This is a genomic window from Rothia kristinae NBRC 15354, from assembly GCF_001570865.1.
In the GTDB taxonomy this organism is placed as follows: Bacteria; Actinomycetota; Actinomycetes; order Actinomycetales; family Micrococcaceae; genus Rothia; species Rothia kristinae.
Window position 1 is genome coordinate 1 of record NZ_BCSM01000012.1, and the last position, 91183, is coordinate 91183.

The window sequence follows — 91183 nt, forward strand, 5'->3', positions numbered from 1 at the left end:
GATCCACTGGTAGACGGGGCGGGCGGCGGCCCGGGCCGCGGAGGTCAAGCGCCGCCAGGGGCCGCGGGGGGTGGTGCGCGGGGTGCGCTCGGGGGCCGCGGTGCTCACGGGCGCGGCCCCTCTTCGTCCCGGTCCTGCTCGGTGGGGCCCAGGCGCCGGACGAGATCGGCGACCAGGTCGATGAACACCTCGCCGCGATCTGCGTAGGAGGCGAACTGGTCCATGGACGCGGCGGCCGGGGCCAGCAGCACGGTGTCCCCCTGCTCGGACAGCTCGTGGGCGATCCGCACCGCCTCGGCCAGCACGGCCCGTCCGTCCGTCGGCGCGGCGTCGATGCCCTCGGCGGCCCGGTGCACGGGGACCTGCGGGGCCTGCTCGGCCAGGGCCTGCTCGAGCCCTGCGGTGTCCGTGCCGATGAGCACCACGGCCTTGAGCCGGTGCGCGTGCGCGGCCACCAGGTCCCCGTAGTGCACGCCCTTGGACAGGCCGCCGGCGATCCAGATGACGGGGTCGAAGGAGGACAGCGAGGCGTCGGTCGCGTGGGGGTTGGTGGCCTTGGTGTCGTTGACCCACAGCACCCCGTGGGTCGTGGCCACCGGCTGGATGCGGTGGGCCCCGGGCTCGAAGGCGCGCAGGCCGTCGCGCACGGCCTCCGGGGAGACGCCGGCCGCGCGGGTCAGGGCCGCGGCGGCCAGGGCGTTCTCCACGGTGTGGCGGGTCGGCAGCGGCCCGGTGTCGCGCACGGCACCCAGCTCGAGGGCCTCGGTGCGACGCTGCTCGACGAAGGCCCGATCCACCAGCAGACCGTCCACCACGCCCAGCTGGGACAGGTACGGGGTGTCGGTGGTGAAGGAGACCGCCCGGCAGCCCTCCTGAACCTCGGCCTGCTCGACCATCCGCTCCGTGTCCGGCACGGCGGCGTTGTACACGCAGGCCACCCGCGTGTTCTCGTACACCCGGGCCTTGTCCGCGGCGTAGTTGGCGTAGGAGCCGTGCCAGTCCAGGTGGTCCTCGGCGATGTTCAGCACGACGGAGGCCAGCGGGGCCAGGGAGTGGGACCAGTGCAGCTGGTAGCTGGACAGCTCCACCGCCAGCACGTCGTAGTCCACCGGGTCCCGCAGGGCGTCCAGGATGGGGGTGCCGACGTTGCCCACCGCGATGGCCTTGAGTCCCGCGGCCTGCAGGATCGAGGCGGTCATCCCCACCGTCGTGGTCTTGCCGTTGGTTCCGGTGATGCACAGCCACTCGGCCGTCTTCCGGCCTGCCCGCTCGCGCAGGCGCCAGGCCAGCTCCACATCCCCCCAGATCTGGATGCCGCGGTCCACGGCCTCGGCCAGGATGCCCAGGGTGGGCCGCAGCCCCGGGGAGGTGACGACCAGCTCGGGAGCCTGCCCGTCCACCTCGGGCAGGGCGTCCATGGCCTGCTGCCCGAGGATCGTCTGCGCGGCGCCGACGATCCCGAGGGTCTGGGCCTTGTAGCGGTTCTCCTCGGTGTCCTTCCCGTCCACGACGACCACGCGCGCTCCGAGCTCGATCAGGGTGTCCGCCGCGGCGAAGCCGGAGGTGCCGATCCCGGCCACGACCACGCGCAGCCCGGCCCAGTCGGCGTCCCAGGAGGTCAGCCCGGCCAGGCGGGGGTCCTGAAGCACGGGGTTGGCGTTGGTGGCCTTCATCGGGTGATCACTCCTCCGTGGCTGAGCAGCCAGTCGCCGTAGAACACGCCCAGGGCCGCGGCCACGAACAGTCCGGCGATGATCCAGAAGCGGACCACGACCGTGACCTCCTTCCAGCCCTTGAGCTCGAAGTGGTGCTGCAGCGGGGCCATCTTGAAGATGCGCTTGCCTCCGGAGAGCTTGAAGTAGCCGACCTGGATGATCACGGAGGCGGAGATCATCACGAACAGCCCCGCCATGAGGACCAGGAGCAGCTCGGTGCGGCTGAGGATCGCGAAGCCGGCCAGGGCCCCGCCGAGGCCGAGGGAGCCGGTGTCGCCCATGAAGATCGACGCCGGGGAGGTGTTCCACCACAGGAAGCCGATCAGCGAGCCGATCAGGGCCGCGGCGAGCACCGCCAGCTGCCCGGGATCGCGCACCTCGTAGCAGACCGGATCCGAGGATCCCGGGGAGCACAGGTGGTTGTTCTGCCACATGGAGACCATGAGGTAGCCGGAGAACACGAGGATCGAGGCGCCGGTGGCCAGCCCGTCCAGCCCGTCGGTGAGGTTCACGGCGTTGGTGGTGGCGGTGGCGATGAGGTTCGCCCAGATCACGAAGAGGATCACCCCGACGGCGGTCACCCCGAAGGACAGGTCCAGGGCGTGGATGTCCCGGGTGAAGGAGATCCGGGTGGAGGCGGGGGTCCAGCCACGCTCATCCGGCAGCAGCAGCGCCAGCACCGCGAAGACCACGCCGACCCCGCCCTGCAGCACGATCTTGCCTTTGGGCGTCAGACCCAGGGACTGCTTCTTGGCGATCTTCTTGTAGTCGTCGATGAACCCGACCCCGGCCATGCCCACCATGAGCAGGATCAGCAGCAGCGCCGAGGCCGAGGGCACCGCGCTCTGCCCGCCGAGCAGTCCGCCGGTGATCAGCAGGGAGATCAGGAAGGCCAGCACGGCCGCGCCGATGATCACGACGCCGCCCATGGTCGGGGTGCCGCGCTTGGTCTGGTGGCTGGTCGGGCCGTCCTCGCGGATGAACTGGCCGTAGTGGCGCCGCACGAGCAGCTTGGTGAACAGCGGGGTTCCGGCGAGGGAGAGGACCAGACCGAAGGCCGCCGCCAGGAGGATGGAGATCATGCGGTGATCAGCGCCTTTCTTGCGGTTCAGCGGTCTCGGAGCTCTGCCGGGGCGCGTTCGACGCGCCGTCCGGGAGGCCTCGTGCCACTCTATCGCCCAGGAACCGCAGTCCCGCCCCGTTGGAGGACTTGACCAGCACGATGTCCCCGGGGGCCAGCTGCTCGCCGAGCAGCTGCTCGGCCTGCTCCACGGTCTCCACCCAGCAGGCCTCCTCGCCCCAGGAGCCCTCCAGCAGGGCGTCGCTGTAGATGGGTTTGGCCTCCGGGCCCACGGCCACGAGCTTGGCGATGTTCAGCCGGACGGCGTCGCGCCCGATCTTGCCGTGCTCGGCCGCCGAGGCAGCCCCCAGCTCCAGCATCGGACCCAGCACGGCCCAGGTCCGCCGCGGTGGCCGGGCGTCTCGGCCCATCTGGGCCAGGGTGCGCAGGGCCGCGGCCATCGACTCCGGGTTGGCGTTGTAGGCGTCGTTGATGACGGTCACCCCGTCGGGTCGATCGGTGCGCTCCATGCGGTAGCGGCTGCGCGGGCCCAGGGTGTTCAGCCCGCGCACCACGGCTTCGACGGGGGCGCCCACGGCCAGGGCGAGGCTGGCCGCGGCCAGCAGGTTGTAGACGTGGTGCTCGCCGATCAGCCGCGCGGTGATCGCGTGCTGGGAGCCGTCGGGCAGCACCAGGGTGAACACGGGCCGGCCCTGCGCGTCGGCGCGCAGGTCCCGGGCCTCGAGCATCCCGGCGCCCTCGGCAGGCCGGTCCTGGTGGCGTCCGGCCACCCCGAACCAGGTCACCGGGGCGCCGGCCACCTCGGCCATGCGGGCGACCCGGGGATCGTCCAGGTTCAGGGCGACCGCGCCGTCGGCGGCGACCCCGGAGGCCAGCTCCGCCTTGGTGCGGGCGATGTTCTCCACCGAGCCGAACTCCCCGAGGTGGGCGGTGCCGACCTTCAGCACGGCTCCGGCGTCGGGCAGGACCATGTCGCACAGGTAGCGGATGTTGCCCACGGCGTTGGCGCCCATCTCGATGACCAGGTACCGGGTGTCGTGCTCGGCGCGGAACACCGTCAGGGGCACCCCGACCTCCCCGTTGTAGGAGCCCTGGGGGGCCACGGTGGGCCCGAGGGTCGAGAGGATCCCGGCCAGCAGGTCCTTGGTGGTGGTCTTCCCGGCGGAGCCGGTGATGCCGATGACTCTCAGCGGACCGGTCGCGCGCAGGCGCACGACGATCGCGTGGGCCAGGGCCCCCATGGCCAGGACGACGTCGGGCACCAGGATCGCCGGGTGGGTCCGGCCCTCCTCGTCGCGGGTCTCCCGCTCGGCCAGGGCGAGCACGGCGCCCGCGGCGAGGGCCTGGGGGATGAAGCGGTGCCCGTCGGTGCTCTCCCCGGGCTTGGCGATGAACAGCGCACCGGGGCCGACCTCCCGGGAGTCGGTGGTCGCGGCGGTGCACGTGATCGACCCCAGGTCTGCGGCCTCCAGCCCCACGGGCTGCCCGCCCACGGCCTCGGCGATCTCGGCGGCGGTCAGGGCGATCATGCGCGTTCTCCTGCGGGGTCCTCGGGGGTATCGGTCGGTGCGGGGCGGTGTGCGGCCAGGGCGGCGCGCAGCTCCTCGCGGTCGTCCAGCTCCAGGTCCGCCCCGTCCACGTCCTGGCTGGTCTCGTGTCCGCGCCCTGCTACGAGGATCGCATCTCCAGGCCCAGCCAGCTCCACGGCGCGGCGGATCGCGTCCGCACGCGGGGCGATGTCCTCCACGGCCTCGGCGCGGGCCCCGTCGGCCGCGGCGGCCCGGGCGCCCTCGGCCACGGCACCGCGGATCGGCGCAGGCGGCTCGCGGTGGGGGTCATCGTCGGTGACGATCACGACGTCGGCGTGCTCCGCGGCGATGCGACCCATGATGGGGCGCTTGAGCTGGTCCCGCTCCCCGGTGGCGCCGAAGACCACGATGACCCGGCCGTCCGAACCGAGGCCCACGGCTTCCAGGGCCCGCTGCAGCGCGTCCGGGTTGTGGGCGAAATCCACGATCGCGAGGGGACGCTGCCCGATCACCTGCATGCGCCCGGGCACCAGCGGGGTCAGGGATTCCGGGTCGGCCAGCTGCTCGGCGACCCGCTGGGGCTCGGCCTGCCCGGTACGGACCATGACGGCGGCCAGCGCCGCGTTGGAGACGTTGAAGTCGGCGGGCAGCCCGGTGCCGGTCGGGATGCGGGTGCCGTCCCGGTGCTGCAGGACGAAGCCGTGGCCGATGCCCTCGGCGCGCACCTCCCGGACCGTCCAGTCCGCTTCGGCCTCCCCGTGGGCGCCGCGGCCGTAGCCGGTGGCGAGAGTGACCACCCGATCCGCGCCGAGCTCGCGGCGGGCGTGCTCGGCCATGCGCCGGCCCCACTCGTCATCCACGATGATCACGGCGCGCCGGGTGCGGGCCGGGGTGAACAGCTGCGCCTTGGCGTCGAAGTAGGCCTGCATGGACCCGTGCAGGTCCAGGTGGTCCTGGGTGAGGTTGGTGAACCCGGCGACGTCGTAGACGACCCCGTCCACCCGGCGGTAGTCCAGGGCGTGGGAGGAGACCTCCATCGCCGCGGCGGTGATCCCGCGCTCGCGCATCACGCTCAGCAGGGCGTGCACGTGCGTGGACTCCGGGGTCGTGAGAGTCGAGGGGATGACCTCCGCGCCGGCCCGGATCTCGATGGTCCCGATCAGCCCGGTGGTCTCCCCGAGCCGATCCAGCAGGCCGTCGATCATGTAGGTCGTGGTGGTCTTCCCGTTGGTCCCGGTCACGGCGTACAGGCGCTGGCGGCCCCGCTCGGGCTGGCTGCCGTAGATCCAGGCCGCCAGGGGCCCCACGGCCTCGCGCACGGAGGGAACGATCAGCAGGGGCAGTGGGCTGCCCTGCCGGTCCAGGATCTCGGCACCAGCGGCGTCGGTGAGCACCGCGGCCGCCCCGGCGCGTCGGGCGGCGCAGGAGAACTGGGCCCCGTGCGCGTTGGCCCCGGGCAGGGCTACATAGAGGTCCCCGGCCTGCACCTCGCGGGAGTCCATGCTGATGCCGGTCACCACCGCCTGCCCCTCGGCACCGGGACGGGTGCGAACCTCGACGCCGGCGGCTTCCAGGTGTGCTGCGATCTGCCCGAGCTCCCGGGCCGGGACGCGCCGCGGACGCAGGTCCTGCGCGCTGGCACCCTGGAGGTCGGGATGCCCCTGCTCCGGGTCCTTCGGTGTCATGGGGAAGCCACTTCCTGTCGTATCGGGGGCGTTGGTTCCGGGCCTCGGGTCGGCTCACCGGGTGGGCCGACCCGAACTCACATCCTAGTCCGAAGCTCGCAGCCGGACCGGGCCGGGGCGAGCTCAATCGTCGTTCTGGGGGTCCCCCGGGGCGAACTTGTCCAGCTTCTGCGGCGGAGTCGTGGAGTGCGGGACCCGGTAGTACTCCAGGACCTTCTGCATGATCTTCGAGAACGTCCCGGTGGTGCCGATCTCGGTGACGGCGCCCTCGGGCCGCTGCAGCAGCACGCCGACCACATACTGCGGATCCTCGATGGGGGCCATGCCCACGAAGGAGGTCGTGAACCCGTCGAAGCCCTTGCCGTCCTCGGCCGGGGCCTCCGCGGTGCCGGTCTTGCCGCCCACGCGCCAGCCCTCCACGGCGGCATCGGGGGCGTGTCCGCCGGTGATCACGGTCTCCATGATCTGGCGCAGCTTCTTCGCGGTGTCCGCGGAGACGATGCGCCGCCCCTCGGGGGTCGGACGAGGCTGGGCGACCCCCTCGGCGTCGGTCACGGAGTCGGCCAGGCGCGGGGTCAGCTGGATCCCGTCGTTGGCCAGCGCCTGGTAGGCGGTGACCGTCTGCAGCAGGGATTGGGAGACGCCCTGGCCGAACAGCACCGTGTACTGCTGCCGGACATCCCAATCATCCGCGGCGGCCAGCAGGCCCTGGGCTTCGTTCGGGAACTCGATGCCGGTGCGTCGGCCGATCCCGAACTTCGCCAGCCAGTCATGGCGCTGGTCCTTGGTCAGCTGCTTCCCCGCCAGAACGGTTCCGGTGTTCATGGAGTCGGCGATGATCCCGGCCAGGGTCCGCTTCTGGGCGGGGTGCTCGAAGGAGTCGGTGATCAGCTGACCGTCGATGCGCAGCTCGGCGGGAACGTCGAAGACGGTCTCCGGCTGGGACAGCCCCTCATCGATGACGGCCGAGGCGGTGAGCACCTTCTCCGTGGAGCCGGGTTCGGTGATGCTGGTGACGGCCCGGGGACTGAAGTCGTCGGTGTCGGCTTTGGAGTAGTCGTTGGGGTCGATCATGGAGGAGTCGGCCAGGGCCAGCACCGCGGCGTCCTTCACGCGCATGACCACGCAGGTCCCCCATTCGGCGCCGAGCTGCCGGGCCCGGGCGGTGACCTGTTGCTGCGCGAAGTACTGGATGTCGCGGTTCAGACACAGCTTCACGGTGCTGCCGTTCTTCGCCGGGGTGTCCAGCTCCTCGCCCACGGGGATGCGCACCCCGTCCGCGGAGATCTCGTAGACTCGCTCGCCGTCCTGCCCGGACAGCTGCTGGTCGAACTGCAGCTCCATCCCGCCCTGGGCGCCCTGGGCGTTGAGGTAGCCGATGACAGAGCCGCCGACCGACCCGTCCGGGTAGGTGCGCTTGGACACCGACTCCCCGGACAGGAAGGTCGCTCCCAGGTCCGTGATCGCGTTGTAGACGTCGGGGGTGACCTCGTCGGCGACCACGGCGTAGCGCTTGTCCCCGTCCAGGGCCTTCTTGACCTCCTCGTCCGGCTTCTTCAGCAGGTCGGCCAGCTCGTAGACCAGCTGCTGGGGGGTGACCTGCTCGGTGCTGCTGCCGTCCTTCTTGAGCCGCTTGAACGCGGCGACGGCGGTCTGGTCCACCACGATCCGGTAGCGCTGGATGGAGCGGGCCATCACGGTCCCGGTGGCGTCCAGGATCTCCCCGCGCAGGGCCGGGACCACAACCTGCCGACGCCGCTCGGCCAGCGCCTTGTCCGCCCGACCGGAGGGGTCGATGGCCTGGACGTAGAACAGCCGCGCGCCCAGCAGGCCGAGCATCCCCAGGAATCCGGAGATCCCCAGGAAGCTGCGGCGCAGGATCCCCTGGGCCGGCTGTCCCGAGGACTCCGGGGCCACCGGTTCCGCGGCCCTGCCGGCCTCCCGGTCGGCGCGGGGCCGCTGCGGGTGCTCCGGGTCGGCGCTGCCGTCCTGGGTGGGGTCCACGGGCGCTGCCTTTCCGCCGGAGCTGCTCCGGCCGTCGTCGGGGTGGGGAACTGCGGTGAGTACGGGACGGCTCAGCGGCCGCGGTCGTCCCCGGCCTGCCCGGACTGGGACGCCGCAGGGCTGGCCGAGGCCCGTTCCTGGGCCTTCTTCTGCTCATCGGCCTTCTTCTGGGCCGCCTCGTCCTTCTTCTGCTGCTCCGCGGCGCGCTGCTGGGCCTGCTGGGCGGCCTCGGTGTCGCTGCCCTTCGGCGGATCGATCAGGTTGGTCCGGCCCTGCTCGGCCGCCTCCTTGGGATCCTCCCCCACCGCCTCGGCGGCCTGCGGGGTGCCGTTGAGCTTGCCGGTGCGCAGATCCAGCTGCGCCTGCTGGGCCTGGGAGACCATCCCCAGCTGGGAGGCGCGCGCGGCCAGATTCTGGGGGGCCTGCTGGAACTCGATCTCCTGGCTCAGGGCCTGGTTCCGCTCCGTGAGGTCCTGCTCCTGCGCGCGCAGCTGGACGAGGTCGTACTGGTTCTGGGAGATGGTGATGTTCATCAGCAGGGCGAAGCCCAGGGTCAGCAGGACCCCGAGGAAGGTCGCGATGATCAGCGGGATCCTGCGGCGTCGGGCCCGTGCCGGCGCCGAGGCCAGCGGGCGACGGCGGGCGCGGGCGGAGCCGGTCGACCGATCGGCATCCTGAGCGGTCTCCAGGACACCCTCGGAGGTCTCGACCTCCTGCGCCCCGCCGCCGACCAGTCGCAGCCGCCGCTGGCGCACCGCCTGCAGATGCAGCGCCGGGGAGACGGAGTCATCGTGCGCGCTGTCGGGCTGCTGGGGTTCTGCGCTCATGGGGTGGTCCTCGGGTCGCGGATGCGTTCGGCGGCACGCAGACGAGCTGAGGCCGCGCGGGGGTTGGCGTCGATCTCCTCGGGGCTCGGGGGCTCGGCCCCCCGGGTGAGGATCCGGAGCTCGGGACGATGCTCCTCCAGCTCCACCGGGAACCCCTTGGGGGCCCGGGAGACGGCCAGGCTCGCCATCGCCTTCTTGACGATTCTGTCCTCCAGGGAGTGGTAGCTCAGCGCCGCGACACGGCCGCCCACCCGGATCGCCCGCAGAGCGGCGGGCACGGCGCGCTGCAGAACCTCAAGCTCAGCATTGACTTCAATGCGCAGGGCTTGGAAGGTCCGCTTGGCCGGATGCCCCCCGGAGCGCTGCGCCGCCGCGGGAACGGCCCGGGTGACCACCTCCACCAGCTCACCGGTCCTGGAAAACGGGGTCTCCTGACGAACCTCTACCAGAGCTTGAGCGATGCGTCCGGCGTAGCGTTCCTCACCCCAGTCCCGCAGGATCCGTCGAAGGTGAGATTCGTCATAGGTGTTCACGATGTGAGCCGCGGTGAGCTCGTCCTCCGCGTTCATGCGCATATCCAGCGGGGCGTCGTAGGAGTAGGCGAAGCCGCGCTCGCGCTCATCCAGCTGCAGGGAGGAGACCCCCAGGTCGAACAGCACGCCGTCCACCCGGTCGATGCCGCGCTCGGCGAGCACCTCGGGAATCTCGTCGTAGACCGCCCAGACCGGGCGGAACCGGTCGCCGAACGGGGCCAGCCGTTCACCGGCCAGTGCGTGGGCCTGCGGGTCGCGGTCGATCCCCAGGACGGTGAGCCGGGGGAAGCGGGTCAGCAGGGCCTCGGTGTGCCCGCCCATTCCGAGGGTCGCGTCCACGACCACGGGACTCGGCCCCTCGAGAGCCGGGGCCAGCAGATCCAGGCACCGGTCCAGCAGCACCGGGACGTGCCGTCGCCGCGCATCGGATCGCTCCGGGCACTCGCGCTCCTGCGTCATCGGGGTCCTCCTCCCTGCGTCTGCCCCACCGGATGGGAGCCGCCGCCTCTGCCCAGCCCCCGCCATCCGATCCTCCTCCCGCACGCCACCCCCGTGCGGGCCTGCCTCAGGGGAAGGTGAGTCAGGACCGACCACGAGGTCGATGCGTCGGGCGGAAGATCGCAGGGCGGGGATCACAGCAGGCCGGGCAGCACCTCGTCATCCGTCTCCGAGAACTCCGTCTCTTTCTGCGTCAGGTACGCGTTCCACGCCTCGGCATCCCAGATCTCCGCGCGGGTGCCCGCCCCGATCACGGCCAGCTCCCGCCCCAGCCCCGCATACTCGCGCAGCGGTGTCGGGATGGTCACCCGGCCCTGCCGGTCCGGCACCTCATCCGAGGCCCCCGAGAGGAACACGCGGATGTAGTCCCGGGCCTGGCGCGAGGACAGCGGCGCCTGGCGCAGCTGCTCGTGGACCCGCTCGAACTCGGCCTGGCTGAACACGTAGAGGCAGCGCTCCTGCCCCCGGGTGAGCACGAGCCCCTCGGCCAGCTCCTCCCGGTACTTGGCGGGCAGGATCAGCCGACCCTTCTCATCCAGCCGGGGAGAGTAGGTGCCCAGAAACACCGGCCCACCGCCTCCCGCGTCCGAGGTTGATCTGATCTGCCGCGATGCGCACCGGGATCCACTGGAACCCCGGGAGCACCCGACGCGCCCCACTTTACTCCACTTCCCTCCCCACAACCGCCCCGAAGGGCCATTCCCAGCCGATTCCCATGCGCGACGCGGAGGGAGCACGGTCTCGCCAGGCACGGAAAAAGGGGCCGGATCCCGCCGATCTGCGGGATCCGGCCCCTGTCGAGGGCTGATCATGGAGGAAAGTGGAGCGGCTCAGCGCTCCCGGTGGCGATCCTCCCACTGCTGCTCGAGGCGCTGCATGAAGGAGACGCCGCGCTCGCCGGCGCGGGGGCGGTTAGTGCGCCCGGAGGCCTCCGAGCGGCCGCCGCCCTCGCGACGGCGCAGCGTGGCCAGATAGACCCCGCCGGCCATGACCAGGAAGCCCAGGACCCCGACGAGGATCAGCTGCGTGGACACACCCAGCAGCACCAGGCCCAGGCCGAGCACGGCCACGACGATCCCCAGCACCAGATTGCGCCCGGACAGGCCAGCACCCGGGCGGGGGCGCGGGCGCTCTTCCTGCATCGTGTCCGCGAAGGTGGGGTCCTCGACGTTCAGCTGCTGTTCGAGCTGCTCCAGCAGCTGGCGTTCGCGCTCAGAAAGGGCCATGGTGCGTCCTTCTCCCGGAAAGATGGTGGATCCCCCGCCTCGCCTGGGCCGAGGGTCTCCGTCCAGCTCAGACTAGCCTTTTTCCCGCGGGTTTTCACCGGGTCCGCGCGGATCCGGACGGGCCCCGGCGCCCTCCTGCGCACCGGTGCCGGCCTCGGGGCGGTAGCGGCGGGCGAATCCGCCGCTGACCAGCCGGGCCGGGCGCAGACCGGCCGGACCGAAGCGATCGCGGATCCGATCCATGGCGCTCTCCGCCCCGCCCCATTCGGCCTCGGCGCGCAGCCGATCGCCGTCGGCCTCCTCCCACAGGCTCAGCTGGCGCCCGGCGGCGCCCTCCTCCAGCCGCTCGGCCCGCACCCCCACCAGTCGCACCCGGCCGGCCAGCGGGCCGAGGTCCTCGAACAGCCGCACCGCGGCGGCGTTGATCTCCCGTCCGGTCCCCGCGGCCCGCTCCAGGGTCCGGGTGCGGGTCAGCGTGCGGAAGTCCTGGTCCCGCAGCTTCAGGGAGACCGCCGCGGCCGTGCGACCGGAGGCGCGCAGCCGCCGTGCGACGTCGTGGCTCAGCTGCAGCAGCGCGGCCTTGATCTCGACGACGTCGTCCGTGTCAGCGGCGAAGGTGTGCTCGGCGCCCATGGACTTCTCGACCCGGTGGGACTGCACCGGCCGCTCGTCGATGCCGCGGGCCAGCTCCCACAGGTGCGCCCCCGAGGCGCGCCCGAGACGCCGCTGGAGGTATTCCAGAGACATTTGGCGCAGCTGGCCCACCGTGTGCAGGCCCGCCTCCTGCAGATGCGCCGCGGTCTTCTCCCCCACACCCCACAGTCGCCCCACCGGCAGCGGATCCAGGAACTGCCCGATCCGCGCCTCGGGCACCACCCACAGCCCATCCGGCTTGGACCCCGTGGAGGCCATCTTGGCGATGAACTTGTTGGAGGCGACCCCGATCGAGGCCACCAGCCCGGTGCGCTGGAGGATCCGGGTCCGGATGCCGCGGGCGATGCGCACGGGCGAGCCCAGGCGCCGTTGCGCCCCGGTGACGTCCAGGAAGGCCTCATCCACGCTGACCTGCTCCACCAGGTCGGTGACCTCGTGCAGCACGGCCATGATCTGCCGGGAGTAGGCGGAGTAGCTGGAGTGGGAGGGCTCGATGTACACGGCGCGCGGCGCCAGTCGTCGGGCGCGCGCCACCGGCATCGCCGAATGGACGCCGAGGGCACGGGCCTCGTAGGAGGCGGACAGCACCACGGAGCGGCTGCCGGAACCGGCCACGACCACCTGCCGCCCGACCAGTTCGGGCCGGGTCAGCAGCTCGACCCCGACGAAGAACGCGTCCATGTCCACGTGCAGGATCACCCGATGCGGGAAGTCGGTGGAGTCGACGGCGGGCACGGCGAAGACCTCCTCACGGACGGGATGCGGTGGGATGGAGCCCGACGGGGACGCCGGCGCCGACGGGATGCCGGGGAGCGCCGCCGACGCCGGGACCGCGGCGGAAGCAGGGCAGGCTGTACACTGGGCGGGGTGGCGGCCGCCGTCCCATCCGGGCTCCCGCGAAGCGCCGCCACGGCCATTGTCCGCCACCGCACCCGCCGCGGTCGAGCCGACCGCGGTCGCGTTCGCGCAGGGCGGGTCCACCCCACCACCCGAGGAGCCTTCCATGACCCATGACCGCGCCGCCGAGCCGGGGGCCGCCGGATCCCCCGACGCCGTGGAGGCCGCCTTCCTCGACGCCGTGCAGCATCGCCTCCTGGGGTTCCTCGCCGAGCAGGAGCGCGTGCTCGCGGCCGTCTCCCCCGAGACCGAGCCTCTGATCGCGGCGATCCGTGACCTGTCCGCGGGCGGCAAGCGGCTGCGGGCCCTGCTGCTGCTGTGGGGCTGGCGCGCCGCCGGCGGCGGCGCCCAGGACCCGCGGCCGGTGCAGGCGGGGGCGGCGATCGAGCTGTTCCAATCCGCGGCGCTGATCCACGACGACATCATCGATCATTCCGACACCCGCCGCGGACGCCCCTCCGTGCACCACCGCTTCGCCGCGACCCACCGCGAGCGCGGGTGGTCCCTGGAGGCCCGGGACTACGGGCTGATGGGCGGGATCCTCGCCGGTGACCTGTGCCTGTCCTTCTCCGAGGCCCTGTTCGCTCCGCTGTGCGCGGATGCCGATCCGGCGGCGGAGCCGGGCCGGGCCCGGAAGATCTTCGATCTGATGCGCACCGAGGTCATGGGCGGGCAGTACCTGGACGGGCTGAGCGAGCACCTCGGGCTGGAGGAGCCCGAGGCCGCGCTGGAGCGGGCTCTGCGGGTCATCCGCTACAAGGCGGCGAAGTACACCTGCGAGCATCCGCTGCTGATCGGGGCGAGCCTGGCCGGGGCCGATGAGGCCCTGCTGACGGGCTTATCCGAGGTCGGGCTGCCGCTGGGCGAGGCGTTCCAGCTGCGCGACGACGTGCTCGGAGTGTTCGGGGAGCCGGCCGTGACGGGCAAGCCCGCCGGGGACGATCTGCGCGAGGGGAAGCGGACCGTGCTGGTGGCCCTGGCCCACGAGCGGGCCGACGCCCAGCGGTCCCGGGAGCTGGAGGCCGGGCTGGGAGACCCGCGGCTCACCGAGGACGGGGTGCGCCGGCTGCGGGAGATCCTGCGCGACACCGGGGCGCTGGCCCGCACCGAGGAGCTGATCCGCGAGCGCGAGCAGCTGGCCCGGCGGGCGCTGGATCGGCTCGAGGTCGACTCCGAGGTGCGGGCCGGGCTGGAGCGGCTGAGCGAGCGGGCTCTGCACCGCAGCTCCTGACCCCTGGCCAGGGACCGGGACCGGGGCGGGCGGCTACCAGGCGAGGGCCTGGGCCCGGCGCCGGATCTCGGTCTTGCGCCCTTCGCGCAGGGCGTCGATCGGACGCCCGGGCAGGGAGTCGTCCTCGGTCCACAGCCAGCGGATGGCCTCGGCGTCGTCGAAGCCGGCGTCGCGCAGGACCGTGAGGGTGCCCTTGAGCGGCTCCAGGACGCGGTCCTCGCGCAGGAACAGGGCCGGGATCCGGCGCACACCCTCGGCATCGCGCACGGCGATCAGCGCGCCCTCGCCGATCAGGGCGTGCACCCGGGTGACCTTCAGGTCCAGGGTCTCGGCGACGTCGGGCAGACTCAGCCACTGCCCGACGAGGTCGAAGAGGTTCTCGGTGTTCTCGGTGGAAGTCACGATCTCCAGGGTAGTCCAGCCCGGGCGCGGGGCTCCCGGCCGCTGTCCGGGACCATCCCCTACACTCGGGGGCATGAGACCCACCGGACCCGGACCCCTGAGCGGACGCACCGTGGAGGGACGCTATCTGCTGGGGGATCTGATCGCCCGCGGAGGGATGGGCACGGTCTACCGCGGGCGGGACCTGCGCCTGGGCCGCCCGGTGGCGGTCAAGGTGCTCAAGGAGTCGGTGGCCGCGGACCCCCGGCGCACGGACCGCTTCGCCGCGGAGGCCCGGGCGGCGGCGGCCGTCGCGGACCCGCACGTGGTGGCCGTGTGGGATCAGGGGGTGGATGAGACGGGTCCGGAGCCGCTGGCCTTCCTGGTGATGGAGCTGGTGGACGGGGCCACGCTGCGGGATCTGATCAAGCGCCGCTCGCCCATGACCGTGCGGGAGATGCTGCGGGTCGCGGTGCCGATGACGGCCGGGGTGGCCGCCGCGCACCGGTGCGGGCTGGTGCACCGGGACATCAAGCCGGAGAACGTGCTGACCTCCCCCACCGGGTCGGTGAAGGTCGCCGACTTCGGGCTGACCCGCCCGGTGCAGGAGGATTCCGCGACGCTGACCCTGATCGGCTCCGCCAACTACATCGCCCCGGAGGTGGTGCGCCGGGAGAGCTCAGGACCGCCCGCGGATCTGTATTCGCTGGGGGTGATCCTCTACGAGATGCTCACCGGGGTCCCGCCCTTCCGCGGTCCCTCCCCCTACGCGGTGTCCATGGCCCACGTGGACGAGCCCTTCCCGGTGCTGCAGCGGCGCTTCCCCGGGGTGGATCCGGAGGTCGCCGACATCGTGGTCTGGTGCTGCGAGAAGGACCCGGAGCACCGACCGCAGCGGGCGGCGGATCTGCTCGGGGAGCTGGAGCACCTGCGCGAGAGCCTGACACCGGCCGCGCTGGATCTGGCGCCCCCGGGGCACCGGCCGGAGACCGAGGACCTGTTCTCGGTGTTGCGCACGGACAGCCACACCGATCCGACCGGTCTGCGCGCGGTCTCCGCCGAGCAGGACGACCCCGATGCCGCACCGCCTCCGCGCACCCAGCCGACCCGGCTGCTGCCCCCGGACACCGACCTCGACGAGCTCCCCCGCACCGATCGGTCCCCGACCGCCCTGACGCGGCACCTCCAGGCCGCGCCCGCGCAGGCGGCGGTCCCCGCGGAAGGCCCACCCGCCGCAGGACAGGACCGGGTCATCCGAGACGCGGAGGCGCCCCGGGACCCCCGGAGCCCGCGGGTCGTGCTCGGGCGCGGCGGTCCCTACCGCGGCTGGATCCTGCTGCTCATCTTCCTGCTGGTCGCCTGCGCGGTGGGCTACCTCGGCTGGCTGCTGGGCCTGCAGCTGATCGGCTCGGGATACGGCACAGGGGCCGCCGCCGCCCTCCTCGGGGGCCGGGCGGGGCCACCCGCCGGGTAGCCCGCCCGACCCATCCGCGGCCCGGCTCGCCCCAGCGGACTCACCCCAGCGGACTCACCTGCGGCCTGAGAGGGCCTCGGCCACCAGGAAGGCGATCTCCAGGGACTGCCGGTGGTTCAGGCGGGGATCGCAGAGGGTCTCGTAGTGCTCGGCGAAGGCGGTCTCATCCACCGGGTCCGAGCCGCCCAGGCACTCGGCGACGTCGTCGCCGGTCATCTCCACGTGGATCCCGCCGGGGAAGGTGCCCAGCTCGCGGTGCACCTCGAAGAACCCGCGGACCTCGTCCATGACGTCCTCGAAGCGGCGGGTCTTGAACCCGGAGGGCACGGAGATGGTGTTGCCGTGCATGGGGTCGGTGACCCACACGGGGCTCGCCCCGGCATCGCGCACCCCCTCCACCAGACGCGGGAGGTTCTCCCGGATCTTCCCGGCACCCATCCGGGTGATGAAGGTCAGGCGTCCCGGCTCCCGCTGCGGGTCCAGCACGTCGATCAGCCGCAGCACCTCCTCGACCGTGGTGGTGGGCCCGAGCTTGACGCCGATGGGGTTGCGCACCTGGGAGAGGAAGTCCACGTGGGCGTCCGTGAGCCCGCGGGTGCGCTCCCCGATCCACAGGAAGTGCGCGGAGGTGTCGTAGGGCCGGTGGGTCCGGGAGTCGATGCGGGTCAGGGCCCGCTCGTAGTCCAGCAGCAGGGCTTCGTGCCCAGCGTAGAACTCGGTGGAGCGCAGGGCCTCGAAGTCCGCCCCGCAGGCGGCCATGAACTTCATGGCCCGGTCGATCTCCGAGGCCATGGACTCGTAGCGGGCGTGGGCCGGGTTGGCCACGAACCCCTGGTTCCAGGCGTGCACCAGGCGCAGGTCCGCGAAGCCGCCGGTGGTGAAGGCGCGGATGAGATTCAGCGTCGAGGCGGAGGTGTGGTATCCGGCGAGCATGCGGTTCGGGTCGTGCGCGCGGGACTCCGGGGTGAAGTCGAAGCCGTTGACCATCTCCCCGCGGAAGCTGGGCAGGGTGGTCTCCCCGCGGGTCTCGGTGTCCGAGGAGCGCGGCTTGGAGAACTGCCCGGCCATCCGCCCCATCTTGACCACCGGCATCGAGGCCCCGTAGGTCAAGACCACCGCCATCTGCAGCAGGGTGCGCACCCGGGCGCTGATCCTATCCGCGGTGGCCGCGGCGAAGGTCTCCGCGCAGTCCCCGCCGGTCAGGAAGAACGCCCGTCCCGCGGCCACCTCGGCCAGGCGGGCGCGCATCTGGTCCACCTCCCCGGCGAACACCAGCGGGGGCACGGCCTCCAGGTCGGCGACGACGCGGTCGAAATCGGGGTGACCCCGCCAGTCCGGCTGCTGTCCGGCGGCCCGTGTCCGCCACTCGTCCAGACCTGGGTAGTCCTGGGCTGAGGGTGCGGGGGCGGCGGGGGTGCTCGACAGTTCGGTCCGGATCTCGTTCGACATGCGAACAGTCTACGAGACGGGTGGCCGCCGAGTCCTGCCGTGGCCGCCACGGCGCGGGGCGTACTCGTCGACGTAGTCCTGCCCCGACAGCTCGCGGATGGCCGCGATGATCTGCTGGGCCGCGCCCCGCGCGGCGTGCGCGCCGGCGTCGGGCCCGGTCCAGGCGGACAGGTCCAGCGGCGCCCCGATCACGGTGCGGGGACGCTGCTCGGGCGCAGGGCGCAGCAGGGGCCGCGGCAGCCGGGGCAGCCGGGCCCCGGGAGGCTGCAGCCGCTGCGTGCCGATCATCGCCACCGGCAGGACGGGCACCCCCGCCTCCAATGCGAGCCTGGCCACCCCGAGCTTGGGCCGGTGCAGCCGCCCGTCCGGGGATCGCGTGCCCTCCGGGTAGATGCCCAGCAGCTGCCCCTCGGCTAAGACCGCCCGGGCCGCCTCCAGGGCCCCGGCCGAGCGCTGGCCCCCGGAACGGTCCAGGGGGATCTGGTGGATGGCGCGGAAGAACGCGGCCATGGCCCTGCCGAGGGGCCCCGGGGCGGTGAAGTACTCGGCCTTCGCGAGGAAGCTGACCGGGCGGGGCACCGCGACGGGCAGCAGCACCGGGTCCAGGAAGGACAGGTGGTTGGAGGCCAGGATCGCGGGACCGGTGGAGGGCACGTGCTCCAGGCCGTGCACCTGGGGACGCAGCAGGAGGTTCACCAGCGGCCCGACGACGCCGCGTCGGAGGGCCATGTAGAGCGTCGGCACAGGGGTCCTTCGGTCCGGGAACGGGCGGTGGGGCCACTGTACCGCGCGGGGTTTCCCCGGGCCGGTGGGACCGTGGTTGAATCGTGGGTATGGGCTTGATCACGCACCTGCGCCACCGCAGCGCCGCCCCCGGACCCGGGGTCGGCGAGCTGCCGGAGGGCGTCGACGTGCGGGCGCAGTCCTGGGACGGGGGACCTGACGGCGTGCTGGTCCTGCACGGGTTCACCGGGTCGCCGCACAGCATGCGCCCCTGGGCCCGGGAGTGGGCCCGACGCGGCTACGCCGTCGAGCTGCCGCTGCTGCCCGGGCACGGCACCTCCGTGGCGGACATGGCCACCCGGAACTGGCGGGAGTGGGCCGCGGCGGTGGATGACGCCTACTGGCGCCTGGCCGCCCGCTGCGAGCGCGTGGGGGTCGTGGGGCTGTCCATGGGCGGGGCGCTGGCGCTGCATCTGGCGGCCCGCCGGCCGGTCGCCGCGCTGAGCCTGGTCAACCCCGGCCTGGTCTCCCCGCAGCCGCTGAGCGCCCTGGGCGGGCCGCTGTCCCGTGTGGTGCCGACGGTGCCCGGGGTGCGCGATGACATCCGCCGGGAGGGCGTGAGCGAAGGGGCCTATCCGCGGGTGCCCGTGGCCGCCGCGGGGCAGATGCACCGGCTGTTCGCCGCGGCCCGCCGGAGCCTGGGCGCGGTGCGCGCCCCGGTGCAGGTGCTGCGCTCGGAGGTGGACCACGTGGTCACCGAGGCCAGTCTCCGCGCGCTGCGCGCCGGGCTGCCCCAGGCCCCGGAGGTGGTGTCGCTGCCGCGCAGCTGGCACGTGGCCACCCTGGATCACGACGCGCCGCTGATCTTCGCCGCCTCCACACGGTTCTTCGCCGACCACCGGCTGCGCGCCACCCCAGACCACACCGCGCGGGAGTCCCGGCCGGGGCAGCCCGCCGACGTCCGCAGGGACGCCCGCTGACCCCTCCCCCGTTCGCGGAAGGAGCGGTCCACGACCGAAAGGATCTCATGGACGAGACCTCGACCGAGCTGACCATCGAGACGGACCCGCAGTCCAATCTCACGGACCTGCTGGAGGCCAAGCTGCCCCAACACGCCGAGCAGGTGCTCTTCCGCGTGCAGGATGAGCCCGGCAGCGGCACCTGGCGGGAGGTGAGCGCGCGCGAGTTCCGCGAGGAGGTGATCGCCCTGGCCCGGGGGCTGATCGCCGAGGGCATCGAACCCGGCGACCGCGTCGGACTGATGTCGCGCACCCGCTACGAATGGGCCGTCGCGGACTTCGCGATCTTCTACGCCGGGGCGGTGACGGTGCCGATCTTCGAGACCTCCTCCCCCTCCCAGATCGCCTGGAACATGAGCGACTCGGGTGCCAAGGCCATCATCGTGGAGACGAGCCAGCACCTGGCCGCCGTCAAGAGGGCCGCCCGCCACGAGGAGCTGGCCCTGCGCACCGTCTGGCAGATCGACGCCGACGACCAGCGCCCGGAGTCCCTGGCCAGCCTGCGGGCCGCCGGGGAAGGAGTTTCCGAGGAGCAGGTGCAGGCCGCCCGCGGTGCTGCGGGACTGGAGGACACCGCCACGATCATCTACACCTCCGGCACGACGGGGCGCCCGAAGGGCTGCGCGCTGACCCACGGGAACTTCGTGCGCCTGTCCGCGGCGGTGCGCCAGAATGTGCCCGAGGTCGCGAATGAGCGCAACACCACGCTGCTGTTCCTCCCGCTGGCCCACGTCTTCGCCCGCTTCATCCACGTGGTGGCCCTGGACGCCGGCATCACGATGGGCCACTCCCCCGATCTGAAGTACCTGACCCAGGACATCGCGAGCCTCTCCCCGGACTTCCTGCTGGTGGTCCCGCGGGTCTTCGAGAAGATCTACAACGGGGCGCGCTCCCGCGCCCACGATGCCTCCGCGGTCAAGGGGCGGATCTTCGACTGGGCCGAGCGGGTGGGGGTGGCCTGGTCCGAGACGGTCATGGACGGGCGGCGGCCCTCCCTGGCCCTGCGCGCCCAGTACGCGACAGCGGACCGACTGGTCTTCGCCCAGCTGCGCCGGGCCCTGGGTGGGAAGGTCAAATGGGCCGTCTCCGGCGGGGGGCCGCTGGCGGTGCGTCTGGCCCACTTCTTCCACGCCGCGCACCTGAAGATCCTGGAGGGCTACGGGCTGACCGAGACCACCGCCCCGGCCACGGTCGGCACCGTGCAGGACTTCCAGATCGGCACCGTCGGCCCGCCCCTGCCGGGGACCTCGGTGCGCATCGCCGCCGACGGCGAGGTGGAGCTGCGCGGCGTCGGGATCATGGCCCACTACTGGCGCAATGAGAAGGCCGACGCGGAGTCCTTCACCGAGGACGGCTGGTTCCGCACCGGGGATCTGGGGGAGCTGACCGAGCGCGGGATGCTGAAGATCACCGGGCGCAAGAAGGAAGTCATCGTCACCGCGGGCGGGAAGAACGTCATCCCCGCCACCTACGAGGATCTGATCCGGGCCTCCCCGCTGGTCTCCCAGTGCGTGGTCTTGGGCGATGGGAAGCCGTTCATCGCGGCCCTGATCACCCTGGACGAGGAGACCCTGCCGAAGGAGCTGGGCAGGCTGGGACTGGACCCGGATCTCACCGCCGAGCAGGCCGCCCAGACCGAGGAGGTCGGCGAGGCCGTGCAGCGGCTGGTGGACCGGGCCAACGAATCCGTCTCCCGGGCCGAATCCGTGCGGGCCTTCCGGATCATCCCGCGGGACTTCACCGAGGAGTCCGGACACCTGACCCCCTCGATGAAGATCCGCCGCCCCCAGGTGATGCGGGACTACCAGGACGTCATCGAGGAGATCTACAGTAGCCCCAAGCCCACCGGGAACGACGCCTGAGCCACCCGCCGCGGGACCGGATGCTCCCCGGTCCCGCGGCGCACGTCGGCCGCCGCGCGGTCGGCGGGGCCGCGGTCGGCCGGACCGACGTCGGTCCGGCCGCGGGGTGCGGGTCAGTCCGGCAGCCCCGGGGTGCCGGGCACGTCCAGGCCCAGCAGGGCGTTCTCCACGACCTCGCTGAGCGCCGGGTGGATCCAGTACTGCCCCCGGGCCATCGTGTGCGCGTCCAGCCCGAAGCTCATCGCCTGTACCAGCGGCTGGATGAGGATCGAGGCCTCCGTGCCGATCAGGTGGGCCCCGAGCAGCTGACCGGTGTCCTTCCGGGCGATGAGCTTGACCAGCCCGGCCGAATCCTCCATGGCCCAGCCGTAGGCGACGTCGCCGTAGTCCTGGACCTTCACGGTGATCGCGAAGCCCTCCCGCTCCGCGAGCCTGCGGGCCTGCTCCTCGGTCAGCCCCACGGCGGCGATCTGCGGGTCGGAGAACACCGCGTGGGGCACGTAGCGCTGGTCGGTGGCCCGCAGGTCCTGCGGGTGGGTGAGGTTGTGGGCCACGGTGCGGGCCTGGGCGTTGGCCAGGTGCTTCAGCTGCACCGGGGAGCAGATGTCCCCCAGCGCCCACACCCCGGTCACGGGCCGCCCGTCGGCCAGCACCCGCTGCTGGGCGTCCACGGCCACGACCCCGTCGCGCACGTCCAGCCCGGCCTCCGCCGCCCCGATCCGGTCCGCGTTGGACCGTCGCCCGGTCGCCACCAGGACGACGTCCGCGCACACCGCCTCCCGCGAGCCCTCGCCGTCGAGAAGGTGCACCTGCAGGCCACCCTCCGGGCCCTGCTCGATCCGCTCGATCTCGGTCCCGGTGCGCAGGTCCCAGCGCCGGGCGGCCTCGCGGCGGAAGCGCTCGGCGATCTGCGCGTCGTGCTCGCGCAGCAGCCGCTCGGAGCGGTTGACCTGGATCACCCGCGAGCCCAGCCCCGTGAAGACGGTCGCGAACTCCGCGGCGATGAACCCGCCGCCGACGATCACCACGGTCTCCGGCAGCTCCTCCAGGCGCATGATCGTGTCCGAGGTGTGCACCCCGGGCAGGTCGATGCCGGGGATCTGCGGGAGCACGGCCCGGGCGCCGGCGGCCAGGACCAGCTGCCGCCCGCGGATCCGGGTCCCGTCGTCCAGCACCAGGGTGTGCGGATCCTGCAGGCGGGCCTCCTGGGTGAACACCTCCACGAAGTCCTGGCCCTGCCGGTAGGACAGCCCACCCTCGGAGATCGGGTCGATCCGGCCGAAGATGCGGTCCCGCAGGCCCGGCCAGTCCGCCCCGGTGCGGCGCATGCGCACGCCGAGCCGCTCCAGGTCCAGCCCGTGCAGGGCAGTGGCCGCCGGGTAGGCGAACATCTTGGTGGGGATGCACCCGACGTTCAGGCAGGTGCCGCCGAAGATCCCGGAATCCACGATTGCGACCCGCCGGTCCCGCCAGGACTCGTCGATGATGGTGTTGCCGGATCCGGATCCCAGGATCACCAGATCGTACTCGCGGGTCTCGGACATGGTCCTCCTCGTGGTCGCGCCGGCCCCGCGCGGTCCGTCGGGGCCCTGGCCCGGGGCGCGCGGCCCCGTCCCTCGGCTCAACGTCCGGACCGTAGCCGCGCATTCCCGCCGGGAGGCGGGCGCGCAAGGATCAGGCGGGATCGATGACGATGACGAGGTCTCCCCCGTGCATCTGGGTGACCTCCCGGGCCAGGACCCGCTGCACGGTCCCGGCCACCGGCGCGGTGATGGAGGCCTCCATCTTCATGGCCTCGATCGTGGCGACCTGCTCGCCGGAGGCCACCTCCTGGCCCTCCTCCACGATCACGCTCACCGCCCCGGCGAAGGGGGCGGGCACGTGCCCGGGGCGGGAGGTGTCGGCCTTCTCCGCGGCCTGGAAGCTGGTCTCCACGGATTCGTCGCGCACGTCGATCGAGCGCTGCTGGCCGTTCAGCGTGCACATCACGGTCCGGTAGCCCTTCTCATCGGGCTCGGAGATCGCTTGCAGCGTGGCCAGCAGCCGCACCCCGCGGCCCAGGGAGATCACGTGCTCGCGGTGCTCGACCATGCCGTAGAGGAAGTCCCGGGTGTGCAGCACGGACAGGTCCCCGTACTCCTCCCTGGCCTTCGCGTACTCCGCGGCAGGGCCCGGGAACAGCAGCCGGTTCAAGGTGGCGCGGCGGGTCGGGGAGTCCCCGGTCAGACCCTCCCGGTCCTCCTCGGACAGTTGGGTGATCTTCGGCTTGGCGTGGCGCCCCTCCAGGGCCTTGGTGCGGAACGGCTCGGGCCAGCCGGCCGGCGGGGTGCCCAGCTCCCCGTTGAGGAAGCCGATCACGGAGTCGGGGATGTCGAACTTCTGCGGGTTCTGCTCGAACTCGGCCGGGTCCGCCTTCATGCCCACCAGCTGCAGGGCGAGGTCCCCCACGACCTTCGAGGAGGGGGTGACCTTCACGATGTGCCCCAGCATCCGGTCCGCGGCGGAGTACATGTCCTCGATCTCCTCGAAGTGCTCCGCCAGGCCCAGCGCGGTGGCCTGGGCGCGCAGGTTGGACAGCTGACCCCCCGGGATCTCGTGGCGGTAGACCCGCCCGGTCGGGGAGCTCAGTCCCATCTCGAAAGGCCGGTAGATCGCCCGCACGGCCTCCCAGTACGGCTCCAGGGAGCTGACCTGCTCCAGACCTAGCCCGGTGTCCCGCGGGGTGTCGGCCAGCGCGGCGACCAGCGAGGAGGCGGCCGGCTGGCTGGTGGTCCCGGCCAGGGAGGCGGCGGCGACGTCGACGGCGTCCACCCCGGCCTCGGCGGCGGCCAGCAGGGTGGCCAGCTGCCCGCCGGCGGTGTCGTGGGTGTGCAGGTGCACGGGCACATCGAAGCGCTCGCGCAGCGCCGCGACGAGGCGTCGGGCCGCCTCCGGGCGCAGCAGGCCGGCCATGTCCTTGATCGCCAGGATGTGCGCGCCGGCGTCGACGATCTGCTGGGCCAGATCCAGGTAGTACTCCAGGGTGTAGACCCGCTCCTGCGGGTCCAGCAGGTTGCCGGTGTAGCACATGGCCACCTCGGCCACCGCCGTGCCGGTCTCGCGCACCGCCCGGATCGCCGGGGCCATCTGGGAGACGTCGTTCAGGGCGTCGAAGATCCGGAAGATGTCCACCCCGGTCTCGGCGGCCTCCTTGACGAAGGCCTCCGTGACCTCCTCGGGGTACGGGGTGTAGCCCACCGTGTTGCGCCCGCGCAGCAGCATCTGGATCGGCAGGTTGGGCATGGCCGCCCGCAGGTGGGCCAGGCGCTCCCAGGGGTCCTCGGAGAGGAAGCGCAGGGCGACGTCGTAGGTGGCCCCGCCCCAGGCCTCCACCGAGAACAGCCCGGGCAGCACGTGGGCGTAGGCCGGGGCCGCGGCCAGCAGATCCCGGGTGCGGATCCGGGTGGCCAGCAGGGACTGGTGGGCGTCGCGGAACGTGGTGTCGGTGACCGCGAGAGCCTCGGACTCGCGCAGCGCCTTCGCGAAGCCCTCGGGGCCCTTCTCCAGCAGCACCTGGCGCCACCCGTCCGGGGGCGTGTGGTGCCCGCCGTCGAAGGGGTTGCGGTACGGCTCGGCGATCTTGTCCCCGGGGTAGCGGGGCAGCTTGTCCCGCGGGTCGATGCCCTCGATGCGGGGGCCGTGGGGGCGGTTGACCGTGACCTGGGCGAGGTAGCTCAGGGCCCGGGTGCCCCGGTCCGATGAGTGCTTCTTGGTCAGCAGCTCCGGGTGCTCGTCGATGAAGGGGGTGGAGACGTCCCCGGCCTGGAACACCGGATCCTCCAGCACCGCCTGGATGAAGGGGATGTTGGTGGCCACCCCGCGGATGCGGAACTCGGCCAGGGCCCGCTGGGCCCGCTGCACGGCGGTGCGGAAGTCCCGGCCGCGGCAGGTGACCTTGCACAGCATGGAGTCGAAGTGCGGGGAGATCTCCGCCCCGGCGTACACGGTGCCCCCGTCCAGGCGCACCCCGGCACCGCCGGCGGAGCGATAGGCGCTGATCTTCCCGACGTCGGGCCGGAAGCCGTTGGTGGGGTCCTCGGTGGTGATCCGGCACTGCAGGGCCGCACCCTTGACGCTCAGGGTCTTCTGGGAGATGCCCAGGTCCTCCAGGGTCTCCCCCGAGGCGATGCGCATCTGGGCCTGCACGAGGTCCACGTCCGTGACCTCCTCGGTCACGGTGTGCTCCACCTGGATGCGCGGGTTCATCTCGATGAACACGTGCTGCCCGGCCCGCTCCCCCGCGGTGTCCACGAGGAACTCCACGGTGCCGGCGTTGACGTAGCCCAGCTCCCGGGCGAACTTCACCGCATCCCGGTGCAGGGCCTGGCGGATCCGCTCGTCCAGGTGCGGGGCCGGGGCGATCTCCACGACCTTCTGGTGCCGACGCTGCAGGGAGCAGTCGCGTTCGAACAGGTGCACGATGTGCCCCTGCGCGTCGGCGAGGATCTGCACCTCGATGTGCCGGGGCCGCAGCACCGCCTGCTCCAGGAAGACCGTCGGGTCCCCGAAGGCGGTCTCCGCCTCGCGCATCGCCGCCGCCAGCGCATCCGGCAGCTCCTCGGCGGTGTTGACCCGGCGCATGCCGCGACCGCCGCCGCCGGCCACGGCCTTGACGAAGATCGGGAAGCCGATCCGCCCGGCCTCGGCCAGCAGCTGCTCCGGGTCCGCGGAGGGCTCGGTGGAATCCAGCACGGGGATCCCGGCGCGCCGGGCGGCCTTCAGCGCCGCGACCTTGTTCCCGGCCAGGTCCAGGACCTCCGGGGGCGGGCCGATGAAGGTGATCCCGGCCTCGGCCGCGGCCTGGGCGAGCTTGGGGTTCTCGGACAGGAACCCGTAGCCGGGGTAGATCGCGTCCGCACCGGACTCACGGGCCACCCGGATGATCTCGTCCACATCCAGGTAGGCCCGGACGGGGTGGCCCTCCTCCCCGATCGGGTAGGCCTCATCGGCCTGCTGGCGGTGGATCGAGTTGCGGTCCTCGTATGGGAAGACGCCGACGGTCTTGGCGCCGAGCTCGTAGGCGGCGCGATAGGCGCGGATCGCGATCTCGCCGCGGTTGGCGATCAGGATCTTGGAGAACATCGGGGATTCCACCGTTTCCGTCCCGCATCGCGCCGCTTCCGACCGGAAGCGGGACGCGCGGGAGCTTGGTTGGCCGGACAGGAGGTGTCCCGAACAATATATGTCAGATCACACCCCGGGGAGGAATCCGCCGCACCCTCGGGACACGGCATCGGGCGCCCGGGCCGCTATGATGGGGCCGATTCCGAAAAAACCCGGCCCATCCCGCGCGAGGTGTGTGTGTCCCAGATCGTCAGCGTCAGCTCCCTGAAGGGCGGGGTCGGCAAGACCTCCGTGGCCCTGGGCCTGGCCTCCGCGGCCCTGCACCGCGGGGTGGACACGCTCGTGGTGGATCTGGATCCGCACGGGGACGCCAGCACGGGGCTCGGACTGTCCGCGACCCACGCGCACGGGACCGACGTCGCGCAGGTCCTGGCAGCCCCGGGCCGACGCCGGGCCGTGGCCCGCGCCGCGACCCCGGCCGGGTGGCTGCGCCGCAGCGACGCCGCGTCCGGGACCCGGCTGGATGTGCTGGCCGGATCCGCCCGCTCGGCCGCCTACGAGCACCTGCGCCCGAACCGGCGGCAGCTGGGCCGCCTGCGCGAGGCCCTGGCCGGGGCCTCCGGCTACGAGCTGGTGCTCATCGACTGCCCGCCCGCGCTGAACACCCTGACGATGATCGCCTGGGCCGCCAGCGACAAGGTGCTCTCCGTGGCCGAGCCCTCCCTGTTCTCGGTGGCCGGCACCGAGCGCACCATGCGCGCGATCGCCCGCTTCGAGTCGGAGAGCTCCCTGAAGGTGCGCGCGGCCAGCGTCGTGGTCAACAAGGTGCAGGAGGACTGGCCCGAGCATCGCTACCGCATCGAGGAGATGGAGGGGATGTTCGGGCGCCTGCTGGTCTCCCCCGCGATCCCGCAGTCTCCGGTGTGGCAGCAGATCCAGGGCTCGGCGCACCCCGTGCACGCCTGGGGCGGGGCGGAGGCCAGGGCCCTGGCCGAGGCCTACGACGCGATCCTCGCCGGACTGCTGCGGGGCTGATCCCGCAGCCACCCCACCGACGGCGGCGGGCTGACAACCGGCCGGCCGAGAGCTCGGCGTCGCCGCGGACGAGTCCGGCTCAGCCCGCCAGGTTTCGCCGCGCGCGCCGGGCGGAGAGCTCGTCGGGCGCGGACGGGGCCGGCTGCTGCTGCGCGGAGTGCTCCGCTGCGCGCAGATCCTCCCCGGGCATGCTGGAGAGGTTGGTCTCCAGCTCCCGCCAGACCCGGCCCACGGCGATGCCGAACACGCCCTGCCCCGCCTGGACCAGATCGATCACCTCATCCGGGGAGGTGCACTCGTAGACGCTGGCCCCGTCGGACATCAGGGTGATCTGGGCGAGGTCCTCGACCCCGCGCGAGCGCAGGTGCTGCACGGAGGAGCGGATCTGCTGCAGCGAGACGCCGGTGTCCAGCAGGCGCTTGACGATCTTCAGCACCAGGACGTCCCGGAAGGCGTACAGCCGCTGGGTTCCGGAGCCCTTGGCCCCGCGCACGGTGGGCTCCACGAGGTGGGTGCGCGCCCAGTAGTCCAGCTGTCGGTAGGTGATGCCCGCGGCCTTGCACGCCACGGGGCCGCGGTAGCCGATGCTCTCGTCCAGGGCCACGAGGTCCTCGTCGAACAGCAGCCCCTGGCGGCCGGTGGGCGGGGCGACCGTCTCCATCCCGGGCAGCTGCTGCTCCTGGTAGGAGGGCGCGGGGGCCGCGTGCAGGGACGCCGGAGGGTTCCGGTGGGGGTCCTGCTGGGATCCGTCTCGACTCACCCTGGTCGTCTCCTCGGTCGGCGCTGGCGCGCGGTGGTGCAAGAGCACGTCCGGGGCGGGCGCTCCCGCCCCGGCCGGTGAGCCCGGCGCGCCGTCGGGGACGGGATCCGGATCCACTCCCTCGACGTTAGAGGCAACCCGGGGTCCGGTCAAAGACATCGGCCCACCGGGCCCCGCGTGTCCGCCGGGGCGGGCTCACCAGGTGCGCTGGACCCGGTCGGCCACCAGCTCGGCGTGCAGCTGCGTGCACAGCCCGGACAGCTCCCGGGCGGTGGCCGCGGCCCGCTCCCGGGACTGCTCGTCGCGGCGCCCGGCCAGCGGGGCCACGGCCTGCTCCACCAGCCCCACCTCCCGGTCGGCCGCCGCCCGGAAGAAGCGCAGATGTCGGGGCTGCAGACCGTGGGAGGTCAGGCGCACGCACAGGGTCGCCGTCTGGGCGGCGTGCTCGTCAAAGGTGCCCTCCGGCCCCTCGCTGATCAGCCCGTAGGAGATCAGCTCCCGCAGCAGCGGCAGCGGGGCCGAGGTGTGCTTGGACAGCTCGCGCATGGACCAGGTGCGCGCCCCGGCCGCCCGCGCCGTCGGCGTGGCCACCTCCGGGGCCGGGCCGGGGCCCTCGGCCTCGGGCAGGGCGAAGTCCCCGCCGTCGCGCTCCACCGCGTCCACCTGTTCCTTGATGACCTTGAGGGGAAGATAGCGGTCACGCTGGAGGGTGAGGATGTAGCGCAGACGCACGATGTCCTGCGCGGAGTATTTGCGGTAGCCGGTGGCGGTGCGCCGGGGGAAGATCAGGCCGCGGTCCTCCAGGAAGCGCACCTTGGAGGCGCTCAGTCCCGGGAACTCGGCGTCCAGGTGGCTGAGCACCTGGCCGATGGTCTTATCCTTCACCTGCTCCGGTGCGGTGGCGTCCTCGGCGGCGTCCATGGGTGGGCTCGCCCGCCTCAGCGGCTGCGCCCGGCGCAGAACACGAAGACGAACTTGCCGATGCGCACCTCGTCCCCGTCCTGCAGGCTCACGTGATCCACGCGGTCCCCGTTGACGTAGGTGCCGTTCAGGGAGCCGGCGTCGGTGATCTCGAAGGCCCCGGCGTTGAAGGAGAAGCTGGCGTGGCGCCGGGAGACCGTGACGTCGTCCAGGAAGATGTCCGCGTCCGGGTGGCGCCCGGCGACGATGCCGTGATCCGGCTTCGCGGCGTCCGCATCCAGCAGGAAGCGGGCGCTGCCGTGCGGGCCGGACTGGGCGATCAGCAGCGCCGAATCGGCGGGCAGGGCCGCGACGGCGGCGGCCTCCTCGTCGGCCAGGCGGCGGCGCACGGGGCGCTCCTGCGACGGGTTGACCCGGATGACGGTGGTCTCCGGTGATGCTTGCTCGTGCTCTGACATGTCTTCCCCTCGGGTCATGAGCGGCGGTCGGTTCCGGCCGGCACGGTCCCGGTCTCCCGGATCCGTGGTGCGGCCGCGGCGGGTCCCACCCCGGCGCCGACCGATCGGGGGCGCGGGGGAAGATCCCGGATCCCCAGTCTAGCGGGCCGATGCGGCGCGGGCGCGGGCTTCAGCCCTCGGCCCCGGTCTGTGCCGGCCCGGTCCGCGCCGCGTCGGTCAGGACAGCTGGTCGCGATAGGCCTGCGCATCCAGCAGACCGGCCAGGTCCGCGGGATCATCCGGGCGCAGCCGGATCAGCCAGCCCGCGTCGTAGGGGTCCTCGTTGACGGCCCCGGGGTTGTCCCCCAGCGCCTCGTTGACGGCCACGATCTCCCCGGCCACCGGCAGGTACAGGTCCGAGACGGACTTGGTGGACTCGACCTCGCCGAAGGAGTCCCCGGCGGCGAAGGAGTCCCCGACCTCCGGCAGGTCCACGTAGACGACGTCGCCCAGCGCGTCCTGGGCGTGGTCGGTGATCCCCACGGTGACGACGCCGTCGGCATCGGCCGCGGAGATCCATTCGTGCTCGGCGGTGTAGGAGAACTCGGTGGGGACGGCGCTCATCGTCGGTGGCCTCTTCTCATGCGTGGGTGTGGGGGATCGCTGCGCGCCCGCCCGCAGGATCCCGAGGGAACTCGCTGCGGGCGGACGCGCTCGGATTGCACAGGACACATTACCCTGCCGCGCCGGTCACAGCCCGGAGGGCGCGTACCCGACCGGGCCTAGATGACGCCCTCGGAGAACCGGTCCGGGTTGCCGAAGCGGTGGGCGGTGATGGACACGGCCTGCTCCCGCAGGAACGGCAGCATCTCGACCCGCCCGGCTTCGGTGACCGGGCCGTGGTAGATCCCCAGATCCGGGCGCCCCTCCAGGGCCTCGTACACGGAGGCGTGATCCGCGCCGATCAGCCGGATGCGCATGCCCTCGAAGCGGGTTCCGGCCAGCTCCCGGGGGCCTCGCCGGCGGATGCCGCGCAGGGCGTCGCGCCAGGCGTCGTCGGACTCCTCGACGATGCGCACCCCGGCCTGCTCCAGGGCCCCGGCCACCGAGACGGGGACGGGCCGGGCCGTGGAGAAGGTGATCGGCGCGCCCGCGGCCAGGCCCGCGGCCAGGACCCGCAGGGTGTGCGCGAGGTCCGCGTCCGCATCCGCGCGCACGTGCACCGGCTGGGGGACGTAGCGCAGGATGTTGCGCTCCACGCCCAGCTGGGACGGGTCGTGGCCCAGGCCGAACTCCGCCGCCCAGGCGGCCGCATCCGAGCTGGTCGCGCGGGTCAGGAACTCCCGCTGGACGGCACTCAGGGCGTGGGGTTCGCGCACGCGGCGCAGCAGCTCCTTGACCGGCTCCGCGCTGGGGGTGGCGATCGCGGTGGACGGACGCGAGGTCCACTCCCCCAGGGCCATCAGGTAGCTGGGCCCGCCGGCCTTGGTGCCGGTGCCCACGGAGGACTTCTTCCAGCCGCCGAAGGACTGGCGCCGCACGATCGCCCCGGTGATGCCGCGGTTGACGTAGACGTTGCCGGCCTGGACCCGGTCCAGCCACAGGGCCAGCTCCTCCGAGTTCAGTGAGTGCAGCCCCGCGGTCAGCCCGTATTCGGGGGCGTTCTGCAGCTCGATGGCCTCCTCCAGGGTCTCGGCCGTCATGACCCCGAGGATCGGCCCGAAGTACTCGGTGAGGTGGTACTCGCTGCCCGGGCGCACCCCGGCGCGCACCCCGGGGGACCACAGCTTCCCGGTCTCATCCAGCTGCCGCGGCTCGATGACCCAGTGCTCCCCCTCCCCCAGCTGCGTCAGTCCGCGCAGCAGCTTGCCTTCGGGGGCGGCGATGACGGGACCCATCTGCGCGGTGATGTCCTCGGGGTGGGCCACGTGCAGGGAGCGCACGGCGTCCACGAGCTGGTTGCGGAAGCGCCGGGAGGTCGCTGCCGTGCCGACGAGGATCACGGTGGAAGCCGCGGAGCACTTCTGCCCGGCGTGGCCGAAGGCCGACTGCACGACGTCCTTGACCGCCAGGTCCAGGTCCGCGTGCGGGGTGACGATGATGGAGTTCTTCCCGGAGGTCTCCCCGAACAGCTGCAGGTCCGGGCGGAAGGAGCGGAACAGCTCCGCGGTCTCGTAGGCGCCGGTGAGGATCACCCGGTCGATCTCCGGGGCGCTGACCAGCTGGCGCCCGTGGGCCTTCTCGTCCACCTGGACCAGCTGCAGCGCCTCCCGCGGGACCCCGGCCTCCCACAGGGCCTCGGCGATCACGGCGCCGCAGCGCTGGGCCTCGGCGGCCGGCTTGAAGATCACCGCGGAGCCGGCGGCCAGGGCGGCCAGCGCGGATCCGGTGGGGATCGCGACGGGGAAGTTCCACGGCGGGGTCACCAGCGTGACGTCCACGGGGTGGAACTGCGCGCCGTCGACCCGCTCCAGCTCCTCGGCCAGCTGGGCGTAGTAGTTGGCGAAGTCGATGGCCTCGGAGACCTCCGGGTCGCCCTGATCCAGCAGCTTCCCGGCCTCGCTGGCCATGACCTCCAGCAGCTCGGCCCGCTTCAGCCCCAGCACGACGCCGACCCGGCGCAGGATCGCGGCCCGCTCGGCCGCCGGGCGCTCGCCCCAGGCCCGACCCGCCCTCTGGGCGGTGGCCAGGGCCTCCCGGACCTGCTCCTCGTCCGTCAGGAAGGATTCCTCGATCAGCTCCTGCCCGAGGCTCGATCCCGGCACCCGCTCCAGGATCCGCCGGCCCCACTCCCGGTTGGCGGCCAGAGAGGTGTCGGTGTCCGGGCAGTTGGCGAAGCCGTCCTCGGGGCGGAACACGCTCTGCTCGGTCTCCGCGGCGCGATCCTGGGTGCGGTTGGGGGCGGGGACCTCGTCGGTGACCGCGGCCAGGGCCCGCTGGAAGCGGGCCTTCTCCCGGTCGAACAGGAACCGGCTGTCGGCCAGGTCGAAGACCGCGGACATGAAGTTCTCGCTCGAGGCGTTCTCCTCCAGCCGACGCACCAGATAGGAGATGGCGACGTCGAACTCCTCGGGCCGCACCACGGGGGTGTACAGCAGCAGCGCGCCGACGTCGCGGCGGACCACCTCGGCCTGCTGGGCGGCCATGCCGATGAGCATCTCGAACTCGACGTCCTCCTGCACCCCGCGCTGCTGACTGAGCAGGTGGGCGAAGGCGATGTCGAACAGGTTGTGCCCGGCGATGCCCAGGCGGATGCTGCGGGTGCGCTCGGGGCGCAGCGCCCAGTCCAGGGCCCGCTTGTAGTTGGCATCCGTGGCCTCCTTGGAGTCCCAGGTGGTCAGGGGCCACTGGTGCACGGCGGCCTCGACCAGCTCCATGGACAGGTTGGCGCCCTTGACCAGGCGCACCTTGATCCGGGAGCCGCCGGTCTCCACGCGCCGGGTGGCCCACTCCTGCAGCCGCTGCATCGCCGCCAGGGTGTCCGGCAGGTAGGCCTGCAGCACGATGCCGGCCTCCAGGCCCCGCAGCTGCGGCTGATCCAGGATGCGGGTGAACACCGCGATGGTCAGGTCCAGGTCCTTGTACTCCTCCATGTCCAGGTTGATGAACTTGGGGGTCGGGGCGGAGGCGGCGTACTCGTACAGCGGGGTCAGGCGGCGCACCGCGGTGTCCACGACCTCGTCGAAGGACCACGGGGCGTGCGGGCCGGAGACGGCGGAGACCTTGACGGAGACGTAGTCGACGTCGTCACGGCGCAGCAGCCGCTCGGTCTCGCGCAGGCGCCGCTCGGCCTCGGCATCGCCCAGCACGGCCTCTCCGAGCAGGTTGATATTGAGCTTGTTGCCTCCGGCGGTCAGGTGCTCGATGGCGGGGCCGAGCTTCTCGTCCCGGGCGTCCACGATCAGGTGCCCGACCATCTCGCGCAGGGCCCGCCGGGCCAGCGGGATGGTCGGCCAGGAGGCCTTGGGCGCCACCAGCCCGCCGGCGCGCACGGCGGCGCGCAGGTGCCAGGGCAGGAACTTCGGGACGATCGGGGCCAGGCGCCCGAGGTTGTGCCCGGCCGCGGCGTCGTCCTCCGGGCGGATCACGCCGTCGACGAAGCCGACGGTGAACTCCAGGCCGTGCGGGTCCTTCAGGACCCCGGCCAGCTGCTCGGCGGCCTTGTCCTCGGGGATCTCGGCGGAGGCCTCGACCCAGCGGGAGACCAGCTCACCGGCCTGCTCGGCCAGGCGCTGGAGCTCGGGGGCGTCGAAGGGGTGGGTGGTCATGGGGACTCCTCCTCGAGATCTCGCCGGGGCGATCCGGCGGGGCACGGTGCCCAGCGCGCGGTCCGCCGGGTGCTGGGATCCAGTATGGTCGAGAACACGATGAAGCAGAAATGACACTTTCTGACAGTTCATCTGAAGATCTTCTGAAAGGTTCCGATGCTGGACGTCAAGAGGCTGCGGGTGCTGCAGGAGCTGTCCCGACGCGAGACGGTGACCGAGACCGCCCGGGCCCTGGGCTACACCCCTTCGGCGGTCTCCCAGCAGCTGTCCGCCCTGGCCCGGGAGTGCGGGGTCCCCCTCGTGCAGCGGCAGGGCCGCGCCCTCGTGCTGACCCCGCAGGCCAGGACCCTGATCGAGCACACGGAGCGGATCCTGCACGAGATGGACCTGGCCGTCACCGCGCTGCAGAGCACCCAGGACGAGCCCGCCGGGCGGGTGCGCCTGGCCATCTTCCAGACCGCCGCCTCCGCCCTGCTGCCCCGCGCCCTGGACCTGCTGGCCCGGCGGCATCTGCTGGTGCGGGTCCAGGTGGTCCAGCGCGAGCCCGAGGCGGCCCTGGCCCAGACCCAGCTGCGAGAGGTGGACCTGGTGGTGGCCGAGCAGTACCCGCACCACGCGGTGGCCCAGTTCCCGGAGGTCGACTCCCGGCGGCTGCTGCGCGACCCCGTGCGTCTGGCGGTGCCGGGCGACGCCGACATCGCCTCCCCGGCCCAGGCGGCCCACCTGCCGTGGGCCATGGAGCCGGCGGGCAACGCCAGCCGCGACTGGGCCCTGCACGTGTGCCGCTCGGCGGGCTTCGAGCCGGAGGTGCGCTTCGAGTTCGACGACGTGCGGGCCCACGCGGATCTGGTGGCCGCCGGGCACGCGGTGTCCCTGCTGCCGTGGCTGGCCTGCGTGAACGCCCCGGCGGGCATCCGGTGGGTGCCGCTGCCCGGGGACCCCCACCGGGAGGTGTTCACCTCCGCGCGCCGGGACATGGCCCCGCGCCCGGCCATCGAGGCGGTGCGCTCCTGCCTGCACGACGCCGCGCAGGCCCTGCCCCTGCCCGGGTGAGGCCCTGCGGGGCCGACCATGCGCTCGCACGGTCATCTCCCGGAGGCCTCCGAGGCGCTGCTGACCTTCGTCATCACCATGCTGGGCACCCTGCTGGCGGTGTTCACGGCGGGCGTCATCTCGAGCACCGCCGTGACCGGGCGGCTGCCGGATGCTGCCGCGCTCAGGCGCCAGGCCGCGGTCTCCTTCGGGGCCGCCGATGCGGTCTCGCTGCCCGTCATCTTCCTGGGACTGGGCTGGCTGGGCGTGTGAGACGTCGCCGCGGCCCTGACCGGCAGCATGATCGCCCTCATCGCGGGCCTGGCCGTGGTCGCGCGCCTGGCGGTGCGCACCACGAGGCTGCCGCGCTGGCAGCGGCTGCTGCTGCTCGGGGCAGAGTCGGTGCTGGGCCTGGCCGTGATCGGCATGGAGATGCTCGCCCACGGCTGAGGCCGAGTGCGCCCGCGCCGCGCGGCGCCGGCCTCGGGCTCCGACCGTCGATGACCGGGCATCGGGGATAATCGCAGCCATGCTCGTGCACTTCCGCGTCACCGCCCCCGCCGACCTCGCCCGAGACATCCTCCGAAGGTGGCTGGAGGATCCCCGCCTGGTCGATGTCGTGCACCTGCCCGGGGTGGTGCGCCCCTCGGGAGATCTGCTGGAGGCCGACGTCGCGCGCGAGGCGGCCAGCGACATCCTGGAGCAGCTGGACCGGGCGGGCGTGCGCGAGCGCGGCGGCGTCGTGATCAGCCAGCCGCTGGGCACCCCATCCGCCGCCGCCGAGCAGGCCGAGCGGGCCGCCCGCGGGGATCCCGATGACGCCGTGATCTGGTCCCTGGTCGAAGCCGAGGCGCAGGCCGCGAGTCGGGCCACCCCCAGCTACCTGGTGTTCCTGCTCATCGCGGTCGCCCTGGCGGGGATCGCCGTGCTCACCGACTCCGCGGTGCTCGTGGTGGGGGCGATGGTCGTGGGCCCGGACTTCTCGGTCGTGGCCGCGACGTGCACCGGGGTGGCGCTGGGCCGGTGGCGGCTGGCCGGGCGGGCCTTGTGGCTGCTGATCTGGAGCTTCGCCCTGGTCACGGCGGTGGTGGCGGCGGCGGCCTTCGCCGCCCTGCACGCGGGGGCCTTCACCCCCGAGGAGGTCACGCGGGCCCGACCCCAGACGGGCTTCATCTGGCGCCCGGACATCTGGTCCTTCGTCGTGGCCCTGCTGGCCGGGGCCGCCGGGGTGTGGGCCCAGACCACGGACAAGACCAGCGCGATGGTGGGGGTCTTCATCTCGGTGACCACGGTGCCCGCCGCGGGCAACCTCGCCCTGGGGGTGGCCATCGGCTCGGCGGCGGAGATCGCCGGTACGGCCTCCCAGCTGGGGCTGAATGTGCTGGGCCTGCTGGTGGCCGGCGTCGCGACGCTGCTGCTGCAGCGGATCGCCTGGCGCCACCTGGACGCCGACCGGCGGGCGCGCCTGGGCCGGCTGCTGCGTCCGGCCCCCGCGCACGCGCACCCCTGGCAGCAGCGCTGAGCCCGGCCCCGGGGCATCGGCCGCTCAGCCGCGGGCCGGGACGGCCCGCTCCAGCAGGAGGCGGGCCGTGGCCTCGTCGATGACCAGGTCCGTGATGGCTCCGGCCCGCAGCGCCCCCAGCAGGGCGGGGACCCGGTGCGCCCCCGAGGCCACGCACAGCCGCCGCGGGATCCGGGCCAGCTGCTCCGGGGTCGGGCCGGTGGCCCGGCGGTTCAGCTCGACGTCGGCCCAGGTGCCGTTCTCGCGCAGCAGCACCGTGCAGACGTCGCCGACCACCCGGTCCCGGGCGATCGCGGCGTAATCGCGCTCCTCCAGGTACCCGGAGCTGTACACGTGCGAGGGCACCGCCCCGTGGAGCGCACCCACGCCGAAGACCGCCACCTGCGCGCTGCGCTGAACCTCCAGGACGCCGCGGATGCTGCGTTCTCGCCACATGGCCTGTTTGGTCTCGGGATAGTCGAAGAACGCCGGCACGGGGAAGTGGACCACCCGGGAGCCGTAGGCCTCCGCCACCGCGTCCAGGATGGCCCCGGTGTAGGGGATGCCAGTGCGACTGGCGTTGCCCGCTCCGTTGAGCTGGACCACGACGGAGTCGGGCACGTGCCGGCGGGACAGGTGCCGGACGAACTCCGTGATGGTCGAGCCCCAGGCCAGGCCCAGCACGGTGCCGGGCTCCAGCAGCCCGTCCAGGCGCTCGGCGGCGACCCGGCAGACCTGCTCCAGGCGCACCAGCTCGGAGACCCCCGCCGCGACCGGCACGACGTCGGCGGTGACCCCGAAGCCGCGCTGGATCTGATCGGCCAGGGCCGTGCGGCCCGTCGAGCGCGGGGCGATCTCGATGCGCACCAGGCCCGTGGCCCGGGCGTGCTTGAGCAGGCGGGAGACCGTGGCCCGGGAGATGCCCAGGTCGTGGGCGATGGAATCCATGGTGCGCTCCTGGCGGTAGTAGCTCGAGGCCACCTCCCACGCGAGATCATCACGTTCTTTCACCGAGCACCCCCCGCACCTGCACATTCTTCCACCGGTGCTGACCATCCTTTCATGACGGAGTAGAACTGGTGACCAGTGACACGAACCACGTCCACGACGAAGGAGCACCCGTGAAGACCCCCGCAACCCACCTGACCGCCGAGACCCGCGCCCAGGCGCTGGCGGCGATGTCCGACGAGGAGGGCGTGGACGTCCTCGTGATCGGCGGCGGCGTGACCGGCGCCGGCATCGCCCTGGACGCCGCGACCCGCGGCCTGCGCACCGCCGTCGTGGACGCCGGAGACTGGGCCTCCGGCACCTCCGCCTGGTCCTCCAAGCTCGTGCACGGCGGGCTGCGCTACCTGCTGAACCTGGACTTCAAGCTCGTCGCCGAGGCGCTGAAGGAGCGCGGACTGCTGCTGACGTCGCTGGCCCCGCACCTGGTCAAGGCCCAGCCCTTCCTGTGGCCCCTGAAGATGCCGGTCATCGAGCGCTCCTACTCGGCGATCGGCATCGGCATGTACGATGCGATGGCCATCGCCGGAGCCCGCGGGAAGAAGACCGTGCCCACCCAGAAGCACTACTCCAAGAAGGGCGCGCTGCGGCTGTTCCCGGACATCAAGTCCTCCGAGCTGACCGGGGCCATCCGCTTCTACGATGCCCGGGTGGACGACGCCCGCCTGGTCATCGACCTGATCCGCACCGCCGCCGGATACGGCGCCCTGGCCGCCTCCCGCGCACAGGTCACCCGCATCGCCAAGTCCCCCACCGGGCGGGTCGAAGGTGCCGTGGTCACGGACCTGGAGACCGGCCGGGAGCTGTCCGTGCGCGCCAAGCACGTCATCAGCGCCACCGGCGTGTGGACCGAGGAGACGGAGAAGCTGGCCGCGCCGGATTCCGGCCTGCAGGTGCTGGCCTCCAAGGGCGTGCACATCGTGGTGCCTCGCGAGCGCATCAACGCCGAGGTCGGGATCTTCCTGCGCACCGAGAAGTCCGTGCTGTTCATCATCCCCTGGCAGCGGTACTGGGTCATCGGCACCACCGACACCCCCTACGACCAGGACGTCGCCCACCCCGTGGCCACCTCCCAGGACATCGACTACATCCTGGAGCACGCCAACGCGATCCTGGACAAGCCGCTGACCCGCGAGGACATCGTCTCCACCTACGCCGGGCTGCGCCCGCTGCTGCAGCCGGGAACCAAGGGCGATGACACCCAATCCACCAAGGTCTCCCGGGAGCACACCGTCACCGAGGTGGCACCGGGCATGTCCGCGATCGCCGGCGGCAAGCTGACCACCTACCGCGTCATGGCCCGCGACGCCGTGGACTTCGCCCTCGGTTCGGCGGCGAAGGTCCGACCCTCCATCACGGAGCACACCCCGCTGGTCGGGGCCCACGGCTACGAGGCGGCTCGGGCCCGCGCCGGGCGGATCTCCGAGGAGCAGGGCTGGACCGCCGCCCGGGTGGACTCCCTGCTGGACCGCTACGGCGCCGAGATCGACGACGTGCTGGACCTGATCCACGAGGACTCCTCCTGGGGCCGCCCGCTGGAGCACGCCCCGATGTTCCTGCGCGCCGAGGCGCTGCTGGCCGTGCGCCACGAGGGCGCCCTGCACCTGGAGGACGTCCTGATGCGCCGGGTGCGCCTGGACATCGAGCAACGCGACCGCGGTCTGGCCGCCGCCGACGAGATCCTGGAGATCATGGCGGCCGAGCTGGGCTGGGATGAGCAGCGGATCGCGAAGGAGAAGGACTCCTACGCGACCCGCGTGCGCGACATCGACCGCGCCGAGGAGCTGGATGATGACGCCGGGGCCTCCGAGATCATCACCGCGGACCCGGAGATCGTCCCCCGCAGGACCTTCGGCTCCGGGAAGTAGTCTCCCCTCCCCCGACTTCACCTGAAGACGCCGAGCCGAAACCCCGCCCGCTGCGCCCGGGCCCCGAGCGCAGCGGGCGGGGGCGCGGCCGGATCCTTTCGAGACAAGGCACGATGACGTGCCGGAAAGCAGCGCCATGTTCGCTTCCGTCCTGTCCGCGGTCTCCGCGGGCCCTCTCCTGACCGCCGGCGGGCTGGTCACCGACGCCGGGGTGCCGACCGGCTGGGGCATGTTCGCCTCCGAATTCCTCGGCACGCTGATCCTGATCGTCCTGGGCTGCGGCGTCGTCGCCGGGCAGGTGCTGCCGCGCACCAAGAACCACGGCGGCGGCTGGCTCATGGTGGCCTTCGGCTGGGGCCTGGCCGTGTACGCCGGCGTCTACGCCGCGTACCTGACCGGCGGGCACCTGAACCCGGCGGTGACCATCGGCCTGGCCCTGCGCGACGGGCAGCTGACCGACGGGGTGCCGGCCACCGCGGCCAACATGCTCTACTACATCGCCGGGCAGATGGTCGGGGCGATCATCGGCGCGATCATCGTGTACCTGACCCACAAGAAGCACTTCGATGAGGAGGCTCCGGCCGCGGACAAGCTCGGGGTGTTCTCCACCGGACCCGAGATCCGCTCCTACGGCTGGAACCTGCTCACCGAGATCGTGGCGACCTTCGTGCTGGTGGCCTTCGTCATCGTCGCCGGGAAGACCCCCACCGAGGTCGGTCCGCTGGCCGTGGCCCTGGTGGTCGTGGCGATCGGGGTGTCCCTGGGTGGGCCCACCGGCTACGCGATCAACCCGGCCCGGGATCTGGGCCCGCGCATCGCCCACGCGATCCTGCCCATCAAGGGCAAGGGCACCTCGGACTGGGCCTACTCCTGGATCCCCGTGGTGGGCCCGATCGTCGGCGGCGTGCTGGCAGCGCTGATCGTGCCCCTGTTCGTCAGTCTGTGACCGACTCCCTCCCCTGAAGCAACCGCCGCGACCGTCCCCACGGCGGCCGCGACCCCCCCACCCCGCGGTGACCGGAGGGCCCCCTCCGCCGCCGCCGATCTGGAAAGGCACCGACGCCATGACCGAGAAGAAGAACGAGCACCTGTACTCCGAGACCAACGACGAGGAGAAGCGCTACGTCCTGGCCATCGACCAGGGCACCACCAGCTCCCGGGCGATCCTGTTCGACCGGAAGGGAGAGATCGTCTCCGTCGGACAGCTGGAGCACGAGCAGATCTTCCCGAAGGCCGGGTGGGTCGAGCACGACCCGCAGGAGATCTGGCGCAACATCCGCCGCGCCGTCGGCGACTGCCTGTCCGAGGCCGAGGTCAACCACCACGACATCGCCGCCGTGGGCATCACCAACCAGCGCGAGACGACCGTGGTGTGGGATAAGAACACCGGGGAGCCGGTGTACAACGCGATCGTCTGGCAGGACACCCGCACCCAGCGGATCTGCGAGGAGCTGGCCGGTCAGGACGGGCCGGGCAAGTACCGGGACCGCGTCGGGCTGGACTTCGCGACCTACTTCGCCGGACCCAAGATCAAGTGGATCCTGGACAACGTCGACGGCGCGCGCGAGAAGGCCGAGAACGGGGACCTGCTGTTCGGCACCACCGACACCTGGGTGCTGTGGAACCTCACCGGCGGCACCGACGGCGGCGTGCACGTCACGGATGTGACCAACGCCTCCAGGACCATGCTCATGAACTTCCGCACCCTGGAGTGGGAGGAGGACATCGCCGAGGACTTCGGGATCCCGATGTCGATGCTGCCGGAGATCCGCTCCTCCGCCGAGGTCTACGGGCGCGGACGCAAGGCCCGCGGCCTGCTGCGCGGGGTGCCGATCGCCGGGATCCTCGGGGATCAGCAGGCCGCGACCTTCGGGCAGGCCTGCTTCGAGAAGGGCATGTCCAAGAACACCTACGGCACCGGCAACTTCATGCTGATGAACACCGGCGAGGAGCCGGTGATCTCCGAGAACGGCCTGCTGACCACTCTGGCGTACAAGATCGGGGATCAGAAGCCGGTCTACGCTCTGGAGGGCTCGATCGCCGTGTCCGGTTCCCTGATCCAGTGGCTGCGGGACAACCTGGAGCTGATCGGCAGCGCCGCGGAGACCGAGGAGCTGGCCACCTCCGTGGAGGATTCCGGTGGGACCTACTTCGTCCCGGCCTTCTCCGGGCTGTTCGCCCCGCACTGGCGCTCCGACGCCCGCGGCGTGCTGGTGGGGATGACCCGCTACGTCAAGAAGGCCCACATCGCCCGCGCCGCCCTGGAGGCCACGGCCTTCCAGACCCGCGAGGTGCTGGACGCGATGAACGCGGACTCCGGCGTGGAGCTGACCGAGCTGCGCGTGGACGGCGGGATGACCGCCAACGAGTTCCTCATGCAGTTCCAGGCGGACCTGCTGCGCGTTCCGGTGATCCGCCCGAAGGTCACCGAGACCACGGCCCTGGGTGCCGCGTACGCGGCCGGGATCGCCGTCGGCTTCTGGGAGGGCGAGCAGGACGTCACGGACAACTGGCAGGAGGATAAGCGCTGGGAGCCGGAGATGTCCGAGGAGGAGGTCGAGCGCCAGTACCGGCTGTGGAAGAAGGCCGTGCAGCGCACCCTGGACTGGGTGGACGAGGACGTCGAGCAGCACTGACCTCACCCCGCGCGCCCCGCGCCCGCGGGGCGAGGAGGTGAGGTGAGGGGCCGGGCGCACCGCGAGGTGCCCCGGCCCCTCGCGCATGCCCGGGCCGGGGCCGGATCCTGTGGATCGGCCCGCCCGCGATCCCGCGGGATCCACCGACGGCCGGGGCGGGTGCGGTCTCCCGGGGGTGTGCGGCGCCTGCGGAACTCGCGCCGGTGATAGCGTCCCGGGGCAGGAGGCCGCCACCCCGGCGGCAGCACAGGAGGCGACGATGCGGCCCACCACCGATAGGCAGAACGGGAGCGCGCGGGAGGAGACCGTGCGGGAGGATGCTCCACGGCAGGCAGACGTGCCGGAGGCGACGCCGCCGCGCACCCCGTGGGCCTCGGCGAGCTCCATGATGCGCTCGTACTACGACCGCGAATGGGGCCTGCCCGTCACGGATGAGCGCGGGCTCTACGAGCGGCTGTGTCTGGAGGGCTTCCAGGCCGGGCTGTCCTGGGCCACGGTGCTCTCCCGGCGCGAGGCCTTCCGCCAGGCCTTCGACGGCTTCGACCCGGAGGCGGTGGCCGCCTTCGACGAGGACCGGATCCAGGCCCTGATGCAGGACGCCGCGATCATCCGCTCCCGGCCCAAGATCACCGCCGCCGTGACCAACGCCCGCGCCGTGCTGCAGCTGCGGGAGCGGGTCCGGCAGGCCGAGGAGCGTCCGGGGCCCGGGACCGGGCTGGACGCCACCGGGACGGTGCCGCTGACCGGCTTCGCGCTGCCCCGGTGGGCGGGCGAGCCCCTGAAGATCCCGTCCGGCCTGCCCGCGCTGATCTGGTCCTTCTGCCCGCAGACCACCCCGCACCCGGAGTCACCGGAGCAGGTGCCCACCAGCTCTCCGGTCTCGGCGGCCCTGGCGAAGACGCTCAAGCGCAACGGCTTCCGGTTCATCGGGCCCACCAGCGCCTACGCGCTGATGGAGGCGATCGGGATGGTGGACACCCACTGGGTCGGCAGCCACCGGCGAGGGGTCTCCGGGATCTTCTCCCCGGAGGGAACCAGGCCGTCGAGCTGAGCGGAGCGGCGCAGCTGCCCGCCTCGGCGGATCGGGTCAGGGACCCGGGTCAGTCGGCGTCACTGTCCAGCTCGCGGGTGACCCGCCGCAGGATCTTGGTGGCCTCCCACAGGGTCTCGCGCTCCTCGGGACTCAGCTGCGCCATGGCCGGGCTCACCCGGTCGGAGGCCAATCGGCGGAACTCCTGCAGCTCCGCGCGGCCCCGCGGGGTGATCAGCACGAGCCGGGCCCGGCCGTCGTCGGGATCATCCATCCGGTCCACCAGCCCCTGGGACTGCAGGCGCTGGATGACTCCGGTCATGGTCGGCTGGGTGATGTGCTCGGCGTGGGCCAGATCCCCGATGCGCATGGGGCCCTTGGCCTGCAGGTTGGACAGGGTCCGCAACACGACGGCGGAGCGCTCGCGTCCGCGGTGTCGGGAGGCGGCCCGCACGAACCTGCTGGCCCGCACGATCAGCTCCCCGGCCCGGTACTGATCCCGGTCCATGCCCGCCGGCGTGTCATCCCAGCTCTTCTCGCCGTCCTGCACGTCGCTCCAGCTCCCCGTCCTCGTCGTTGCGGCCTCGATCCACCCTATCCCGGGCGGCGGCCCGGGCCAGCCTCCGTGACGCGGGCGCACCCGTGTCAGATGCGCACGACCATCTTCCCGGTGTTGGCCCCGCGCATCATGGACAGGAAGGCCTCCACGGCGTGGTCCAGGCCGTCCACCACCGTCTCATCCCAGACGATCTTCCCTTCGGCCAGCCAGCCGCTCATGCGCCGGTTGAACTCCTCGGCACAGTCCAGGTAGTCGCCCACGGTGAACCCGTGCAGGGTCAGGGAGTTCTTGATGAGGTTCACCATGTTGTCCGGGCCGGGCTGACGCTCGGTCTCGTTGTACTGGCTGATCGCCCCGCAGGCGGCGACCCGGCCGCCGCGGTTGAGCACGTCCAGGGCGGCCTCCAGGTGGTCTCCGCCGACGTTGTCGAAGTAGACGCCGATGCCGTCGGGGGCGTGTTCGGGCAGCTGCTCGCGCACGGGGGCCTGCTTGTAGTCGAAGGCGGCGTCGAAGCCGTACTTCTCGGTGAGCAGCCGGACCTTCTCGGGCGAGCCCGCGGAGCCGATGACCCGCTCGGCGCCGAGCTGGCGGGCGATCTGTCCGACCATCGAACCCACTGCACCGGCGGCCCCGGAGACGAACACGGTGTCCCCCTCCCGGAAGGAGGCGGCGCGGGTGAGACCGGTGTAGGCGGTCAGCCCGGTCATGCCCAGCACGGACAGGTACGCGGAGCTCGGAAGGCCCCCCGGCTCGGGCACGGCGCGGAAGTCCGCGGCATCGCCCTGGGCCAGGTCGCGCCAGCCCTGCTGGTGGCTGACCAGGGTGCCCTCCGACAGGTCGGGGCTGCGCGAGGCGATCACGCGCCCGACGGCCCCGCCGTCCATCGTCTCCCCCAGGGCGAAGGGCTCCACGTAGCTCTTCTCATCCACCATGCGCCCGCGCATGTACGGGTCCACGGAGATGAACTCATTGCGCACGCGCACCTGGCCCTCGGCCAGGTCCGGCAGCTCGACGCTGACGGTGCGGAAGTCGGTCTCCTCGGGCCATCCGGTGGGCCGGTGCACGAGCTGGATCTGGGTGCTGATGCTCTGGTTCTGACTCATCCCCCCATCGTCCTCCCGCCCGCGGAAGCTCGCCCCGGCGTTTCGCGCAGAGACGAGACCTGGAAGCGGCGTCGTCCCAGGTCAACGGCGAACAGGGCGGCCCTCAGGCCAGCAGCGCCCCCGCACCGAGGCACAGCAGGGCCAGCAGCGGCAGGGTCCCCTGCTTCATGGCCGCGCCGCGCTGGCCGGGTGAGGAGCAGAACAGCACCAGGGCCGCCCCGAGCATGCTGCCCAGTCCCGCGATGCCCAGGGTCAGGCCCACGGTGTCCGCCCCGGCGAACCAGCAGATCGCCCCGAGCGCTGCCAGCACGGCCAGGAAGAGGTTGTAGAAGCCCTGGTTGAAGGCGAGCTCGCGGGTGGCCGCGGCCTCCTCGGGGCTCGTGCCGAAGACCCCGCGCGCCCGGGGGCTCTCCCAGCGCAGGGATTCCAGGACGAAGATCACCACATGCAGGGCGGCGGCGAGCAGGGCGAGGATCTGGGCGAGGACGGTCACGGGGCTCCTGAGGTTCGAGGGCGGACGCGGGCGGACCTCTCCGGGCGGCGGATGCGCGCCCGAGCGGCCCGGGAGGATAAAATCGACGGCATGTCGACTACGCACCATGGTTCCACGATCATCGGCCTCGGGCACTACCAGCCCGAGCGCGTGATGACCAACTTCGATATCGCCGAGCTGGTGGAGACCGACGACGAGTGGATCCAGACCCGCACGGGCATCCGCGAGCGGCACATCGCCGCCGAGGATGAGACCGTCCTGGACATGGCCGAGCGCGCCGGGCGCATGGCCCTGGAGGAGTCCGGCCTCACGGACGTGGACCTGGTGGTGGTGGCCAGCACGACCACCACCGAGCACAGCCCCAACACCGCCGGGCGGATCAGCCAGCGCCTGGGCTTCACGGCCCCGGCGATCATGGACGTGAACACCGCCTGCTCGGGCTTCGAGTACGCCGTGGGCGTGGCCGATCAGGCGATCCGGGCCGGCTCGGCCTCCACCGCCCTGGTGATCGGGGCGGATAAGCTCTCCGCGGTCACGGACTGGACGGACCGGCGCACCTGCATCCTGGTGGCCGACGGCGCGGGCGCCGTCGTGCTCACCGCCGCCGAGACCCCGGGCATCACCCCGACCATCTGGGGCTCCGTCCCGCAGATGGCCGACGCCGTGACCATCGACGGGGACCCGACCACCTTCAGCCAGGACGGGCGCCAGGTGATGCGCTGGGCCTTCACCGAGGCCGCCAAGCAGGCCCAGCGGGTGCTGGAGGCCGCCGAACTGAGCATGGACGACATCGACGTGCTGGCCTTCCACCAGGCCAACCTGCGACTGATCGAGCCGCTGGCCAAGGCCCTGGGCGCCCGCGAGGACCAGGTGGTGCTGCAGGACATCGTCGAGTCCGGGAACACCTCGGCCGGCTCCGTGCCGCTGGCGCTGTCCAAGTACTGGCACCGCGGTGAGCTGCCGCGCAGCGGCAGGGCCCTGCTGCTGGGCTTCGGCGGCGGCTTCACCTACGCCGGGCAGGTCGTGACCCTGCCGGCCTGACCCCGCCTTCGGGCCCAGCGCCGCCGGCCCCGTTTCGGGAGCCTTCCGGTGTTTCGGGAGCACGCGCAGTGCTCCCGAAACACCGGAAGGCTCCCGTTCATCCGTCTCGGCTCACGTGCGGCCGGCCAGCTCGGCGTCGAGATCCGCGACGACCTCCGCGAGGTGCTCGCGCATCTGCCGCGGGTCCAGCGCCCCGGGATAGATGATCTCCTGGGCGGCCAGCCCGTCCAGGCACCAGTGCAGCCGCCGCGCCAGGCGCTGCGTCCGCTCGGCCCGGCCTCGCTCCCCCGCCGGGCCGCCATCCGTCCCGGTCGGCACCTCCGGCTGCCGTCCGTCCCGCTCCCGCGCCGCGGCCAGCAGTCCGACGCAGCGGGCGGCGAAGGCGCGCAGGCGGCGGTTCTGCTCCTGGCGGTACCCGCGCCAGTAGGCGTCCTCCCGATCCAGTGAGGCCAGCTCGGCGTAGGCGATCAGCTCCCGACGGCGCCGCTCATCCAGGGGCAGCAGCTCCTCGCACAGGCGGCAGACCCGGGCGGGGGCGTCCTCCTCGGCGCCCTCGAAGCCGATGGCCCCGATCCGCTGGGCCAGCTGCTCGGTCAGGTGCTCCCCCGCGAAGCGCAGCAGGCCCTGGTGATCCGGGAAGTAGTGGCGCATCGCCCCGGCCGAGCACGCGGCCCGCTGGGCGACGGCGCGCACGGAGGCCGCGGCGAGGCCCTGCTCGGCCATCAGGTCGATGGCCGCCTGGGCCAGTTCCTCGCGGCGGACGCGGTGATCCACGATCTTGGGCATATCCGCATCCTAAGAGGCGCGGACCTCTGCTATCTTTTCAACACAGTCGTATTTTTTACCGCCGCGAGCTCCGGCCCCGGGGAAAGGAGGGCGAAGATGCTCACGCTGCTGCTGCCCCTGGCCGGCCTGGCCCTGCTGGACTCCACGAGCGTCGGCACCCTGGTGATCCCGGGGCTGCTGCTGGCCCGGTCCACCCCGCCCTACCGGGCGCTGCCCTGGTACGCCGGGACGCTGTTCCTCTTCTACCTCCTCATCGGCCTTCTCGGGCTGGGCGGGCTGGACCTGATCGGCGCGGCCTCCGAGCTGCGCACCACGGACCTGGGGCTGTGGGTCCAGCTGATCGTCGGGGCCGCACTGGTGCTGTGGGGCGTGCTCACCAAGGACCCGGACCCGGAGAAGAGCCTGACCCGCTGGCGGTCCCGGTTGGACCGGCCGCTGACCCGCCGGGGTGCCGCCAGGCTGGGGCTGACCGCGGGCGTCATCGAGCTGGCCGGGATGCTGCCGTACCTGGCTGCCCTGGGGATGCTGACCGCCGCGCAGCTGCCCGCCGCAGCGAAGATGAGCCTGCTGGCGGGTTACTGCCTGGTGATGTTCCTGCCGGCCCTGCTGCTGACGGGGCTGCGCCTGAGCCTGGGCCGGGGCTTCACCGCCCGGCTGCAGCGCTTCACCGAGTGGATGATGCGCCAGGCGGAGCACACCCTGCTGTGGGTGGCCGCGATCGTCGGGGTGCTGCTGATCCGCGAGCCCATCGCCGAGCTGTTCCTGAGGTGACGCCCCGCCCCGTCCCGCCAGGCCCGTGTGTCTACCATCGAGGCATGACACGCACACGCCAGGACCTCATCGACGCGCTGCACCGCCTGGACGGCTCCGGCTACGGCGGCTACAAGCGCATCACCGGCCGCTATGACCTGGGCGAGGCGGAGCTGATCATCGACCACGTCCAGTCCGATCCCTACGCCCCGCCGTCCTCCCTGCGCCTGGCCGTGCGCCTCGCCGACTCCGCGGTGCCCGGCGAGCTGACCCGCACCCGCGCCCAGCGCACCGCCGTCGCGGATTTCCTGGCCCGGGACCTGCACACCCGCCTGCACCGAGCCAGCCGGGACCTGCGCCTGTCCGCACCGGGGCAGGAGGTCCTGGAGCGCAGCAGCGTCGTGCTGCTGGGAGACTCCGACGGGCCTGCTGAGACCATCGAGGTGCGCTTCAACGCCGCCCTGCCCGCCGCGGGCCGCCGGATCAAGGGCCGCGCGGCGGCCCGACTGCTCACCGGGGATCTGCCGGAGGCCGTGCGCGCCTCGGCGCTGTTCGGCGGCCTGGACGAGGCCGCCCTGCGCGAGCACGTCACGCTGCACCTGGACCAGCTGGCCCTGCGCGAGGGCCTGCGGGACCGGGGCCTGGTGGCCTTCCTCGGGGACGGGGCCGTGCTGCCGCGCTCCTCCGGGGTCTCGGATGAGCCCCTGCCCGACGCCGTCGCCTTCCGCAGCCCCGACTCCCTGCGGGTGGGCTTCGAGCTGCCCAGCGGGCGCACCGTCACCGGGATGGGGGTGCCCCGCGGGATCACGGTGATCGTCGGGGGCGGCTACCACGGCAAGTCCACCCTGCTGCGCGCGATCGAACGCGGCGTGTGCCCGCACGTCGGCGGGGACGGGCGGGAGTGGGTGCTCACCGATCCCGACGCCGTGAGCGTGCGCGCCGAGGACGGGCGGGCCGTGACCGGCACGGACATCTCCGCGTTCATCACGAACCTGCCCTCCGGGACGGACACCACCGCCTTCTCCACGGCGAACGCCTCCGGGTCCACCTCCCAGGCCGCCAACCTCGCCGAAGCCCTCGAGGCCGGGGCGAACGCTCTGCTGATCGACGAGGACACCTCGGCCACCAACTTCATGATCCGGGATGCGGCGATGCGCGAGCTCATCCCGGCCGGATCCGAGCCGATCACCCCGTTCGTGCAGCGCATCCGCGCCCTGTATGAGCAGCGCGGGATCTCCACGGTGCTGGTGGCCGGAGGCTCCGGGGCGTTCTTCCCCGTGGCCGATCACGTGATCGCGATGGAGGCCTACGAGCCGCGGGAGGTCACCGACCGGGCCCGGGAGATCGCCGCGCGCTTCCCCGACGAGGGTCCCGCCCCTGACGAGGGGCGGGGCGAGGTCTTCGCCCGGCCGGTGCCGGCCCGCGTGCCGGACCCGGCGAGCCTGAACCCGCAGGATAAGCGCAAGCCGGCCCGGGCCCGCGGGGAGCACACGATCCAGTTCGGGCGCCAGGACATCGACCTGGCCTTCCTCGCGCAGCTGGCCGGCACCCCGCAGACCGCGGCGATCGCCCTGTCCCTGGAGATGATGGCCCGGTGGGCCGACGGGCGGACCTCCCTGCCGCAGCTGGCCGACCGGGTGGTGGAGCTGCTGGAGCAGGAGGGCCTGGACGGGCTGAGCGGGGCCCGGCGGGACCCGCGCGGGGACCTGGCGATGCCGCGGCGCCAGGAGATCCTCGCCGCCGCTTCCCGCTACCGGGGGCTGCGCCTGCGCTGACCAGCTCCCCCCGGACGGGTGGGCGCGGGGCCGACGCGCACCAGCATCCCGCGCAGCCGGTACCCGGCGATCAGCGGGTCCTCCGCGCGCCGCGGCTCCCTGACGATCCGGACGCCGCGGGCCAGCAGCTCGTCGATCAGCAGCCGCGTCTCCAGCAGGGCCAGGGGCTCGCCCGGGCAGCGGTGCGTACCGTGCCCGAAGCTCAGCCCGGCCGCCCGGGACCCCGGCAGGCCCCGGTCCGGGCGGATCCGATCCGGACGCTCCCCCACGGCCTCCGGGTCCCGGTTGGCCGCCCGCACGTCCAGGTCCAGGAACGCCCCGACCGGCAGCTGCGCCTGCCCGCCCGCGCCGGAGATGGGCTCGCGCACCCGCCGGTACAGGTGGCCCACCACCGGCTCCACCCGCAGGATCTCGCGCAGCAGCAGATCCCGACCGTCCGCGTCCGCGGCGCGGTAGGCCTCGGCCAGGGCGGGATCCTCGAGCAGCCGCCACGTCGCCATCGTGATGAACTCACGGGTGGTGACCATCCCGGCCGTGGCCCAGGTCATCGCCTCGGCGAGGATCTCCACCCGGCCCGCCCCGTGGGCCAGCAGGGTCCCGATCGGGTCCCGGCGCACCACGCGCCGATGGGCGCGGATCGCGGGGGCGACGTCGCCGTGCCAGAAACCGAGGACGGCCCGCAGCCCGCGCACGGCCGCCTGGATCCACTGGCGGCGGGTGCGGCCGTAGTCACGTCGGGCGTAATCCACCGGCGGCTGGGTGAAGAACCTCTCCAGGCGGCGCGCGGTGGCCGGGATGCGGTCCTCCGGCAGCCCGACGACCCGAGCGGCCACCGCCACCGAGTAGCGCAGGGCCGCCTCGTCCAGACACCGCGGGGCGCCGTCCGCACTCAGCTGGCGGGCGGTGCGCCGGGCCATCGCCCGGATGAACCGCTCGTGGGCTCCCCGCAGGGCCGGCGGGGCGAAGAACCGGCCGAGCTCCCGGCGCCGCTCGTCCCGGCCGGGATCGTCCGCGATCAGCAGGGGACGACGGCGGAACAGCCCCTCGGGGATCTTCTCCGCGGTGAACCCGGCCTGGGTGCTCGCCCCGCGCAGCCCGAGCACCTGGCGGGCCCGGACCATCGACCGGATCCGGGTGATCGGGCAGGCGCCCAGCTCCGCGCTCACCTCCGAACCCGGCTCTGACTTCACGTCCGCACTCGCCCCCGTGCTCTCGGCCCGCCCGCTCACCCGGGCTCTCCCGGGGTCGGGGCCGTCTCCCCGTCCGGGGCGGTCTCGCCGTCCGGGGCCGGCTCCGGCAGGGGCCCCGGGCCGCCGCGCCCGCGCACGGCCTTGAGCACCAGCTCGGCACTGATCAGGCACATCGGCACCCCCACGCCGGGCACGGTGGTCGAGCCCGCGTAGTACAGGCCGGCCACCCGGCGGGAGACGGTGCGTCCGCGGAAGAACGCGGACTGCCCGAGCGTGTGGGCGGGTCCCAGGGCGCTGCCGCGGAAGGCGTGGTAGTCGGCCTCGAAATCTCCGGGACCGATGGTGCGGCGCAGCACGATCCGCTCGGCCAGATCGGGGATCCCCGCCCACTCGGAGATCTGCTCGATGACCCGGTCCGCGGCTTGCTCCACGAGGGCATCGCCCGACCCCTCCTCACCTCCGCGCCCGATTCCGGGATCGGGCGGGACGGGCACGAGCACGAAGAGGTTCTCGTGCCCGGGCGGGGCGACGTCGTCGGTGGCCGAGGACCGGCACACGTAGATCGACGCCGGGTCCGGAACGTGCGCCCGCGGCCCGAAGATCGCGGCGAAGTTCTCCCGCCAGTCCTCGGTGAAGAACAGGGTGTGGTGGGCCAGCTGCGGCAGCTGCCCGCGCACCCCCAGCAGCACGAGCACCGCCCCGGGCCCGGAGACCTGTCGGGACCACCGTCGGCTGCCGTAGGTGCGGTCTTCAGGGGCCAGCAGCTCGGTCTCGGTGTGGTGCTCATCCGCGGCGGAGACGATGATCGGGGCCCGCAGGGTGTGCTCCCGACCGGCCTGGAGGTACGTCACGGACTCGGCGCGCCCGGCGCGGGAGGTGATCGCGGTGACCTCGCAGCCGGTGCGGATCTCCGCCCCCTCGCGCTCGGCCAGCCAGGTCAGCGCCCGCACGACGCCGGTGAATCCGCCGCGCGGCCAGCGCACGCCGTCGCGCAGGTCCAGGTGGCTCATCAGGTGGTACAGGGCTGGGGCGCGGAAGGGCGAGGCGCCCAGGAACACGGCCGGATAGCCGAGGATCTGGCGCAGCACAGGATGGCGGAAGCGGGCGGCGGCGTAGGACCACAGCGAGCGCCCCAGCAGCGGCAGCACCGCCGGCAGGGCCGCCAGCACCCGCGGGTGGGTCAGGTCCCGCACGGTGGAGAACCGGTTGTACAGGAAGGCGGCCAGGGCGGCCCGGTAGGCGCGGGTGGCCGAGCGCAGGTAGCGGCGCAGCCGCGGCCCCGATCCGGGTTCCAGCCGCTCGAACAGCCGCTCGGCCGGCCCGTCCCCGGTGATCACGTCCACCGGGTCCGCGGGCCCGTCGTCCCGCGGAGCCGGGTAGACGCGGTAGGCCGGGTCCAGCCGGGTCAGCTCCAGCTCCCGGCGCGTGCTGGTGCCCAGCATCGCGAAAAAGTGGTCGAAGGTCTCCGGCATGAGGTACCAGGAGGGGCCGGTGTCGAAGACCCAGCCTTCCGGCGCCCAGGTGCCGGCCCGGCCGCCGACCCGCTCGTTGCGCTCGAGCACGGTGACCGGGTGCCCGTCCCGGGCCAGCAGGCAGGCGGTGGCCAGCCCGGCGATGCCCCCGCCGATCACGATCACCGGCTCCTCGGCGGGGCGGCGCGTCTGCGGGCGAGGTCGGTTCCGGCGTCGGCCGGGGCGGGGGATCATGCGCGGCTCCTTCGGGTCGCGGCGCGCAGCAGCAGGGCGGCCTTGCGGGGTGCGGGCACGCGGATGCGGTCCCGGCGCAGCCGCTGCGGGTCGGTCCGGGCCAGCCGGTCGGTCAGCTCCCCGAACAGGTCCCGGGCCGCCTGCACCGCGGGGCGGGCGCCGGGATCCAGCAGCGGGATCGCGGCGTCGGCCTCGGCGAGGTCGCACCGGATCGAGGCGACGACGGCGTCCCGGGCGGGCCCGTCCAGGCCCGCGGCCGCCTCGGGCAGGTAGACTCGGTGCAGCTGGCCGGTGTCCGCGGCCCAGTCCCGCAGGAAGTTCACCCGCTGGAAGGCCCTCCCCAAGGACCGGGCCCCCGCGGTGAGGATGCGCTCCTGCTGCGCGGTGCGGGTCCGGCCCGCCTCGAAGATCCGCAGGCACATCAGTCCGATGACCTCCGCGGAGCCGTAGACGTAGTCCCGGGCCTGCTCCGGGCTGAACTCGCGTCGGTGCAGGTCGGTGCGCATCGAGGCGAAGAAGGGCCGGGTCAGCTCGACGCCGATCCCGTGCTCCCGGGCGGTGCGGGCGAAGGCGTGCACGATGAGGTCCCCGCTGAAGCCGATCTGCAGGGCGCGTTCGGTGCGGGCCTCCAGGGCATCCAGCTCGCTGCGGCGCTGGGCCGCATCGAACCCGGCCTGCTCGGCGGGGCCATCGACGATCTCATCGGCGACCCGCACCAGGGCGTAGACGTCGGCGATGCGCGGGCGGATCCGCCGGGAGAGCAGGCGGCTGGCCAACCCGAAGGAGGTGGAGTAGCGGCGGATCACGGTGCCGGCTCCGGCCGAGGCCGCGGCGTCGTACAGGTCCAGTCCGGTCGGTCTCATCCGCGCCTCTCCTCGGATTTCCGGCCGCGTCTCGCCCCGGGCAGGGCACCCAGGGCCCGGCGGGCCCACCCCGGCCAGGAGGCGCGGGCGGTGCGCGGCGGGGACAGCAGGTCGTGTCCGCGCACGCCCCACCCTTCCAGCAGGGCGTTGGCCGCCTGCCAGCCGGTGGTCGCGGCCCGCTCCATCAGCGCCACCGGCAGGTCCGTGCGCAGGCAGTCACCGGCCAGCATCAGCCGGGGATCCGGGGTGGCCACGGTGGGTCGGCGCTCCCACGGCTCGGTGCCGATCAGCGGGCAGTCCCGTTCGATCAGCAGCTCCTCGTGACGGATCCCGGCCGCGGCGGTCTCCGGCCAGACCCGGGCCAGCTCCGCGCGCAGCCGCGTGCGCAGCCGCTCGGGGTCGCTCGCTTCCGACAGGGCGTAGGCGTGCAGCTCGATGACGCTGCCGCCGTGCTCGGCGCGCCACCGGGCCGCCCCGGCCTCGAAGCGCTCCAGGACGCTGACGTTGTCCAGCGGGCCGTACCCGGCGGTGCCCAGGAACGCCGGGCGGTCGCGGTGCACCGGGCGGTCCAGCCACAGGCGCCACACCGCGAACGGCGGGGCGGTGCGCAGCTGCCCGACCCGCGAGCGCCAGTCCGCATCCTCCACCCCCTCGGCCGTCTCGACGAGCCGGCGGATGCCCTCCGGGCCGGCGGCGAGCACCGCGGCGTCGTACTCCTCAGGCGCCGCGTCGTCGAAGCGGGCCCGGATCGCGGGCCCGCGCAGGTCCAGGGCCTGCACCCGATCCGTCGCGAAGCGCACGCCCAGGCCCTCCAGGTGTCCGCGCAGGGGCCGCCACAGGGCGGTGTCGAAGTCCTCGGCGGCGGTGTCGAACAGCAGGCCCTCGGCCGAGCCGAGGAAGTAGGTGTGGAACATCGCCACCAGCTCACCGGCGGAGAAGTCCCGGGGGTCGGCGAAGAAGCTGCGGGCGAAGACCTCCAGGGCCAGGTGCCGGGCCCGCGGCGGGAAGCCCAGCTCATCCAGGAACCGCTGGGCGCTGACCCCGTCCCAGCGGCGGAAGGTGTCCGGGAAGTCCACGTCCAGCAGGGACAGGGCCGCGTCCAGGTCCACCCGCGGCAGGTCTGTGAGCCGGAAGCTGGGGCTGGTCAGGACGAATCCGATGAAGCTGAACGGCGGGGTGCGGGGGATGCGCCGGAAGGAGTCGGCGAGCCCGGTGGAGGAGACCAGCGGGTAGTCCGGGATCGGCACCAGCCCGGGGGCCTCCGGGGGCAGGCGCCGCAGCAGCGCCCGGAGGTTGTAGTACTGCCGGAAGAAGGCGTGGAAGCCCCGGCCCATCGTGGCCGGCCCCTGCGGGGTCGTGATGGGCCAGGAGCGCACCCGTCCGCCCAGCTGCGGGTGCTTCTCCACCAGGTGCACCTCGACGCCGCGCTCGGCCAGTCCGGTGGCCGCGGCCAGTCCGGCGATGCCGCCGCCGATGACGAGCACCCGGCGGTGCGCATCCGGCCGCTCGGCTCCCTCCGGCCCGGGGATCAGCTCGGCGCGGCGGTCCCGGATGCCCGGGGCTGGGCGATGGGGTGTCATCGGATCTCCCGATCGTCGGGGGTGCGGCGGGCCGGGGCGTCGTCGGCTCCGCCCCACCGGTTCCACAGGATGATGGCGAGGGTGACCATGGCCCAGCCGAAGCCGAAGTCCTCGAGGGGGATGTCCCAGGGGAAGCGGATCCCGGAGAACTCCCGCGGGTGGTAGATCACCAGAGGGGCGGAGAGCTTGGTCAGCCAGCCGTCCACCAGCACCTGGAAGCCCAGGATGATGGCCAGGGAGATCCAGTAGCGCGGCTGCCGGAAGATCCCGGTGCGCAGCCACAGGATCTCCGCGAGCAGGACCGCGGCCATGCCCAGCAGGGTCCACAGCGTGTACTCAGGCATGCGGCCCCTCCCCCGCCCCGAGGGCCCGCGGATCCCGGGGACCCCGCACGAGTGCTCCCGTCCCGCGGCGCAGGCGGCGCAGCCAGCCCAGGCAGGTGCCCACGGCGCCGTAGGTCAGCAGGGCGCACAGAGGGATCGCCACGAAGAACAGGATCTCCTCCAGGGGCACCCCGCCCGGGATCGAGATCCCCAGGAAGTACTGGGCGTCGTAGGTCCAGTGGCCGCGATGGTAGGCGATGACGTCCCACGCGCCGAAGAGGACCAGCACGACGCCGATCACCCGCAGCGTCAGCAGCGGGCGGCGGTAGACCCGGGCGCGGAAGACGAACTCCAGCGGCAGGGTCAGCAGCAGGCAGGCGCCGAGCAGGAGCAGGTACTGGCCGTGCTGCATCGGGACCTCCTCGCCGCGAGTGGAAGGGCGGTGCCGCCCCGTCGGACGGGGCATCGCGCCTGGTGATGATCCTATCAGCCCCCTCCGCCCCGGCGTCGCCCCCCCTGGCCCGGGCCGGTACCCGGCAGGCTCCGGTACAGTGATCCGCATCGCATCCGATCCCGAAGGGACACCCGTGAATCTGTACCTGCGTCTGCTGCTGATGAGCCTGCGGGCCCGCGCTGGCCGCGGTGGTCGCCCGCTGAGCATCTGGGACACCGCCGTGACCGCCTTCCGGGTGGCCCCCACCGATCTGGACGTGCTCGGGCACATGAACAACGGCCGCTACCTGACCATCATGGACCTGGCCCGGCTGGACCTGATGACCCGCTCGGGGTTCTGGGCCCGGCTGCGGCGTCGGGGCTGGTATCCGGTCGTGGCCGGGCAGACCATCAGCTACCGCCGCTCCCTGACCCTGGGCCAGCGGTTCACGGTGCACACGCGGGTGCTGGGCCTGGATGAGCGGTGGATCTACCTGGAGCAGACCTTCGCCGTCGGCGCCGATCTGTACGCGCAGGCCGCGGTGCGCGCCCGCTTCCTGCGCCGCGGCGGGGGCTCCGTCAGCCACGACGAGGTCCTCGAGCTCACCGGCCCCCTGCCGGCCGGACGCGAGGTGCCGGGCTGGCTGCTCGAGTGGTCCGCCGGCTCCAAGCCGGCCCGCACCTGGGAGCAGCCCGGGCGGGTCGACGAGGACCCGGCGGGCAGGGCCTAGAGTGAGGGCATGGCACTGAAGCGCTCCCGCACCCACAAGATCATCGCCGGCGTGTGCGGCGGCATCGCCGAGTCCCTGGACTGGTCCCCCGCCCGCGTGCGCCTGCTGTTCATCCTCTCCCTGCTGATCCCCGGTCCGCAGGCGATCTTCTACCTCGTGGCCTGGCTGATCATCCCCAAGGCGGACTGACACCCCCGTTCACGACGACGCCGCCCGGTCCTCGCATCGTCGAGGGCCGGGCGGCGTCGTGGCGGGCGGAGCGGATTATTCGTAGCTGACCTGCTCGATGTAGGCGTCCGGATCGAAGGGCACGTACTCGTGGGTGGGCGCGACCCGCTGCTTCTCGTCCAGCCGGCGCCCGATCAGCCGATCCACGACCATCGCGATCGCCCCGTCCCCCGTCACGTTCGTCGCGGTGCCGAAGGAGTCCAGCGCGATGTAGGTCGCGATCATCAGGGCGATCTGCTTTTCGTCGAAGCCGAGCATGGACTGCAGGATGCCGACGGCGGCCATGATCGCCCCGCCCGGCACCCCGGGGGCGGCGACCATCACGATGCCGAGCATGAACACGAAGCCGATCCACTGCCCTGTGGAGACCCCGACCCCCTGGGTGAAGGCGATCGCGATCGCGAAGGCGGTGATCTTGGAGGCGGAGCCGGCCAGGTGGATCGTCGCGCACAGGGGCACCACGAAGTTCGCGACCGGGTGGCGCACCCCGTTCTTCAGGGTCTGGCGCAGGGTCACCGGGATCGTGGCCGCCGAGGAGGAGGTGCCCAGGGCCGTCAGGTAGGCGTCCTTCATGGTCCACACGGCCTTCACCGGGTTGCGCCGGCTCACCGCCCCGGCGATCCCGTACTGGGTCCCGAGGATCACGACCTCCAGCACCAGCACCACCACGACGACGACCAGCAGCGTGGAGATGACCTTCCCGACCTCCCCGGACTGGGTGAGGTTCAGGAAGATCCCGAAGATGTGCAGCGGCAGCAGCGGGATGATGATCCGGCTGATCAGGGCGGTGATGATCTCCCGGAACTCCAGGAAGCCCCGGCGCAGCACCCCGCGCGGGACGATGGACAGCCCGATGCCCAGCACGAAGGCGAGGATCAGCGCCGTCATAACCTCCAAGGGCGCGGGGATCTCGATCGTGAAGTACCCGGAGGTCGAGGCGAGATCGTCCTCGGTGGCGTGCACGTCGGAGAAGGTGCCCCGGTGCAGGATGCCCGGGAAGATCCACAGGGCGACGGCGAGGGTCAGCATGCCCGCGAAGATCGTGGAGGCGTAGGCCAGGCCCGCGGTCAGCCCCAGCCAGCGCCCAGCCCCGCGCCCCAGGTCCCCGATGGCCGGGACCACCAGGCCGACGATGATCAGCGGGATCGCGAAGTTCAGCAGCTGGGAGAAGATGTCGTTGAAGGTGAAGAACACCCGCGAGAGCCCCTCGGGGAAGAAGGTCCCGCAGACCAGGCCCAGCACGATCGCCAGCAGCACCCACGGCAGGATCCCCCACCGGGTCAGGACCGATCCGGGGCGGACCGGGCCCTGCCCGGAGCTCGTGCGATCCGCGTGGGCCAGGTCCCCCGCGTGTTCGGGCAGATCGGCGGGGCTGTGGCGCTCCGGCTGATGCGGCGGGTTCCGGTGCGGCGGGGTCTGCGCCCGGCCGTTCTGAGGTGGCTGGTTCTGCGGCGATGGCGGGTTCTGGCTCACGGGGGATCCTGAGTCTCTCGACGGTGCGGTGTCCCCCAGGATCTTGCCACACCGGCGCCCGCCGGAGGCGAGGCCGTCCGCCAGGTGACGCGCCGAGTCCCGGCGAGCCGCTGCGTCGGGCGGGTATGGGCCCGTCGTCTCGCTTCCCGGACCGGATCGTGCCACGTGCGCCGGATGATCCGGTCCGCGATGCACGCTCCGGCCCACGGCCGGCGGGGCGTCGTCGGCGTCCGGCGGGGCGGCGTCGGGCACAATGGGAGCATGACTGCGCAGATCTCCTACCTGACCGACATGGACGGCGTCCTCATCAAGGAGGGGGAGATGATCCCCGGGGCGGACCGCTTCCTGCGGACCCTGCAGGACAACGACGTCAACTACATGGTCCTGACGAACAACTCGATCCACACCCCGCGGGACCTCTCCGCGCGGCTGCGTGCCACCGGCCTGGACATCCCGGAGGAGCGGATCTGGACCTCCGCCCTGGCCACCGCGCACTTCCTGCGCACCCAGCGGGAGGTGGGCACCGCCTACGTCGTCGGGGAGTCGGGACTGACCACGAGCCTGCACGAGTCCGGGTGGATCCTCGGGGAGAACGAGCCCGACTTCGTGGTCCTGGGCGAGACCCGCACGTACTCCTTCGAGGCGATCACCCGGGCGATCAACCTGATCCGGGGCGGGGCGCGGTTCATCGGGACCAACCCGGACATCACGGGCCCGGCGCCGGAGGGGGTGCTGCCGGCGACGGGGGCGGTCGCGGCGCTGATCACCGCGGCCACGGGGAAGAAGCCGTACTACGTGGGCAAGCCGAACCCGGTGATGATGCGCTCGGCCCTGAACACCATCGGGGCGCACTCGGAGTCCACGGTGATGATCGGGGACCGGATGGACACGGATGTGAAGTCCGGGCTGGAGGCGGGCATGCGCACCCTGCTGGTGCGCTCCGGGATCTCCGACGACGAGGAGATCGACCGCTACCCCTACCGCCCCACCCGCATCATCGAATCGGTCGCGGACCTGGTGGAGTGCTGGGAGGACCCCTTCTCCGACTGACCCGCCCCCACCTCCCACCCGCCGTGGGCAGGATCGTGCAGTCTGGACCGGACCATCCGACTCACGTCGCACGATCCGGTCCGGGACCTGTCGGAGCCGCCGCAGACCGCCGATAGCAGGGCCGGGCGTCATCCACAGGATCCTTCCGGACCCCGCCCGGACGTCACGGATCCACAGGTCGGCCGCCCCGGGGTCTCTGCTCGCCGGACCGACGTCGGCGACGCGTCACAGTGGGGCCATGGACCACCGCACGCCGCCCCCGATCACCGCGAACCACCAGCCCTCCGAAGCCCCGGAGCTGCCCTCTGCGGTCACGCCATCCGACATCCTCCTGGCCCGCGACGTCCTGGGCCTGGGCATGAGCAGACGCGCCCTCTACGAGGTGCTGCGCACCGGACGGCTCATCCGGCTCAGGCCGGGTGCGGGCATCGATGCCGATCTGTGGCGGCGGCTGTCCCCGAGGGAGCGCTGCATCGCCGACCACCTGGCCTTCGCGCTGACCCGCCCGGCCGCACTCTCCCGTCCGCCGGTCTTCTCCCATGATTCGGCCCTCCTGCTGCACGGGCTCTCCCTCGTGGCTCTGCCCTCGCGCCTGCACGTGGCGGGAAGCCCGCGCCCGCACCACCACGCCCCCGATGTGACGACCCACGAGGATCCGTACGCACAGGCCGGCGCCCACGTGGATCGATACGGTGTGGACACCGTCGCCCCGCCGGTGGCCCTCGTGCAGTCGCTGCTGAGCCTGCCGTTCGCCGACGGTCTGGTGCTGGCCGATCAGGCGCTGGACCGGGGACTGTCCCGTGAGCTCGGATACGAGCTGCTGGCCCGGGGCGGATCCCGTCACCGCGCCCGGGCGCAGGCGGTGCTCGACGCCGCCGATGCGGCCTCCGAGTCCGTGCTGGAATCCCAGACGAGGGCCGAGCTGGTGAGGTACGGGGTGCCCCGTCCGGTGCTCCAGCTGCCGGTGCGCACCGGGCGAGGATGGCGGAGGCTGGATATGGCGTGGGAGGAGGAGCGGGTGGCCCTCGAGGTGGATGGTCGCGCCAAGTACTTCGACTTCGGGCCCACCGACGCGGCGATCTACCAGGAGCGCAAACGCGAAGTGGAGCTCATGGAACGGGGGTGGCTCATCCTGCGCACGGACGCCGCCCGGGTGCTGCACCAGCCGGGCACGACAGCCAGGATGGTGGCCCGGACCCTCGCGCAGCGACGGGGCCGACGGCGTCGGGACTGAATCGTGCAGTCCGGACCGGATCATCCGGCTCGCGATGCACGATCCGGTCCACCGGGAGGTACCGGGGGTCCGGCGGCTAGGCCAGCACCCGCAGGACCGCCTCGCCGTAGCGCTCCAGCTTCTTCGCTCCCACCCCACTGACCTCGGCCAGCGCGGCGCTCGAGCTGGGCCGGGCGCGGGCCAGCTCGATCAGGGTCGCGTCCGGGAAGACGACGTAGGCGGGCACCCCCTGCTCCCGGGCCTGCTCGGTGCGCCAGGCCCGCAGCCGCTCGAAGACCTCCCGGTCCTCCTCCCCCAGCTCCGCGGCCACCGTCGAGCGGGACCCCGTGGCACCAGTGCGGGACCGGGCGACCTTCGCGGTGCGCTCCGGGGTGACCCGCAGGGTCACGGTCTGCTCCCCGCGCAGGATAGGCCCGGCAGGCCCGGCCAGCTCCAGCGTCCCGTACTCCCCGGTCGCGGCGAGGATCCCGCGGGCCAGCAGCTGCCGGATGACCGCCCGCCAGGCGGTCTCGGACAGGTCAGCCCCGATCCCCCAGACGCTGAGCTGATCGTGGCGGGAGCGGGTGGAGCGTTCGTTGGGGGTGCCCCGCAGCACCGCGATGATCTGCTGGGCGCCGAAGCGCTGGCCCCGCTCCCGGTCCAGGCGCACGACGGCGGAGAGCAGCTTCTGCACGGGAACGGTCGCATCCCAGCTGGCCGGCGGATTGAGGCAGGTATCGCAGTTGCCGCACGGACCCGTCTCCTGCCCGAAGTAGCGCAGGATCTGCACCCGTCGGCAGTCGGTGGTCTCACACAGGGCGAGCATCGCGTCCAGGTGGGCCCGCTGCACCCGCCGGTGCTCCTCGCTGCCCTCGGATTCGTCGATCATCCGCCGCAGCTGCACCACGTCCTGCAGCCCGTAGGCCAGCCAGGCGGTGGCGGGCAGCCCGTCGCGCCCAGCGCGCCCGGTCTCCTGGTAGTAGCCCTCCACGGATTTGGGCAGGTCCAGGTGAGCGACGAAGCGCACATCGGGTTTGTCGATGCCCATCCCGAAGGCGATGGTCGCGACCATGACCACCCCGTCCTCGCGCAGGAACCGACGCTGGCCCTCGGCCCGCTGCGCCTCGGACATCCCGGCATGGTAGGCCATCGCGTCCACCCCCTGGTCCCGCAGCCAGGCAGCGGTCTGCTCGACGCGGCGTCGGGACAGGCAGTAGACGATGCCGGCCTCGCCGTCGTGCTCGGTGCGGATCAGGCGCAGCAGCTGCTGGCGGGCGGAGTTCTTCTCGGTGATGCGGTACTGGATGTTGGGCCGGTCGAAGCTGGCGACGAAGTGCTCGGCCCCCTGTAGGGCGAGCCGCTCGGTCAGCTCCCGGTGGGTCGCGGCGGTGGCGGTGGCGGTCAGGGCGATGCGCGGGACCCCGGGGAAGCGATCGGCCAGCACGGACAGACCGAGGTAGTCCTTCCGGAAGTCGTGGCCCCACTGGGAGACGCAGTGCGCCTCGTCGATCGCGAACAGGGCCAGGCGCGTCCGGCCCAGCAGGTCCAGGGTGCGCTCCTGCACGAGCCGCTCCGGGGCGAGGTAGACCAGGTCGTAGTCCCCGGCCAGCAGTCCGCGCTCCACGGTCCGGGCCTGCTCGAGGTCCAGGGATGAGTTCAGGTACGCGGCGCGGATGCCCACCGCTTCCAGGGCCTCCACCTGGTCCTGCATCAGCGCGATCAGCGGGGAGACGACGACGCCGGTGCCCTCCCGCAGGATCGCCGGGATCTGGTAGCACAGGGACTTCCCGCCGCCGGTGGGCATCAGCACGACGGCGTCGCCCCCGGCGGTGACCCGGTGGATGATCGCGGCCTGGTCCCCGCGGAAGGAGTCGTAGCCGAAGACGGTGCGCAGGACCTCCAGGGCCGGATCCTCGAGGGTGTCCGGGTGCTCGGCGGTGGTGTCCGCGCCGGTCCTCGCGGCAGGCGCGCCGGTGTCGGTGGTGGTTTCCTCGCTCACCCTTCCACCGTACCGGGGGGCGAGGCCTGGGGACCGTTCGGTCACAGCCCGAGCACAGGAGCACGGGGCTCCGGGCACAGGGTGGCTTCCTAGCGTGGAGACATCGGCAGGGGCCCCGACCGGGGCCCGCCGGGGAAGGGATGATCGGCCATGACCACGGACTCCACCACCACGACCGCCGCGACCGGCGGCGACGCCGTCGCACGGTACCGCTACCTGCTGTCCACGAGCAGCCCGGATCAGATCGAGAAGGCCCACGAAGAGGCCTTCGCCGCGATGAGCGCGCAGGAGCGCCAGCAGGTCCTCACCGCCCTGTCCGGCTCGGGCGAGACCCCCGCGGACACCTCCTCCTCGTCGCTGGCTCGGGCGGCGACCCGACTGGAGATGAGGAAGCCCGGCACGCTCAGCAGTGTGCTCGGCTCCAGCGGGCTGGGGACCGGCGGCACGGTGCTGGCCTCGCTGGCCGCGGGCTTCGTGGGCTCCGCGGTGTGGGGTTCGCTGACCGGCGGGGACGGTGTCGGCGGTCGCCCCGGCCTGCTCTCCCGCCTGTTCGGCCGACACCGGGGCTTCGGGGCCGGAGGCGGCACGGGGCCGTTCGACGGCGGAGTGTTCAACAGCGGCCTGTTCGGCGGCGGGATGGGCGCCGGAAGGGGACGTGCGATGGGCGCCGGCTGGGGCGACGGGCCCGGAGGCGGCTCCCGCGGCGGCATGGGGCGGGGCGGCCCGGAGGGAGGACCCGGCGGGGGCATGGGCGGACCTGGCGGCATGGGCGGGCCCGGCGGTGGTCCCGGCGGGAGGTTCTGAAGCCTCTCGCGAGCGGGCAGACGCCCCCGGGGGGACGACGGCCCGCCCGGCGCGTGCCGGGCGGGCCGTCGTCGTCGGGCTCGGTGGCTCAGTCAGCGACGTAGTACATGCGCTTGTTGACGAACTCGTCCATGCCCAGGGGGCCGAGTTCGCGGCCGAAGCCGGAGCGCTTGACCCCGCCGAACGGGATCTCGGGGCCCTCCCCGGCGGGGGTGTTGACGTTGGCCATGCCCACCTCCAGCCGCTCGGCCAGCCGCTGCGCTCGCGCCGTGTCCTGCGAGAACACGGCACCGCCCAGGCCGTACTGGGTGTCGTTGGCCAGGTGCAGCGCCTCCTCGTCGGAGGAGACGCGGTACACGGCGGCGACGGGGCCGAACAGCTCCTCCCGGTAGGCGTCCATCTCCGAGGTGATGCCGGTGAGCACCGCGGGAGCGTAGTAGGCGGAGGCCTCATCGCGCAGTCCCCCGCCGGCGACCAGCTCGGCGCCCTGCTCCACGGCCCGGCGCACCTGGGCGTCGAGGTTCTCCGCGGCGGCGCGGGAGGACATCGGGGTGAAGGTCTTGGCGTCGACGTCGATGGTCTCCCCCGGGGTCATGCCCTCGGCCAGGCTCTTCAGCTGCGCCACGAACTCGTCGTAGATGTCATCCATGACGATCAGCCGCTTGTTGGCGTTGCAGACCTGCCCGGTGTTGTAGATGCGGGTCTCCCAGGCGGTGCGGGCCGCGGCGGCGACGTCGTCGGTGTCCAGGATGACGTACGGGTCCGATCCGCCCAGCTCCAGCACGGCCTTCTTCAGGTGCTGACCGGCCAGCGCGCCGATGATCGACCCGGCCCGCTCGGAACCGGTCAGGGACACGCCCTGCACCCGGGGATCGGCGATGATCTCGGCGATCTGGTCGTGGGTGGCGAAGACGTTGGCGTAGACCCCTGCGGGGATGCCGGCGTCGTCCATGATCTGCTGGACGGCCTGGGCGGAGCGGGGGCAGATCTCCGCGTGCTTGAGGATGATTACGTTGCCGAGCATGAGGTTGGGCGCGGCGAAGCGGGCGATCTGGTAGTACGGGAAGTTCCACGGCATGATCCCGAGCAGCGCGCCGATGGGCCGCTTCTGCACGTAGGCCTTCCCGCCGGAGAAGGACTCGATCTCCTGATCCGCCCCGAGCTTGGGGCCGTTCTTGACGAAGTAGCCGAAGATGTCCGCGCAGAACTCGGCCTCCTCGACGCCCTCGGCGTGGGGCTTGCCCATCTCCTCGGTGATGATCCGCGCCAGCTCCTCCTTGCGCTCGGCGAACAGGTCTGCGACCTTCTGGACGATCTCGCCGCGCTGCTCGATGGTCTTCTCCGACCACGCGCGGTAGCCCTCCGCGGCCCGGGTCAGGATCTGCTGCACCTCCTCGTCGGTGGCGTGCTCGACGGTCTCCAGGACCTCACCGGTGGCGGGGTTCTGCACGCGGTATCCGTCAGTGGACATCTGCTTCTCAGCCATGGTCTCTCCTTGATGGTGTTCTGGGCCTCATCGGCCAGTGTAAACGAATGCGGTTCGTTTTTACGAGCCTGTGACTCCCGGGAGCCGCAGCTCAGAAGGCGCCGTGCGGATGAGCCATCTTCGCGTCGGCCGGCAGGGGGCTGATGGCATCCCACAGCTCGACGATCCGGCCCTCCTGGACACGCCACAGTTCGCAGAAGGAATGGCGCTGACCGTCGATGGAACCCTCGGACTGGGTCAGCACGAAGTCGTTCTGTGCCACGGTGCGGTGGATTCGCTCGTAGACCAGCGGGGAGCCGTCGTCCTTGAGCTTCTGCAGGAACGCCTGCATCTTCTGGGCGCCGTCGGCGATGTCCGCGGCGTGCTGGGTGAAGTCCTCGCCGTTGGTGTAGCGCGGTATCGCCTCATAGTCCTGCCCGATCAGCACTACCTCGAAGAACTCGACGGCGAGGCGGCGGCTGGACTCCGTGTCCACCGCGGGATCCGGCTGCGTCCTGCCGTCCAACTGGGTGCGTCCGGAGGGGTTGGGTGCGGTCTCCTCGACCAGTCCGTCCCAGTGCTCGGCGATCTTCCCCCCGGCCACGCGGTAGATGTCGAAGCCGATCAGCACATCGTCGGCCAATCCGGGATAGGCACCGTGCAGCGCCACGAGATCGCCGTCGACGAGAACACGGGCGACGTCATGGCGCAGGCTCGGTCCGGCCTCCTCGACGAGCGTGCCCAACCCGGCCAGCCCGTCGGCGACGAGGGGTGAGTGCTCGACGAAATCCGCGGCGAAGCTTCGCCGCAGCACTCGGGTGTCGTGCTCGCTGAACAGCTCGCGATCCGCTTCGACCACCAGCTGGCGCACCGACGTTGACTCTGGCATTTCGGTCTCCTCCGGTCCTTGCGCCCCCGCTCCGTTGCGGGCTGACACCCATCATCCTAACGTGACGTGTCGCACATGCAGAATATCGGGGGCGGCATCTCACCGGATCCCCTCCCCGCACGAGCCAGTGCACCCGAGGCCGAGACCCCACGCCACGGTCCGTTCCCGCACAGAGCGCGCGGTCCCCGCAGGTGTGCGCAGGAGCCCCTCCGCCCCCGCTTCCGACCGCGCATGGAGGTGGCTGCCCCGGGGCGACGGCCGAGGCGGTCCGGTGAGGGCCCGGGAGCACCGTGGACGCGAAGAAAAGCCGGGGCCGACTCAGCATCTCCGCTGAGCCGACCCCGGCTGTTCGTCGGGTTGACAGGATTTGAACCTGCGACCCCTTGACCCCCAGTCAAGTGCGCTACCAAGCTGCGCCACAACCCGAATTCCCGAGGCTCGGGGAAGCCCCGAGCACCTGGTCCATAGTACACGCCGCGCCCGTCCAGCGCACATCGACGCCGGTGCACAGCACCCGGGCCCGAGACCACGACGCGGCACGGATCCGGCCCCGATCACCTCGCCGAGACGGCGCATCCGTTCCCACTCCCCATCGACCCGGCGCATCCGTTCCCGGAAATCCCGCTTTCGGGAACGGATGCGCCGCCTCGCGGGAGGAGTGGGAACGGATGCGCCGCCTCGCGGGAGGGGAAGGAACGAAAGCGCCGCCTCGCGTCCGCGCTACCGCTTCCCGCGTCCGGATCCGCCCGTCCCGCGGCCGCGGCGTTCGCGCACGCGCATCGAGATCTCGATCGGGGTGCCCTCGAAGTCGAAGGTCTCGCGCAGCCGCCGGGTGATGAACCGACGGTACCCGGGATCCAGGAACCCGGTGGTGAACAGCACGAACTTCGGGGGGCGGGAGGAGACCTGCGTGCCGAACAGGATCCGCGGCTGCTTGCCCCCGCGCACCGGGTGCGGGTGGGCTGCGGCCAGCTCCCCGAGGAAGGCGTTCAGCCGCCCGGTCGGGATCCGGGAGTCCCAGGCCTCCAGGGACTTCAGCATCGCCGGGACCAGCTTGTCCTTGTGCCACCCGGTCTTCGCGGAGATGTTGACCCGCGGCGCCCAGGCCACGTGGGCCAGGTCCCGGTCGATCTCCCGTTCCAGGTCGTAGCGGCGCTCCTCGTCCAGGGTGTCCCACTTGTTGAAGGCCAGCACCATGGCCCGGCCGGAGTCGATGGTCAGCTGCAGGATGCGCACGTCCTGCTCGGACAGCGGCTCGGAGACGTCCAGCAGCACCACGGCCAGCTCGGAGCGCTCCAGGGCGGTCTGGGTGCGCAGCGAGGCGTAGAACTCCGCTCCCTTGGCCATGTGCTGCCGACGCCGTATGCCCGCGGTGTCCACGAAGCGGAAGGCGTGCCCGCCCAGCTCCACGAGCTCATCCACCGGATCCCGGGTGGTTCCGGCCAGCTCGTTGACCACGGCCCGCTCCTCCCCGGCCAGCTTGTTCAGCAGGGAGGACTTACCGACGTTGGGCCGTCCCACCAGGGCGACGCGGCGCGGGCCGGCGTAGGCCTCGGGTTCGGCGTACTGGGAGTGCTCCGGCATGACCTTCAGCAGCTCGTCCAGCAGGTCCGCGATCCCGCGTCCGTGCACCCCGGAGACGGGGTGCGGCTCGCCCATGCCCAGACCCCACAGCGCGGCGGCCTCGGGCTCCTGGTGGGAGTCGTCGATCTTGTTGGCGGCGAGCAGCAGCGGCTTGTCCACCCGGCGCAGCATCTGCACGATCGCCTCGTCCATCGCGGTGATGCCCACCAGGGCGTCCACCACGAGGATCACGACGTCGGCGTGGGCCACGGCCAGCTCCGCCTGGGCCGCGACCTGCGCGTTGATGCCCTTGGCATCGGATTCCCACCCGCCGGTGTCCACCAGGGTGAAGGCCTTGTCGTTCCATTCGGCCTGGTAGAACACCCGGTCGCGGGTCACGCCTGGCTGGTCCATGACCACGGCCTCGCGCCGACCCAGGATGCGGTTGATGATCGTGGACTTGCCGACGTTGGGGCGCCCGACGACGGCGACCACCGGGTCCGGCTCCTCGGACTCCTCCGGCCCGGTCTCGAAGCCCCACTCCACCAGGAGCCGGCGGTCCTCGTCCTCCAGGTCGTAGTCGTCCAGCCCGGCGCGCAGGGCCTCGGCCCGCTGCTCCGCCTCGGCCTCGTCGAGGTTCTCCAGGTACTCGGCGAGGTCCTCGCCCTCGGTGGAGCCGAGGTACTTCTGCTCGTATTCGTCGCCGACGGGGCTCATGCTCCGCTCTCCTGCTCGTCGTCCTCGGTCCCGGAGTCCCCGGAGCCTTCCTGCTGCTTCTGCTCGTGGTTGCGGGCCGCGGTCTCGTCGATCACGCGGATCACCTCGGCCACGGTCTGCTCGAAGTCCAGGTCCGTGGAGTCCACGAGATCCACGCCCTCGGCGGCCTCGGTGAAGTTGTTGACCCGCGAATCCGCGGCGTCGCGCCGGGAGACGTCGGCCTCCAGCTGCTCCGAGGTGCGGTCCCCTCCCAGCTGCTCCCCGCGCCGGGCCTTGCGGACCTCCTCGGAGGCGGTCAGCAGGATCCGCACGGTGGCGTCCGGGGCGACGACGGTGGTGATGTCCCGCCCCTCGGCCACGATGCGCTTGCCGTTGGAGACGATCTCCAGGCGCTGCTGGGCGATCAGGGCCTTACGGGCCTCGGGGTTGCTGGCCACGGCGGAGACCGCGGCGGTGACCCGCTCGGAGCGGATGGCCTCGCGGATGTCCACGCCGTTGCACATGACGGTCTCCACGATCGGGTCGGTGCCCAGCTCAAGGGGCAGGGACTTCGCGGCCTCGGCCACGGCCTCGGCGTCCTGCGGGTCCGTGCCGGTCTCCAGGACCCACCAGGTCAGGGCGCGGTACATGGCCCCGGTGTCCAGGTAGGCCAGCTTCAGCCGGGTGGCCACCTCACGGGCCACCGAGGACTTCCCGGAGCCGGAGGGTCCGTCGATGGCGATGACGAGCTCCGACTTCCAGGCTTCGGCGTTGTCCGCGTCCCGGAACTGGGATGCGGCCGGCTCCGCCGGAGCGGAGGCCTTCACAAGCGCCTCCTCGCGGGCGCCGTCCGTGGTGTCTGCGGGCATGGTTCCTCCATCGTCGTCGATTGGTTCATCCGGGGGCGGTGCGCGGTGTCGGCGCGAGCGCTCAGCGGGCGATCCGCCACCCGCGGGTGGTCAGGTCCTGCACCAGCCGCTCGTGCACCGTCGGATTCACGGCTACCTCGACCATACCCACCGGTTGGCCGGGCGAGTGCTCCATCCGCACATCCTCGACGTTCACGCCGAGCTCCCCGATCTCGGTGAGCAGGCGGGCGATCTGCCCCGGGGTGTCGTCCACGAGCACGGTGAGCTCGCTGAAGGCCTTCGGGGAGCCGCCGTGCTTGCCGGGGATGCGGGCCACCCCGGCGTTGCCCTCGCTCATCAGCTGGGCGATGTCCAGGCGGGCGCCGTCGGCGGTCGGGTCCTCGAGGGTGCCGATGAGCCGGTCCAGGTCCGCGCGCACCCCGTACAGGGTGCGCACCACCGGGGCGGCGTTGGCCGCGAGGATCTGCACCCACATGCCCGGCGCGGAGGCGGCGATCCGGGTGGTGTCGCGCAGCCCCTGCCCGGCCAGGCCCAGCGCCTCCAGGGGGGTGTCGCGCAGTCGGGAGGCCAGCAGCGATGACATCACCTGCGGCACGTGGGAGATCAGGGCGACGGTCTCGTCGTGCTCGGCCGGATCCAGGAAGGTCACGATGCCGCCGAGGTCCTGGCCCAGCCCGCGGGCCAGGCGCACCGCCTCGGGGGCGACCTCCTCGTGTTCGCAGACCACCCAGGGGCGGGAGGTGAACAGCTCCGCGCGCGCGGCCACCGGCCCGGAGCGCTCCCGCCCGGCCATCGGGTGGGTGCCGATGTAGCGGCGGGCGTCTTCCCCGGAGGCCAGGACCTCGGCGAGGATGGGGGCCTTCACGGAGGCGATGTCCAGCACGACGGCGCGCGGGAAGTCCCGCAGCGCCTGCACGGCCGTGGCCCCGGCGACGTCGGGCGGGGTGGCCACGACCACCAGCTGCGGGTCGGCCTCGGCGCGTGCGCCCTCCTCCCCGAGCTCCCGGACCAGCCCGGCCCAGGAGGAGCCGGCCCCGAGGTCCGCGGCCACGGCCTCGGTGGTCGGGGAGATGTCCCGGACCCACACGGGCACGCCCTGCAGGCTCAGCCCGAGGCCGACGGAGGCCCCGAGCAGCCCGGCCCCGATGATCAGGACCGGGCCGGACACGGTGGCGCCGACGGCGCTGCGGGCACGGGCGGGCACGGGCTACAGCTCCACGGCGGCCAGCAGCTGGCCGATCTCGACCTTGGACAGGTTGCGCACGGTGCCCTGCTTCTGGGAGCCGATGCGCACCGGCCCCATCTCGGTGCGCACGAGCTTCTCCACCGGGTGTCCGACGGCGTCGAACAGGCGGCGCACGATGCGATTGCGCCCGGAGTGGATGGTGACCTCCACGAGCAGGTGCCCGGGGGTGGAGTCCACGAGCCGGAACTCGTCGACCCTGGCCACCCCGTCCTCCAGGCGGATGCCCTTCTTCATCTCCGCGCCGACCCCGTGCTCCATGGGCCCGCGCACCTGCACCAGGTACTTCTTGGGCACCTCGTAGGAGGGGTGCATCAGCCGGTTGGCCAGCTCGCCGTCGTTGGTCAGCAGCAGCAGCCCCTCGGTGGCCACGTCCAGGCGCCCCACGTGGAAGATCCGCTCGCGCTTGTTGGGGTCCAGGTAGTCGGTGATGCAGGGCCGGCCCTCCGGGTCCTCCATGGTCGCCAGCACGCCCTCGGGCTTGTTGAAGGCGTAGTAGACCTTGGACTCGTCGGTCTGGATGGTGATCCCGTCCACCTGCACGGTGGCCTTGGCCGGGTCCACGCGCACGCCGAGCTCCGTGACGGGCTGGCCGTCGACGACGACGCGCCCCTCCTCGATCATCTGCTCGCAGACCCGGCGGGAGGCGACCCCGGCCTGGGCCATGAGCTTCTGCAGGCGCACCCCATTGGGGTCGTGCACGTCCAGCCGGTCCACGGGGGCGGCCCGGGGGCGGCGGGGCCGGTGCGGGCCGCGGTAGTGCTGCTCGGCCCGGCGCTCCCCGCGCTCCTGGGCGAAGATCTTGCCGGACTGGCCCTTGCGGGGCCGGAACTTCTTCGAGTCGGACTTATTCGCTCCGGACTTCACGGCCGGCGCGTCCCGGCGCCCGCCGGGCCGGGGCCCGCCGACCCGCTTCTCCCCCGGCTTGGCCCCCGGGCGGGAGGAGGCGGGGCGGCCCGGGCGGGGCTTGCCGCTCGGTCGCCCGGAGCCTCCGGGCTTGGGTCCGCGGTAGGGGCCGGGCTTGGCGGAGCCTGCGCCCCCTGTGCTGCCGCTGGCGTTGTTCTGACGTCCCGTCGATCTGCTGGCCATGGTGTCCTTCATCTTCTCGTGCTGGGTCCCGCGGCGTGCGGGTCCCCTCATCGGTGGTCTTCCTGCCCCGGTGGCGCCGGTGCGCGGCGGCGCGGTGCGGGCGCCCGGTCCTCGTACTCGGCCACGTCCTCCGCCCCGGGCAGGTGGGGGGCGATGGGCGGCAGGTCCGCGAGGGATTCCAGGCCGATCTTCTCCAGGAACAGCGGGGTCGTCTCGAAGAGGGTCGCCCCGGATTCCCCGGGTTCCTGGGCTTCGACGACGAGGCCGCGGGTGCGCAGGGTCCGCACGACGCCGTCCACGTTCACGCCGCGGATCGAGGAGACCCGGGCGCGGGAGATCGGCTGGCGGTAGGCGATCACCGCGAGGGTCTCCAGGGCGGCCTGGGAGAGCTTCGCGGTCTGCCCCTCCTGCACGAAGCGGCGCACCCAGGGGGCGAAGTCCGTGCGGGAGTACAGCCGCCACCCGCCGGCGACCCGACGCAGCTCCACGCCGCGCGGCTCGCGGACCCGGGACCCGGCGGTCTCCCGCGCACGCGCCTGAACGGCGGACTCTTCAGCATACCGCGCCGAGTCCGCGCCGTCGCGGTCGCCTGCCTCACGCTCGGCGGCATCAGACGCCGCGGTGCCGAGGCCGACGGCGTCGGGGTCGGTGGTGCTGTTCTCGGCGGTGCTGTGCTCGAGGGTGCCGCCATCGTCCGGGACGGGGTGCCCGTCGTAGTCCCGGGCCAGCTGCTCCAGGGCCGCGGCCACCTCGGCGGCCGGCACCTGAAGCGCCTCGGCCAGCTCGAGCTCGTCCACCGGGGCCGCGGCGACGATCAGGATGGCCTCCACGGCCGCCCGGACCCCTCCGGGACGCAGCCGCACCGAGGACTCCTCCTCGCGCCCGGTCTGCTCCTCGTTCATGGTCTGGCCTCCTCGGCTGCGCCGGCGTCGGCCCTCGCGCCGGCGGCGGTGCCCGCGCCGGCGGGGCTCTGGGCGACGGCGGCAGCCCCTTGGTAGTCGTCCGCGGCCAGTCGGGCCGCGCTCCAGGTGGGGTCCTCCCCCACCCAGCGCACCGTCAGGTCCCCCAGCGGGGTCTCCTGGGCGAAGGCGACGACCCGGTCCCGGTGCATCTCCAGCAGGGCCAGGAACCGCACGACGACCACCAGCAGGTCCTCGGCGTCGGCGACCAGGCGCGCGAAGCTCAGCGCGGCCCCGGGCCGCAGCCGGGCGGCCAGGTGCTCGGCCTCCTCCCGCACGGTGACCCGTGCGCCGTGCAGGTGATCGGTGCCGACCTCCTGCGGGTCCTCCTGCCGCGGGGTCAGGGCCCGCTCGGCCAGCCGGGCCAGGTCCTGCGGGCTCGCGGTGAACACCAGCTCGGGCAGGGCCGAGGCCAGCTCCGGTTCCAGGGGCACGGTGCGGGCGAAGCGGCTGCGCTCGGCGTCGAAGCGCTCGGCGAGGATTCCGGAGACGTCTTTGAAGGCCTTGTACTGCAGGAGCCGGGCGAACAGCAGGTCGCGGGCCTCCAGCATCGCGATGTCCTCCTCGTCCTCCACCTGCCCGGCCGGCAGCAGCCGGGCGGCCTTCAGGTCCAGGAGGGTCGCGGCGACGACGAGGAACTCGCTGGCCTCGTCCAGAGCCCGCTCCAGGCCGGTGTCGCGCAGGGCCCGCACGTAGGCGATGAACTCGTCGGTGACCTCGGCCAGCGCGACCTCGGTGATGTCCAGGCGCCGCTGCCCGATGAGGTTGAGCAGCACCTCGAAGGGCCCGGCGAAGTTCTCCAGGGTCACGGAGAACCCGCCCGCGGCCTCGTCGGCCTCGGGCGGGTCCGCCGCCGCGGCGGCGAGATCCCCGGGCGCACCCGGGGCGGGGGCCGCCTGGATCAGCGGGAGCCTCCGCGCTCGATGAGCTCCTTGGCCAGCTCCCGGTAGGCGATCGCCCCGGTGTGGGTGGGGGCGTAGGTCAGGATCGGCTCCGCGGAGACGGTTGCGTCCGGGAACTTCACGGTGCGCTTGATGACGGTGTCGAAGACCTTGTCACCGAAGGCGTCCACGATGCGGGCCAGCACCTCCTTGGAGTGCAGGGTGCGGGAGTCGAACATCGTCGCCAGGACCCCGTCGATGCGCAGGTCCGGGTTCAGCCGGTCCTGGACCTTCTCGATGGAGTCCACCAGCAGGGCCACGGCCCGCAGCGCGAAGAACTCGCAGATCAGGGGGATGATGACCCCGTCCGCGGCGGTCAGGGCGTTGACGGTGAGCAGCCCCAGGGAGGGCTGGCAGTCGATGAGCACGACGTCGTAGTCGTCCTTGACCTTCTTCAGCGCGGAGGACAGCACCTGCTCGCGAGCGACCTCGTTGACCAGCTGCACCTCCGCGGCGGAGAGGTCGATGTTGGCCGGCAGCAGGTCCATGTTCGGGAAATCGGTGGCCCGGATGGCCTCGCGCACGTCCGTCTTGCGATCCATCATCACGGTGTACACGGTGGTGTCCAGCTCGTGCGGGTTCACGCCGAAGCCGGCGGACAGGGCGCCCTGGGGATCGAAGTCCACCATGAGCACCCTGCGTCCGAGCTCCGCGAGCGCGGCGCCGAGGTTGATGGTCGAGGTGGTCTTGCCGACCCCGCCCTTCTGGTTGACCATCGCGATCACCCGGGCGGGGCCGTGCTCGGTCAGCTCGGGGGGATCGGGGAAGGTGCGCAGGGGGCGCCCGGTGGGCCCGAGGTTGGCGTCGGGGGTAGTAGATGCAGTCACAAGCGGCTTTCCGTCGTCGGGGACAGTTCTGGCTCGGGATTAAACCCTACCGCCCCGCCGGGGAGGGCGGGGCGGGTTCGGGGCAGCGGCGCTGGACGGGCGGGCCCGACCGGGACGGCGTCGCACCCGGTGGGGCGGACGGGGCGCCGTTCCGGGCTCGGGTCAGGAGTCCAGGTCCTGGATCGTCGTGGAGCCGGCCTGCCGGGGACCCTCGACGGTGGGCATCTGCTTGGTCGGGGACTTCAGCACGACGGCCTGGTCCACGTTCCTGTCCCCCTGGACCTCCTCGTAGTGCGGGTTCTCCGCGAGGTCGGCCTCGTTGAAGGGCAGCTCGCCGTCGAGCACGCGCCGTGCCCGGTCCAGATCCACCATGCGGTTCCACCTGCCCATCAGCAGGGTGGCCACGGCGTTGCCGGTGAAGTTGGTCAGGGCGCGGGCCTCGGACATGAACTTGTCGATGCCCACGATCAGGGAGACCCCGTCCACCAGCTCGGGTCGGTGGGACTGCAGGCCGCCGGCCAGGGTGGCCAGGCCCGCGCCGGTGACCCCGGCCGCGCCCTTGGAGGCGATGATCATGAAGATCAGCAGGGAGACCTGCTCGCCGATGTTCAGCGGCTTGCCCATGGCGTCGGCGACGAAGATCGAGGCCATGGTCAGGTATATCGCGGTGCCGTCGAGGTTGAAGGAGTACCCGGTGGGCACGACGATGCCGACGACGGACTTGTCCACCCCGGTGTGCTCCATCTTGGCGATCAGCCGCGGCAGGGCTGCCTCGGAGGATGAGGTGGAGAAGATCAGCAGGTACTCCCGCCCGAGGTACTTCAGCAGCTTGAGGATGTTCAGCCCGGTGGCCAGCTTCAGCAGCCCGCCGAGGATCACGAGAATGAACAGGGCGCAGGTGATGTAGAAGGCCAGCATCAGCAGGGCCATCTGCCCGACGGCCTTGATCCCGGTGGCCCCGACGACCCCGGCCATGGCCCCGAAGGCACCCAGCGGAGCGACCCACATGATCATCATGAGGATGCGGAAGACGACGGCCTGCAGATAGGTGATGAACTTCAGGATGGGTTTGCCCGCCTCGCCCATGCGCTGCAGGGCGAAGCCCACCAGCAGCGCCACGAACAGGGCCTGGAGGATGTTCCCGGAGACGAGGGCGTTGAGCAGGGAGCTGGGAATGATGTTGAGCAGGAAGTCCACGGTGTGGTTGCCGGTGTTGGCCCAGCCGGTGGATTCGGCAGCGGCGACCTCGTAGTGGCCCGAGTGGTAGTGCAGGTCGTCCCCGGGGTGGATGAGGTTGCCCACGACCAGGCCGATGACCAGGGCGAAGGTGGACATCAGCACGAAGTAGATCAGCGCCATCCCGCCGACCCGACCCACCGTCGCGGCCTTGGCCACCGAGCCGACGCCGATGACGATGGTGCAGAAGATCACCGGAGCGATGAGCATCTTGATCAGCGCGACGAAGCCGGTGCCGATGGGCGCGAGCGCCTTCCCGGTGCCGGGGGCGATCAATCCGAGGGCCGCGCCGAGCACGACCCCGGCGATCACGGACAGGTACAGCAGGTGGGTTCCCGAGCGGTACCACGGGGTGGCGGACGCCGAGCGGGCGGCGTCGGAGGTCTGGGCCATGAACGGCTCCTCGCAGGTGGATGAGATGGTGTGCCAGGCGATCCTATACCGTCATGATGCATATCGCGTCCTCCGCATCACACGCGGGATCCTTCAGGGTCGCAGGGCGTCAGGAGCCGCGCAGCACGGGCACCAGGTCCTCCAGCACGGCCGGATCCTCGATGGTGGAGGGCACGCGGCAGTCCTCGCCGTCGGCGATCTGGCGCATCGTCTTGCGGAGGATCTTGCCGGAGCGGGTCTTGGGCAGCGCGGAGACCACCCGCACGTGCTTGAAGTCGGCGACCGCCCCGATGCGCTGGCGCATCATCGCCACCAGCTCCTCGCCCAGCCGCCGCTCCTCGATCTCGGCGTCCCGACGCAGCACCACGTAGCCGGAGGGCCGCTGCCCCTTGAGCTCATCGGCCACCCCGATCACCGCGGCCTCGGCCACCGCGGGGTGCGCGGCCAGGACCTGCTCCATCGCCCCGGTGGACAGCCTGTGCCCGGAGACGTTGATGACGTCGTCCGTGCGTCCCATGACGTAGACGTAGCCGTCCGCGTCGAGGTAGCCGGAGTCCCCCGTGGCGTAGCAGCCCTCGAAGGCGGACAGGTAGGAGGAGACGAAGCGCTGGTCATCGCCCCACAGGGTCGGCAGGCACCCCGGTGGCAGGGGCAGGCGCAGCACCAGGTTGCCCTCGGTCCCGGCGGGCACGGGCTCGCCGAGCGGTCCCAGGACCTCCACCCGGTACCCGGGCACGGGCACCGTCGGGGAGCCGGATTTCACCGGCAGGGGCTCCAGCCCGCGCGGATTCGCGGCGATGGGCCAGCCCGTCTCGGTCTGCCACCAGTTGTCGATCACCGGCACGCCCAAGACCTCCTCGGCCCAGCCGAGGGTTTCCGGGTCCAGTCGCTCCCCCGCCACGAACAGGGTCTGCAGGTCGGACAGGTCGCAATCCCGGATCAGCTCGCCGTCGGGGTCGGCCCGGCGGATCGCGCGCAGCGCGGTGGGTGCGGTGAACAGGGCCCGCGCGTGGGCCTGGGCCGCGACCCGCCAGAACGCGCCGGCGTCGGGGGTGCCCACCGGCTTGCCCTCGTAGAGCACGGTGGTCGCCCCGGTCAGCAGGGGCGCGTAGACGATGTAGCTGTGCCCGACGACCCACCCGACGTCGGAGGCGGTGAACATCGTCTGGCCCGGTCCGACGTCGTAGATCGCCTCCATGGACCAGCGCAGGGCCACCGCGTGGGAGCCGGCGTCGCGCACGACGCCCTTGGGGGCGCCGGTGGTCCCGGAGGTGTAGAGGATGTACAGCGGGTCGGTGGCTCGGACGGTGGTGCATCCGGCGGGCTCGGCGGCGGCCGCGGCCTCCTCCCAGTCCCGCCAGGCGCAGGCGGGCTGCCCGTCGGTCCCGGCCCGGGCCGCGACCTCGGCCAGCGTGGTCGCGAAGCCCTCGCGGTGGCGCACGAAGACCGCGCCCGGCGGGTGCTCGGCCAGGCGCAGCGCCTCCTCCACGGCCGGCAGGTACTCGATGCGCCGCGTGGGCTCGATCCCGCCGGTGGCGGTGACGACGGCGACCGGGCGGCAGTCGTCGATCCTGCTGGCCAGCTCCGCCGGGGCGAAGCCGCCGAAGACGACGGAGTGCACGGCGCCCAGCCGGGCGCAGGCGAGCATGGCCACGGGGGCGGCGGGGATCATCGGCAGGTAGATCAGCACCCGGTCCCCCGTGCCCACCCCGGCCGCGGCCAGCGCCCCGGCGAAGGCCGCGACCTCCTCTTGGAGGCGGGCGTAGGTGATCTCGGTGCGGGCGCCGGTGACCGGGGAGTCGTGCAGGATCGCCACCTGGTCCCCGCGCCCGTCGCGCACGTGCCGGTCCACCGCGTTGAAGCAGGTGTTCAGCGTCGCATCGGGGAACCAGCGGTACAGCGGGGCGGCGGAGTCGTCCAGGGCCCGGGTGGGGGCCTGCTCCCAGTCGATCAGCTGCGCCGCGCGCAGCCAGAAGCCCTCGGGATCCTCGAGGCTCTCGGCGTAGGTCCGGCGGTAGGTGGGGGTCATGGCGCAGGGTCTCCTTCCGTGCTGTGCAGACCAACATAGTGTTCTGCGCCATAGCTGACAAGGGCAGTGAATACACAACATCCGTTCGAAGCGACGGGAACTGCCGTTGTTGCCCCATCCGGAGAAGTTCTGTATACATGGAGTCATCCACATCACAGCGACAGCGAGGAGGGGACGGGTGCGAGCATCGGACCGGGTCTACGGGATCCTGCGCGAGGAGATCATCGGGTGGCACCGGCCTCCCGGGACGATCCTCGGCGAGGTCGAGCTGGCCGATCAGCTCGGCGTCTCCCGCACCCCCGTGCGCGAGGCCGTCTCCCGGCTGCTCGGGGACGGACTGGCCGCACCCCGCCCGGGCCGCGGCGTCGTCGTCGCCGAGGTCTCCGCGGACGGCGTGCGCGAGATGTTCGAGCTGCGCGAGGCCCTGGATACCCAGACCGCGGCCCTGGCGGCCCGGCGGGCGGATCCGCGGGTCTTCGACCGGCTGGCCGAGCGCCTGGAGCGGATGGGGGCCGCGCTGGCCGGGGACGACGCCGATCGCAGCGCCTACTACGCCCTGGTGGCCTCGCTGGACGAGGCCCTGGACGAGGCCGCGGACAGCGCCTGGCTGCGCCACGCCCAGGAGCAGCTGCGAGCGCACCTGCAGCGGGTGCGCCGGCTGTCCCGGAAGGACGAGGCGCGCCTGCGCGCGGCGGCCGCCGAGCACGCCCAGATCGCCCGCGCCGTGGCCTCCGGGGATCCCGAGCTGGCCCGCGCCGCGACCCTGGTGCACCTGGATCGGGCGCTGAGCGCCATCCTGCGGGCCGTGCGCCGCCTCGAGCACCAGCAACCCGCACCGACCCCGGTGGACGTCCACCCTCTGGGCCCCGCCGCCCCGAAGATCGAAAGGACTGACCCGTGACCGTCACCCACACCGTGCGCGTGCACCGCAGCGAGGAGAACCTGCCCCGCGAGCAGCAGCTCGCCCACAAGATCGCGAAGGTCGCGACCGACCCGGTCGAGGTCACCCCCGAGGTCCAGGAGATGGTCATCAACCGGATCCTGGACAACGCCGCGGTGGCCATCGCCTCGCTGAACCGCGGCCCCATCGTCTCCGCGCGCGACCAGGCCCTGACCCATGCCCCCGGCCCCGGCGGGTCCGGTGCGGCCCTGATCGGCGTCGACGCCGCCACCTGCCGGGTCTCCCCCGAGTGGGCCGCCTGGGCCAACGGGGTCGCGGTGCGGGAGCTGGACTACCACGACACCTTCCTGTCCGCCGAGTACTCCCACCCCGGGGACAACATCCCGCCGATCCTCGCGGTGGCCCAGCATGCCGGGCGCTCGGGCCGGGACCTGATCCGCGGCATCGCCACCGGCTACGAGATCCAGGTGGACCTGGTCAAGGCCATCTCCCTGCACCGGCACAAGATCGACCACGTCGCCCACCTGGGGCCCTCGGCGGCCGCAGGGATCGGAACCCTGCTCGACCTCGACGCCGAGACGATCTTCCAGGCGATCGGCCAGGCCCTGCACACCACCACCGCGACCCGCCAGTCCCGCAAGGGCGAGATCTCCACCTGGAAGGCCCACGCCCCGGCCTTCGCCGGGAAGATGGCGGTCGAGGCCGTGGACCGGGCGATGCGCGGGCAGACCTCCCCCGTGCCGATCTACGAGGGCGAGGACGGGGTGATCGCCTGGCTGCTGGACGGCCCCGACGCCTCCTACGAGGTCCCCCTGCCGGCCCCCGGGGAACCCAAGCTCGGCATCCTGGAGACCTACACCAAGGAGCACTCCGCCGAGTACCAGGCCCAGGCCTGGATCGACCTGGCCCGCAGGCTGCACCGCGAGCACCCCGAGCTGACAGACCCGCAGAACGTCGAGTCGATCGTGCTGCACACCTCCCACCACACCCACGACGTGATCGGCTCCGGGGCCAAGGATCCGCAGAAGTACGACCCGCAGGCCTCCCGCGAGACCCTCGACCACTCGATCCCCTACATCTTCACCGTCGCCCTGCAGGACGGGCAGTGGGAGCACAACCGCTCCTACGCCCCCGAGCGCGCGGCCCGACCGGACACCGTGGAGCTGTGGCACAAGGTCACCACCGAGGAGGACCCGGAGTGGACCCGCCGCTACCACTCCATCGATCCGCAGGAGAAGGCCTTCGGCGGCCGGGCCGAGATCCGGCTGGCGGACGGCTCGCGGCTCGTCGAGGAGATCGCGGTGGCCGACGCCCACCCGCTGGGGGCCCGGCCCTTCGCCCGCGAGCAGTACCTGACCAAGCTGCGCGCCCTCGCCGAGGGCTCCGTGGCCGAGACCGAGCTCGAGCGGTTCATCCAGGCCGCCGAGGAGCTGCCGAACCTCGCGGCCGGCGAACTCGATGCACTGAACATCACCGCGGACATCCCGCTGGAGACCGGAGCGAAGGGACTGTTCTGATGCTGTACCCCCAGACCACCGCCGCCCGGAAGCGGATCGCGCTGCGCGAGATGCTCGCTTCCGGGACGGTCCGCCAGTTCCCGGGGGCCTACACCCCGATCTCGGCCAAGCTGATCCAGGAGAAGGGCTACGACGGCGTCTACATCTCCGGGGCCGTGCTGGCCAATGAGCTGGGCTTCCCCGATATCGGGCTGACCACCCTCTCGGAGGTCGCCACCCGGGCCGGGCAGATCGCCCGGATGACGGATCTGCCGGCCATCGTCGACGCCGACACCGGCTTCGGCGAGCCGATGAACGTCGCCCGCACCGTCCAGGAGCTCGAAGACGCCGGACTGGCCGGGTGCCACATCGAGGACCAGGTCAACCCCAAGCGCTGCGGGCACCTGGAGAACAAGAACGTCGTCGACGAGCAGACCGCCCTGCAGCGCATCGCGGCCGCAGCGCAGGCCCGTCGCGATGAGAACTTCCTGATCATGGCGCGCACCGACCTGCGCGGGGTGGAGGGGCTGGAGGCCGCGATCGCTCGGATGCGCCGGCTCGTCGAGGCCGGGGCGGATGCCATCTTCCCCGAGGCGATGACCTCGCTCGAGGAGTTCGAGATGGTGCGCGCCGCCGTCGACGTCCCGATCCTGGCCAACATGACGGAGTTCGGCCGCTCCCAGCTCTACACGAAGGATGAGCTCGCCGCGGCCGGAGTGAACCTGATCATCTACCCGGTGACCCTGCTGCGCGCCTCCCTGGGGGCGATGGAGCGGGTCCTGGAGACCATCGCCGCAGAGGGCACCCAGGAGGCCGCGGTGGATCAGATGCTCACCCGCCAGCGCCTCTACGAGCTCGTGGACTACGCCGGCTACGGCCGGTTCGACTCCGGGATCTTCGACTTCGAGGTCCCCGACCGCTTCCGGGGCTGAGCCCCCGGTCGACCTCGCCCATCATCACGAAGGAGTGATCCCCATGTCCGAAGAGATCCGCAAGGGCCTGGCCGGGGTCGTCGCCGACACGACGGCGATCTCCAAGGTCAACCCCGAGACCAACTCCCTGCTCTACCGCGGCTACCCGGTGCAGGAGCTGGCCGCGCGCTGCTCCTTCGAGGAGGTGGCCCTGCTGCTGTGGAACGGCGAGCTGCCCACCGAGCGGGAGCTTTCCGAGTTCCGGGAGTTCGACGCCGCCCACCGGGCGATGGACAGCTCCCTCAAGACCGTCATCGACGCGCTGCCGACCGCCTGCCACCCGATGGACGTGTGCCGCACCGCCGTCTCCGTGCTCGGGGCCCAGGATCCGGCCGCCGAGGACGACTCCCCCGCGGCGAACCTGCTCAAGGCGAAGAAGCTGTTCTCGGCCCTGCCCGCGGTGGTGGCCTACGATCAGCGGCGCCGTCGGGGCCAGGAGCTGATCCAGCCCCGGGAGGACCTGGACTGGTGCGAGAACTTCCTGCACATGACCTTCGGGGAGGTCCCGGCCCCCGAGGTGAAGCAAGCCTTCAGCGTCTCGATGGTCCTGTACGCCGAGCACTCCTTCAACTGCTCGACCTTCACCGCCCGCACCATCGCCTCCTCCCTGTCGGACCTGTATTCGGCGGTGACCGGGGCGATCGGCGCGCTGAAAGGTCCGCTGCACGGCGGGGCCAATGAGGCCGTGATGCACACCTTCGACGAGATCGGCATCCGGGAGGATGAGTCCGAGGCCGACGCCGAGCGGCGCGCGAAGGAGTGGATGGACGCGGCCCTGGGGCAGAAGAGGAAGGTCATGGGCTTCGGGCACCGGGTGTACAAGAACGGCGACTCCCGCGTCCCGACCATGCAGGCGGCGCTGTTCGACATGATCGAACACGTCGACCGCGGCGAGATGATGGGGCTGTACAAGGGTCTGGCGAAGTCCATGGACGAGGCCAAGGGCATCCAGCCGAACCTGGACTACCCGGCCGGGCCGACCTATCACCTGATGGGCTTCGACACCCCGACCTTCACGCCGCTGTTCGTGGCCGCCCGGGTCACGGGGTGGACCGCGCACATCATGGAGCAGCTGGCCCACAACTCGCTGATCCGCCCGCTGTCCGCCTACGACGGGCCAGGTGAGCGGCATCTGCCCGAGTGAGTCTCACACCGCCCGCGGATGGGCCGAGAGGAAGACCTCCCGCAGCGTGTCCGCGGTGACCTTGGTGTAGATCTGCGTGGTGGTCAGGGAGGCGTGGCCCAGCAGCTCCTGGACCACGCGGATGTCCGCCCCGCCTTCCAGGAGGTGGGTCGCGAAGGAGTGGCGCAGGGAGTGCGGGGAGACCTCCTGGGTGATCTGCGCCCGCTCGGCGGCCTTCTTCAGCACCAGCCACGCCCCCTGGCGGGTCAGGCGCCCCCCCCGGGCGTTGAGGAACAGCGCCGGGGTGCCGCGGCCGTGGGCGGCCAGCAGGGGCCGGGATCGCACGAGGTAGGCGGAGACGGCCTCGCGCGCGTAGGAGCCGACCGGCACGATCCGCTCCCGGCCGCCCTTGCCGAACAGGCGCACCACGCCCGTGGCGTGCTCCTGACCGGGCGGCGTCGGGGCGGAGAGGTCATCCCGGTCGACCCCGACGGCCTCGGAGATGCGCGCGCCGGTGGAGTACAGGAACTCCAGTAAGGCCGCATCGCGCAGCCCGGCGGGGGTCTGCCGATCCGGGGCCTCCAGGATCCGGGCCACGGTCTGCACCGGCAGGGCCTTGGGCAGGCGCTGTCCCGGGCGCGGCGGGGCCACGGCCTCCGCGGGGTCCGCGGGGGTGATCCCCTCCAGGGTCCAGAACCGGTGCATCCCGCGCACCGCGACGACGGCGCGGGCCGCGCTGCGCGCGGACAGCCCCCGCCCGCCCTCGGCGCGCGGGCGGGACAGGTGGCGCAGAAACTCCTGCACGTCCTCGGTGACGACCTCGCCGGGGGCGCGCACGCCGCGCCGGTCGGCGAGGAAGGCCAGGTAGCGCCCGAGGTCCCGGCGGTAGGAGGCGAGGGTGTTCGCGGCCAGGCCGCGCTCGATCTCCAGGTGCTGCAGGTACCGCCGCAGGCCGTCGTTCAGCTCTGGGGCCTGGGCGACGGCCGGCGCGGCGTGTGGGCGGCTCACGCCGCGTCGTCCTCCCGGAACCCCGGGTGCGCCGGCCACGCGGCCTCGGCCGGACGCAGATCCGCGAAGTCCCGGCGCAGCCCCGCCCACACGGCGAGGATCGCGTTGACCGCGGACGGGGAGTGCAGACGCGAGCCCAGCACGGCCGTCGCGGCCTCCTCGATGGGCACCCAGCGGGTGATGATCTGCGCTTCCTCCTCCTCGCGGGTGAAGCGCTCGGCCTCGGGCACCGGGTCGATGCCGCGGGCCAGGAAGATCCGGGTGGCCTCGTTCGAGGCGCCGGGGGTGTTCTGGAACTCCAGCAGGGTGTCCCAGCGGGCGGCGGTCAGATCCGCCTCCTCGCGCAGCTCCCGGCGCGCGGCGTCCACGGGGGCCTCCCCCGCGACGTCCAGCAGCCCCGCCGGGATCTCCCACATCCGCATGCCGGCGGGGTGGCGGTACTGGCTGATCAGCAGGATCTCCTGCTCCTCGTTCAGCGCGGCGATCGCCACGGCCCCCGGGTGGCGCAGGAACTCGCGGCGGATCATCGCGCCGTCCGGCTCCAGCCGGAAGCCCTCCTCCACGACGTCGAAGACCTTCCCGGAGAAGATCTCCCGCTGCTCTTCGGGCTCGATCGGGCAGATCCGGTCCGCCAGCGGCTCCCGCGCCTGCCCGCCCCGGCGCTCCGACGTCGTCATCGGGCCAGCGCCGCGGCGATCAGCCCGCGGAACAGGGGGTGGGAGCGGGTGGGCCGGGACAGCAGCTCCGGGTGGGCCTGCGTGGAGACGTAGTAGGGGTGCACCTCGGCGGGCAGCTCCACGAACTCCACCAGTGAGCCGTCCGGGGAGGTCCCGGAGATCACCAGGCCGGCCTCCTCCAGCTGCTCGCGGTAGGCGTTGTTGACCTCGTAGCGGTGCCGGTGGCGCTCCTTGACCTCGGTGGCCCCGTACGCGCCGGCCACCACGGAGCCCTCGGTGAGCTTGGCGTCGTACAGGCCCAGGCGCATCGTGCCGCCCAGGTCCCCCGCGCCGTCCACGAACTGCTTCTGCTCCTCCATCGTGGCGATGATCGGGGTGGAGGTCTCCGGGTCGAACTCGGTGGAGGAGGCCTCCGGCAGGCCGACGACGCTGCGGGCGTACTCCATGACCATGCACTGCAGGCCCAGGCACAGCCCCAGGGTCGGGATGCGGTGCTCCCGGGCGTAGCGCAGGGTGCCGAGCTTGCCCTCCAGGCCGCGGATCCCGAAGCCGCCGGGCACGCAGATCGCGTCCACGTCCGCCAGCTGCCGGGCCGCACCCTCGGGATCCTGGCACAGGTCCGAGGCGATCCACTTGATGCTCACCTTGGCGTCGTTGGCGAAGCCGCCGGCGCGCAGCGCCTCGGAGACGGACAGGTAGGCGTCCGGCAGGTCGATGTACTTGCCGACCAGCCCCACCGTGACCTCGTGCGAGGGCTGGTGCACGGTGCGCAGCAGCTTGTCCCACTCGGTGAAGTCCGCGGGCTGGTAGTCCAGGCCCAGGTAGTCCAGGATGTAGGCGTCCAGGCCCTGCCGGTACAGGGTCTTGGGGATGTCGTAGATGCTCGGGGCATCCGGGCAGGCGATGACGGCCTCGGTGTCCACATCGCATGCGCTGCCGACCTTGGCCTTGAGGCTCTCGGAGACCTCCTTGGCCGAGCGCAGCACCAGGGCGTCCGGGATGATCCCGAGCCCGCGCAGGGCCGCCACGGAGTGCTGAGTGGGCTTGGTCTTCATCTCCCCGGAGGGCCCGATGTAGGGGATCAGGGAGACGTGCAGGAAGAACACGTGGCGCCGCCCGACGTCGCGGCGCACCTGGCGGGCGGCCTCCAGGAAGGGCTGGGATTCGATGTCCCCGACGGTGCCGCCGATCTCGGTGATGATGATGTCCGGGGCGTCGGGCTCGCCGGTGGCCCGGCGGCGCATGCGCGCCTTGATCTCATCGGTGATGTGCGGGATGACCTGCACGGTGTCCCCCAGGTACTCCCCGCGCCGCTCCTTGGCGATCACGGTGGAGTAGACCTGGCCGGTGGTCACGTTGGCCGAGGCGTCGAGGTTCTCGTCCAGGAAGCGCTCGTAGTGGCCGATGTCCAGGTCCGTCTCGGCGCCGTCGTCGGTGACGAAGACCTCGCCGTGCTGGAAGGGGTTCATGGTGCCGGGATCCACGTTGAGGTAGGGATCCAGCTTCTGCATGGTCACGGACAGCCCGCGCGAGCGCAGCAGGCGCCCGAGGCTGGAGGCGGTCAGCCCCTTGCCGAGGGAGGAGGCCACACCCCCCGTGACGAAGATCTGCCGGGTGATCTTCCGGTCCGTGCTGTGCTGTGCCGACGCTGTCTTGGATTCATTCACCACGGGTCTCGAGCCTATCATGCGGGGTCAGGGGCGAAGGTGGCGCAGATCTCATGTGCCGGGGTGCTCGGCGGCGGGCTGCGGGGCCGCCTGGCCGGCGTCGGCCAGCAGCTCCGCGGCGTGCTGGCGGGCCGCGGCGGAGTCCTCGTGCCCGGCCAGCATCCGCGCCAGCTCGACGACGCGCTCGCCCGGATCCAGCACCCGCACCTCGGAGACCGTGGCGTCCTCGGACTTCAGGACCAGCACATGCCGGTCCGCGTGGGCGGCGACCTGCGGCAGGTGGGTGACCACCAGGACCTGCACGCGCCGGGCCAGCATCGCCAGGCGCCGGCCGATCTCCACGGCGGCCTTCCCGCCCACCCCGGCGTCGACCTCGTCGAAGATGAAGGTCGGCACCGGGTCCACCTCGGCCAGCACCACCTCCAGGGCGAGCATCACCCGGGACAGCTCGCCGCCGGAGGCGCCCTTGCCCAGCGGGCGCGGGACGGCGTCGCGGTGCGGGGCGAGCATGAGGCTCACCGCGTCCTTGCCCTCGGGCCCGAACTTCTCGGTCTCCTCCACCTGAACGACCAGACGGGCGTTGGGCATCGCCAGGGCGGAGAGTTCCTCGGAGACGACGGCGCTGAGCCGGCGGCCCGACTCCTCGCGCAGTGCCCGCAGCCGGTCGGCCTCCTCCTGCAGGCGACCGCGCAGTCCGCGCAGCTGCTCCTCCAGGGCTTCGGCCCGCGAGGGGTCGTCCTCCAGGGCCTGCAGGCGGTTGCGGCTGGCCGCGGCCCAGTCCAGCACCTCGGTGATGTCCGCGCCGTACTTGCGGGTCAGCTTCTTCAGGGCGGCCCGGCGGGATTCCACCTGCGCCAGGCGCCCGGGGCCCTCGGTCTCCAGATCGGAGAGGTAGCCGGAGAGCTCCTCCCCGATGTCCGCGGCCTGGATCATCAGCTCCCGGACCCGCCCGGCCAGCCCGGCCAGGGCCTCGTCCTCCTCGGCCTCCTGCAGCAGGGCGCAGTGGGCGTGATCCAGCAGGACCGAGACCGTGCTCGCCTCCAGGTCCGCACCACCGACCAGCGCGGACTGGGCCGTGCGCGCGGCGGTGCGCAGCTGCTCGACGTTGGTCAGCCGCGCGGATTCCGCGTCCAGGGACTCCTCCTCCCCCACCTGCGGGCGCACGTCGTCGATCTCCTTCAGCGCCGCGGCCAGGGACTGGGCCTCGAAGGCCCGGGCCCGGGAGTTCTCCCGGACCTCGCGCAGCTCCTGGGCGGCCTCCCGGTACTCGGCGTAGTGCGCGCGGTACCGGTCCAGCAGGTCCGCGAGCTCCTCCCCGGCGTAGGCGTCCACGGCCCGACGCTGGGCCGCGGCGGACTTCAGCCGCAGCTGATCGGTCTGCCCGTGCACGGCCACGAGGGTCTGCCCCAGGGCGGCCAGGGTCCCGATGGGCGCGGCCGCCCCGCCGACGGTAGCCCGGGAGCGCCCCGAGGCGCTGACCGTGCGGGAGAGGATCAGCTCCTGGGGCAGCTCGGTGCCGTCCTCGACCCGCACGGCCTCGCCGCCGGCCTCCTCGGCCATCTCCACGGCCGGGTGGCCCTCGGGCAGGCGCACCACGGCCTGGGCCAGGGCGGAGCGGGCCCCGGCGCGCACCGCGCCGGCATCGGAGCGGGCGCCGAGCAGCATGCCCAGGGCGGTGACGACCATGGTCTTGCCGGCTCCGGTCTCCCCGGTGAGCACGGTCAGCCCGGGGCCCAAGGGCAGGGTGGCCCCGGTGATGACCCCGAGGTCACGGATGTTGATCTCCTCGATCATGCGCTGCGGTTCTCCTTCCCAGGCTCGGGGGCGGGGGCGGGCTCGCCCTCCACGACGGGGCCGCGCCACCCGCGGGTGGGCAGCTGGAACTTCTTCACCAGCCGCTCCGAGAACGGGGCGGGGTGGATGCGGGCCAGGCGCACCGGCTTGCCGGAGCGGCGCACCTCGATGCGCGCGCCGGGCGGCAGGTCCGCGCTGCGGCGCCCGTCGCACCACAGCACGCCGTAGTGCCCGTTGGTCGGCAGCAGCTCCACGGCCATGGTCGAGGCGGGCGCGGCCACCAGGGGCCGGGAGAACAGGGCGTGGGCGCTCAACGGCACCAGCAGCATCGCCGCGACCTCGGGCCACACCACCGGCCCGCCCCCGGAGAAGGCGTAGGCCGTGGACCCGGTGGGGGTGGCCATCACGACGCCGTCGCAGCCGAAGCTGCTCAGCGGGCGCCCGTCCACCTCGATGACCACCTCGACCATCTTCTCCCGGTTGCCCTTCTCCACCGAGGCCTCGTTCAGGGCCCAGTCGTGGTGCAGCACCCGCCGTTCGCTCCACACCTGCACGTCGATGGCCATCCGCTCCTCGACCGTGTAGGTGCGGTTGACGATGTGGTCCACGGTCTCATCCAGGTCCGTGCGCTCGGATTCGGCCAGGAAGCCCACGTGGCCCAAGTTCACCCCGATCAGCGGGATGTCGGTGTGGCGCATCATCTCCGCCGCGCGCAGGATGGACCCGTCCCCGCCCAGCACCACCCCGAGCTCGACGTCGTTCAGGGCCACGGACTCGTGGATGACCTCGATCCCGGGGCAGTGCGGGGCGCCGAAGATCGTCTCGAGGTCCCCGCGACCCATGACGGGCGTCAGCCCGGCCGCCAGCAGCCGGTCGCAGGCTTGGGTCGCGGCCGCCGTGGCTTCGGGTCGCCCCGTGTGGGCGAACAGGAGGATCTTGCGGGTCATGGGGCCTTGCTCCTTCGGGGAGGATCGCGGGCGGCGTCGGGCGGGGTCGGGGTGCGCGGCGCACCGGATCCCAGCCTAGGCGAGGGGACTGACAGATCCGAGGTTTCCCGTCGGGCGGTGCAGGTGCAGGAAGTGCTCGCGGTTGCCGTCCTGGCCGGGCAGGGCGGAATCCGCCGCGGCCCGGATCTGCAGGCCGAGGTCGGCGGCGGCCTCGAGGACGGCGCGGATGCCGGCCTGCCGGGTCGCCTCGTCGCGGACCACGCCATGCTTGTCCAGCCCGGAGCGGCCGACCTCGAACTGCGGCTTGACCATGAGCACCAGCTCCCCGCCGGGGGCGGTCGCGGCGCGCAGCGCGGGCAGGACGAGGGTCAGGGAGATGAAGGAGAGATCCCCCACGGTCAGCTGCACGGGCCCGCCGATCGCCTCCGGGTCCAGGTGGCGCACGTTCAGCCCCTCGTGCACCTGCACCCGGGGATCGGCGCGCAGGCTGGGGTGCAGCTGGTCGTGGCCGACGTCGACCGCGACCACCCGGGCGGCCCCGCGGTGCAGCAGCACCTGGGTGAACCCGCCGGTGGAGGCCCCGGCGTCCAGGCAGCGCCGCCCGGCCACGACGACGTCGGGGAAGGCCCGCAGCGCGCCGTCGAGCTTGTGTCCGGCCCGCGAGACCCAGTCCGCCCCCGGGCCCGGCAGGATGCGCACGGGCACCTCCGCGGCGACGTCGAGGGCGGGCTTGCGAACCTCCCGGTGGTGGACCAGGACCCGCCCCTCCCGGATCAGCCGGGCGGCCGCGGTGCGCGAGGGGGCCAGACCCGCGTGCACCAGATGCCGGTCCAGCCTCATCCGCGCGTCTCCGGGTCGACGCGGGCCTCTCCCGGTGCCGCCGGCGCGGGGCTGGGCTCGGCGTCCAGGCGGGTCCGCAGGGCCCGATGCAGCTGGTCGTACAGGGCGGCGTGCTCGGCCACCGGGACGGCGTCGAAGCGCTGCAGCAGGGCCTCCAGCTCCTCGGCGGAGCCGTGTTCGGCCAGCCGCCGCGCCGCCTCCTGCACCACCCGCGACGCCTCCTCGGCCCGCGGGTCCCCCGTCGGCTCCGGACTCACCGCCATCGCAGCTCGGGCTCCGTCGGCTCCTCGGCCCGGGGATGCACGGCCCACCAGGCGGCGCAGGCGACCCGCCAGCGCAGGACCTCCGGGCCATCCCCGCGCACGGTGACGCCGGCGGCGTCGGCCTGGGCGGTGATCCCGTGCAGCTCGGCGCGGGCCTCACCGCCGTCCGCGTTCACCCGCGGGGCGGCGTAGTCCTCGAACAGCTCGCCCAGGTCGGCCAGCAGGTGGTCCGGTCGCTGGTCCGCCGGGGCGCGCAGCACGTCCTCCCAGGTCTGCACCCCGGTCATGACGGCGGCGCTGGGCAGGTCCGCCCGGTGCGCCCCGAGGATGTCCGTGTCCAGTCGGTCCCCGACCACCAGCGGCCGACGCACGTCCAGCCGCTCGACGATGGTGTGGAAGATCGCCGCGCCGGGTTTGCCCGCCACGAGGGGCTCCCGCCGGGTGGCGGTGGCCACGGCCCGCACGAGGGTGCCGTTGCCGGGGGCGATGCCCCGCTCCTTGGGGATGGTCAGATCCGTGTTGGAGGCGATCCACAGCACCTGCTCGTCGGCCAGGGTGTAGGCGGCCTCGGCCAGGTCCTGCCAGCGCAGCGTCGGCTCGAAGCCCTGCAGCACGGCCCGGGGCTCCTCCCCCGGCGCGACGACGCGCAGTCCGGCGTCCCGGGCGCAGTCGGCCAGAGCCTCGGCCCCGCAGATCTGCACGGGCGCGCCCGCGCCGAGCCGGTCGGCCGCCAGCCGGGCGGCGGCCTGCGCGGAGCTGACCACGTGCTCGGCGTCGGTGTGCAGACCCAGGACGTTCAGGTGCTCGGCCACGGTGCCCACGGAGCGCGAGGCGTTGTTGGTCACGTACGCCACCGCGACACCTTCCCGCTGGGCGCGGTTCAGCGCGGGCACGGCCCCCGGGATGGGATCGGGGCCTGCGTAGACCACCCCGTCCAGGTCGGAGAGGATCGCGTCGAAGGATGCGAGCAGGTGGCTCATGCGCGCCCGGCGTCCCCCGCGTTGTCCCGGGCGATGTCCTCCTCGACCTCCCGCAGCTCCGGCGGCATCCCGCCGGTCGTGGCGGCGTCGTCATCGGCGACGTCCTCGGTGACCACGTCGCCTTCGATCTCGGTCTCGTCGGTGGCCTCGGGGTCCCCGGGATCCTCATCCTCCAGGTCGGTCTTCTCCACGACGTCGCCCAGCTCGGTGCGCAGCTCCTCCTCGCCGGTGCGCTCCACGTCCGGTTCGACGTCCTCGAGCGCGCCGCCGAAGCCGGTGCGGTCCTCGGCGACGGCCGCGAGGCGCTCGTCATCGCCGGTCTCGGCCTCGGCGCGGCGGCGCTGGGCGGCGGCCTCCTCCATCTCCTCGGGGGTGGGCTCCTGTTCGGCCATCTCGATTCCCTCCTCGTCCTCGGGCTGCTCATCCGGCAGCACGTCGATGTCGTAGATCTCCGGTTCCGCGAACTGTCCCTGCCCCAGGGCGGCTTCGGCGACGGCGGCCAGCCGGGACCACCGGGCGGCCTCCGCCTCCCGGCCCAGCGCCTCGAGCACGTCCGCGTAGGCGGAGTACAGGCGCGGGCTGTAGGAGAAGGCGCGGCGGGGGTTCAGCTCGGGGATCTCCAGGGCGCGCCGGGCGGCCTCGAGGTCTCCCGCGTCCTGGTGGATCCCGGAGACCACCATGGCCAGCTCGGCCTTCTGCTCGGCGCTCAGACCCTCCAGGGCCTCCTCGTCCCGGGCCTCCTCCAGGGCCTTCGCGGTGCGGCCCAGAGCCCGCTGCGCGTCGACGATCAGCGGCAGGTGCTCGTGGGATCCGGTCATGCGCCGGTGGGTGCGCAGCTCGCGCAGGGCGGTCTCCCAGTCCTCCGCGGCATAGGCGGCGACGCCGGCGGCCTCGCGCACCGCGGCAACCCGTCCGGCCCGGGCGACGGCGGCCTGGGCGTGCTCGAGGGCGAAGTCCGGGTCCACGTCCAGGTACAGGCTGGTCATCACCAGGTGCCGGGAGACCACCTCCGCGTTGTCCGGCTCGAGCACCCGCAGCTCCCGCTGCACGGACTTGTCCAGCTCCTTGCCGGTGACCTCCTCGTCGATCTCCGGGGCGGGTCCGCGCGAGGGCCGGTAGCCGCTGCGCACATCCTCCCGACGCTGCTCCCGACGCCGGTCGAACTGGCCCCGCGGGTTGCGCTCGGCGTCCTCGCCCCGCCGGTCCTGCCAGGACTGCGGGCGGGATCCCCCGCGGAACTCGCCGCCGAGCCGGGACGCAGGCCCGCGGCGATCCCGGTCCTGACGGGGACGGTCCTGACGATCGCGATCCTGACGCGGACCGTCATCGCGACGACGGTCCTGGCCGAAGCGCTCATCCCGGCGATCCTGCCGGGGGCGATCCCCCCGGTCCTCGAACCGACCGGACCCGCGGCGACGATCAAAGGAGCCACGGCCTGCACCGGCGGAGCCGCGACGACCGTCGGAGCGGCTCTCGTCGCGGCCCCAGCGCGGGGAACCGGAGCGGCCCCGCCCTCGATCGGAGGCACCGCTGGGGCGATCGCGCCTCCGGTCCCCCGACCGATGCCCTTCGTGCGGACGGTCTTCAGCCACGCTGTGCTCCTTCTGCTCACGTTCTCTCGACGCGGTCCGGCCACCGGGACCACGGGGGATCCCACGGCTCAGGCCGACCGCGTCGCTGCTCGCCACCAGTCTACGGAACCGGACACCGGTGCATCGCCACCGGTGTGCGGGAACCTGACGGCCGAGTGCGGGCACGGAGCAGCACGGGCCTGTGGGTGCGCTGCCCCGGAGGGTCGGGAAGGGTCCTGGGCACGAAAAAAAGGGGGCCTCAA

The 91183-nt window shown here is 72.6% G+C and carries 78 protein-coding genes and 1 tRNA gene; 25 read left to right on the forward strand and 54 right to left on the reverse strand.

Annotated elements, in window-relative coordinates; genetic code table 11:
* Positions 1–104 precede the first annotated feature (104 nt).
* From murD to dinB, 10 genes are all read right to left on the reverse strand, one after another.
* Positions 105–1673, reverse strand: a complete 1569-nt coding sequence (gene murD, locus KKR01S_RS07920) for a UDP-N-acetylmuramoyl-L-alanine--D-glutamate ligase (protein WP_058730723.1) — start codon at positions 1671–1673, stop codon at positions 105–107.
* Positions 1670–2797, reverse strand: a complete 1128-nt coding sequence (gene mraY, locus KKR01S_RS07925) for a phospho-N-acetylmuramoyl-pentapeptide-transferase (RefSeq protein ID WP_061225731.1) — start codon at positions 2795–2797, stop codon at positions 1670–1672. The genes murD and mraY overlap by 4 nt, the downstream gene beginning before the upstream one ends.
* 7 nt (positions 2798–2804) lie before the next feature.
* A complete protein-coding gene (locus tag KKR01S_RS07930; RefSeq protein ID WP_058730721.1) occupies positions 2805–4325 on the reverse strand; it encodes a UDP-N-acetylmuramoyl-tripeptide--D-alanyl-D-alanine ligase in 1521 nt (506 codons plus the stop codon).
* Positions 4322–6010, reverse strand: a complete 1689-nt coding sequence (locus KKR01S_RS07935; RefSeq protein ID WP_058730720.1) for a UDP-N-acetylmuramoyl-L-alanyl-D-glutamate--2,6-diaminopimelate ligase — start codon at positions 6008–6010, stop codon at positions 4322–4324. The genes KKR01S_RS07930 and KKR01S_RS07935 overlap by 4 nt, the downstream gene beginning before the upstream one ends.
* 123 nt (positions 6011–6133) lie before the next feature.
* A complete protein-coding gene (locus KKR01S_RS07940) occupies positions 6134–8014 on the reverse strand; it encodes a peptidoglycan D,D-transpeptidase FtsI family protein (RefSeq protein ID WP_244884127.1) in 1881 nt (626 codons plus the stop codon).
* 71 nt (positions 8015–8085) lie between these two features.
* A complete protein-coding gene (gene ftsL, locus KKR01S_RS07945) occupies positions 8086–8841 on the reverse strand; it encodes a cell division protein FtsL (RefSeq protein ID WP_061225732.1) in 756 nt (251 codons plus the stop codon).
* Complete coding sequence (gene rsmH / locus KKR01S_RS07950; RefSeq protein WP_061225733.1) at positions 8838–9833, reverse strand: 16S rRNA (cytosine(1402)-N(4))-methyltransferase RsmH; 996 nt, start codon at positions 9831–9833, stop codon at positions 8838–8840. Before rsmH ends, ftsL begins: the two co-directional genes overlap by 4 nt.
* Before the next feature lie 173 nt (positions 9834–10006).
* Positions 10007–10438, reverse strand: coding sequence for a division/cell wall cluster transcriptional repressor MraZ (gene mraZ, locus KKR01S_RS07955; RefSeq protein WP_058731089.1), 432 nt, complete (start codon positions 10436–10438; stop codon positions 10007–10009).
* Between the two features lie 264 nt (positions 10439–10702).
* Positions 10703–11098 carry an SCO2097 family morphological protein gene (locus KKR01S_RS07960; protein ID WP_058731088.1) on the reverse strand — a complete coding sequence of 132 codons (396 nt, stop codon included), beginning with the start codon at positions 11096–11098 and terminating at the stop codon, positions 10703–10705.
* A 72-nt stretch (positions 11099–11170) separates the two neighbouring features.
* Positions 11171–12487, reverse strand: a complete 1317-nt coding sequence (gene dinB / locus KKR01S_RS07965) for a DNA polymerase IV (protein ID WP_058731087.1) — start codon at positions 12485–12487, stop codon at positions 11171–11173.
* Positions 12488–12755: 268 nt separating this feature from the next.
* Between dinB and KKR01S_RS07970 the strand changes: the two genes are divergently transcribed.
* Positions 12756–13880 carry a polyprenyl synthetase family protein gene (locus tag KKR01S_RS07970; RefSeq protein ID WP_058731086.1) on the forward strand — a complete coding sequence of 375 codons (1125 nt, stop codon included), beginning with the start codon at positions 12756–12758 and terminating at the stop codon, positions 13878–13880.
* Positions 13881–13913: 33 nt separating this feature from the next.
* Here the strand turns inward: KKR01S_RS07970 and KKR01S_RS07975 are convergent, their stop codons facing one another.
* Positions 13914–14282 (reverse strand): Rv2175c family DNA-binding protein, encoded by a 369-nt coding sequence (locus tag KKR01S_RS07975; protein WP_058731085.1) that lies wholly within the window; start codon positions 14280–14282, stop codon positions 13914–13916.
* 73 nt (positions 14283–14355) lie between these two features.
* Between KKR01S_RS07975 and KKR01S_RS07980 the strand changes: the two genes are divergently transcribed.
* Positions 14356–15735 (forward strand): protein kinase domain-containing protein, encoded by a 1380-nt coding sequence (locus KKR01S_RS07980; RefSeq protein WP_081046322.1) that lies wholly within the window; start codon positions 14356–14358, stop codon positions 15733–15735.
* Positions 15736–15789: 54 nt separating this feature from the next.
* On the opposite strand, the gene KKR01S_RS07985 is transcribed toward KKR01S_RS07980, so the two are convergent.
* Both KKR01S_RS07985 and KKR01S_RS07990 read right to left on the reverse strand, forming a co-directional pair.
* Positions 15790–17184: a class II 3-deoxy-7-phosphoheptulonate synthase gene (locus tag KKR01S_RS07985; RefSeq protein ID WP_058731083.1), complete on the reverse strand. Its 1395-nt coding sequence runs from the start codon at positions 17182–17184 to the stop codon at positions 15790–15792.
* A 9-nt stretch (positions 17185–17193) separates the two neighbouring features.
* The gene (locus KKR01S_RS07990; protein ID WP_244884128.1) at positions 17194–17928 is read right to left on the reverse strand and encodes a lysophospholipid acyltransferase family protein; all 735 of its coding nucleotides are present in this window, start codon (positions 17926–17928) and stop codon (positions 17194–17196) included.
* 89 nt (positions 17929–18017) lie between these two features.
* On the opposite strand from KKR01S_RS07990, the gene KKR01S_RS07995 reads away from it, so the two are divergent.
* Both KKR01S_RS07995 and KKR01S_RS08000 read left to right on the forward strand, forming a co-directional pair.
* Positions 18018–18887, forward strand: coding sequence for an alpha/beta hydrolase (locus KKR01S_RS07995; RefSeq protein ID WP_081101649.1), 870 nt, complete (start codon positions 18018–18020; stop codon positions 18885–18887).
* Positions 18888–18934: 47 nt separating this feature from the next.
* Complete coding sequence (locus KKR01S_RS08000; RefSeq protein WP_058731082.1) at positions 18935–20788, forward strand: AMP-dependent synthetase/ligase; 1854 nt, start codon at positions 18935–18937, stop codon at positions 20786–20788.
* Positions 20789–20901: 113 nt separating this feature from the next.
* On the opposite strand, the gene KKR01S_RS08005 is transcribed toward KKR01S_RS08000, so the two are convergent.
* Together KKR01S_RS08005 and KKR01S_RS08010 are read right to left on the reverse strand one after the other, a co-directional pair.
* Positions 20902–22332 (reverse strand): mycothione reductase, encoded by a 1431-nt coding sequence (locus tag KKR01S_RS08005; protein ID WP_055684664.1) that lies wholly within the window; start codon positions 22330–22332, stop codon positions 20902–20904.
* A 130-nt stretch (positions 22333–22462) separates the two neighbouring features.
* Positions 22463–25909 (reverse strand): pyruvate carboxylase, encoded by a 3447-nt coding sequence (locus KKR01S_RS08010; protein ID WP_058731081.1) that lies wholly within the window; start codon positions 25907–25909, stop codon positions 22463–22465.
* Between the two features lie 219 nt (positions 25910–26128).
* On the opposite strand from KKR01S_RS08010, the gene KKR01S_RS08015 reads away from it, so the two are divergent.
* A complete protein-coding gene (locus tag KKR01S_RS08015; protein ID WP_055684666.1) occupies positions 26129–26926 on the forward strand; it encodes a ParA family protein in 798 nt (265 codons plus the stop codon).
* Between the two features lie 79 nt (positions 26927–27005).
* Here KKR01S_RS08015 and KKR01S_RS08020 read toward each other — a convergent pair whose 3' ends face one another.
* From KKR01S_RS08020 to KKR01S_RS08040, 5 genes are all read right to left on the reverse strand, one after another.
* Positions 27006–27587, reverse strand: a complete 582-nt coding sequence (locus tag KKR01S_RS08020) for a MerR family transcriptional regulator (protein WP_055684707.1) — start codon at positions 27585–27587, stop codon at positions 27006–27008.
* A gap of 294 nt (positions 27588–27881) precedes the next feature.
* Positions 27882–28607 carry a transcriptional regulator FtsR gene (gene ftsR / locus KKR01S_RS08025; RefSeq protein ID WP_058731080.1) on the reverse strand — a complete coding sequence of 242 codons (726 nt, stop codon included), beginning with the start codon at positions 28605–28607 and terminating at the stop codon, positions 27882–27884.
* Positions 28608–28624: 17 nt separating this feature from the next.
* A complete protein-coding gene (locus KKR01S_RS08030; protein ID WP_224799984.1) occupies positions 28625–29065 on the reverse strand; it encodes an FHA domain-containing protein in 441 nt (146 codons plus the stop codon).
* 216 nt (positions 29066–29281) lie between these two features.
* The gene (gene gcvH, locus KKR01S_RS08035) at positions 29282–29668 is read right to left on the reverse strand and encodes a glycine cleavage system protein GcvH (protein WP_055684669.1); all 387 of its coding nucleotides are present in this window, start codon (positions 29666–29668) and stop codon (positions 29282–29284) included.
* Between the two features lie 158 nt (positions 29669–29826).
* Positions 29827–33312 carry a bifunctional proline dehydrogenase/L-glutamate gamma-semialdehyde dehydrogenase gene (locus tag KKR01S_RS08040; protein WP_058731078.1) on the reverse strand — a complete coding sequence of 1162 codons (3486 nt, stop codon included), beginning with the start codon at positions 33310–33312 and terminating at the stop codon, positions 29827–29829.
* A gap of 156 nt (positions 33313–33468) precedes the next feature.
* Between KKR01S_RS08040 and KKR01S_RS08045 the strand changes: the two genes are divergently transcribed.
* The 4 genes from KKR01S_RS08045 (at position 33469) to KKR01S_RS08055 (ending at position 35866) form a co-directional block, all read left to right on the forward strand.
* Positions 33469–34365: a LysR family transcriptional regulator gene (locus KKR01S_RS08045; RefSeq protein WP_058731077.1), complete on the forward strand. Its 897-nt coding sequence runs from the start codon at positions 33469–33471 to the stop codon at positions 34363–34365.
* 18 nt (positions 34366–34383) lie between these two features.
* Positions 34384–34617, forward strand: a complete 234-nt coding sequence (locus KKR01S_RS08050; protein WP_061225734.1) for a hypothetical protein — start codon at positions 34384–34386, stop codon at positions 34615–34617.
* A 27-nt stretch (positions 34618–34644) separates the two neighbouring features.
* On the forward strand, positions 34645–34794 hold the full coding sequence (locus KKR01S_RS10995) for a hypothetical protein (protein WP_165596170.1): 150 nt from the start codon (positions 34645–34647) through the stop codon (positions 34792–34794).
* A 79-nt stretch (positions 34795–34873) separates the two neighbouring features.
* Positions 34874–35866: a DUF389 domain-containing protein gene (locus KKR01S_RS08055; protein ID WP_081101650.1), complete on the forward strand. Its 993-nt coding sequence runs from the start codon at positions 34874–34876 to the stop codon at positions 35864–35866.
* A 24-nt stretch (positions 35867–35890) separates the two neighbouring features.
* Here the strand turns inward: KKR01S_RS08055 and KKR01S_RS08060 are convergent, their stop codons facing one another.
* Positions 35891–36826 (reverse strand): sugar-binding transcriptional regulator, encoded by a 936-nt coding sequence (locus KKR01S_RS08060; protein ID WP_244884129.1) that lies wholly within the window; start codon positions 36824–36826, stop codon positions 35891–35893.
* A 197-nt stretch (positions 36827–37023) separates the two neighbouring features.
* Here KKR01S_RS08060 and KKR01S_RS08065 point away from each other — a divergent pair, with 197 nt between their 5' ends.
* The 4 genes from KKR01S_RS08065 to KKR01S_RS08080 all read left to right on the forward strand — a co-directional run bounded on the left by KKR01S_RS08065 (position 37024) and on the right by KKR01S_RS08080 (position 42405).
* Entirely contained in the window at positions 37024–38718 is a 1695-nt protein-coding gene (locus tag KKR01S_RS08065; protein ID WP_081101656.1) for a glycerol-3-phosphate dehydrogenase/oxidase, read from the forward strand.
* A gap of 136 nt (positions 38719–38854) precedes the next feature.
* Positions 38855–39664 (forward strand): MIP/aquaporin family protein, encoded by an 810-nt coding sequence (locus KKR01S_RS08070; protein ID WP_207543981.1) that lies wholly within the window; start codon positions 38855–38857, stop codon positions 39662–39664.
* 118 nt (positions 39665–39782) lie between these two features.
* Positions 39783–41354, forward strand: coding sequence for a glycerol kinase GlpK (gene glpK / locus KKR01S_RS08075; protein WP_058753909.1), 1572 nt, complete (start codon positions 39783–39785; stop codon positions 41352–41354).
* Positions 41355–41613: 259 nt separating this feature from the next.
* Positions 41614–42405, forward strand: a complete 792-nt coding sequence (locus KKR01S_RS08080; protein WP_081046191.1) for a DNA-3-methyladenine glycosylase I — start codon at positions 41614–41616, stop codon at positions 42403–42405.
* A 49-nt stretch (positions 42406–42454) separates the two neighbouring features.
* Here KKR01S_RS08080 and KKR01S_RS08085 read toward each other — a convergent pair whose 3' ends face one another.
* The 3 genes from KKR01S_RS08085 to KKR01S_RS08095 all read right to left on the reverse strand — a co-directional run bounded on the left by KKR01S_RS08085 (position 42455) and on the right by KKR01S_RS08095 (position 44539).
* The gene (locus KKR01S_RS08085; RefSeq protein WP_064725517.1) at positions 42455–42892 is read right to left on the reverse strand and encodes a MarR family winged helix-turn-helix transcriptional regulator; all 438 of its coding nucleotides are present in this window, start codon (positions 42890–42892) and stop codon (positions 42455–42457) included.
* A 137-nt stretch (positions 42893–43029) separates the two neighbouring features.
* Complete coding sequence (locus KKR01S_RS08090) at positions 43030–44046, reverse strand: NADP-dependent oxidoreductase (RefSeq protein ID WP_061225737.1); 1017 nt, start codon at positions 44044–44046, stop codon at positions 43030–43032.
* A 103-nt stretch (positions 44047–44149) separates the two neighbouring features.
* Positions 44150–44539, reverse strand: coding sequence for a DUF1304 domain-containing protein (locus KKR01S_RS08095; protein ID WP_058731732.1), 390 nt, complete (start codon positions 44537–44539; stop codon positions 44150–44152).
* Between the two features lie 90 nt (positions 44540–44629).
* Here KKR01S_RS08095 and KKR01S_RS08100 point away from each other — a divergent pair, with 90 nt between their 5' ends.
* Entirely contained in the window at positions 44630–45580 is a 951-nt protein-coding gene (locus KKR01S_RS08100) for a beta-ketoacyl-ACP synthase III (protein ID WP_058731733.1), read from the forward strand.
* 111 nt (positions 45581–45691) lie between these two features.
* Here the strand turns inward: KKR01S_RS08100 and KKR01S_RS08105 are convergent, their stop codons facing one another.
* The gene (locus tag KKR01S_RS08105) at positions 45692–46366 is read right to left on the reverse strand and encodes a TetR/AcrR family transcriptional regulator (RefSeq protein WP_058731734.1); all 675 of its coding nucleotides are present in this window, start codon (positions 46364–46366) and stop codon (positions 45692–45694) included.
* A 96-nt stretch (positions 46367–46462) separates the two neighbouring features.
* Between KKR01S_RS08105 and KKR01S_RS08110 the strand changes: the two genes are divergently transcribed.
* Both KKR01S_RS08110 and KKR01S_RS08115 read left to right on the forward strand, forming a co-directional pair.
* Complete coding sequence (locus KKR01S_RS08110) at positions 46463–47137, forward strand: GAP family protein (protein ID WP_061225738.1); 675 nt, start codon at positions 46463–46465, stop codon at positions 47135–47137.
* Between the two features lie 44 nt (positions 47138–47181).
* Positions 47182–48891 carry an ABC-ATPase domain-containing protein gene (locus KKR01S_RS08115; protein ID WP_058731736.1) on the forward strand — a complete coding sequence of 570 codons (1710 nt, stop codon included), beginning with the start codon at positions 47182–47184 and terminating at the stop codon, positions 48889–48891.
* Here the strand turns inward: KKR01S_RS08115 and KKR01S_RS08120 are convergent.
* From KKR01S_RS08120 to KKR01S_RS08145, 6 genes are read right to left on the reverse strand one after another with little or no spacing between them, the layout of a single operon-like run.
* Positions 48867–50081: a cytochrome P450 gene (locus tag KKR01S_RS08120; protein WP_064725518.1), complete on the reverse strand. Its 1215-nt coding sequence runs from the start codon at positions 50079–50081 to the stop codon at positions 48867–48869. The two genes, KKR01S_RS08115 and KKR01S_RS08120, sit on opposite strands and share 25 nt — an antisense overlap.
* 35 nt (positions 50082–50116) lie before the next feature.
* Positions 50117–51787, reverse strand: a complete 1671-nt coding sequence (gene crtI, locus KKR01S_RS08125) for a phytoene desaturase family protein (RefSeq protein ID WP_081101651.1) — start codon at positions 51785–51787, stop codon at positions 50117–50119.
* Positions 51784–52650, reverse strand: a complete 867-nt coding sequence (locus KKR01S_RS08130; RefSeq protein WP_058731737.1) for a phytoene/squalene synthase family protein — start codon at positions 52648–52650, stop codon at positions 51784–51786. Before KKR01S_RS08130 ends, crtI begins: the two co-directional genes overlap by 4 nt.
* Positions 52647–54230 (reverse strand): FAD-dependent oxidoreductase, encoded by a 1584-nt coding sequence (locus KKR01S_RS08135; RefSeq protein WP_058743480.1) that lies wholly within the window; start codon positions 54228–54230, stop codon positions 52647–52649. Before KKR01S_RS08135 ends, KKR01S_RS08130 begins: the two co-directional genes overlap by 4 nt.
* A complete protein-coding gene (locus tag KKR01S_RS08140) occupies positions 54227–54574 on the reverse strand; it encodes a lycopene cyclase domain-containing protein (RefSeq protein ID WP_058743481.1) in 348 nt (115 codons plus the stop codon). Before KKR01S_RS08140 ends, KKR01S_RS08135 begins: the two co-directional genes overlap by 4 nt.
* Positions 54567–54965, reverse strand: a complete 399-nt coding sequence (locus KKR01S_RS08145; protein ID WP_058743482.1) for a lycopene cyclase domain-containing protein — start codon at positions 54963–54965, stop codon at positions 54567–54569. The genes KKR01S_RS08140 and KKR01S_RS08145 overlap by 8 nt, the downstream gene beginning before the upstream one ends.
* Before the next feature lie 175 nt (positions 54966–55140).
* Between KKR01S_RS08145 and KKR01S_RS08150 the strand changes: the two genes are divergently transcribed.
* On the forward strand, positions 55141–55716 hold the full coding sequence (locus KKR01S_RS08150) for an acyl-CoA thioesterase (RefSeq protein ID WP_099049756.1): 576 nt from the start codon (positions 55141–55143) through the stop codon (positions 55714–55716).
* A 9-nt stretch (positions 55717–55725) separates the two neighbouring features.
* Complete coding sequence (locus tag KKR01S_RS08155; protein ID WP_055684686.1) at positions 55726–55905, forward strand: PspC domain-containing protein; 180 nt, start codon at positions 55726–55728, stop codon at positions 55903–55905.
* Positions 55906–55980: 75 nt separating this feature from the next.
* On the opposite strand, the gene KKR01S_RS08160 is transcribed toward KKR01S_RS08155, so the two are convergent.
* Complete coding sequence (locus tag KKR01S_RS08160; RefSeq protein WP_244884130.1) at positions 55981–57417, reverse strand: dicarboxylate/amino acid:cation symporter; 1437 nt, start codon at positions 57415–57417, stop codon at positions 55981–55983.
* 261 nt (positions 57418–57678) lie between these two features.
* Here KKR01S_RS08160 and KKR01S_RS08165 point away from each other — a divergent pair, with 261 nt between their 5' ends.
* The gene (locus KKR01S_RS08165) at positions 57679–58467 is read left to right on the forward strand and encodes an HAD-IIA family hydrolase (protein WP_055684716.1); all 789 of its coding nucleotides are present in this window, start codon (positions 57679–57681) and stop codon (positions 58465–58467) included.
* A 238-nt stretch (positions 58468–58705) separates the two neighbouring features.
* Positions 58706–59701 carry a hypothetical protein gene (locus tag KKR01S_RS08170; RefSeq protein ID WP_058731545.1) on the forward strand — a complete coding sequence of 332 codons (996 nt, stop codon included), beginning with the start codon at positions 58706–58708 and terminating at the stop codon, positions 59699–59701.
* A gap of 76 nt (positions 59702–59777) precedes the next feature.
* On the opposite strand, the gene recQ is transcribed toward KKR01S_RS08170, so the two are convergent.
* On the reverse strand, positions 59778–61679 hold the full coding sequence (recQ, locus tag KKR01S_RS08175; protein WP_099049757.1) for a DNA helicase RecQ: 1902 nt from the start codon (positions 61677–61679) through the stop codon (positions 59778–59780).
* Between the two features lie 150 nt (positions 61680–61829).
* Between recQ and KKR01S_RS08180 the strand changes: the two genes are divergently transcribed.
* Positions 61830–62483 carry a hypothetical protein gene (locus KKR01S_RS08180; RefSeq protein WP_061225739.1) on the forward strand — a complete coding sequence of 218 codons (654 nt, stop codon included), beginning with the start codon at positions 61830–61832 and terminating at the stop codon, positions 62481–62483.
* A gap of 88 nt (positions 62484–62571) precedes the next feature.
* Here KKR01S_RS08180 and KKR01S_RS08185 read toward each other — a convergent pair whose 3' ends face one another.
* The 12 genes from KKR01S_RS08185 to KKR01S_RS08240 form a co-directional block, all read right to left on the reverse strand.
* On the reverse strand, positions 62572–63954 hold the full coding sequence (locus KKR01S_RS08185; RefSeq protein ID WP_061225757.1) for an NAD-dependent succinate-semialdehyde dehydrogenase: 1383 nt from the start codon (positions 63952–63954) through the stop codon (positions 62572–62574).
* A gap of 106 nt (positions 63955–64060) precedes the next feature.
* Positions 64061–64837: a nuclear transport factor 2 family protein gene (locus tag KKR01S_RS08190; protein WP_058731575.1), complete on the reverse strand. Its 777-nt coding sequence runs from the start codon at positions 64835–64837 to the stop codon at positions 64061–64063.
* Positions 64838–65189: 352 nt separating this feature from the next.
* Positions 65190–65263 (reverse strand) — tRNA-Pro (locus KKR01S_RS08195).
* A gap of 294 nt (positions 65264–65557) precedes the next feature.
* Positions 65558–67117, reverse strand: a complete 1560-nt coding sequence (gene der, locus KKR01S_RS08200; RefSeq protein ID WP_061225740.1) for a ribosome biogenesis GTPase Der — start codon at positions 67115–67117, stop codon at positions 65558–65560.
* On the reverse strand, positions 67114–67965 hold the full coding sequence (gene cmk, locus KKR01S_RS08205; RefSeq protein ID WP_081046268.1) for a (d)CMP kinase: 852 nt from the start codon (positions 67963–67965) through the stop codon (positions 67114–67116). Before cmk ends, der begins: the two co-directional genes overlap by 4 nt.
* A 61-nt stretch (positions 67966–68026) precedes the next feature.
* A complete protein-coding gene (locus KKR01S_RS08210; protein WP_055684690.1) occupies positions 68027–69169 on the reverse strand; it encodes a prephenate dehydrogenase in 1143 nt (380 codons plus the stop codon).
* Positions 69170–69172: 3 nt separating this feature from the next.
* Positions 69173–70348, reverse strand: coding sequence for a pseudouridine synthase (locus tag KKR01S_RS08215; protein ID WP_414602871.1), 1176 nt, complete (start codon positions 70346–70348; stop codon positions 69173–69175).
* Positions 70345–71199, reverse strand: a complete 855-nt coding sequence (gene scpB / locus KKR01S_RS08220; RefSeq protein WP_061225741.1) for an SMC-Scp complex subunit ScpB — start codon at positions 71197–71199, stop codon at positions 70345–70347. The genes KKR01S_RS08215 and scpB overlap by 4 nt, the downstream gene beginning before the upstream one ends.
* Positions 71196–72158 (reverse strand): segregation and condensation protein A, encoded by a 963-nt coding sequence (locus KKR01S_RS08225; RefSeq protein WP_081101652.1) that lies wholly within the window; start codon positions 72156–72158, stop codon positions 71196–71198. The genes scpB and KKR01S_RS08225 overlap by 4 nt, the downstream gene beginning before the upstream one ends.
* Complete coding sequence (locus KKR01S_RS08230) at positions 72158–73024, reverse strand: ParA family protein (RefSeq protein WP_061225743.1); 867 nt, start codon at positions 73022–73024, stop codon at positions 72158–72160. Before KKR01S_RS08230 ends, KKR01S_RS08225 begins: the two co-directional genes overlap by 1 nt.
* Positions 73025–73186: 162 nt before the next feature.
* The gene (locus tag KKR01S_RS08235) at positions 73187–74653 is read right to left on the reverse strand and encodes a cation:dicarboxylate symporter family transporter (RefSeq protein WP_058730976.1); all 1467 of its coding nucleotides are present in this window, start codon (positions 74651–74653) and stop codon (positions 73187–73189) included.
* Positions 74654–74762: 109 nt separating this feature from the next.
* Entirely contained in the window at positions 74763–76682 is a 1920-nt protein-coding gene (locus KKR01S_RS08240; protein ID WP_061225744.1) for an AMP-binding protein, read from the reverse strand.
* A 178-nt stretch (positions 76683–76860) separates the two neighbouring features.
* Here KKR01S_RS08240 and KKR01S_RS08245 point away from each other — a divergent pair, with 178 nt between their 5' ends.
* Genes KKR01S_RS08245 through KKR01S_RS08260 form a run of 4 tightly spaced genes read left to right on the forward strand, consistent with a single transcriptional unit; the run spans position 76861 to position 81194 of the window.
* A complete protein-coding gene (locus KKR01S_RS08245) occupies positions 76861–77583 on the forward strand; it encodes a GntR family transcriptional regulator (protein WP_081101653.1) in 723 nt (240 codons plus the stop codon).
* Positions 77580–79100, forward strand: a complete 1521-nt coding sequence (locus KKR01S_RS08250) for an MmgE/PrpD family protein (protein WP_055684696.1) — start codon at positions 77580–77582, stop codon at positions 79098–79100. Before KKR01S_RS08245 ends, KKR01S_RS08250 begins: the two co-directional genes overlap by 4 nt.
* Positions 79100–80011 carry a methylisocitrate lyase gene (gene prpB / locus KKR01S_RS08255; protein WP_055684697.1) on the forward strand — a complete coding sequence of 304 codons (912 nt, stop codon included), beginning with the start codon at positions 79100–79102 and terminating at the stop codon, positions 80009–80011. Before KKR01S_RS08250 ends, prpB begins: the two co-directional genes overlap by 1 nt.
* A 43-nt stretch (positions 80012–80054) precedes the next feature.
* A complete protein-coding gene (locus KKR01S_RS08260; protein ID WP_061225745.1) occupies positions 80055–81194 on the forward strand; it encodes a bifunctional 2-methylcitrate synthase/citrate synthase in 1140 nt (379 codons plus the stop codon).
* Between the two features lie 3 nt (positions 81195–81197).
* On the opposite strand, the gene xerD is transcribed toward KKR01S_RS08260, so the two are convergent.
* The 9 genes from xerD to KKR01S_RS08305 all read right to left on the reverse strand — a co-directional run bounded on the left by xerD (position 81198) and on the right by KKR01S_RS08305 (position 90479).
* On the reverse strand, positions 81198–82181 hold the full coding sequence (xerD, locus tag KKR01S_RS08265) for a site-specific tyrosine recombinase XerD (RefSeq protein ID WP_055684699.1): 984 nt from the start codon (positions 82179–82181) through the stop codon (positions 81198–81200).
* Entirely contained in the window at positions 82178–82858 is a 681-nt protein-coding gene (locus KKR01S_RS08270; protein WP_081101654.1) for an NUDIX domain-containing protein, read from the reverse strand. Before KKR01S_RS08270 ends, xerD begins: the two co-directional genes overlap by 4 nt.
* Positions 82855–84546 (reverse strand): CTP synthase, encoded by a 1692-nt coding sequence (gene pyrG / locus KKR01S_RS08275; RefSeq protein ID WP_061225746.1) that lies wholly within the window; start codon positions 84544–84546, stop codon positions 82855–82857. The genes KKR01S_RS08270 and pyrG overlap by 4 nt, the downstream gene beginning before the upstream one ends.
* A gap of 30 nt (positions 84547–84576) precedes the next feature.
* Positions 84577–86319: a DNA repair protein RecN gene (gene recN, locus KKR01S_RS08280; protein ID WP_061225747.1), complete on the reverse strand. Its 1743-nt coding sequence runs from the start codon at positions 86317–86319 to the stop codon at positions 84577–84579.
* Positions 86316–87266 (reverse strand): NAD kinase, encoded by a 951-nt coding sequence (locus tag KKR01S_RS08285; protein WP_055684702.1) that lies wholly within the window; start codon positions 87264–87266, stop codon positions 86316–86318. The genes recN and KKR01S_RS08285 overlap by 4 nt, the downstream gene beginning before the upstream one ends.
* A 75-nt stretch (positions 87267–87341) precedes the next feature.
* Positions 87342–88106 carry a TlyA family RNA methyltransferase gene (locus KKR01S_RS08290; RefSeq protein WP_061225748.1) on the reverse strand — a complete coding sequence of 255 codons (765 nt, stop codon included), beginning with the start codon at positions 88104–88106 and terminating at the stop codon, positions 87342–87344.
* Positions 88103–88363 carry a hypothetical protein gene (locus tag KKR01S_RS08295; protein WP_151196692.1) on the reverse strand — a complete coding sequence of 87 codons (261 nt, stop codon included), beginning with the start codon at positions 88361–88363 and terminating at the stop codon, positions 88103–88105. The genes KKR01S_RS08290 and KKR01S_RS08295 overlap by 4 nt, the downstream gene beginning before the upstream one ends.
* The gene (locus tag KKR01S_RS08300) at positions 88360–89349 is read right to left on the reverse strand and encodes an HAD-IIA family hydrolase (RefSeq protein WP_055684705.1); all 990 of its coding nucleotides are present in this window, start codon (positions 89347–89349) and stop codon (positions 88360–88362) included. The genes KKR01S_RS08295 and KKR01S_RS08300 overlap by 4 nt, the downstream gene beginning before the upstream one ends.
* A complete protein-coding gene (locus KKR01S_RS08305; protein ID WP_129358149.1) occupies positions 89346–90479 on the reverse strand; it encodes a hypothetical protein in 1134 nt (377 codons plus the stop codon). Before KKR01S_RS08305 ends, KKR01S_RS08300 begins: the two co-directional genes overlap by 4 nt.
* Positions 90480–91183: the final 704 nt, after the last annotated feature.

Excerpts from the sequence above, each read along its gene's own strand:
- KKR01S_RS07960 (WP_058731088.1), bottom strand. The coding sequence starts at position 11,098 with ATGGCCCTTTCTGAGCGCGAACGCCAGCTGCTGGAGCAGCTCGAACAG.
- KKR01S_RS08100 (WP_058731733.1), top strand. The coding sequence starts at position 44,630 with ATGTCGACTACGCACCATGGTTCCACGATCATCGGCCTCGGGCACTAC.
- glpK (WP_058753909.1), top strand. The coding sequence starts at position 39,783 with ATGACCGAGAAGAAGAACGAGCACCTGTACTCCGAGACCAACGACGAG.
- KKR01S_RS08110 (WP_061225738.1), top strand. The coding sequence starts at position 46,463 with ATGCTCACGCTGCTGCTGCCCCTGGCCGGCCTGGCCCTGCTGGACTCC.
- KKR01S_RS08215 (WP_414602871.1), bottom strand. The coding sequence starts at position 70,348 with ATGAGGGGACCCGCACGCCGCGGGACCCAGCACGAGAAGATGAAGGAC.
- KKR01S_RS08005 (WP_055684664.1), bottom strand. The coding sequence starts at position 22,332 with ATGTCCGAGACCCGCGAGTACGATCTGGTGATCCTGGGATCCGGATCC.
- der (WP_061225740.1), bottom strand. The coding sequence starts at position 67,117 with ATGAGCCCCGTCGGCGACGAATACGAGCAGAAGTACCTCGGCTCCACC.
- KKR01S_RS08030 (WP_224799984.1), bottom strand. The coding sequence starts at position 29,065 with ATGTCAGAGCACGAGCAAGCATCACCGGAGACCACCGTCATCCGGGTC.
- KKR01S_RS08020 (WP_055684707.1), bottom strand. The coding sequence starts at position 27,587 with ATGGAGACGGTCGCCCCGCCCACCGGCCGCCAGGGGCTGCTGTTCGAC.
- KKR01S_RS07935 (WP_058730720.1), bottom strand. The coding sequence starts at position 6,010 with ATGACACCGAAGGACCCGGAGCAGGGGCATCCCGACCTCCAGGGTGCC.
- KKR01S_RS08080 (WP_081046191.1), top strand. The coding sequence starts at position 41,614 with ATGCGGCCCACCACCGATAGGCAGAACGGGAGCGCGCGGGAGGAGACC.
- KKR01S_RS07985 (WP_058731083.1), bottom strand. The coding sequence starts at position 17,184 with ATGTCGAACGAGATCCGGACCGAACTGTCGAGCACCCCCGCCGCCCCC.
- KKR01S_RS08260 (WP_061225745.1), top strand. The coding sequence starts at position 80,055 with ATGTCCGAAGAGATCCGCAAGGGCCTGGCCGGGGTCGTCGCCGACACG.
- mraY (WP_061225731.1), bottom strand. The coding sequence starts at position 2,797 with ATGATCTCCATCCTCCTGGCGGCGGCCTTCGGTCTGGTCCTCTCCCTC.
- KKR01S_RS07930 (WP_058730721.1), bottom strand. The coding sequence starts at position 4,325 with ATGATCGCCCTGACCGCCGCCGAGATCGCCGAGGCCGTGGGCGGGCAG.
- KKR01S_RS07980 (WP_081046322.1), top strand. The coding sequence starts at position 14,356 with ATGAGACCCACCGGACCCGGACCCCTGAGCGGACGCACCGTGGAGGGA.
- KKR01S_RS08065 (WP_081101656.1), top strand. The coding sequence starts at position 37,024 with ATGTCCGACGAGGAGGGCGTGGACGTCCTCGTGATCGGCGGCGGCGTG.
- KKR01S_RS08170 (WP_058731545.1), top strand. The coding sequence starts at position 58,706 with ATGGACCACCGCACGCCGCCCCCGATCACCGCGAACCACCAGCCCTCC.
- KKR01S_RS10995 (WP_165596170.1), top strand. The coding sequence starts at position 34,645 with ATGATCGCCCTCATCGCGGGCCTGGCCGTGGTCGCGCGCCTGGCGGTG.
- ftsR (WP_058731080.1), bottom strand. The coding sequence starts at position 28,607 with ATGGACGCCGCCGAGGACGCCACCGCACCGGAGCAGGTGAAGGATAAG.
- KKR01S_RS08000 (WP_058731082.1), top strand. The coding sequence starts at position 18,935 with ATGGACGAGACCTCGACCGAGCTGACCATCGAGACGGACCCGCAGTCC.
- KKR01S_RS08185 (WP_061225757.1), bottom strand. The coding sequence starts at position 63,954 with ATGTCCACTGACGGATACCGCGTGCAGAACCCCGCCACCGGTGAGGTC.
- scpB (WP_061225741.1), bottom strand. The coding sequence starts at position 71,199 with ATGAACGAGGAGCAGACCGGGCGCGAGGAGGAGTCCTCGGTGCGGCTG.
- KKR01S_RS08070 (WP_207543981.1), top strand. The coding sequence starts at position 38,855 with ATGTTCGCTTCCGTCCTGTCCGCGGTCTCCGCGGGCCCTCTCCTGACC.
- KKR01S_RS08090 (WP_061225737.1), bottom strand. The coding sequence starts at position 44,046 with ATGAGTCAGAACCAGAGCATCAGCACCCAGATCCAGCTCGTGCACCGG.
- KKR01S_RS08115 (WP_058731736.1), top strand. The coding sequence starts at position 47,182 with ATGACACGCACACGCCAGGACCTCATCGACGCGCTGCACCGCCTGGAC.
- KKR01S_RS08155 (WP_055684686.1), top strand. The coding sequence starts at position 55,726 with ATGGCACTGAAGCGCTCCCGCACCCACAAGATCATCGCCGGCGTGTGC.
- KKR01S_RS08285 (WP_055684702.1), bottom strand. The coding sequence starts at position 87,266 with ATGACCCGCAAGATCCTCCTGTTCGCCCACACGGGGCGACCCGAAGCC.
- KKR01S_RS08010 (WP_058731081.1), bottom strand. The coding sequence starts at position 25,909 with ATGTTCTCCAAGATCCTGATCGCCAACCGCGGCGAGATCGCGATCCGC.
- prpB (WP_055684697.1), top strand. The coding sequence starts at position 79,100 with ATGCTGTACCCCCAGACCACCGCCGCCCGGAAGCGGATCGCGCTGCGC.
- gcvH (WP_055684669.1), bottom strand. The coding sequence starts at position 29,668 with ATGAGCGCCGTCCCCACCGAGTTCTCCTACACCGCCGAGCACGAATGG.
- KKR01S_RS08040 (WP_058731078.1), bottom strand. The coding sequence starts at position 33,312 with ATGACCACCCACCCCTTCGACGCCCCCGAGCTCCAGCGCCTGGCCGAG.
- KKR01S_RS08105 (WP_058731734.1), bottom strand. The coding sequence starts at position 46,366 with ATGCCCAAGATCGTGGATCACCGCGTCCGCCGCGAGGAACTGGCCCAG.
- recN (WP_061225747.1), bottom strand. The coding sequence starts at position 86,319 with ATGATCGAGGAGATCAACATCCGTGACCTCGGGGTCATCACCGGGGCC.
- KKR01S_RS07970 (WP_058731086.1), top strand. The coding sequence starts at position 12,756 with ATGACCCATGACCGCGCCGCCGAGCCGGGGGCCGCCGGATCCCCCGAC.
- KKR01S_RS08165 (WP_055684716.1), top strand. The coding sequence starts at position 57,679 with ATGACTGCGCAGATCTCCTACCTGACCGACATGGACGGCGTCCTCATC.
- cmk (WP_081046268.1), bottom strand. The coding sequence starts at position 67,965 with ATGCCCGCAGACACCACGGACGGCGCCCGCGAGGAGGCGCTTGTGAAG.
- KKR01S_RS08045 (WP_058731077.1), top strand. The coding sequence starts at position 33,469 with ATGCTGGACGTCAAGAGGCTGCGGGTGCTGCAGGAGCTGTCCCGACGC.
- KKR01S_RS08145 (WP_058743482.1), bottom strand. The coding sequence starts at position 54,965 with ATGCAGCACGGCCAGTACCTGCTCCTGCTCGGCGCCTGCCTGCTGCTG.
- KKR01S_RS08140 (WP_058743481.1), bottom strand. The coding sequence starts at position 54,574 with ATGCCTGAGTACACGCTGTGGACCCTGCTGGGCATGGCCGCGGTCCTG.
- KKR01S_RS08290 (WP_061225748.1), bottom strand. The coding sequence starts at position 88,106 with ATGAGGCTGGACCGGCATCTGGTGCACGCGGGTCTGGCCCCCTCGCGC.
- KKR01S_RS08055 (WP_081101650.1), top strand. The coding sequence starts at position 34,874 with ATGCTCGTGCACTTCCGCGTCACCGCCCCCGCCGACCTCGCCCGAGAC.
- KKR01S_RS08135 (WP_058743480.1), bottom strand. The coding sequence starts at position 54,230 with ATGACACCCCATCGCCCAGCCCCGGGCATCCGGGACCGCCGCGCCGAG.
- murD (WP_058730723.1), bottom strand. The coding sequence starts at position 1,673 with ATGAAGGCCACCAACGCCAACCCCGTGCTTCAGGACCCCCGCCTGGCC.
- KKR01S_RS08235 (WP_058730976.1), bottom strand. The coding sequence starts at position 74,653 with ATGGCCCAGACCTCCGACGCCGCCCGCTCGGCGTCCGCCACCCCGTGG.
- rsmH (WP_061225733.1), bottom strand. The coding sequence starts at position 9,833 with ATGACGCAGGAGCGCGAGTGCCCGGAGCGATCCGATGCGCGGCGACGG.
- KKR01S_RS08130 (WP_058731737.1), bottom strand. The coding sequence starts at position 52,650 with ATGAGACCGACCGGACTGGACCTGTACGACGCCGCGGCCTCGGCCGGA.
- KKR01S_RS08240 (WP_061225744.1), bottom strand. The coding sequence starts at position 76,682 with ATGACCCCCACCTACCGCCGGACCTACGCCGAGAGCCTCGAGGATCCC.
- KKR01S_RS08190 (WP_058731575.1), bottom strand. The coding sequence starts at position 64,837 with ATGCCAGAGTCAACGTCGGTGCGCCAGCTGGTGGTCGAAGCGGATCGC.
- KKR01S_RS08300 (WP_055684705.1), bottom strand. The coding sequence starts at position 89,349 with ATGAGCCACCTGCTCGCATCCTTCGACGCGATCCTCTCCGACCTGGAC.
- KKR01S_RS08180 (WP_061225739.1), top strand. The coding sequence starts at position 61,830 with ATGACCACGGACTCCACCACCACGACCGCCGCGACCGGCGGCGACGCC.
- KKR01S_RS08085 (WP_064725517.1), bottom strand. The coding sequence starts at position 42,892 with ATGGACCGGGATCAGTACCGGGCCGGGGAGCTGATCGTGCGGGCCAGC.
- KKR01S_RS07995 (WP_081101649.1), top strand. The coding sequence starts at position 18,018 with ATGGGCTTGATCACGCACCTGCGCCACCGCAGCGCCGCCCCCGGACCC.
- crtI (WP_081101651.1), bottom strand. The coding sequence starts at position 51,787 with ATGATCCCCCGCCCCGGCCGACGCCGGAACCGACCTCGCCCGCAGACG.
- KKR01S_RS08270 (WP_081101654.1), bottom strand. The coding sequence starts at position 82,858 with ATGACGACGTCGGAGCGCCGGGGCGGGCAGGCGCGGGAGCCGCTGGCG.
- KKR01S_RS08050 (WP_061225734.1), top strand. The coding sequence starts at position 34,384 with ATGCGCTCGCACGGTCATCTCCCGGAGGCCTCCGAGGCGCTGCTGACC.
- pyrG (WP_061225746.1), bottom strand. The coding sequence starts at position 84,546 with ATGATAGGCTCGAGACCCGTGGTGAATGAATCCAAGACAGCGTCGGCA.
- ftsL (WP_061225732.1), bottom strand. The coding sequence starts at position 8,841 with ATGAGCGCAGAACCCCAGCAGCCCGACAGCGCGCACGATGACTCCGTC.